Origin of the sequence: Aestuariibacter salexigens DSM 15300 (assembly GCF_000429145.1) — a bacterium.
Classification (GTDB): Bacteria; Pseudomonadota; Gammaproteobacteria; order Enterobacterales; family Alteromonadaceae; genus Aestuariibacter; species Aestuariibacter salexigens.
On record NZ_AUBH01000001.1, the window covers coordinates 807,402 to 922,576 of the forward strand.

Below are 115,175 nucleotides of genomic sequence, written 5' to 3' on the forward strand. Positions count from 1 at the left end.
CATACATTCCTGCAAATCCTTTTTGATTTGCACCGGATCTTCGCCTTTGCCTTTCTCTGAGTTCTCCCAGCGATTAAATCTAACCAAGGCTTCCTCGATGTCAGTCGCAGACGCATCGCGTGCATCAATTTCTGACAGCTTATCACCGAGGTGCAGGCCAGTCGCGCGACCAAATACGACAAGGTCAAGCAGCGAGTTACCGCCCAGACGGTTGGCACCGTGCACCGATACGCAGGCAATCTCACCGCAGGCAAACAGACCGTTAATCAGGTAGTCATTACCGTTGTCGTCAACGCCAATACACTGACCGTCGACGTTGGTGGGAATACCGCCCATCATATAGTGGCAGGTAGGAATAACCGGAATCGGTTCTTTCACAGGGTCAACGTGCGCGAAGGTACGTGATAATTCGAGAATACCTGGCAGACGAGACTCCAGTACCTCTTTGCCCAGGTGGTCGAGTTTAAGTTTGATGTGGGTACCCCAAGGGCCTTCACAACCTCGCCCTTCACGGATTTCCGTCATCATTGAACGGGCAACCACGTCACGACCAGCCAGGTCTTTGGCGTTGGGTGCATAGCGCTCCATAAAGCGTTCACCGTCCTTATTTAACAGGTATCCGCCCTCACCCCGACAGCCTTCGGTCACCAGTGTACCAGCACCGGCAATCCCCGTGGGGTGGAACTGCCACATCTCCATATCCTGAACAGGAACACCAGCACGCAGTGCCATACCGACGCCGTCACCGGTATTGATGTGCGCGTTAGTGGTTGACGCATAAATGCGTCCGGCACCACCGGTCGCCAACACCACGGCTTTTGACTTGAAGTACACGACTTCGCCGGTCTCAATATCAATGGCCGTACAGCCAACCACGTCGCCGTCCTGATTTTTAACCAGATCTAACGCGTACCATTCGCTGAATACTTTGGTCTTGTTCTTAACATTTTGCTGGTACAACAAATGCAGCAAAGCATGGCCAGTACGGTCTGCGGCAGCAGCGGTACGCGCACCCTGCTCACCGCCAAAGTTCTTAGACTGGCCGCCGAATGGGCGCTGATAAATCTTACCATTCTCAAAACGCGAGAATGGCAGGCCCATGTTTTCCATTTCAATGATGGCTTCAGGCCCGGTTTTACACATGTACTCGATAGCGTCCTGGTCACCGATATAGTCGGAACCTTTGACCGTGTCGTACATGTGCCATTCCCAGTTATCATCATGCGCGTTGCCTAACGCGACGGTGATACCACCCTGTGCAGACACAGTGTGAGAACGAGTTGGAAAGACTTTTGATAATAACGCGCAGGATTTACCTGATTGTGAAACCTGCAGTGCCGCGCGCATGCCCGCGCCACCGGCACCGATCACTACCGCGTCAAATTCATGAACTGCTATACCCACTTATACACCCCACAAAACAAAGAGACCGACCGCCACATAGGCGAATGCGATCAAATTCAATACGTACTGCAGCGAAGCTCGAAGTCCTGCTGGCTTAACGTAATCTGTTAACACCTGCCACAGTCCGATACGGACGTGCAGCATGACGGAGATCAGTGCCGCCAGTGTAAACACTTTCATACCCAGGCCGGCAAACAGCTCACGCCACACTTCATAGGTGATTTGAGGTGTGGAGATAAAAAACCACGTCATATAAAAAGAAAACAACGCAATAATCACGGCCGTCGCTCTGAGTGATACCCAGTCCTGAACGCCGTCGCGTTTAATGCTTGCTTGATTGGTTACCATAATACCACTCCGATTGCGATGGTCAGCACGATCCATAATCCAATAACGATTTGTGCACTCAGGTTACCTGATTCCAGTTCTTCCCAGTGCCCCATGTCCATAATGCCGTGGCGAATGCCGCCCAACACGTGATAGGTCAATGCTGATACAGTACCTATTGCGACTACTTTTCCAATCACACCGCCCATCAGTTGCTGAACGTCAGCAAAACCTTGAGGAGATGAAACTGACACTGCCCAAGCCCAAATCACGAAGATAAGCGCAAAAAACATGGCAACGCCGGTAACACGGTGAAGGATGGAAGAAATAGCAGAAGGTGGAAAGCTTATTGTATTAAGTTGTAGATTTACTGGTCTTTGCTTTTTCACAATCTCATGCCTGTTGTAACCCGTAGGGAATTCATTAATCACTGCGAGTTGCTTAGTTTAGGTTGCAAAATAGTTTCGTTTATTCAGCGGAAAAAGATCACTCTGAATCTGTTAAAAAACTGTGAATAAACTGTTATTAAAATGCGTCGCTAAGCCACTGCAATTCAACAGCGGTGAGTATATCCAGCGATCGGTGGAATTACAATTTTTTGTTGATTGATAAGACCTTAGTCGTACCAGTTGTAAACAGATATTGTTATAAAAATGAGCAATTCAGAATATTTATATGCCAAATATGCATTTAAATTGACTTAATGGGACTTTATCAGTACAAATAGCGCCACTTTTTCCTACGAAAAACCCACGAACTGATCTGCTACACTGAATCAGTGCTAATCCGTTTTTGAACAGATTAAGTATTGAATTGGCATTGAGCAGACAGGCAGAACACTTCCGAGGAGAGCAACTTATGGCAGATCAGAAAGCCATCCTTAAAGCAGGCGATAAAGAAATTGAACTTCCTATTTATAAGGGAACAGCAGGCCAGGACGTCATCGACGTACGTTCACTTGGCGCCAACGGCTACTTCACTTTCGATCCTGGTTTCATGGCAACTGGTTCTTGCGAGTCTTCGATCACATATATAGATGGCAATGAAGGTGTTTTGTTACACCGCGGATTTTCAATTGAAGACCTGGCTCGTGATTCAGACTATCTGGAAGTCTGTTATATGCTGTTACACGGCGATGCGCCAACAGCTGAGCAATATCAAGAGTTTAAACACACTATTACACGCCACACCATGGTGCACGAACAAATCAACATGTTCTTCCATGGCTTCCGCAACGACGCTCACCCAATGGCAATGCTGTGCGGAACCGTTGGTGCGATGTCATCTTTCTACCACAGCGATCTGGACATCTCTGATCCAGAGCAGCGCATTCGCAGCGCGCACAGACTGATTGCGAAAATGCCGACTCTTGTAGCGATGTGTTACAAGTACAACATTGGCCAGCCGTTCGTTTATCCGCGCAACGACTTAAGCTACGCAGCAAACTTCCTGAACATGATGTTCTCGGTACCTGCTGAAGAATATGTCATCAGCCCGGCAGTTGAACGTGCAATGGACAGAATCTTTATTCTGCACGCCGACCATGAGCAAAATGCATCAACCTCTACGGTTCGTCTGGCAGGCTCTTCAGGTGCCAATCCATACGCCTGTATTGCGGCTGGCGTTGCATCACTTTGGGGACCTGCGCACGGCGGCGCAAATGAAGCCTGTCTAAACATGCTAGAAGAGATCGGCACTGTCGACCGCATCCCAGAGTTTATCGAGCGCGCCAAAGATAAGAACGACCCATTCCGCCTGATGGGCTTTGGACACCGCGTGTATAAAAATTACGACCCACGCGCCACACAAATGCGTGAGAGCTGTCACGAGGTTCTGCAGGAGCTCAATCTTGATGATCCATTGCTTGACGTGGCTATGGAGCTTGAGCGCATTGCGTTGAGCGACCCGTACTTCAAAGAGAAGAAGCTGTTCCCTAACGTGGACTTCTACTCTGGTATCGTGCTTAAGGCTATTGGTATTCCGACTAACATGTTTACCTGTATCTTTGCGTTGGCACGTACCGTTGGCTGGATTTCACACTGGCACGAGATGCTCAGCCAGCCCGGCCAGAAAATCGGCCGTCCTCGCCAGCTTTACACCGGTGAAACGCTGCGCGAATACAAGCCTATCAACAAATAATCGACTTTTTACGTTCGATATCCAAGCGCCGCTTCTTCGCGGCGCTTTTTGATCTAAGCGGCCAACAATTACGTTTCACAGAGGGTGATTCTGGAGCGCTTATGACACCCACTCATTCCATGCTCGGCTACGCCGGTCTTATTCCCTTTATCGGTCTGCCCCTATTGGCAGTGACAAACGTGCTTGACCCTATGCAGGCTAATCAATGGTTTATCGCCTACAGCGCAGTAATATTGTCGTTTTTTGGTGGCATTCACTGGCTGCAAAGCCTGCGCGATGACGACCGTCTGCGCGCCGCGCTAGCCATGCTGCCAAGCATTGTTGCCTGGTGTAGTCAGGTGTTTTTCAGCGCTATCACCGCCCTGCTGATAATGGCCGCCGGATATTTGCTGATGTGGTTGTACGACAAAAACACACTGCCGATAAGTGCATCCTACATGCGCCTTCGCGGTGTGTTGACAGCCACAGTGTGTGGCTGTCATATCGTGATGATAGGGGGATTATTGGCGAATCAGGGCTAAAAGCTCGTCAGTTTTTTGCTGCATTAGCACGACGTCGCCGCGCGATTCGACGTTCAGACGTATCACTGGCTCAGTATTAGACATACGCAAGTTAAAGCGCCAATTGCCAAACTCCATGCCAATACCGTCGGTGCGGTCAATCACTTCAGCCTGCCCCTGATAGGTATCCAGCACTCGCGCAAGCGCAGCTTCTGCGTCGTCCAGCTTACTGTTGATTTCACCCGATGAAGGGAATGCAGCGATACGCTCGTCAACCATTTCCGACAGCGGCATGCCTTTTACCGATAACAGTTCCGCCACCAGCAGCCACGGGATCATGCCCGAGTCACAATAGGCAAAATCTCTGAAATAATGGTGAGCGCTCATTTCTCCACCGTAAACTGCATCTTCTGCGCGCATACGTTCTTTGATGAAGGCGTGCCCGGTTTTACTTTTTACCGGTACGCCACCGTTGGCGTTGACAATATCTTCGGTATTCCAGTACACCCGGGGATCATAGATGATTTTGGCATGTTGATGCTTTTGTAGAAAGGCTTCTGCCAACAACCCAACAATGTAGTATCCCTCGATAAAACGGCCTTTTTCATCGAACAGGAAGCAGCGGTCGAAGTCGCCATCCCAGGCAATGCCCATATCGGCACCATGTTCAATCACAGCACTGGCGGTATCATCACGGCACTCAGGCAATAGCGGGTTGGGAATGCCATTGGGAAAGGTACCATCTGGTTGATGATGCACTTTGACGAAAGTGATAGGAACATTGTGTGCAAGCAGCGCCAGCTCGATTTTATCTAACGCCGGACCTGCCGCGCCGTTACCGGCATTCACCACAATTTTGAGTGGTGTAAGAGAAGCGACATCAATGTAGGTCAGCAGGTGCGAGACATATGCCTCGTGATTGTCCATCGCTTTGTAACGTCCAGACTCCTTCAGCGCTGCCGGACTGATAACGTCCCCACCGTCTAAAAACGCCTGCTCAGAAAGCTGCGCAGCAAATTTCACTAAGGCCTGTTTGACCTCGTCGTCAGTGTAGCCTTCCGCGAGGGCTTTTATTTTGTCCAGCCCGGTATCTCCGCTGATCGGTCTGGCACCTTCTCTGACCAGTTTCATGCCATTGTAGTCAATCGGGTTGTGACTGGCAGTGACTTCAATACCACCGCTGACCGGCAGATGCTTGGCGGCAAAATAAATCTCTTCGGTACCGCTCATGCCAATATCAATGACCTCGGCACCGGCATCAATAATGCCTGCTGCAAGACAATGTTTTAGCGCTGCTGAGGTCAGTCTGACATCGCCACCGACGACCACAGATTCGGCCTGCAGAAACTCAGCAAACGCACGGCCAATGCGATACGCCACTTCTGGATTGAGCTGCTCTCCGAGCTGTCCGCGAATGTCGTAAGCCTTGAAGCAGGTTAAGGGGGTTGTCATGTCAAACGTTCCTTATTTTTTCTCAACACGGCCGTAGCGGTCTGAGAATCGCACGATATCGTCTTCGCCCAGATACGCACCCGATTGCACTTCAATCAGCTCCAGAGGAATTTTACCCGGGTTTTCCAGCGCATGGACGGCGCCAATCGGAATGTAAATGGACTGGTTTTCCGTCAGTAGCTGGGTATTCTCACCAATAGTCACATTGGCCGTACCTGAGACCACAATCCAGTGCTCGGCGCGATGATGATGCATCTGTACCGACAGTTTTTCGCCCGGTTTCACGGTAATACGTTTTACCTGGAAGCGCGCGCCGGCATCAATCGAGTCGTAGCTTCCCCAGGGTCTGAATACTTCACGGTGGAATTCAAATTCTGGGCGATGTTCCGCTTTAAGCTTATTGACCACATGTTTGATGTCCTGCACTTTGTCACGATGTGCCACCATGACCGCATCCTTGGTCTCGACCACCACCACATCATCCAGTCCAATCAGCGAGATCAGTCGCTGCTCGGCATTCACATAGTTGTTATGCGCATCGTGCAAAATGGCGTCGCCAACCACGACGTTGCCGTTTTCATCTTTATTTTCAGCGGTATCCCACAGCGAACTCCAACTCCCCACGTCATTCCAGCCTGCATCCAACGGCACAACAACGGCTTTGTCGGTTTTTTCCATCACTGCATAATCGATGGAATCGTCAGGACAGGTCGCGAATACGTCTTCGTCTACGCGCACAAAGTCCAAATCAAAGGATTCACTGGCAATCGCATTGCGGCAAATATCCAGCATCTCAGGGGCGAATTTTTGTAACTCTTCAAGATAGCGACTGGCTTTGAACATAAACATGCCGCTGTTCCATAAATAATGACCACTGGAGACATAAGACTCAGCGGTCGCTAAATCTGGCTTTTCAACGAATTGTTTGACTACAAAGCCATCATCTTTGGCTTCTGCTTTTTGAATATAGCCATACCCGGTGTGTGGCTCAGTGGGCACGATGCCAAACGTCACAAGATAATCCTGCTCAGCCAGTTTTTGCGCCTTGCCGATAGCGTGATGGAAGGCCTGTGTATCTTTAATTAGATGGTCAGCGGCAAGCACCAATAACACAGGATCGTCGCCCTGCAAGGTAGCATGTAATGCTGCTAACGCGATCGCCGGAGCGGTATTACGGCCGACTGGCTCAAGCAAAATGCCGCCATGATCGATGTCTTTCTTGCGTAGCTGCTCAGCCACCAGAAAACGGTGCGATTCATTACAGATAACAATGGGTGCAACGGCGTTTATGCCATCGAGTCGCAACAGGGTATTCTGCAACATGGTATTATCATCAGTAAGTGCCAAAAATTGTTTGGGGAGTGCGGCGCGAGACTTGGGCCACAGACGAGAGCCAGTTCCACCTGCTAAAACAACTGGTTTCATGCGTATTCCTTGCAACGATAGTGGGATAATTATTATTACTGCCGAATGGTATAGCACCCGCACGGCAGGTGCAATCGCATCCACTCAGCTTATCCCTTCAGGCCAGCCTTCCCTGCTGGAAATCCTGAATCGCCTGGTGGATTTCCTGTTCCGTGTTCATCACAAAGGGACCGTATTGCACAATGGGTTCATTGATCGGCTGCCCTGCCACGATAATCGCACGACCTGATGGCTTACCGCTCAGTGTCACCTGCCCGCCGTCACTTAGCACTGCTAGCGTGCCGGTGGCAAATGTGCTCTGGCCAATAGCCAGCTGTCCGTCAAAACAATACACAAACGCGCTATGGCCTGCAGCAATCGGCACGGACAGCTCGCCACCTTCTATTGTTACATCCAGAAACAATGGCTCGGTAGCATGGCTTTTTACCGGTCCTTCTACGTCCGCATAGCTACCAGCAAGCACCCTGACCTGACCTACTTCATTATTCACCACTGGCACCTGACTGCCCGGTATATCTTCATAGCCGGGCGCTGACATTTTTTCACTGGCAGGTAAGTTTACCCACAGCTGAAACCCGCGCATCAGCCCCTCTGATTGTTGCGGCATTTCTTCATGAATAATGCCCCTGCCCGCATTCATCCACTGCAGACCACCATCATCAATAATGCCCTCATTACCCACTGAATCACGATGACGCATCTTACCATTCAACATGTAAGTGACCGTTTGAAAACCACGGTGTGGGTGAGGCGGAAAACCTTTGATGTAATCGTCGGCCTGATCAGAGTGAAACTCATCCAGCATTAAAAACGGATCGAGATTCTGCAGTGCAGGTTGGCCAAGTATGCGCTTTAATTTTACACCGGCGCCATCCTGGGTCGGCAAGCCCTGCACCATTCTGTTTACACGTCGCTCTGTCATCACAGTGCTCCTCTATTGTGTGCGGAATGTAAATCCTGGTACGGCCCGACGGGCACGATCTGGGTAGGATTAATCATGGTATGGCTGTAATAGTAATGCCGCTTGATATGATCAAAGTTCACTGTGTCAGCGACACCGGGCATCTGATACAACTCTTTCATGTAATTAAACAGTGCCGGATAATCAGCGATGCGTTTCAGATTGCATTTAAAATGTCCCACGTAGACCGGGTCAAAGCGGATTAAGGTAGTAAACAGTCGCCAGTCCGCCTCAGTCAGTGTGTCGCCTACCACATAACGCTGTTCAGACAAGCGCTTTTCAAGCTTATCGAGAGCCTGGAACAGTGCCGTAACGGCTTCCTCGTATGCGTCTTGCGTCGTTGCAAATCCGGCTTTGTACACACCGTTATTGACGTTGTCATAGACAAAATCATTGATGTCATCAATGTCAGCTCGCAGTGCTTCAGGGTAAAAATCCAGGGTGTTGCCCGTCAGCTCATTAAACGCGCTGTTAAACATACGGATAATGTCGGCAGATTCATTACTGACTATGGTGTTTTCCTGCTTATCCCACAAAACCGGCACGGTGACGCGGGTAGTCGCATCGGGTACAGCTTTGGTATACACCTGATGCATATAATCAAAGTCAAACAGATGGTCTTGAGTCGCACCGGGGTAATCATTGAACACCCAGCCATGTTCGAGCATGTCAGGATTTACCACCGACACATCAATATGCGCTCCAAGCGCTTTGAGTTTGCGAAAAATTAACGTGCGATGGGCCCACGGGCAGGCCAGAGACACGTAAAGGTGATACCTGCCGCTGTCTGGTGTGAAACGCGCCCCCGGCGTGTTTTCAATTTTATCTCTGAACTGTGACGCCTGGCGCTGAAACTTACCGCCGCTGGATTTGGTGTCATACCATTTATCCTGCCACTGACCGTCAACTAAAAGTCCCATAAAGCCTCCTGAAAAACGAATGCGATTATGTACGGTACTGCACCATAAAAAGTTGACTGCTGATATTGCAAAGTCTCGGCAGCATTATTCGATAAAGTCGAATTAAAGTTTTCCAAGCACCCGGTCAACAATGGCATCGGCGATTGGAAATGCCGAAGTAGCAGCCGGAGATGGCGCATTGCCAAGGTGCACGGCGCGGTCAGTTTCAATAAACTTAAAATCATGGATGAGCTGACCATCAATACTCACCGCCTGAGCCCGAATACCTGAAGGGTATGGCAGTAAATCGTCGATGCTTACGGCTGTACAGTATTTTTGTACTTCACTGAGATAACTTATCTTGCTCAGGGCATTGCGTGCTTCGATAAGCCCTGCCCGTTTATGCTTCCACAGGGTTTTCCAGAATCCTGCAAAGCATGCCATACGCACAGTGTCAGACAGTGAAAACGCAAATTTGTGGTAACCTTCTCTGGCTAGTGATAACACCGCACTTGGCCCTACGGTGACACCGCCATGGACCATTTTTGTCAGATGTACACCCAAAAACGGCATGGATGGATCGGGAATGGGGTAAATTAAACGCTGTACCACCCCATCAAACTTTTTCGACAACCGAAAATATTCACCTTTGAAAGGGATAATCTGATAATCCAGTTCAACACCGAAACGCCTTGCCACAAGGTCGGACTGTAATCCTGCACAGTTCACTACTACCTTTGCCTGCACCTGGTCAGTGCCATGTTGACCAGTCTTCACAGTAAGCGTCGCGCCATTGTCATGTTCGTCTGCAGCGATGACCTGACGGGAGTAACAGACCTCTCCTCCAGAAGTACGGAACTGCTCGGTGAGACATGTAGTGATGGCGCGGTAATCGGTAATACCTGTCTGACGAACAAAAAATGCGCCTTTTCCGCAAATATTAGGCTCCATGTTTTGTAACTGCTGCTTTGACAACATTTCAGGATCCAGCTCGTTTTCCTGACATCGGATATACAGGTCCTGCATACGCGTCATTTCATCATCGTTGGTGGCGACCAGCAGTTTTCCGCACTGGTCGAAGGGGATCCCATGCTCGTTACAAAACGCTATAGTGCGGGTTAATCCCTCACGACAATAGCGCGCTTTAAGACTGCCCGGCGGATAATAGACGCCTGCATGGATCACACCTGAATTCCTGCCAGTCTGATGCTGGGCAGGTTCTAGTTCTTTTTCCAGCAGCATAATGTTGGCGCGGGGCACAGCACCTTGTAATGCCTGCGCAGTCGCCGCGCCAACAATTCCTGCACCAATAATGACAATATCTGCGTGTTGCAAACGGTTTCCTCGAAAGGTTGAAAAACGGTGGTAACGCACCGATTATACGCAACCACGAGTGAGTTTCGAGAACGCAGTTATGAGTGAACACGCCCTACGATTCGGCGGCACCGCACGTATTTATGGTCAACAGCAGCTACAGACTCTGGCAAATGCTTCCGTGTGCGTGATCGGCATCGGAGGCGTGGGCTCCTGGGTTGCAGAAGCATTAGCACGAAGCGCCATCGGAAAACTTACCTTAATTGATCTGGATGATGTTTGTTTAACCAATACCAATCGTCAGATCCACGCGTTAACCGATACCGTCGGCACAGCCAAAGTAGATGCCATGGCATCCCGCATCAAGGCGATTAATCCTGAATGTCTGGTTACCGCCGTGCAGGATTTCGTCACGGCGAAGAATGTCGCCGAGCATCTGACCACAGGTTTTGATTACGTTGTCGACGCAACGGACAGTGTGAAGGCCAAAGCGGCCATTATTGCGCACTGCAAACGTCATAAAATACCGGCGCTTACCGTTGGCGGTGCCGGTGGTCAAACCGACCCGACCCAGATTGCGGTGACCGACCTGACGCGCACCATACAGGACCCGCTGGCAGCTAAAGTGCGCTCAGAGTTGCGGCGTTTTTACGGTTTTTCAGACAATAAGAAGCGCCGCTTTGGCATTGACTGTGTCTATTCCAACGAGCAGCTAAAATATCCACAGGCAGACGGTTCCGTGTCGACCAAAAAGCACCTCAAGGATGGCAGTACAAAACTCGACTGTAATTTTGGCTTCGGTGCTGCGGTAGCCGTCACTGCCACGTTTGGCTTCGTTGCGGCTGCCCGGGTGATCGACAAAATCCTGTCAAAAGCGGCTCGTAAACAGGCCTAAATCAGTCAATTGCCGTGCGCTGCTGTTTAATATCCAAAACGATAGCGACCGCCAGCCAGACACTGATGGCAGCGGCAATAAACCAGGTGTTTTCAGCCATCCCCATTACCTCTTCGCTGAGCACTGCCGTGCCGGCAATCAACGCCAGATAATATGGCAGATTTAATAGCCCTGCCGTCGCAATAATCCCCGGATGACGCCGCTGACTACCTTGGTTAAACATAAAGAAGGCCAGAGAGTTTATGTGGATCATGGCAAGCAGCAACTGCTTTAATGACGCTTTGCCCTGTTGGGGCTTTTTAGCAGACGTAAAACGACCCAGTAAAAAATTTATCGCCGAGCCCAGGGTGGCTGCGCCCACCATGCACAGAGTCAGCGCAATAATATCGCCCTGATCAGGGTTAGCCAGCACCACCAGCATCACCGCAAAAAACTGCCCGGGGAAGTAAAACCCAACGTAAATAATGGATTCCAACAGAATGATAAGAAATACAAGCAGATAAAATCCCTCACCAAAACTCTGCTTGATGTTTTCTAAAATCGCCAGACCCGGCGGCAGCACGCCGACCTCAATCAGCACATTCAGCGCGACCACAACAATTAACGCAGAGAGGGGTAAGATAAAGTTGTACTTCACGGCCGATCCAGCTTGTTTTTTGTGTGTTTATTACGCTTTGCAATATCGCTCAGATCACCCTAGCGACCGAGCTAAGCCCATGTTAATGCTTGCGAATTATATGGGCCTTGCCTACCATGCATTTATACAATGTGCATTTTTGCAGATAACGAGAATATACGCGCTAACGCTATTTAAAGGACCCGACATGACGATCCCACAAGATGAGCTGCAACAATTAATGACAGAGAGCGCCAGTGATGCGGCAAAAGTAAGTCAGGAAGAATTCGGTATCACGCTGGATTTCAGTGCTGACAGCATTGCGCTGGTCGACGATATGTTGCTGGCATTTGTGGATAAATACAAAGCTGACGCGCTGGAAGATAAGCATGTCTTCACGCTATGCAACGTATTCGGCGCCTACATTGGTGAGATTTTCCGCAACCTGGTCGGCGGAACATGGCGCTATGATACGTCAGATCCGAAAGCCCCCTACGTGTTGCTCGAATATGGTGAGCGTAGCTATGCATTTGCCGGCATCTGTTATGAACGCCTGGTGAATGACAGCGCAGTCAGCGTCAAAGACTATTTTGACCAGGCATTGAGCAACAGTACCCAATAGATATAGCGCGACGTGATCAATCCGAGCGTCGCCAATCCGCTATCATCAACCGCAGATGGCGGCTTTTCACGACATATAGCAGCAAAGCAATTTGTACCAGCAGGGTTAACGCTGTTGACCAGGCAAACTGCCAGTGCTGCACCGACAGCTTGCTGATTAGCAACCACATATCAACACACAAACAGGCAAAGGCGCCGGGCAGAAGTACGCGAAACAGTGCACGCAGACGCGACCCGTACAACTTTTCCCTGATGCTGGTTAAGCCAAATAGCACCAGTGCAGGTAGCCCCATCGCCAGTGCCGCATAAAAAAGTTCATGGGTGGGGTAAAAGAAATCCATCGTTTGCTCAACTGGCTGTGACGAAGAAAATACCGCGATAGCAATGACATACGCTCTGGCTAAAAATATTAGCACTGCATACCACATTGCAGGAGGCTTTACTCTGCCCGCTTCATCATAACTGGATAGCGGCAATTCAAGTTTCATTGCGATGTTACACTCTCTCCTCACTCTCGAGCGGGCGATAGTCTACCTGCTCATAGCATTAAGGCAATCATAGAAGTCTGCTTGGATGATATTTCGCACTTGGGTATAATCCGCGCACTTTTGACCCTGGCGCCGCACCATGACAGTAGAAAAATTTACGCCCAATCAAACCACCAGTATGAAAATACCGGCCAAAGTGCTCGAATCTGACCGGGCAACCGGTGGGTTGACTGGCAACCGTATTGGCTTTGTGTCTCTAGGCTGTCCCAAAAACCTGGTTGATTCAGAACGTATTCTCACGCAGCTGCGCACCGAGGGTTACGATGTAGTGCCAACCTATGACGACGCTGATTTGGTTATCGTCAACACCTGCGGGTTCATCGATGCTGCCGTCGAAGAATCTCTTGATACCATCGGTGAAGCACTAAAAGAAAATGGCAAAGTCATCGTCACCGGCTGCCTGGGCGTCAAAGAGGATGAGATTCGGGAAGTGCATCCCAATGTATTGGCTATCACCGGTCCGCACGCCTACGAGACGGTAGTTGAACAGGTACATCAACATCTGCCCAAACCCTCTCATAATCCGTTTGTGCATCTAGTGCCAGATCATGGGGTAAAATTGACCCCACGACATTATGCCTACTTAAAAATATCCGAAGGGTGTAATCATCGCTGTACCTTCTGCATTATCCCCTCCATGCGGGGCGATCTGGTGAGTCGCCCTATTGGTGAGGTGTTGGATGAAGCGCAGCGTCTTAAAGCAGCAGGCGTCAATGAACTGCTGGTGATTTCTCAAGACACCAGTGCCTATGGTGTAGACAGTAAACATCGCACCGGTTTCTGGAACGGCATGCCTGTCAAAACCCATATGCAGCAACTGTGCGAAAAACTGGGCGAGATGGGCATGTGGGTACGTCTGCACTATGTCTACCCCTACCCTCATGTTGATGAGCTGATCCCACTCATGGCCCAGGGCAAGGTGTTACCCTATCTGGATATTCCTTTTCAGCACGCCAACAAACGTATCCTGCGACTGATGAAGCGGCCCGGCAGTGCCGAGCGAACGATAGAACGTATCCGTAAATGGCGAGAGATATGCCCTGAACTGGTGATCCGCAGTACGTTTATTGTCGGCTTTCCAGGTGAGACAGAAGAAGAATTCGAAGAACTATTGCAGTTCCTGCGCGATGCCCAGTTAGACCGCGTCGGATGCTTTAAATATTCACCGGTGGAAGGGGCTAAAGCCAATGATCTGCCCGACCCCGTAAGTGAAGAAATAAAGGAACAGCGTTTGCAACGTTTTATGCAGGTTCAGGAACAAATCAGCGCAGAGCGTTTACAACAACGGATCGGTCAGGAATACAACGTTGTGATTGATAGCGTCGACAGTGAAGGCGCGGTAGCACGCAGCTATGCCGATGCACCGGAAGTGGATGGTGTGGTGCACTTAAATGGTGTTTATGATGTGCAGCCGGGCCAGCGACTATGGGTAGAGATTGTGCACGCGGACCAACACGATATGTGGGGCGTACCCGTTGAAGAAGAGGAATTCGGGGAGGAGCGCTAAGCGCAACCTCCCTTTTTACAGTTACCAGGGAAGTATCTGGCCGTTTGCGTGCCAGAAGGTGCCTGAGTTGCCTAACTCAAGCTCATCAATACGCTGTGACAAACGCAAAGCGGCATCTTCATCACTGATATCACCACCGTAATTCACCATTTCAGTTTGCACATAGCCGGGATGAAGGATCGCCACAGCAATACCACGGGGCGCTAAATCTCTTGCCATACTAACGCCGGCAGCATTGAGCGCGGCCTTCGACATGCGGTAGCCGTAATAGCCACCAGAGCCATTGTCCGCCATTGAGCCCATGCGGCTGGTAATAAGCGCCACCTTTGAGCCTTCAGACAGGTTATCCAATAATGTCTGGGTGACCATCACAGGACCTAATGCATTGACCCGATATTGATGTTCCATGGTGACCGGGTCACCGGACGCTAAATCTTCCACAGCAAGGACACCGGCATTGTTAATCAGGACGTCAATTTTAGTGCCCGCCAGCTTAGCAAGGCTGGCCTTCAAGGTTTCAGGATTACCAACATCAACTTTGTCGATCACTTTGGCGCCGCTGGCATTCAGCTGGTCAGAACTATTTCTGCATAATCCATACACGCTGCAGCCACGGGCAATGTAATGTTTTACCAGTTCCAGACCGATACCACGGTTTGCGCCGGTTACTACCACTGTCGTCATCGTTATTAGTATCCTTCTCTAGCAAGTAATTTTTCGAGATCCTGAGGTGAGTCGATACCATGTGGCGGCGCCTTGTTGGCGACATCCACATGAATTTTTTCACCGTGCCACAGCACTCTTAACTGCTCAAGTGATTCGATTTGCTCTAATCCTGACGGTGCCATATTCACATACTGTTTGATAAACCCGGCACGATACGCATAAATACCGACATGACGGTAATAATAATCCCCGATCTCATCAATGTTATCCGCATCCAGAAAGCGACTGCGATCATAAGGGATCACTGAACGTGAGAAATACAGCGCAAAGCCTTGTTTATCGGTGATTACCTTTACAATATTGGGGTTAAAGGCATCTTCAACGTCGCTTATCGGCACACACAGGGTGGCCATCTCAGCGGTCTGGTGCTGATGCAAATTCTCCGCCACCTGGTGAATGTTTTCCGGCGGTATGAAGGGTTCATCGCCCTGCACGTTAACGACCACTTCATGGGCCAGTAATCCTTTCACATCGACCACCTCAGCGAGGCGCTCAGTGCCCGACTCATGTTCTGCCGATGTCATGCAATACTGCCCGCCAAATGCACTGACCGCACTGGCAATTCTCGCATCATCGGTCGCCACGATGATGCGCGAGGCACCGGACTCGGCAGCACGTTCATAGACGTGCTGGATCATTGGTTTACCGCCGATATCTACCAACGGTTTGCCCGGAAAGCGACTGGACGCAAAACGGGCCGGAATGATCACAGTAAAATTCATGGCTATTTCTTCATCGCTTCAAGTTCTTCCAGACTGAGTTGCCTGGCTTCGTTCTCCAGCATCACCGGAATCGCCTCACGAATAGGGTACGCTAACCGGTCAAAACGGCAGATAAGTTCATCCTGCTCGGCGTTATAGTCCAGCTTCCCCTTGCATACAGGGCAAGCAAGCATATCAAGTAGTTGTGTATCAAATGCCATAGTGTATTTAGCTCAATCGTGTAACTTTATCAGTGAGTGACGTTAGAAAACGTCCGTTTAGGGATGCCTCTACAGGTAAAAAATACCAGTCTTTTTTTGCAAAGCTTCTGCATTTCACCGCATCTTTTTCAGTCATGATCACAGGCATATCGTAGGGAAAGTCTGCTTCGCTAAACTGATGGTGATCAGGAAATGCCATGGATTTACTCGGTACCGCGTCCAATGCGCGCAAGGTATCAAAAAAGCGCTGTGGGTTACCAATACCCGCAACCGCGATGAAAGGTGTAGACATCACGTAGCTCTGATTTGCGGGTTGCCAGTCACTGACGCGACGCAGGGTCTCAGGCTTAAGACGCATAACAATTTCATCGGTAGCAGGTAAGGCACCATTGATCACGGTGTAGTCACAGGTGTGCAGACGCCAGGTGCCCTCTCGCAACGGGCCTGCAGGTAATAAGTGAGCATTACCTGTCATGAGATGCGCATCCAGTACAGCGATTTCAATGTCTCTGTCCAGTGCATAGTGCTGAAGACCATCATCACAAATGATGACATTGCAGCCACAATGTTCTTGCAGAAAACGCGCACCACGGGCACGTTTAGGATCAACTACAACAGGACACTGGGCGCGCATTGCCATCAATAACGGCTCATCACCGACAACCGCCGGATCACTGTCATCGCGCACCCGCAACGGATACGTATCAGAGGTGCCCCCATATCCACGGCTTACAATGCCAGGCTTCAGACCAATGGTCGTAAAACGCTCAGCCAGCTTTAACACCAGTGGTGTTTTGCCACTGCCTCCAACCGTGATGTTGCCTACCACGACAACCGGTACAGGTAGCGTAGTGCGTGACAATAGGCCGATGCGATAAGCCAGTCTGCGACACGCAGAAATCAGCGCAAACAGCCACGAAAACGGCACCAGAAATAAGGTCAATGGGGTCAACCTGGGTTGATACCAGGCCCGCTGTATGGTCAGCTTCAATGTGTGTTCCCTTCACTAAATTGCATCCGATGTAACTGCGTGTAAGCGCCATCAGGGTTGGCCAGCAGCTGCGTGTGAGTACCGCGCTCGATAATCTCACCCTTTTCTATGACCAGAATAATGTCTGCATTTTCAATCGTAGACAGACGATGCGCCACGACGATACTGGTGCAGTCCTTCTGTAACTGCTCCAACGCATCCTGAATTAAACGTTCGGATTCCGTATCCAGCGCCGACGTTGCCTCATCAAGAATTAAAATGGGCGCATTGAGCAATAGCGCGCGGGCAATGGCGATGCGCTGACGCTGTCCACCGGAAAGCATCAGACCGTTTTCACCGATGACCGTATCCAGGCCGTCAGGCAGTTGCTCAATAAATTCATTAACGTGCGCCGTTGCCGCCGCTCGCTCTATATCGGCGCGGCTGACACGCTGCTCAGAACCATAAGCGATATTGTTGGCAATCGTGTCGTTAAACAGCGTAACGTGCTGCGACACCAATGCAAACTGACGACGTAAATCTTTCAAAGATACATTCTGTATAAGGGTGTCATCTAAGGTAATGCTACCCTGCTGAGGATCGTAAAAGCGCGTGAGTAGACTTGATATTGTCGATTTACCGGAGCCAGAACGTCCCACCAGCGCAATCGTCTGACCAGGTTCACCAACAAAGCTGATATCGTTAAGCGCTGGCTGCTGCTTGCCAGGATAGGTAAAGGTCACGTTGTTAAAAGCAATACGACCCTCTGCCCTCTCCAGTGATGTGCTGCCGGTATCTGTCTCTTCTTGTCTGTCCAGCACGTCAAATACACTGGCACAGGCCGCCATACCGCGCTGGAATTCGTTATTTACGGTGGTGAGCTGCTTCAGGGGCTTGAGCAGCATTGTCATGCAAAACACCACGTTGGTGAACACGCCCGGGGTCAGATTGTCCACCGCACCTGGGACACTGGCGACAAACAGCACCACCGCCAGCGCAATCGACGCGATTACCTGAATAGTCGAGACGCTGAGGATTTGCGTTACCACCAGCTTCATTGTCTGCTGGCGGTTGAAGTTGTTCTTGCGTCTGAAACGCTCATCCTCAAGCTTCTGACCACCAAACATTAATACGACTTTGTGGCCCTTAATAACCTGCTCTACCGCACTGGTCAGATTCCCCATGGCCTGCTGGATATTGCGGCTTACCACACGAAAACGGCGGCTCACCTGCGACACAATCACCGCCACAAGAGGGCCGATCAGTAAAAAGATGGCGGACAGTTGCCAACTGTAATAGAACATCACAATCAGCAGACCAATGACCAGCGCACCTTCTCTGACCAATGTTAGCAAGGCTTTTCCGGCGGCATTGGCGACCTGCTCGGTATCATAGGTCACTTTGCTGATGAGGTTACCGCTGGCATGGGTATCATGAAAACTAACGGGAAGATGAATGAATTTGTGAAACAGCTCCTGGCGCATACGCATGACGACCTGACTGCCAATCCACGACAAGGTGTAAGTGCCCAGAAAATTAAAAATACCGCGCAAAACAAATAGCGGCACAATCAACATGGCTGCCAGACGCAGAAAATCAAATTGCTGATTACCCAGCGCTTCATCGATAAGGGGTTGCACCTGAGCAAGCACGAAGGCATCAACGGCGGAGTAACCGATCATGCCGATAATCGCGACAACGAAAGCCGCTTTGTACGCTTTAAGGTATGTAGTGAAGCGTGAAAACAACGTCGGTGAAGACTGGCCTGAAGTGCTCAACGTTTTCGGTCTCAGTATCTCGTTATGAAAGCTGTTAGACATTGTACAGTCTGACAAGAAAATCCCCAACGTTCAGAGACATATTTCATCATTGCGCTACGTTAACATACCAAAATGGAACTAAATCCTGTCGATAAGACTGCACAGCTAAGGGCGTTGTGGTTTTATAAGGCACGGTAATCCGGATCTGTCCGAGCAAAGACGTGCGATAATGCTGGACATCAAGCGCCTCATAACGAGCAACTACCCGTTGGCGGGGAAAGCCCCACCGATTGGCATAGCCCTGACTGAAGATAACGTGATGTGGCTGCACCCACTCTAAAAAAGCCTTTGTGGACGACGTGTTACTGCCGTGATGAGGGGCGAGCAAGATGTCAGATTTAAGGCCCTTGCCGTAGTGACTGATAAGTTGCTTCTCACTGCTGCTTTCAATGTCGCCAGGCAGCAGAATACTGCGATAACCATCGGATATGCGTATCACACAGGAGCCGTCGTTTTCAGAGCCCTCAAAACCTTCTGGCGGCCATAACGCCTCTATCTGCAATTGTTGCCATTGCCATACTTTGCCCTGCTGACATCCTTTTGCGCTTGTCAGCAGTTGCTTTGCCGTCATCTGAGACAATAATGTATCAACGCTGCCAGCATGATCGTTATCAGCGTGGCTGATAAAAACAAAGTCCAGGTGCTCGATACCCTGCCCGCGTAAATACGGGAGTAACGCAGCATCGGCCATATTAAATCCACTCGGATATCGAGCCCCCACATCATAAACGAGTGCTCGTTTATCCTGCTGTACCACCACTGCCAGCCCCTGCCCCACATCCATCACATTGATCTGCCAGTGCGGTGCACGCGGGCTCAGCAAAACAGTAAGTAATGGTGTAAACAGCAGCCATGTCCAGCGCGTAATTTTTATGGGTAATGTCAGTAATACCAGTGCGAGCAAAGCGAACAACCATGCGCTTAGAAGTATAGATGGTATGGATAGGGCGCTAAAGGGCAGCACATCAATTAGGCGCAAGCCGTGCATAAACTGCGCAAACGTCCAGTTAAGGGCGGTCAATAGCGGTTCAGCGTGATCGGGACTAACGGACAATACGCTGAGCGATAGCAGCGTGAATGGCAACATCACAAAAGTAAACAATGGGACGGCGATGAGATTGACGATGATCCCAGCGACCGAAACAAGCTGGAATTGCCAGGCCACGATCGGCAGCAGCATCACACTCAAAATAATCTGCAGTCTTATTAGCGGACGCCAGCGTTGCAGCACGCCATCGCCTTGTGACTGCGGCCAGCGCCACAGGCTCCACAGAATGATAAATACAGCGCTCAGACTCAGCCACAAACTGATACTTAACAGGGCAAGCGGCGCGACAATCAACATGCTGCACATCAGTATCAACAGCAGGCGCGGAGCACGCCAGTGTTTGCGATAGCGCACTATTCCGAACGCGATGGCAATACCCAGCCACGCGCGGGTGACCGGTATCGCAAATCCAGAGAGATAGGCATAGCCTGCGCAGCAAAGCAGCACGAATAAAGCAGAATTGTCAATCAGATTATGTTGCGTTCTGCCCACTCTGGCTTGCCACATGCCACATAGCGCCACAAACAACCAGTAGCTCAACAACGCGACCATAGTCAGGTGCAGACCGGATATTGCAATAAGATGGGATACGCCCATGTGCTGAATAAGCGCCATATCCTCTCCGTCTAACCAGCCCCGGTAACCTATCCCAAGTGCGGCAATCAGATCTTTATGGCTAAGACTTTGTTGCGCAAGCATGTCCAGTAACGCCTGTCGGATGGTCGGACTATGCGATTCTACGCGGTTATAAACAGAGTCTTTAACGTAGCCGGTTGCAGTAATTCCCTTGCTTAGCAGCCAGCTCTGATAATTAAACGCATGCAGGTTGCTCAGGCCATGGGGTGGCTTAAGTTTCACTTCAAGTCTGACGGTCTGGCCCTGTTTAACACGCCATTGCGGGTGGTACCATCGCAAACGTATGCGCATATTGTTGAACAAAGGTTCAGATACTGACGAGGTTGCTATGTCAAATGTGACAGGTGCTCTATTATCCACCACCGATGTGACCTGTCCCGTCACGACGACTGGTTGTCGCAAATTTACAACTGAGCGTTGCAAGTGATACTGCCAATGCCCTACACTCGCAATCCAGATTACACCCAGTAATAATCCCGAAACGCTTGCCTGACAGGGAAATCGCAGTACACTTAACGCACTCGCAAGAGCAACGATAAGTGCTATCGCAAGTACTGGAATAGCAGGTAAGTGTGGCCAGGTTAAGGCGCTTACACTGCCAATAACAAAGCCGACCATCCATTGGTCAATCGTCGTCAGCATTCCGTTGCCTGATTAAAAATTAGTATTAAGCTGTATGGCTAAAAAGATTATTAAACGATTTTTGCCGGATCATCAAACAATAAAAAAACATCGATACCTGTCGGTGTTTGGCAAATTGCTTCATGATCCCAACCTTTGGCACCTAAATCGCAAATCTGCTGCGGGTGCGTTCGGTATTGGATTGTTTTTTGCTTTTTGGCCCGTACCGTTTCAAATGTGGCTGTCGGCGGCGTTGGCCATTCCGCTACGTGTCAACTTGCCGCTTTCTGTGGCCACCGTGTGGATCACCAACCCATTTACCATGCCGCCTATCTTCTATGGTGCCTACAAAGTCGGCGTGTTGCTGCTCGGAACGCCACATCGGGAGTTTAGTTTTGAGTTGAGTTGGACCTGGCTAATGGAAAGTGTCGGTACCATTGGGCCGGCTTTTTTACTCGGCTGTCTGGTGTGCGGCATGGCTTTTGGACTCGCCGGCTACCTGTCACTGAACTGGTTATGGCGCTTCTCAGTCAGAAAAGCCTGGCAAGCCAGGCTGTTAAAACGTCAGCGAAAACTGTCCGCGCCTTGATATTAAAGGGTCATTGATGCTTGTCGAGTAGCACTAGCAGTGCTTCTTCACTCATTATGTCGACACCCAATGACTGGGCTTTAGTTAGTTTGGAGCCTGCCTTTTCTCCTGCCACCAGATGGTCGGTGTTGGCAGATACACTGCCCGACACCTTTGCACCAAGGGCTTGCAGTCGTTGTTTTGCATCACTTCTCGACATGCTCGACAGAGTACCGGTCAACACAAAGTTTAGTCCCTTAAGCGGTAGCTCATCTTCGTCTTTTATCTCTATATTGGGCCAGTTGACTCCTTCGTCGAGCAAATCGCTCAGTACCTGCTGGTTAAGCGGCTCGCTAAAGAAATGGACAATATGCTGTGCGACGACCTCACCAATGTCAGTCACCTCCTGCAGCTGCTCAACGGTCGCGTCAGAAATGGCCTGCAACGTGCCAAAGTGCAAGGCAAGGTTACCCGCCGTCGCCTCCCCCACTTCTCGTATTCCCAGTGCATATAAAAACTTCGCCAACGTTGTACGCTTGGCTGCGTCCAGAGACTTCAGGAGGTTGCTCGCTGACTTCTCACCCATGCGTTCCATCGAGGACAACTGTGCGAGCTGCAAACGGAATAAATCGGCGGGCCCTTCCACATAACCCGCATCCACCAACTGCTCGATAAGTTTATCGCCCAGTCCGTCAATATCCATGGCCTTGCGCGAAGCAAAATGCTTAAGCGCCTGTTTGCGCTGAGCCGCACACACCAAACCACCAGTGCAGCGGGCCACCGCTTCCCCTTCGGCCCGTTCCACATGAGAGTCACACACCGGGCATTGTTTAGGAAATGCAATGTCAGCCACGTCATCAGGCCGATTGGCCAGCACGACTGAGACAACCTGCGGGATAACATCCCCGGCGCGACGAATGATCACCGTATCGCCAATCTTCACGCCAAGACGTTGGATCTCATCTTCGTTATGCAAGGTCGCATTAGATACAGTGACGCCGCCCACGAAAACAGGTTCAAGCCTGGCCACAGGTGTTATGGCACCTGTACGTCCAACCTGAAATTCAACATCAAGCAGGCGTGTCATCTCTTCCTGCGCCGGAAACTTCTGCGCAATCGCCCAGCGCGGAGCACGGGCCACAAACCCCAGCTGCTGCTGCAGCTCAAGATCGTTTACTTTAAACACCACGCCATCGATATCGTAGGGCAACGCGGCACGGGCCTGACCAATTTTATTATAGTAACGCTGACAGCCTTCTGGTCCCTGTGTTACGTCTGCTTCTTTACACAAGGGTAATCCCCAGCTTGCCAGTGATGCCAATCTTTCACTGTGGCATGCACCCAACGGGACCGCTTCTCCCTCAACCAGACCAACCGAATACGCAAAAAAGCGCAGAGGACGGGAAGCGGTGATGCGAGAGTCCAACTGCCGCAAGCTACCTGCCGCTGCATTACGTGGGTTGGCAAAGACTTTTTTACCGTCTCTGGCCTGGTCAGCATTGAGCTTCTCAAAACCCTGCTTGGTCATGAATACTTCGCCACGCACTTCGAGACGCGTAGGATAGTTCTCCCCTCTCAACCTCAGCGGTACGTTGGCGATAGTTTTAACATTAGCGGTAATATTTTCCCCTACCCGACCATCTCCTCGGGTTGCGGCTCTCACCAGTACACCATCTTCATAAAGAATACTGACGGCAAGACCATCCAGTTTTGGTTCGCAGGCATACTCGAGCACGCTGTCCTGTTTCAATCTGTCTTTAACGCGCTTATCAAATGCGAAAAATTCTTCTTCGCTGAAGGCATTATCCAGCGACAGCATGGGTACTTCGTGCTCTACCTGGGTAAAAGCAGAGAGTGGTTCACCGCCAACCTTCTGACTGGGAGAGTCCGCGCTGATCCATTCTGGATGCTGTTGCTCAATCGCTTGCAGTTCCCGCATCAAACGGTCGTACTCGGCATCAGGTATAGTTGGCGCGTCCTGCACGTAATACTGATAATTAAATTCTTCTATTGTCGCGCGCAGCTCGTCGAGTCGCTGCCTTACTGGATCATTGGCTGTCATGGCGTGTGATGATATCTGAAATTGAAGTCACGAATCGCGGTTCGGTACGCTACCCTCGATTGCGCTGTATCATGCGCTGGCGTTCAAACTCACGAATTTTTTCTACATATTGCTGCAGGCTTTGCTTGGTGAGCATGCTGCGGGTGCCATCCAGCACCTGTGCACCAAATTCATCGGCAATTTTTCTGGCCGCGTTGTGCATCATATTGAAGACCTGATGAGGGTCACCCTCAATCGGCAGGATCATAAACAGTGATATACCCTGCGTGGTAAAGTTTTCCAGATTATCAATATCAAACACGCCGGGCTTGAACATATTGGCCAGGCTGAAGAGTACCGGCCCCTTGCCATTGCTGTTGACATGACGATGGAAGATATCCTGATCGCCAAACTTAAAACCTAAAGTCAGCAGCATAGGCAACAGTGCCGCACCTGATATTGGCTTGTCGTCTGGTGCTTTGACGCTCAGTACCAGCACTTCCTGCTGTACGTCTGCGCTGGAAATGGCTGCGCCGGCATCTGTCGACGTGTCTGTTTCTGGTTCGTCTAGTTCCATTACAGGCTGCTCATCAAAATCAATGCGCATTTGATCTTCGCCGAAATTAGGCTCTTTTCGGGACGCTTTCGTCTTCTTTCGCGGTTTATTGCGTGCCACCAGGCGTCTTGCCTGCTCAGCCAATCCCGGCTTTTGCGCCTCCTCAGCGTGTGATTCAGACTCTGTCACAGTCTGTTTTGGTGCCGTTTTAGGCGTCTGTGCAGGCTCTTGGTCAGCCGCAGCGGGCAGTGACACGTCACCTGCGTCAGTAGATGCAGCCGCCTGGTCTGACCGAGACTGTTTTAATAATGAAGGGGGTGGCTCTGGAACTGATACAGACTCGTCCGCTTGCACTTTGGACGGCGCCGGACGAGATTCGGACACCATATGGGGTTTGGGATTAGTGACCACGGAACCATACAGGTTCTGAGGTGGTTCTGTTATCTTACTGGTTTGTTTATCAGCATTGTCATCTGGTGCAGCTGATGCATTTTCTTGCTGTCCGCTGTTTTCATCTGACACATCACGCTCAGTCGGCTTGGACACCACCCGCACCGGCCCCAGTCCTAATTCATCGAAACCGGGTTCGCGTCGTTCAGTGGTCTTTGACAGTGCTTCTTCCTCGACCGCAAACAAGGTGTCATCGTCAGCGGCCTCCCACTCTTCAACGTCTTCGTCGTCCTGTTGCCAGTCACGAGGCTCCAAACGGGCCTTACTGCTGTCATTCGCTTTATTTTTGCGAATACTCCACAGCCCGTGCGCGAGGATAGCCAGAATAAGGCACCCTCCCATAATCAGTAGCGAAAGACGTAATTCTTCCATCGGATTTCTCTTTACCCTTTATTATGCTGACGCAATGGCCACTGCTTCTTCTACGTCCACTGCAACCATGCGTGACACGCCAGGCTCAGCCATGGTCACGCCGGTCAGGTGAGAAGCCATTTCCATCGCGATTTTATTGTGGGTGATGTAAATAAACTGCACCGATTTCGACATTTCAGACACCAGCTTACAGAACCTGCCAACGTTAGCATCATCCAGAGGCGCGTCGACCTCATCAAGCAGGCAAAACGGCGCTGGGTTGAGTCTGAAAATCGCAAACACTAATGATAATGCGGTCAGTGCTTTTTCTCCACCGCTTAACAGATGGATTGTGCTGTTTTTCTTACCAGGTGGCCGGGCCATGATGGTAACACCGGTCTCCAGTAAGTCATCATCCGTCAGCTCCAGATAGGCAGCACCGCCACCAAACACTTTCGGGAACAACATCTTAAGATCATCGTTAACCTGATCATACGTGGCTTTGAAGCGACTGCGAGTTTCTTTGTCTATTTTTCTGATGGCACTTTCCAGCGTGTCCATCGCCGCCACCAAATCCTGATTTTGCTCATCGAGATGCTGTTTACGCTGTGACTGAATTTCGTACTCCTCAACTGCGGCCAGGTTGACTGCCCCAAGCCTTGATATAGACGCCGTGGTCTTCTCCAGGCGCTGCTGGGTGTCCTTTTCATCACTGTCCTGTGGAAGCGTTTCCAAAATCGGTTTGAGCGACTGTCCGCTTTCCTGCAGCTGCTCAAGCACTGCATTGGCCCTGACTTTAGCGCCCTCACTTTCCAGTCTGGTTGCTTCCAGTTCTGCACGCATCTGCTCTATTTGCACCTGCACGCTTTGCTGGCCTTTTTGTGCATCGTTAAGCAATTTTTCCACATCAGCCAATTCATCGCTTAGACGGCTTTGTTGTCCCTCAAGTTCCACCCGCTGTTGCAGGTATATTTCAAGCTGCTGAGCTTGTTCTTCTAAAGGCATGGTAAGCTCTTCAAGCTCCTCACGCAGCTGCTTTTGACGCTGTGTTATCTCGTCAAGCTGCTGACGCTGACGACGGGCACCCTCAGTGGCGGCTTCAAACTGTGCCTGGGTTGATTGCAGCGCCAGTGCAAGCTGATGGTTTTTCTCCGTCAGCGCATCTACTTGTGAGCGTTTTTCCATCAGCTGCTGCTGGGCAGCGTCACGCTCTGAATGTTGCTGGCGTTGTTCACTTTCCTGCTCAAGCAGCTGCATCTCCAGCTCCTCAACCTGAGCAGTGACATCTTCAAGCTGCTCCTGTTCGATATGCAAACGTTCACGCTGCTTATCAAGCTCCTGCATGATTCGTTGTTGGCGGCTTGAGGATTGCTCGACCTGCATCTGTAGTAAACTGACTTTATTCTGGATCTGCGTGACCGCCTGTTCAGCATGCTTACTTGCCTGGTGGCTGTCCTGCCACTGCTGATGGGCCTCTTCAGTCACCATCTGCTGCTGCGCGATAAGCTGATTGTGCTGTTCAATCTCACTCTCCAGCTGCTGCAGTGACTTACGCAGCTGCTTTATTTGCGTCGCTCGCTGCAACTGTCCCTTTTGCTGTTGGCGTACACCTTTAATCAGCCAGCCCTGGCCACGCCATACGCCATTTTTTTCTAACACACTATGATTATCAGGTAACGTATCTAGCAGGCTAACGGCGTGCTGCTCATCTTCAGCCAGTAAAACCGTATTAAAAAATGCCGGTACGCTGTCATTGGTGCAAAGAGTGGCCAGACTGTTGTCCCGTTTATGAGTGACAAATTGCCAATCCAATAATAGCTGACTGCCCTCTGGCAGCCTATTTACATCATCTATCACAGACGCATCAGAAACCATCAGTGACTGTTGCCAATGCTGTAAAACCACTTCAAACAAGGCTTCGCTTCCGGAAACAAACTGGAGTAATTTCCACAATGGTTGAGCGCTAATATTGTGCGCTTTCAGCACATCGTCCAGGGAACTGCCAGCCGATTGCGTTTGTACGCTCTCCAGTGCAGCAAGCTGTGCATGCTGCTTTTGCTGTTCGGCAACATCGCTGGCGCAGTCACGTTTCATCTCATCCAGTTTGCTGTTGGCTGCATTATATTGCGCCATTAACGCCTGTTCATGCTGCTGCGCCTGCTGCTGTTGCTCTAGCACCTGTTGTTGATGTTCCAGCAGAGTATCAAGCTGGGCGCTGAGCTGATCGTGCTCCAACTCGTTCTTTTCCTGCTCAAGTTCACTGATACGCTGCTGGGTGCGCATCTGCATATTCATGGTCGACTGTATTTGGCTATGACAGGTTTGCACCCGCTGTTTGAGGTCGTTATAGCGCTGCTCTTTCTCACGCCACAGCTGCTGGTTGCGCTGCGCCATGTCTTCGTGCTCCTGAAGCGCCATCTGAGCCGCTTCAAGTGACGCCTGCAGTAATTCCTGCTCCGGTCTGATGGTTTCTAACCTGTCCCTGAGTTCCTGCTCCAGCAGGTCATCATGTTCTATCTGCTCCTGCGCGCGCTGTTTACGCTGCTGTAATTCATCTAACTCAGCATCGATACGTTGACGACGCTGGCGTGCATGTAACTGGTTTTGCTCGAGGCGGGTAATATCATTGCCTACCGTGAAGTACTGGCGCTGCAGATCATCAAGTTGCTGTTTGAGATCCTGCTGTTTTTCTCGATAAGTGGTAATGCCACGCTCATCGCCACGCTGTTTAGCAATAAAGGCATCAATATCAGCCTGTTGTTGCGCAAGTTTGTTTTCCAGCGCTTCTATCTGGGTTGAATGCTTGAGCCATCTGATGGCAGCCAGTTCGCCTTTCAACTGGCGTTCGGCTGCTTTGAGCTCTTTGAATCGTCTGGCTGCTGCAGCCTGACGTTGTAATTTATCCAGTTGCTGTCCAAGCTCACTGCGCACATCTTCGAGACGCTCAAGGTTTTCTTTGGTATGTCTTATACGGTTTTCTGTTTCGCGACGGCGCTCCTTGTATTTGGATATACCTGCTGCTTCTTCGATAAAAACCCTTAACTCCTGAGGTTTGGATTCAATCAGGCGGGAAATCATGCCCTGCTCAATAATCGCGTAACTGCGCGGTCCTAACCCCGTACCAAGAAACAGGTCGGTGACATCACGGCGTCGGCAGCGGCTGTTATTGAGAAGGTAATTTGACTGTCCATCACGGGTGACTACCCGCTTTACTGACAGTTCGTTGTAGTTGGCATATTCGCCCTGAATCCGTCCCGAGCTATTATCAAATACCAGCTCCACACTGCACTGCGACACCGGCTTTCTGGCTGATGAGCCGTTAAAGATGACGTCCGTCATGGCATCGCCGCGCAAATTTTTAGCGGAACTTTCGCCCAACACCCAGCGTACTGCATCGATGACATTGGATTTGCCACAGCCGTTAGGCCCCACGATGGCCGTCATATCGTCAGGAAAGGGGATCGAGGTCGGATCGACGAACGACTTGAATCCAGCCAGTTTAATTCGTTTAAGGCGCATGCAGCTTTGAGGTTAGCGCGGGCTTGAAGCCAACATTATGATTATTATGTTATTCAGAATGTATCAAAACTCATCAAGTGTAACAATTGGCGTTTTTCAACCATGGTATTGGTTCGTATAATGCGGGTAATACGTTTTTCGCGCACAACAAAAACAGGTGACTATGTCTGATAAAAGCGGCATCGATTATTTTTTTCAGGGTTTTGAGCTGATCCGCACCAAAGGATTGAAGCGTTTTGTGCTGATCCCACTGTTCGTCAATCTGATTTTATTCTCTACCGCGTTCTATTTTTTACTGGGCCAGATTGAAATGGGTATTCAGTACGTCATTGATCTGGTGCCTGACTGGCTGGGCTTCATTAAAGATGGCATTAGCTTTTTCTTATGGCCTTTAGCGGTCATATCCATTTTGCTTATTTTTGCACTGGTATTTGGCACCCTGGCAAACTGGATTGCTGCTCCCTTTAACGGGCTGCTGGCGGAGAAAGTCGAGCGACATTTGAGCGGGCAGAGCCTGGGTGATGAAGGCATTTGGGCAATTATCAAAGATACGCCACGGTTACTTGCCAGAGAACTGGCCAAGTTACTGTATTATATTCCTCGCGCGCTGGGTTTTTTGCTGCTTTTCCTGTTCGTGCCCATCATCGGTCAAGTGCTGTGGTTTCTGTTTAGCGCGTGGATGATGGCGATCCAATATTGCGACTATCCATTCGACAATCACAAGGTTCCGTTTAAGGCGATGCGCCAAACGCTTGGACAGGAACGCTCATATAGCTTTGCCTTCGGCACCATGGTCAGCGTCTGTGCGATGATACCTATCGTTAATTTTTTGGTTATGCCGGTGGCAGTATGTGGCGCCACAGCAATGTGGGTGGATAAGTTAAAGCATCACCATCAGGTTTAGCCGAATAACGCGGCGACTTTATCGGCTGCCACGGGTTCAGATAGCAGGAACCCCTGCATCAGGTGGCAGCCATTATCCATCAAAAAGGCTTTTTGCACTTCCGTTTCCACGCCTTCTGCTACCACTTCGATATCGAGACTGTGGGACAGCTGAATCATGGCGCGGGTTATGAGCCGGTCCGTCGGGTTGTTCTCCAGATTTCGCACAAATGAGCGATCAATTTTAATCGCACTAATGGGCAAGTTCTGCAGCGATTTAAGGGAGGAATAGCCGGTGCCGAAATCGTCGAGATGGATACTCAGGCCGTTTCGTTTGGTTTCACCGAGCTTTTCAAGCAGCACTTCACCATTTTGCTGTAGCGTGCTCTCCGTTACTTCGATGCGTAATCCGTCGGCATCCAGATTATGTTTGTCCAGCAGGCGATTCAGCACATCAAAGGTGTCCTGCTGATAAAACTGTCGGCTGGTAACATTGATGGAAAGGGGTAACTTAACACTTAGCGTGTTTAGCCACTTTGCATAATGAGCAAAGGCTTTGTCCAGCACCTGCTCAAGCACGCCATTAATAAGGTGCGCTTTGGTTGCAACGGGCAAGAACGCCAGGGGCGATAGTACACCGCGCTCCGGGTGCTCCCATCTGGCCAGGCATTCAAGGCCAATAACCGTCTCCAACGCGGTGTCATAAATAGGCAAAAAATAAGGAGAAAATTGTTTTTCTGCGATCCCCTGAGCAATTTCCTGCTCCAGCACGCGCGTTTCCTGCAACTCTTTATTCAGCGCATCAGTAAAATAGAAGTAATGGCTGCCACCCTGTGCTTTAGCCCGGAACATGGCGGCATCAGCGCTGTTCAGAAGCTGTTCGGCCGACTCACCATTCCCCGGGTAGATACTGATGCCAATACTGCATCCGACCTCCAGTGACAGGCTCCCTAGCGTGACCGGTTTTTGGATTTCGCGGATCAGTTTTTCCGCTACCGTGGCAACAGTATCGGAATCCTGTACGTTGTTCATGATCACCACAAACTCATCGCCGCCCATGCGCGCAACCACATCACTTTTACGCAGGCTGGATGTCATACGTTCGGCCAGACGACAAAGCAACATATCGCCGGCATCATGCCCGTAGCTATCATTGACTTGTTTGAATCCGTCCAGGTCGATAAAAAGCAGGGCAAACTGGTTTTTCTGGCGCTGCGCCTGGGCCAGTTCATAACTCAGAATTTGTCTGAATAAGGCGCGGTTAGCCAGGCCGGTAAGTTCGTCCTGATAGGCCATTTCTCGCAATGCTGCCTGATAATCATCCTGCATATGGCGCTGGTTGATACGGATTAGGTAGCGCACGGTACTGGCATCTGTATGCACCGAATCAATGTCCACCTGACGCATCACGGCATCTGCATCGGGCTCTGAGCCATTAAACCACAGACTGCCGTTCCAACGGCCAAACTCTGCAAGGTGCGCCAGCACCGCATTTACCGCATAGTTATCGTTTTTATCAGCCAGAATATGATTAAGGTGACGGCCGCGCAGTGCGTCGGCCTCTCCACCAAATGCGGTGATAAAGGCTGGATTGACGAAGACAATACGTGCATCTGGGGCAATAGCCACAATGGGCTCTCCCAAAAAGGAAAACGCGGTCTCGAAATCGGCGAATCGTGCTGTGCTTGTTGGCATCAACCTTCTCTCAGAGGTTATGCAGACGCTCAGCTTCCATGCCAGCCCGTCTTATTATTAGTATGTAGTCAGTTGTAATCAATGTGCCCTTGAATTGCAACTGCTGTATTTTCTTGCGGCTCGAGCTTCGGTGTTCGAAACGCCTGATAACGCTGCCACCATAACGTTGCCGATTGATTATCGCCTACCGATTCAAAGTACTGCGCCAGGTTGACATAAACCGGAACGGTAGCCCTCGGGTCCTGCAGTCTTTGTTCCCATAAATACCGATAAAATGGGGGAATAACACCACTGTCGTGATGTTCCAGAAAAGTAATTTCAGAGACCGGCTTAAACGCCTGAGCGTCATCATTATTGCAGGTTCTGGCTTTCGACACCGACACCGAGAATGGCAAACCTGACCATTTTTTCGCAGCTGGAGGAATAAGCGGGGCGTCTTCCAGGATATCAACCTGCCCATCCTCAATCGCCTGACGAACAAACTGATGCGCATAAGCGGGCACATCCTGCAATACTTCTTGAATTGCAGCTTCCCTACGCTTTTGCACTGAAGGCATAAATACCAAATTAGGAATGTCCTGACGTCTACATAGCGAAGCGGCAAGTTCACCAGATATCGGGTACTCATCTGCAAATCCGACAAAATGTGCCAGTTCATGGATAAACACATCGTAGGTATCGGACTGATCGAGATACATGATGCCATTGTGTACATTGGCTTTACCGTGTTCGGCAAACATGACGATATGCGTCGCCGCACTTTGCTCTACGATTTCCGCCAGCTTGGCGGGAGAGCATCCAAGACGCCGCCCTCCGGCAAAGTTTGCATCACAGCCGTAGTCCGCCTCTTGCCAGACAGGCTGTCCCAAACAAATTGGCAGTGCGTTAACCCGCTCATCACTTGCAAATTGAGTAATAAAGCGAACCGCCTGAGCAATGCCACTGAGGTTGGTCACCACCGGTTGAATTTTCATCGTGCAGTTGGCATTGGCGGGCGCAATGCGGCTTACTGGTCGCTGCCAGAATCTTTCAATAAGTTGACGGGTTTCATTGCCCTCATCAGAGCCAAGCGCAATGGCAGACTCTAATGCACGCATTGCCTCATCATAGCGCCGTTCCCGCCAGCGCTGGCTAACCAGCGTCATGGCACTTGCTGCGTCAAAGTTCGCTGCCTGCTCCAGCCATTGCTTTGCTTCACCGCTGCGATTATTCAGTAATAACCAATTTGCCAATGACACAACCGCTGGTTGATAATTCTGCTGTGCTGATTTGGTCAGCCAGTACTCGCGTACTTCGCTGTTAGTAGATAGCAGCGCAAGCTCATGCTGACTGGGTGCATGCCCTGCATTAGCGGGCGCCATAAACAACTGGCGCTGCTGCGCCAGATTGGTAGAAACAAGCGCCAGGTGATGCTGTGCCTCCGAACTTCCGGAATCGGCGGCGAGCTGCAACCAATGCTCAGTATCACTGTCGATTGCCCACTCAGTAAGTTGCTGTAAGGCAGTGTGGCTACCCTGCTCTACTGCGCGATAAAGCAGTGGGGCCGGAAAAGAATGCGATTGTGCGTGCGCCAGCAATCTATCGACCGAGCGGCAGTCTGAACTGCTCACGCCAATAGCAACCAGGCAACAAAGGATCAGAGTGAGCAGTTTCATTTACGCATAAAGTAGGTTGAACGCACCCATTGTTATTGGACCCGCTTCTGCTCTCTTGCTTCTTCACGGAGCAGATCGAGTTCCAGACGCGCGTAGCGATGCTCGACAAATTCAAACACGTTAGTGCTGATTGCCAACTTAAAATAGTTAGCCGCAATTCCCTGATGTCCCAATGCACTGTTATATTTACCCAGATAGAAATACGCTTCACACAACCTATCGGTGAGCTGGCGTTGATTACTGACGCCTTCCAACAGCGAATTCAGCAGCTGATTTTCAGTAATTTTGCCAAGGTAGAGGTCAACCAAGCTGATTGCCCAGTTATTAGGATCAAGATCTCGACGACTATCAGCCAGGGCGATTAATGCATCAGCTTCATTGACTTCGCGCTGTGCGATGTATTGCCAGATGACGCGATACGGATCACGTTCATCAAGCTGTTTGAATTCCGAAAAGTCGTTGATTGCCAGATCCGGCCGACCTCCGTAGTAAAGTGCAATACCACGGTTAAGAAACGCGAATTCATAGTCAGGGTTTATATCAAGGCTCGAATCAAATGCTTCGTAAGCAAGAATGAACTCCATTTGCTGCGTGTAATGAATACCCAGCGAATTATAAGCCTCAGCCATATCGGGTTTGAGTTTAATCGCCTGGTCGAAATCAAACTGCGCCAGTGCAGAGAGCCCTACACTGTCGTAGAGCATGCCACGTTGATAAATCAGTTCGGCACGCTCCTCGTTGCTCAACGGTGCCTGCGCAAGGATGTGGTTGTATCGGGCAATCGCAAGTTGTGAGCGCGGGCTCATGGGGACGGGTTCAGCGAGCAGTAAGTTGCCCATCTGGCTAGCTGACTCGGTGGCCCGCTGAGAGCTCGTACACGCGCCCAACAAACACGATAGAAAGAGCAACAGACAAATGCGAGATACTGTATTCAATGAATCCATGTCACTTCGTTGAGTCGATAATAGGTAAATTTCTTCATCTAAATCTGCGCCGCTATGGCACTGACCAGCGACAGGCAAGGGTGGCGTATTTACATGTAAATGTAAAGGAAATCGACCTGACAGACTTGCCAGTTGCAGCATGGTTACGTATAACTATGCGCCCATTAGCTACGCTATTTTAGTATGACAACATCTTCACAATCCGTTCGCGACGCCTTGCTCGACCGAGCAGTGCAAGCACAACTGCACGCTTACGCACCCTATTCCGGTTTTCACGTTGGCGCAGCTATCCTCGCCGATAATGGCGAAATAAGTGCCGGTTGTAATGTCGAAAATGTCGCTTACCCTCTCGGACAGTGCGCTGAGGCAACGGCGATTGGCAACATGGTCACCGGCGGAGGTAATTCTATAAAACATATCGTCATCGCCAGTCCCAATGACGACTTCTGCTATCCCTGCGGTGGCTGTCGACAAAAGATCAAGGAATTCGCAGGCCCTGATACGGTTGTAGAGTTACTTAACCAAAAAGGTAAGACGCGTACCGTGAGTGTAGAAGAACTTTTACCCTTTGCGTTCACACTGTAACTGGCAATAAAAAAGGGAGCAGTTGCTCCCTTTTAACGTTTATCGCCAGCGATTATTCGCCCTGAGGCTCTTCAGCTTTAGGCTTTTCAAGAAGTTCTTTGATGCTCAGACGCACGCGGTTCTGGCGATCAATCTCCATCACTTTCACGTCAACCATCTGGCCTTCAGACAGATAGTCTGTCACCTTATTTACGCGCTCGTGGGCGATTTGTGAAATATGTACCAGGCCTTCTTTGCCAGGCAATACTTCAACAAACGCACCGAAATCGACGATACGGGTCACTTTACCGTGATATACCTTACCGACTTCAATCTCTGCCGTAACCTGCTCAATCTTGCCTATCGCAATTTCAGCTTTCGCACGCTCAGTGGCAAAGATCTTGATTGTACCGTCATCTTCAATTTCGATGTTGGTGTCAGATGCTTCAGTAATCGAGCGGATCATCGCACCACCTTTACCGATGACGTCGCGGATCTTGTCCTGATCAATCTTCAGCGTGTAAATACGTGGTGCAAACTCAGACATCTCTTCGCGGTGACCGCTGATTGCCTGGTCCATCACGCCCAAAATGTGCAAGCGGGCTTCTTTGGCCTGCTTAAGCGCGATCTGCATGATCTCTTTGGTGATACCTTCAATTTTGATATCCATTTGCAGTGCGGTCACACCTTCAGAGGTACCTGCGACTTTAAAGTCCATGTCGCCCAGGTGGTCTTCGTCACCCAGAATGTCTGACAATACCACGAAGTTATCATCACTTTTCACCAGCCCCATGGCGATACCCGCAACAGATGCTTTAATCGGCACGCCAGCGTCCATCAGTGCCAGTGACGTACCACATACGGACGCCATTGAAGATGAGCCATTAGATTCGGTAATTTCAGATACTACACGTACCACGTACGGGAAATCTTCTTCAGAAGGCATAACCGCCTGAATACCGCGTTTGGCTAGACGTCCGTGACCAATTTCACGACGCTTCGGTGAGCCAATCATGCCGGTTTCACCCACACAGTATGGAGGGAAGTTGTAGTGCAGCATGAAACGGCTGTTAGTCAGACCGCCAAGCTCATCAATCATCTGTGCGTCGCGCTCAGTGCCCAGCGTCGCGGCAACCAATGCCTGTGTCTCACCACGTGTAAACAAGGCTGAACCATGGGTGCGAGGTAATACGCCAGTGGCCACATCCAGTGCACGGATCATTTCAGGATCACGACCGTCAATGCGCGGCTGCCCGGCCAGAATGCGTGAGCGTACAACGTCGCTTTCCAAGTCATGCAGCAGATCTGACGCTTCTTTGGTATCCAGTTCTGGATTTTCTTCCAACAGCGCTGCAATGGCTTTTTCAGTCACGGCGGTAACCGCGTCTTTACGGGCCATTTTGTCAGAGATTTGATAAGCCTCTGTCATGCCAGCTTCAGCCAATGCTTTGATTTTGTCTTTCAGTTCAGTGTTTTCCGCTTCTGGTTGCCAGTCCCACTTTTCAGTACCAACTTCAGCAGCGAATTCATTCACCGCATTAACCACAGCCTGAGACTGCTCGTGTCCGTAAACAACGGCGCCCAACATCACTTCTTCAGACAGGATATCGGCTTCTGATTCCACCATCAGTACCGCAGATTCAGTACCTGCAACAACCAGGTCTAGCTGGCTTTCAGGCATTTCGCTGGTGCGAGTATTGAGAATGTATTGACCATCCTTGTAGCCTACGCGCGCTGCACCGATAGGTCCGTTAAACGGAATACCAGAGATAGCTAGTGCGGCTGAGGTGCCGATCAATGAAACAATGTCAGTGGGGATATCAGGATTAGCTGATACCACAGTGATCACGACCTGAACTTCATTCTTGAAGCCTTCCGGGAATAATGGACGGATAGGACGGTCAATAAGACGGGCAATCAGGGTTTCGTTCTCAGAAGGTCGCCCTTCTCGCTTGAAAAAACCGCCTGGGATTTTACCCGCAGCATAGGTTTTTTCCTGATAGTTAACCGTCAAAGGAAAGAAATCCTGATCAGGTTTTGCTTCTTTTTTACCTACCACTGTTACCAGTACGCAGGTATCGTCCATGCTAGCCATTACGGCGGCGGTCGCTTGACGGGCGATTACACCCGTTTCGAGAGTTACAGTATGCTGTCCATACTGAAATGTCTTTGTAATAGGAGTCACTCTATATCCTTTAATTTACTGTATTTTTCTTTCGCTTTTAAACGCGGCGCATAGTATAGCGGCGATAGTGTTGAAGCGACAGTGAATTTTATGTTTCGCTCCGCGACCATTTCAACTCATCCCGGCTATTGCCCTGGTCAGGCCATTATCAGGCGAATCCCAAGCACAATCAGAAACACATAAACACACTTAAAGAATGTGTCACGGTTAATTCGAGCCTGCAGCCAGACGCCGAGTCTGATCCCCACATAGGCTACTGGCAGCAGCATCGCTGAGACCAGCAGAAACTGCAGGTTGAGCAGGTCAAGTGCGATATAGGAAATAAGCTTAAACAGGTTAACTGCGGCAAAAAACATCGCTGCAGTAGCCACAAAGGCCTGCTTACTTAGCCCCACAGATAACAAATAGATACTTAGTGGTGGTCCGCCGGCGTGGGCAACAAAACTGGTTAAGCCTGCGGTAGCGGAGCAGCAAAGGCCGATAGCTTTGAGCCCTTTGCGCAGGGTCAGCTCTTTTAGCAGCAAGCCGTTAAGCGCAAATAGCAAGCACATGATGCCAAGCCCGTTTCTAATCAGGTCGGCATTCCAGTAATCGAACATCAGATAACCGGCAATTACACCTAATGCTGAACCAGGAATAAGAATTTTCAGGTGCTGCCAGTGCCATTTCCCCCACCACGCTTTGACACTAAGCACATCCATCACGATCAGAAGCGGCAACATAATCGCCGCCGCGATGACAGGAGAAATACTTAATGACATTAAGGGTACGGCAACAGCACCAATCGCTCCGCCGAAGCCCGATTTGGAGACGCCGGTGACAAGTATAGCGGTAATGGCTAATAGCCAGAAAAGGACATCAAAATGCACAAGGAATAATTAATTAACCAGATGGTGCCCCGCAGGTTAGCACAATTATCTGCTTTCAGCCGTGCATAACATCTGGGATAATTCCCATTTAGCGATAGTAATTCATGTAATTCGGACATCGCAAAATGCCGTACAACTAACACGATAAAAGTCTGTCTCCTTAGCGGCTAAAATCACCTACACTGAGTAAAAGCTTCTTTTGTTTATATAAAGGACTCACTGCCCGATATGACCTCACCTTCTCTAAAAACGGTGTCAATCGATGAGCTTCAAATCGGCATGTACGTGTATGAGATCGCTGAATACAAGAGTGAGATATCCATCAAGGCGCGAGGCCGTGTGCTGAAACGTGACGCGATTTCGACTCTCAAGAAAAAAGGCGTTCAGACGCTAGTCATTGATTTAAGCAAATCCCGGCATGTTACCGATAACGAGAGGCCTAAGGAAAAAGACAACGCAGCCAGAAAAGTACATACTCGCACCTCTTTTAGCGCAGAAATAAATAGGGCCTGCCAACTTCATGATGAGGGAAAATTAATCCAGCAAACGCTGCTTGAATCTGTAAAGCAAAATTCGTTTTTCGATAAGCATGTTCCGAAAGATTTCTGTAGCCAAATCGTAAATTCAATCAATCGGAATCCGAATGCACTGTTGTGTATGACGAAAATTCGCGAGAAAGATGAATATCTGCTCGAACACTCCCTGAACGTGTCAATCTTGCTAGCTCATTTTGGGCGAGAGTTTGGCATGGACAATGACGACATTGATGAACTGGCCTATGCCGGCTTTGTGCACGACCTGGGTAAGATAAAAGTGCCCGATGAGATCTTGCACAAACCTGGCCGTCTAACGGATGAAGAAATGGCCATCATGAAACTGCATGTCGATTACGGGGTGGACGTATTGCACGAAATTGGCATTGATCCGGGCCTGATACAAACTGTCTCTGAGCACCATGAACGCCTTGATGGAAAAGGGTATCCAGCTGGCAAATCTGCAGATGAGATAAGTCTTCAGGGGCGCATGATTGCCATTGTGGATGTCTATGACGCATTGACTGCAGATAGAGTGTACAAGCCGGGGATGTCGTCCCAAAAAGCGTTACAAATCCTATTGCAGGATTGCCCACACAAATACGACGAATACCTGGTGAAGAAATTCATTAAGTGCGTCGGCATTTACCCTGTAGGCAGTTTAGTTATGCTTTCCAATGAGCGCATTGCGATCGTCTTGCAACAACATGAAGAGCAACCTACCAAGCCAAAAGTTAGGGTCTTTTATTCTGCCAAGCACCGTCATTACCTGGAGAGTAAAGACATCGATTTAAAGACTGAAAGCACATTGAAAATTGAACGGCCTGTCATGGCCAGCGAGTACAATATTGATACCCGGGCGTTTTTTGAAAGGTCGGTGATGCAGTAAGGCTTACTGAACGAAATATATTTGTAAACTTCACAATACACTCTGAATGCATTGCCACAATTTAGCGAAATATAAAGTATAACACTATGCTTACGTTGCTCTTTCATAAGAGAAAACGTCTAAGGACATATAAATAATAACTGCGACCATCGACCATTATGGATACTCGTTGTTTGGTGTTTTTTTGCCCGTCAAGGTGAAGAACGAAATACTTAAGAGTGATTTACCAAGGTTTCACCGGCCGAACATCGCCCAGGAAGGAAATCACCATGATTTTTCACCGTATATGCGAACGAACGACATGTGCGTCCCAATTTGTCACACTTGTCACCTCAATTTTCATGACTGCGAGCATCGCTAGCGCAACTGAGTTACATAATTTTAAACCTGTAATGACAGAGACCCCTTTAGCAGAATCCACAGGCAATCCGTCACCGTTTAAGTCTTCATTAGAACGACGCACTTATATTATCGAATTTGAAGCAACACCAGTCGCATTATTCAAAGGCAATGAGCATTTCAGCGCCACTGCGCCTGATGCCTCAGTAGATAAAAAGCTGGCATTACAGGCTAACCATACAAAGCGTTACGTTGCATCTTTGGAAGCGCAGCATCGCCAGGTAATGGAATCTATCCAGCTCACGCTAGCGAGGCAAATTAAGCCGCAGATTGAGTATTATCACGCATTCAACGGTGTGGCGGTGAGGATTGATTCCAATGAAGCAGCCATCATCAAAACGTTATCCGGTGTAAAACGTATTGAAGAATCCATCGAATTCGATTTACTTACCGACCAAGGCCCTGCATGGATTGGTGCACCGAGTATATGGCAAGGCGACAATAGTTTTGGCGAAAGTATGGGAGAAGGCGCGGTTATTGCCATTCTCGACACAGGTATCAATAGCGACCATCCGTCCTTCGCCGATGTTGCTGATGATGGCTATAATCACGAAAACCCTCTGGGCAGTGGTAATTATGTGCCTGGCAGCCACTGTGATGTTGTCGATCCTTCGTTTTGTAACGATAAGCTGATTGGTGCATGGAACTTAGTTAACTCAGTCGGCGATCCAACAAGCCCTGAAGATAGCGACGGACATGGTTCTCATACTGCATCAACTGCAGCAGGAAATGTTATTTATGCGGCAAGAGCGTCGGCAGCGACTGCTGAGTTTACAGCAGACATTTCAGGTGTTGCCCCGCGAGCCAATATTATTGCCTATGATGTGTGTATAAGTAGATGTCCATCCTATGCTTTACTTGCAGCCATTGAACAGGCTGTAATCGATGATGCAAATATTCCCGGTGGTATCCATGCGCTAAATTACTCTATTTCAGGAGGTTATTTTGCTTACGGTGATTTTATTGAAACAGCCTTTTTATCTGCAACCGCTGTAGGAATTTACGTCGCAGCATCCGCGGGAAACTCTGGACCGGGTCAGTACTCGACCAATCATAATTCCCCTTGGGTCAGTACAACAGCAGCGATGACTCATAACCGTAGAATTGACAATCACCTAACCGACCTTAGCAGCGACAATGGTACATTACCAGATATTACAGGAACGGGTTTTACTGATGGCGTCGGCCCCTTACCCATTGTTTATGCTGGCGATTATCCTACAGCAAATGGCAGTCAAAATGATGTACAACCTGAGCAGTGTCTTGCCCCCTTCCCCCCTGGTCACTTCAGCGGCAAGATAGTGGTTTGCGACCGCGGCACCATTGCACGAGTAGATAAAGGTGCGAACGTACTAGCTGGTGATGCTGAAGGTCTCGTTCTGGCCAATGAGGCAAGTAATGGAGACTCAACGTCCTTCGACGGACACTTCCTACCTGCTGTACATATTGGTTATAGCGATGGAGTCTCTCTTAAAGACTGGCTAAGTAATGTGACAACCCCAATGGCAAGCATCAGTGGTTATGAGGTCAGTCGCAAGCGCAGTAATGGTGATATCATGGCATCGTTTAGTTCCCGTGGACCAAACTGGTCGGCTGATATTGTTAAACCTGACATTGGTGGGCCTGGTGTCGGGATTCTTGCTGCTATTAACAACCAGGATGGAGGAGCGGGCGAATTTGATTTTTACTCTGGGACATCGATGAGTAGCCCACATAATGCTGGTAGTGGTGCACTGTTATCTGTTTTGACCGGCTGGACACCTTATCAAATAAAGTCTGCGCTGATGATGACTGCGCAGCACAATAAGATGTACAAAGAAGACGGCATCACACCAACCGACCCGTTTGATGTCGGTGCCGGTCGAATACGCCTGGACCGCGCCTTGAAATCGGGACTCCTTTTGAATGAAACACCCGAAAACTTCGCTGCCGCAGATCCTGCACTTGGCGGAGCCCCTTCTTCTCTCAATATCGCTAGCATGCAGAACAGTTTTTGCTTTAGCTCTTGTAGTTGGGAGAGAACATTTACTAACTATCACTCAAAGTCAGCCACCTGGCGTATAAATGGTAAAGCATCGGGTTTGACACTAAATATATCTCCTAAGGAAATTACTCTGGCTCCGGGAGAGTCAGCCACAGTTACGGTAACAGCTGAGGTGGCTAACGCGTCGCCAGGCTGGCATTTTGCAGAACTGAAACTGGAGCCAATGGCTGCTAATTTGGTTGATTTACGCCTCCCTGTGGCTGTTAAAAAAGTAGACACTACCAGTTTAGTGTTAACAAAACACGTAGACAAACCAGTAGCGAAAGAGGGTGAATCGCTAACCTATACCATAGAATTCTCTTACCCGTGGCAAATTGGTGGGCCATTACATTTAGTGGATTATATGCCTGACGGGGTTGCAATAGACACGCAATCAATAAGCACGACCATTAAAAATGGTGTAGAGAATTCACCCATTTCTGTGACTGATTCGACCGTAGAATGGGAAGTAGAGCTTCTACCTCAGGACATGAACATAGCTCTCATTAATTCTGGAATCGGATACTTGCCAATGAAGAATTTTGGCATACCACCAAGACCTAGTGAAATACCCACTTGTGACAATGGAGGTTGGCTGGTATGGCTTCCTAGGCCATTTAATTATATGGGGGATTACTACAGCAATATTATCTGGTCAGCTAATGGCACCGTCGAGATGGGCACTCAGAGTGGCTATGCTACTCCACCGACGCCTGAAGAATTACCTAACCAATCAGCTATTAACAACCTTCTTGCGCCATTCTGGACTGATTTGAATTTATGTGAAAGTGGTAATCGCTATATTGCTGCTTCTAACGATGGCCGTCTATTAGTTCTAGAATTTGAAAATGTCGCAATCAAGAATTCTGGTGGTCAAACTGTCAGTTTCCAAGTGTGGTTCGATTATGCTTCGCACGACATTTGGTTTGCCTATGGAGATGTGTCGCACATACCTGGCGAGCTGGTTGTTGGGGTCGAAGATAAAACTGGTACGAAGGGCCATTCATATTATGCCTATGGAAATGGAGCAGCTCCTCAATCATGGCAAGATCTTGGTGTAATAAAAATTGCACCTGGGTCAGCAGAATTGACCTTTGATGCGACGATAACACGTTGCCGAAATAAACATGACAACGTGAAGGTAAATGAAGCTGAGTTAAATTATAGCGGCTTTACTGAGAAAGCTTCTGCACGAACTGAGTGCACTAAACAATAAGTGCCGCTGACACCCTATTGGCAAAATAAGGTGACGGCATCTTTCTAGGTAACGTTGTTAGTCGCTAATTACTACTAAAAAAGGCCCTGCTCTACAAGCAAGGCCTTTTTTATTTGGTGCGGAAAGCGGGACTTGAACCCGCACGAGCATAGCTCACTACCCCCTCAAGATAGCGTGTCTACCAATTCCACCACTTCCGCGTATTTTTATCTGTTCCTTTAGTTCGGAACATCAGTGTCTGGTTTGTCTTCAGTCGCAGGCACATCAGGATCCGCTGGTACGACTGCTGGAGACTGCTGTGACTGTGCTGGTGCGCCGAGGTTTTCCCACTGGTCAGGCGCTTTTTCTTTATCAGCGGCCAAATTACCTAGAATCAGGCTGATTAAGAAGAACAGCGTCGCCAATATAGCCGTTGTTCTGGTCATAAAATTACCAGAGCCAGTTGAACCAAACACGGTGTTCGCACCGCCGCCACCAAAAGATGCACCCATATCTGCGCCTTTGCCCTGCTGGATCAACACAAAGCCAATCAGCAACAGTGCAACAATCAGATAAGCAACAATCAGCACTTCGTATAACATGTTTTGCCTCGATTAATTTGCCGCTTGGCAAATTTTTATAAATTCCTGCGGATCTAAACTTGCTCCGCCAATAAGCCCGCCATCTACGTCTGGCTGACTAAACAATTCTTTCGCATTGGCGGCTTTAACGCTGCCGCCGTAAATAATTCTGATGCTTTCAGCAATCTCCGCATTTTGCCGAGCCAGATGGCCGCGAATAAACGCGTGTACGTCCTGAGCTTGCTGCGGACTGGCAGTCTTGCCTGTTCCAATTGCCCAGATAGGCTCGTACGCCACAACGATTTTAGCAAACTGCTCGATACCAGTAAGCCTAATAACCGCATCAAGCTGTTCAGCGATAAACTCGTACAACTTGCCGCTCTCGCGGGTTTGCAAAGACTCTCCAACACATAGGATGGGCGTTAAACCCAACTGTAATGCTTTGTGCACTTTGTGTGCGACAATGTCATTACTTTCGTGATTATCTGCCCGGCGTTCCGAATGACCGATAATCGCATAACGGACACCTAGCTCTGCAACCATCTGCGCTGACACTTCTCCGGTGTGAGCACCATTATCGAGCGCGCTGACGTTTTGCACACCAACGTTCGCAAGATCAGTAAAACCGGCGATGAAAGGATACGGTGGGCATACCACGCAATCGCATTCTGCTATGCCTGCTGCATCCAATGCCTTTTGCACGTCAGATACCAGCTGCTTAGAGCCATTCATCTTCCAGTTGCCTGCCACAAACGGGCGCCTTGTCGTTTGCACGGTTGTACGTCCTTAGCCCGGCCAAAAAGCGGGCGAGATATTAACTAACCCACTACTAATATACAAGTGGGGCCCGAAGATTTTTACCACTGTCATGCACTAACCGGTGATTTTACGCACAGCATCAGCAATATGTTCGGCCCAGCTCTTCGAATGGTCATGCTCAAACGCCTCAACCATTACCCGAATGACAGGCTCTGTACCACTCTTTCTAAGTAAAACTCTGCCCTCTTGGCCCAACGCGTGTTCTGCTTCTTTTACCGCATCAATTACCATCTGATGAGTGACAGGATCTTCGCCTTCACTGAATCGCACATTGATCAGTGTTTGCGGATATTTATCCATGCCTTTACACAGGTCGTGCAGGCTTCTTCCTGTGCGCAGCATTGATGTAATGACTTGCAGGCCGGCGATAATACCATCCCCGGTTGAGGCGGTAGTCAAATTCAACACGTGCCCCGAGTTTTCTCCGCCGATATGCCAGCCTTTTTGCTGCAATAGTTCCATTACATACCGATCACCCACTTTACTTCTCGCAAATGGAATACCCAGCTCTGTCAACGCGACTTCAAGCCCCAAATTACTCATTAAGGTACCGACCACGCCCGCACCATGCAAACGACCCGAGCGCAGCGCATCCCGTGCGATTATGTAAATAATCTGGTCACCATCGATGACGTTGCCTTTGTGATCGACCATCATAATGCGATCGCCATCGCCATCGAGTGCAAAGCCCAAGTCAGCATTGTTCTCAAATACCGCGTCCACGGTCGCTTTCATTGATGTCGCACCAACTTGATGATTGATGTTCAAACCATTAGGGGTGGTGCCAATCTGAATCACCTCAGCACCCAATTCACTGAGTACGTTTGGTGCAATGTGGTAAGTTGCACCGTGAGCACAGTCGACCACTATCTTAATACCGGTCAGAGAAAGCTCTGAGGGGAACGTACCTTTACAAAACTCAATGTAGCGTCCGGCGGCATCCTCAATACGGGTCGCCTTACCAAGTTTATCTGACGCCACACAGGTCATGGGCTTGTCCATCATCGCTTCGATGGCAAGTTCAATATCATCATCCAATTTAAAGCCGTCAGATGAGAAGAATTTGATACCGTTGTCATAATACGGATTATGCGAGGCACTGATAACAATCCCTGCTTCAGACCGGAATGTCTTGGTGAGATAGGCTATTGCGGGTGTTGGCATAGGGCCAAGCAGACCAATATTCAGACCCGCAGCAGAGAGACCCGCCTCCAGCGCTGACTCAAGCATATAACCTGATATACGGGTGTCTTTACCAATCAGCACTTTATTTGTACCCTGCCCGGCCAATACCTTGCCAGCCGCCCATCCCAGTTTAGTTACAAACTCAGGGTTAATTGCGCTTTCCCCGACTTTGCCGCGGATCCCATCTGTTCCAAAATACTTGCGTTCTGCCATGAATCTTACCTGGTTATGATGTCATTATAGTGAAGACAACATGTTAATTATTTTGACCGCATCAACCGTTTCTTTTACGTCGTGTACGCGGATGATTTGTGCGCCTTTTTGCGCGGCAACCGTCGCCACCGCAATGCTTCCCGCTAACCTTTCATCAGTCTCTCTTTCAAGCAACTGCCCCAACATGGATTTACGTGACATGCCCGCGAGTACCGGCACATTTAACGCGTGAAAGCGCTCAAGAGCATTTAATAATGTGTAATTATGCACGAGGGTCTTACCAAATCCAAAACCAGGGTCAATGATTATCTGTTGCTGTGATATACCGGCAGCGATGCACTGCTCGATGCGCTGCTGCAGAAATGCGAATACGTCTTCGACCACGTTATTATAGTGAGGATTCGATTGCATAGTGCGCGGCTGACCTTGCATGTGCATAAGACATACAGGAACGTTTAACTGCGCGGCAACCTCAAGCGCCTGAGGCTCCTGTAGTGCCCTGACGTCGTTGATGAGCCCAGCGCCGGCATTGACGGCTTCGCGCATTACACCGGCTTTACTGGTATCTACTGACACCACCACATCGAATCGTCGACTGATGGCTTCAATCACAGGCACTACACGGTCCAACTCGTGCTCGAGCGAGACTGCCTGCGCACCTGGCCGGGTCGACTCGCCCCCGACATCGATAATATCTGCCCCCTCCGCAATCATTTTTTCTGCCTGCTCAAGCGCGAGGTCGAGCGCAGCAAAGCGGCCACCATCAGAGAACGAGTCTGGCGTCACATTCAGGATCCCCATGATGCGGGGTGACGAAAGGTCAAGGGTGTGTTGTGCAAACTGCATATCGCGGCCTGAATAAAAACGCCTCCCAGTAGGAGGCGTACTTTTAATTGCTTATGAATTAGCTTGGCAGGTCACCTGGCTTGCCTACATTGCCAGACTCACCAGATTTCTCCTGGTCATCTTCAGCAACGGGTGCTCCGCCGGTGGGTTTATCACTGTCATTACTATTATTATTCTGTTCCCAATCCGCTGGAGGACGCACTTCACGGCGCTCCATTAGATCGTCAATCTGTTTGGCATCAATGGTTTCGTACTTCATCAGTGCGTCTTTCATTGAATGCAGAATGTCGATGTTGTCACGCAGAATTTTCTCCGCGCGCTCGTAGTTACGATCGATTAATGACTTGATTTCCGCATCTATCGCACGAGCAGTGTCGTCCGACATGTGCTTGGCTTGCGACATGCTGCGTCCAAGAAATACTTCACCTTCTTCTTCAGCGTAAAGCATGGGGCCCATTTTGCTAGACAGTCCCCATTGCGTCACCATCTTGCGGGCAATATCCGTCGCACGTTCAATATCATTAGACGCACCTGTCGTGACTTTGTCAGAACCATATATGATATCTTCCGCAATACGCCCACCAAACAGACTGGAGATCATGCTCTCCAGGTGCTGCTTGCTGTGGCTCACACGGTCCTGCTCAGGCAGGTACATGGTGACACCCAGGGCACGCCCGCGAGGAATAATTGATACTTTGTAGACTGGATCATGCTCTGGCACCAGTCGTCCGACAATGGCGTGACCGGCCTCGTGATACGCCGTCATGGTCTTCTCTTCTTCGGACATGACCATCGATTTACGCTCAGAGCCCATCATGATCTTGTCTTTGGCCTTGTCGAATTCCTCCATCGCCACCAGACGCTTGTTGGCGCGAGCAGCAAACAAGGCAGCCTCGTTGACCAGGTTAGCAAGGTCGGCACCTGAGAAGCCTGGCGTACCGCGTGCGATGACTGCTGGCTCAACATTGTCAGCAATCGGCACTTTACGCATGTGAACTTTGAGAATTTGTTCACGGCCACGAATATCTGGCAAGCCAACCACGACCTGACGGTCGAAGCGACCTGGCCGCAATAATGCCGGGTCCAATACGTCCGGACGGTTAGTCGCCGCAATGACGATGATGCCTTCATGGCCTTCAAAGCCATCCATTTCCACCAACATCTGGTTGAGCGTTTGTTCACGTTCATCGTGACCGCCGCCCAGGCCTGCGCCACGCTGGCGACCTACTGCATCGATTTCGTCGATAAAAATAATACAAGGTGCAGACTTTTTGGCTTGTTCGAACATATCGCGTACGCGTGACGCACCGACACCGACAAACATTTCCACAAAGTCAGAGCCTGAGATGGTGAAAAACGGCACCTTGGCTTCACCAGCAATGGCTTTGGCCAACAATGTTTTACCTGTGCCTGGAGGCCCCACCATCAATACGCCTTTAGGTATCTTGCCGCCAAGCTTCTGGAACTTGGATGGGTCACGCAGGAAGTCAACCAACTCACTGACTTCTTCTTTGGCTTCATCACAACCGGCAACATCGGCAAATGTGGTTTTGATTTGGTCTTCGCTAAGCAGTCTGGCTTTACTCTTGCCGAATGACATCGCGCCGCGTCCGCCGCCGCCCTGCATCTGACGCATGAAAAAGATCCATACGCCGATTAACAGCAACATGGGGAACCAGGAAATAAAGATGTTGGCGAGCAAGGACGGTTGCTCTGGTGGTTCACCGATAATGCGTACATCATTTTTCAGCAGGTCAGAGACAAGCTTGTCGTCGAAATAAGGAATGTACGTGGTGAATGATTCTCCAGTACGCTTCGTACCTTTGATTTCCCGAGTTTCGTTATCAATACGAACCTCGCGGATCATGCCCTGATTTGCTTCATTCAGAAACGTTGTGTAATCAGTTTGGGCCCGACTGGATTCTCCAGGCGTAAAACTCTGAAACACTGACATTAGCACAACGGCAATGACCAACCAGAGAATCAAATTTTTTGCCATATCGCTCAAGTGAGTAACCTCTGTTAACTATCAAACTTACGTCTGCACCGCGCCTCGATGCATCCTGACAGACTACTACAGTTCGCAGCCCGTCGCTACCAGATATCATGTGTCTACGGTCTTACCAGCAATTACGTTCAACCGCACCGAACAACAATTCCGCTGGATGAAATAATGGTCAGTGCAGTAGTTATTTCATTGCTCATTGCACTACCAATCATTACTGTTTGGATATGAATTTTCGTCTAACTCGCGAGACATACATATCAATAACAGCAAGATGGCGCTAGAATATCCTATTTCAACCACATCCAATTGATAAATTTGTAAGCAAACCTGTTAATGAAACTCACAAATAAGCAAAAGCAGTACCTCAAGGGCCTGGCCCATTCTTTAAAACCTGTCGTTCAACTTGGCGCTAACGGCCTGACCGAAGGTGTGCTGGCAGAAATTGACAACGCCCTTGGATATCACGAACTGATCAAAGTAAAAGTGCCCACTGATGATCGTGAAGAAAAGTCCCTGATCATGGACGCCATTGTCAGAGAGACCGAGGCGGAAAAGTTACAGGTTATCGGACATATGCTGGTGATTTATCGGCAAAGTGAGGAAAAAAAGATTGCCATTCCCAAGGCATAATGTGGATTAAAGCGTCAGCTGAGGTGATTTTTTATTGCCTCATGGTGAGAAACTCGTGCTCTTCTATTGCCGCATCTGCATCGCTGGATTACAGTTAGAGTAATCACCTGTCAAATGCGCAGCGGTATAGCGCAATAATAAAGTACGAAGGAAAAACGTATGTCTATAAACGTCAGCTTTGAGCTCAGCGAAAACGACTTAGAACACTTTCGCGCGTTAATGAAAGTAGCTATCGAGAAAGCCAGCGCGCTTTCCGAACAGGAAATTCTCGAAAAAGCGTCTGCCTTATGTAAAGAGATGGAGAGCGCCAACGTTCCAGATTTTGTTACTAGTCGCTTACGTTCACTAGAGTTGCTTGTTGAATCAGTAAAAGATGAAGAATGGCAAATGCCAGAAGATGAGCGCAAAGAAATCCTGACATCCCTCGCCTACTTTGCCGAACCTCATGACCTTGTGCCTGACAATATTCCTGGCTTAGGCTATGTTGATGACGCAATTATGATTGAGTTGGTTATCCAGGACATGTCTCTTGATTTGGAAGCCTATCAGTCATTCTGTAGTTTCCGCCGCACCGAAGAAAATCGTCGCGGTGACGGCGCCAATGTTAACCGTGAAAGCTGGCTGGCGGCTGAGCGTTCGGAGCTTCGGTCAAGATTGCGTCGCAACCGCTCTACAGCGGGTCGCAGACGGGTATTTTCTCGCATCATGTGATGATGTTGTTCGCTACATAGTCGCGAACCAGACAAAAAATAAAACCAGGGCGGGTAGGCGCAAGCTGACTCGCCTTTTTACTATCTTGAGAAAAGAGGAAAGTAATGCAGATCAATCAACTTAACGCTGTCGTCACCGGTGGAGCCTCCGGTCTGGGATTGGCCACTGTTAATGCACTGCTCAATGCAGGCATGAAAGTCGCCGTATTCGATATCAATCAGGAACAGGGCTCTGAACTGGTTGCCGAAAAAGGCGCCGATAGTCTGATGTTTGAAAAAGTTGATGTTCGTAGTGCTGATTCTGTCGAGCAAGCGATGCAGTCGGTATTGAATACATGGGGCGCTGTACACCTCTGTGTGAACTGTGCGGGTGTAGCACCAGCAAAAAGAACGCTGGATCGTGAAGGCAATGCCATGCCGCTGGATAATTTCCAGTCAGTTATCGATATTAATCTGGTGGGTTCATTCAACGTTGCCCGCGTCGCGGCCGCCGCAATGGCGAAAAATGCCCCCATGGGTGAAGCGCAGGAGCGAGGCCTTATTGTCAATACCGCATCCATCGCCGGCTATGAAGGCCAAATTGGTCAGACTGCCTACGCGGCAAGTAAAGGCGGTATTATCGGTGTCACCTTACCTATGGCACGAGATCTCGCTGCTCTGGGCATTCGCGTTAATACCATTGCGCCCGGCATCATGGGCACGCCAATGCTGCTTGCCATGCCTGATAATGTTCAGCAGGCGTTGGTTAGCAACGTGCAATTCCCTAAGCGACTGGGCCTGCCGGAAGAATTTGGCAAATTGGTTATCCACCTGGCAGATAACGCCTACATTAATGGTGAAACCATCCGCATGGATGGCGCGTTGCGTATGCAGCCTAAATAACCAGATATACAAACAGCGCACTCAATCACGAGTGCGCTCACCTCACATTTCACACAATGTGTCCATTTCACCGCCTGTAAAGGCGCATTCAACGTTTATCATCATACCTTTCGGCCACTATACAAAAGTTGGACAATTTTCGTCTTTGCTGTTGTATATACTCATTTTTTTATGTCATGGGCGTCGTTTGCTCAGTCTGCTTTTTATTGAGAGTGAGATAAAAAAGTGACTTCACAAGATGGCCGCGAGCCGACGACACTTGCCACACATGGCAAGGCAATACATGCGCTCGCGCTATATGCGCACATTATTGACTGGCAAGACAAAAAACAAAAAGAGAAAACATTGGACGTGATCAACAGGTTGAAAACTGAACAAGCACCCTTACTAGAAACAGAAGTAGTCTGGCTCGAGCAGGCATTGGAACATTTGATTGACATGGCTCGCGATTTGACGTCAATGTCAACGCAGAGCTTTGGTCTGGGATTGTTAGAAAATATTCAGGCGATCAGAGAGTTAATTAACGATTTACGAAAAAGATAAACACGGCCTTATATTCGTTTAAGGAAAAGACGACCCTATGATGCTAGATAGCAGTTTTTCTTTCGACAAATCAAAAGATCATCGTAGCAGTGATGAAAAGCTAGCGATGAAGAGACAGATTGCGTCACTTACCGGTATTGGCGGCGAGCGCGGCGTGACCATTCACGAGCTGCTCGAACAACTGCAGCCATTTATCAAAGGCAACCAGACCCAGGCGGCCTTTACTAAAGAACTTCACAGGCTTGCCCAGCAGTTACACAGCGAAACCTATGATCCGGCTGAACATGTCGGTTTTTGTATTGAGCGTCAAAAGGGGCGTTCGACCCTCTTTTACTGGACTGACGAAGAGGAAAAAGACGCCTACCTTAATGATCATGAGTTAACTGAAGCCCGCGCGCTTGCGCTGTATGTCTTCGAACAGCAACTACGCGAAATCTTCCCGCAGCGACTGGCCCGACAGTTAGAGCACGACTTTAGCCGGGCACACGAGAAACTCGGGCACGATGATTTCAAATTAGCCAGATTATTTGAAATTAGTCATTTTGGTTTACAGAACGGATCTGAAAGCCGAGCGCCTGCAGAACAGAATGAAAGTTCGTTAGAAACCCTGTTCGTGGCACTAACAGAGCGTAAGGCAATCAGCATTGAATACGCGCCAGTATTTACGTCGCAGAAAATCGTTAACCTTACGCTGTCACCTCAGCGAATTCGGTATATCACCAATCATTTGTATCTGCAGGCCTACGATCACGATGCGCAGGCGTTAAGTAACTACGATATGAGCAGGATAAAGGCTGTCGATTTGAATAATAGCGCGAATTTTCATGCTGTAGATTTTAGCGAGTACAAGGTAACCGTGCCGTTCAAAGCCCGCTGTAATTCCTGGGTAAAACACTATCTGCAATCCAGCAACTTTGCGGAAGACCAGCATTTCAGTAAAGTCGAAAACGACATCTGGGAGCTGAATATCGACATCACGCTACCCAAAGATGCGCCTGATAAAGACCCTAACCCAACCCTGCTGGCTGATTTTCTCGGTATGTTTGTCGACGCCATTGAACTGCTAGAGCCCAAAATTTTGCGCTCTCATATGATCAGCCGGGCCGGCAAACTGGCTTTACTTTACAGCCTTGAAGATCAGCGTGAAAAATTCGCTGCATTACGCAACAGCAGCGTCGGACGTTCCAAAGTCTGACGCTCGCGACACGATTATTCGTCGTGCGCGCCATTTACGATATTGGCAATTTGATACAAACGATTGACCGCTAAATAATTAATGCTGTGTTTCGGATAGTTACCGCGACTGTTAAGCTCTCCGGCCTCTTTATTCATCAACAGCTCCAGCGCATCGTCCACTGTCTCAACGGTGTAAATGTGAAATTTACCGTTGCGCACTGCTTGCACAACTTGTTTATCCAACATCAGGTTCTTTTCATTGGATTTGGGGATAATCACCCCTTGCTTGCCTGTAAAACCACGGTATTGACAGAGTTTGAAAAAACCTTCGATTTTTTCATTAACGCCGCCAACTGCCTGTACTTCACCATATTGATTGATAGAACCTGTAATGGCGAGTTCCTGGCTGGCGGGCACGCCGGTCAAGGCTGAAATCAGTGCCACCAGTTCGCCTAGTGAGGCACTGTCACCATCAATATGACCATAAGACTGCTCCAGTGCGATATTGGCAGACAGCGTAAGCGGAAAATGCTGAGCATACTTGTGGCCCAAAAAGCCGCTTAACAGCATCACCCCTTTAGAGTGGATAGGCTGGCCTAGCTCAACCTCGCGTTCAATATCCACCACGCCGTTAGAGCCAGCATAGACGGTTGACGTGATCCTGGCTGGCGTGCCAAATACACTATCACCAATCTCCAGTACGGTCAGACCGTTCACCTTGCCTACCGCAACGCCTTCTGTCGCGATCAGAATTTGCCCTTGCTTAATATCATCCAGCAGTGCCTGACTGACTCGTCCCGTGCGGCGTTTCTTGGCCTTCAGGGCGCTTTCAATATGACCGACGTCTAACAGCGTCTGTCCACTTTGCTGGCTGAAAAACTTCGCCTCATGCAATAACTCAATCACATCAGCAAAGCGCGCTGACAGGTATTCCTGATGCTCGGCCATGCGCAAACTGTATTCAACCAACCGATACATAGCTTTGGCGGATATGCCGTCTAACCCAAGACTTTCTACCTGTCTGCGTACACGACCAACAAAGTCAAACAGGTTCTTTTTATCCAGCGGGATCTCATGGTCAAAATCTACCAACACCCTGAACAGTTCATCAAACTCGTCGTCATAGTCCTGTAAGGTGTAATACAGCTCTCTTGAACCCAGCAACACCACTTTTACTGATAACGGAATGGTTTGCGGCGTCAGCGTCATCGAATTCACCATACCAATTTCATGCTGTGGCATGTCCATTTTCAGATGGCCGAATTTAAGCGCCAGTTTAAGTGCATCCCACACATAGGGATGTTGCAGCAGCTTGTCGGCATCTAACAGCAGGTAACCGCCGTTTGCACGATGCAGGGCGCCGGGCCGGATCATCCGATAATTGGTAAACACACTACCCTGTGCACTGCTGTATTCGACTCTTCCAAACAGGTTCTGATAAGTTGGGTTCGGTTCATAGATGACCGGCGCGCCGTCATCTAACTGATGCGCAACCAGTATATTGGGCAGATACTGCTCTTCCAGGATAGCGCGACGATCATAGTCGTCGTGTTTATCGTCTTTTTCTTCACTGAGTAGCTCCACCACCGTATCTACCAGATGGGGTTTCAACTGACGCAGGAACTTGAGGATGCCAAGATGCGCAGCATAGGTGTGCTCAAGCTCTTTTAAGAGTGGTCTGATGCCCTGCTCCGCTGCCTCTCGCTTTAATTTACGCAACTGCTCTGAAGACACCCTCTTCCACTGTGGGAGCTCAATTAATGCTTCACTGAGTCGATTTTCCAGCTCATCAATCAGCGCATAAAAATGCTGTCGCTGATTGTCGTCCAGTTTGGCAAATTCTGCGTCGGTGACCGGCTTGCCCTCTACAATCGGCGAGAAACTTATGGTGCCGTTATCTTCATAGAGTGCCACGTCATTCGCCTGTGCATACTCTTCCACCCGCTCCAGCGCTCGTTCATAGCGCTGTTCAAACGCGCGGTTGATTGCGCTCTTCTTACGCTGATAGCCAGGATTATCAAATGCAGCAGGAAAGGTATCCAACAGCTCGTCAATCAATGACTCAAGCTCAGTTACCAGCTTTTTTGCCTCACCAGGCGGTAAGCGCAACACGAACGGCTCCCGTTCATCATCAAAATTATTGACGTAGCACCAGTCATCCGGTGTTGGCAGATCGCTTACCTGACGAGCAACATAGTCATGCACCAGCGTGTAGCGCCCCGTGGCCTGCTCCCCCATTACATAAAGATTGTATCCGGTGGCATCTATGCCAAGCCCAAAGGTCAGCGCTTCGCGGGCTCGTTCCTGACCGATAAATGTGGATGATAATGCGTGTTCACTGTTAAGAGCCTGATTGATCAAACGCTTGGAGGGCATTGCCGATAACTGCTGCGGACTTAAAGCCTGAATTCCTGGCATGATAACTGGGGTCGCTGTATTTTTAATGTGAAGAGGAATGCCTACAGTGAACCGTGTTTTGGTAACACTGTCAATCGAGATGGTGACTTGCTTGCCTCTCGTCATCCATACGGCTAGTCTGAGTAAAAATCATCTGCAGCAAACAGCTATGAAGACCTCTATTGCTTTGGCCACAACATTATTGGTGGCACCTTATGCTCTTGGCGACGTTACATTCATATCGGATAACGGATTTATTGTCGAAAATCGAATCGAAACAACGATAGATAGCAAAACCGTATGGCACGCACTTGTCAACGACGTGGATAAATGGTGGCCAAAGGATCATTCATGGTGGGGTGAACAGGGCACGTTTCGTATAGATGACAAAGCCGGAGGATGCTTTTGCGAAATCGCCGGGGACCGCTCAGCTGTGCACATGACAATAAGCTTTGTTGATCCCGAGTCTACGCTGCGCATGACTGGCGGGCTTGGCCCATTGCAAGGCATGGGCATGTATGGCGCGCTGGACTGGGCGTTCTCCCAGCAACAGGACAACACGGTAGTTACCCTGACCTATCGGATGCAGGGCATAAATCCCGATGGTTTTGAGGCACTGGCACCGATTGTCGACCGCGTACAGGCAATACAGTTAAACGGACTCAAACAGTTTGTAGAAAATTAGCGATAGAACGTGAAACGATTTCTAGACATTTCATTGATCTGACTCAGCATTATCACCGCTGGTCTTGCAGTACCATGCTGACTACCGTAGTAAATCAGCATGGTCGTGAGTGATATGCATGAAATGGCGCTATGCGAGAGTATCCTGCAAATTATTGAAGAAGAAGCCAGCAAAAAGGCCTTTTCAAAGGTGACTGGCATTTATCTGGATATTGGCCAATTTTCCTGTGTAGAGCCTGCCGCGCTAAAGTTCTGTTTCGAGGTAGTAAGCAAGACCACCCTTGCTGAGCTTGCCTCAATCAATATCAATACGATCCCCGGCAAGGGATGGTGTCGCAACTGCCTTCGCGATATCCCCCTGTCTCATCGATTTTCCCCCTGTCCAGTGTGCAACAACAGAAATGTCATTATCCGGCAGGGCGAAGAAATGTTAATTAAACAACTGGAGGTTGCCTGATGTGTACTGTCTGTGGATGCGAAGAAACGCACACTCATGAACACCAGCATGAGCATCAGCTTGAACACGCCCACCATCATTACGGCAATGGTTTAGCCGGCGCCCATGCTGCGGGGCTTACTCAGCAACGAATGGTGCAAATTGAACGCGATATATTAGGCAAAAACAATCAGTATGCCGATGCCAATCGTCGCTATTGTCAGCAACATGGGGTACTGGCATTGAATCTGGTATCCAGCCCCGGTGCGGGTAAAACAACCCTGCTGGTTAACACCTTGCAAGCGCTGGCAAACAAGGCACCCTGTGCCGTCATAGAAGGTGACCAGCAAACCAGTAACGATGCCGACAAAATCAGACAAACCGGTGTCAAGGCGGTACAGATCAACACGGGCAAAGGCTGTCACCTTGACGCCCATATGGTGGGGCACGCTATACAGGATCTGGATGTTAAAAAGGAAAGCCTTCTATTTATCGAGAATGTCGGTAATTTAGTCTGCCCTGCCGCATTTGATTTGGGCGAACGTTATAAGGTCGCCATTCTTTCTGTCACTGAGGGCGAGGACAAACCGCTAAAATACCCGGATATGTTCGCAGCGGCGGATATCCTGTTGCTGAACAAAGTTGACCTGCTTCCTTACGTTGAATTTGATATTGATAAAGCCCGAGCCTATGCCAGACAGGTCAATCCCGGCATTCGCATCTTCGAACTTTCCGCAACGACTGGTCAGGGTATGGATAAATGGTTGCGATGGCTGGAAGCAGAGCGTCAGGTAAGCGTTTCTGGTGCTGAAAAAGCACTCGAGAATGCAACTCACGCAGCAGTCTGAATAGCGCCCCCTTGCCAAGATGACGCATAATCCTCCTACCCACTTTACACAGTGTCGCATTACTGTAAGCGGTGTGGTTCAGGGCGTCGGCTTCCGACCATTTATCTGGCATCTGGCGACACATTTTAAACTGCTAGGTGAAGTGTACAACAATAGCGAAGGTGTAACGGTCATTGTGCAGGGGTCTGTGCTGGCTATTCGTTCGTTTGTTGAACAGATTAAAACGCTGGCGCCTGCGGCCGCCTCAATCGCTAACATGGAGATGACATTTTGCGCTGCTGACAAGCAATACCATGATTTTAGCATCGTAAGCAGTGAGCCAAATATGCGAGCAGATGTGGGTATCTGTGCCGATCTTGTCACCTGCAAGCAGTGCCAGCAGGAACTGTTTGATACTCGTGACCGTCGCTTTCATTATCCATTTATCAATTGCACGCAGTGTGGTCCGCGCTTTTCTATTCTTAAAGAACTTCCCTACGACCGCGATAACACCAGCATGCGCGACTTTACCCAGTGCCCGGCGTGCCAACAGGAATATGACTCGCCAGAGGGTCGTCGCTTTCATGCACAGCCCAATGCCTGTCCGACATGCGGCCCGAAACTGTGGTTGACAGATAATAAGGGTGACCTATTGCATGCCGGACACGAAATTGACGCAGCGGTGCACTACCTGAAACAGGGAAACATACTGGCAGTTAAAGGCTTAGGTGGTTTTCAGTTGTGTGCTGATGCAACCAACACCGCCACCACTGCAGCCTTGAGACAGCGCAAACGGCGTCCACACAAACCCTTTGCCGTCATGGTCAGGGATATCGCCAGTATCGAGCCATATTGTGTTGTATCTAAGGCTGCACGGCAGCAACTGCAGAGTCGAGCCGGCCCCATCGTGCTTCTCCCCATTCGCACTGACGGACCGCAACTCACGGGTATCGCCCCCGGCCAGCAGCGGTTGGGCGTCATGTTACCTACGACGCCGCTGCATGCTCTTATCCTGCAACATTTTTCAGCACCCTTGCTCATGACCTCGGCCAATGCGTCAGGCGAACCGCAATGCATTGACAATGACGCGGCATATCGCGAGCTACAACATGTGGCTAATTATTTTCTTGTGCACAACCGCACCATTACCCAGCGACTGGATGATTCTGTATTACAGCTGTCATCAGTTGGTGTGACTATGCTGCGCCGTGCCAGAGGTTACGCACCAGCGCCGCTATTGTTGCCAGCGGGACTTGAATTCGGCGAGACCGTGCTGGCAATGGGCAGCGATCTCAAAAACACATTCTGCATGCTGGAACAGGGGCAGGCGCTGTTGTCTCAGTACATTGGCGATCTGGGCAGTGTGCGTGTCGAGCGTGATGTACTCAATGGTATAACAACACTTGCCAACATGCGTGGATTCACGCCTAAAACCGTAGTGACGGATCAGCATCCCAGTGGTCGTTGCAGACAGCTTGCGAATAAAGTTGCGACCCAATACCACGCTGAACTTGAAGATGTACAACATCATCATGCCCATCTCGCTGCCTGCATTGGAGAGCATGGCTATCCAGATGATGACTTACCCGTATTGGGGATCTGTATGGATGGGCTGGGCTATGCCAGAAATGCCAGCGATGTGCAGCTGTGGGGAGCAGAATTGCTACTGTTTGATTATGCACAGTACCGTCGCCTGGCAACACTGCGCGCCACGCCGCTACCAGGCGGCGACAAAGCCAATAGTCAGCCATGGCGAAATAGTGTTGCCCACCTGCACAGTGCGCTTGGCTGGCAACATATCAAACGCGCCTACCCTGACCTGACCATTCTCACCCAATTCTCACAACAGGGCGCAGAGCAGCTCATATCCATGATGCAGCACAAACAATATTGTCCGCTCAGTAGCTCTGCTGGACGCCTATTTGATGCCGTCGCAGCGATACTGGGTATGTGCAGCCAGGGAGATATCGAGTATGAGGGCAAAGCGGCGATGTTGCTGGAAGCGTCTATTACGCCTCAGTCATGGCAGACAGCCGTTCCCTACCCCTTTGAACTGAATCAATACAGCGACGTGTGGCAAATCGAACCGGCCCCCATGTGGTCGGTGCTGTTAGAGGACTGTCATAAAAACGAGGAGCCCAGCGTGATAGCGGCGCGTTTTCATAAAGGCCTTGCGGACATCTATGCAAAAGCTACGCTGGCATTGGCCAGTTGTCACTCGGCAACGCATGTAGCGCTAAGCGGTGGAGTGATGCAAAACCAGTATTTACTGGAAAGACTCGTTGCAACGTTAGGCAGCGCTGGCTTGCATGTCATGACTCATCAACAGCTGCCTGCTAACGATGCGGGCCTGGCGTTTGGACAGGCGTTGATTGCGCGAAGCAGGCAGCGCCGATGTAAGGAGCAGAAACAATGTGTTTAGGGATCCCGGCGCAAATTGTCAGCGTTGACGAGCATAATGCACACCAGGCAATGGTCGACATTGCTGGTGTCACCCGACAGGTTAACATCGCCTGCGTGCTGAGTGACGTCGAGCATCCGCGGCAACTGATTGGCACATGGGTGTTGTTACATGTCGGATTTGCGATGAGCCGCATTAATGAAAGCGAGGCGCTCCACACCCTGCAACTGCTTGAACAATTCAGTGACACTGACTTTGAAAAGGACGATGGTCATGCAATACGTTGATGAATTTCGTAACCCGGACGTTGCCCGCAAACTGGCATCTGAAATCACCGAACTTTCATCAATGCTGATGCAAGACCGCAACAGACCGCTGCAAATCATGGAATTCTGCGGTGGTCATACCCACACCATTTTTCGTTTTGGATTACAGCAGTTGTTGCCCCAACACATTCAACTCGTACATGGTCCAGGATGCCCGGTGTGCGTGCTACCGCGGGGTTGTATTGACGTTGCAATCCAGTTAGCCAATCAGGCAAATGTGATATTCACGACGTTTGGCGACGCCATGCGCGTACCGGGCTCTCAACAAAGCTTGCTACAGGCGAAAGCCGCAGGTGCAGATATACGCATGGTCTATTCCCCTCTTGATGCACTGGCATTGGCCAGGGCCAACCCTGACAGGGAAGTGATATTTTTCGCATTAGGTTTTGAAACCACTATGCCAAGCACCGCGTTAACGGTGTTGGAGGCAAGCCGCGAGGGCATCGACAATTTTTCACTTTTTTGCCATCACATTACAACCGTGCCAACTATGACCGCGATTTTACAGGACCCGGACATGCGACTTGATGGCTTTATCGCGCCTGGACACGTCAGTATGGTAGTGGGTGATAAACCCTTTGAATTTGTTGGTGCAGAATTTAAGAAACCACTGGTTATCACTGGCTTTGAGCCGCTGGATATTCTGCAATCAATATGGATGCTACTGAAGCAGCTGAGTGAAGGACGCAGTGAAGTAGAGAACCAATATACTCGCGTTGTCTCTGCAAAAGGCAATCCCGCGGGCCTGGCCGCCATGTCTGACGTTTTTGAGCCACGAGAGCGCTCAGCATGGCGTGGCATTGGTGATATTGAACAAAGCGGTGTGCAGTTAACGGACGCATACAAGCATTTTGACGCTGAATACAAGTTTTCACCCGATCATGCTATGGTCGAGGATCCAACCGCATGTCACTGCGGTGATGTGCTTAAAGGTGCGATGCAGCCCTGGCAGTGTCCACTGTTCGGTAACGAGTGTCAGCCCAAACATCCGCTTGGTGCATTGATGGTATCGTCCGAAGGGGCATGTGCCGCCTACTATCGCTATGCCGATATCAACGCATTAAAAGATAAGCAACCGGCGCAAAGGATCACACTATGAGTTTCAAACCCGATGACTGTGTGACCTTAGGTCATGGCAGTGGTGGCCGCGCAATGCATGAGCTTATCCATGAGTTTATCGTCGAAAAATTTGCTAATTCACAGCTATCAGAGCTGGAAGATCAGGCTCGTATACCCCTGGCACAGCTCGCTGAATACGGCAGCCAACTGGCTTTCAGTACAGATTCCTATGTTGTTGACCCGCTTTTTTTCCCGGGTGCTGACATTGGCAAACTGGCTATCTGCGGCACCGTTAATGATTTAGCGGTCGGCGGCGCCACTCCCCTCTTTCTGACCTGTTCACTGATCATTGAAGAAGGTCTGAGCTTTACCGTGTTAAACGATGTGCTTGATTCTATGCGGCGCGCCGCCTTGCATGCGGGCGTGAAAATCATTACCGGTGACACTAAAGTCGTGGGGCGCGGTCAGTGTGACAAATTATTCATCAATACCGCCGGTATTGGCGTGATTGACCCGTCATATAATCTATCGGCAGGACACTGTAAGAGCGGCGATTGCATTATCGTCAATGGATTCATAGGCGATCACGGTGCGGCTGTGCTTGCGGCCAGAGGCGACGTGGCGATACAAACGAATGTGCAAAGTGATTGTCAGGCACTGCACGATCTGATTGCTGAGATGCTAAAGGTGTGTCCTGATATTCGCTGTATACGCGATGCAACGCGTGGAGGTGTGGCGACGGTGCTCAACGAATTTTCCCGTGCCAGCTCGGTGGTCATTGAAATTGATGAACGCAGTGTACCGATTCGTCCCGAGGTTCAGGCAATCTGTGAATTACTGGGACTTGATCCATTGTATCTGGCTAACGAAGGCACACTGGTATGTGTTGCGCCGCAGCACGCAGCGCAGCAATTGCTTAGCACGATGCGCAAGCACCCTAAAGGTCAGCATAGTCAGATAATAGCCACGGTAAGTGACGCCAACGAACCTATAGTGAGCATGCGTACCGTATTTGGCAGCAGTCGCATTGTCGATATGCTGGAAGGCGAACAATTACCACGGATTTGTTGATGATTCATTTTATGCTGTTTGGCTTTTTGTTGGGCATAAGACACGCACTGGAGGCCGACCATATCGCCACGGTGGCGTCGTTAGCGGCCAGCAGACGCAGTAAATCGCAGGTGTTGTATCAGGGATTAGCCTGGAGTACAGGGCACAGCCTGACACTGCTTATCATTATTGGCGCATTGACGATAATTGGCGGCTCTATCGCAACTGAGATGCAACTGGCTCTGGATATTTTCGTCGGCGTGATAATGATATGGCTTGGTCTTGACGTCATTTTGCGTGCTAAAAATCTTGCCCAACTTAGGAAAGAGGACGTCATGGGCACTGACAAGTTACCCTTTAAAGCCTTTTCGCTGGGTCTACTTCATGGCGTTGCGGGTTCAGCAGCTCTGTTAATCATCTTTACCGAGCAGCTCGACAGCATGCTTGATTCAATTCTATGCCTGGCAGCATTTAGTCTGGGCACGATGAGCGGCATGCTGGTGTTTTCTGTGTTGCTCGCTGTGCCGCTGTCGTTTACTGCCTCACGAATGGTTTACCTGCAATATGGTGTGCAATGTCTAATTGGCACAGTAACAGGATTATTAGGGGCTGGCATCCTGTTACAGCAAGCCTTCCCACACTTTTTGTGAAGAAAATTTGACCGATACAAAAACACTGCTAATATACTGTATATATAAACAGTATTAAGGTGCACCATGTTTCAATCCGGTCTTAATGTCATTGACAAACTTGTCGCAAAGTACGGGTTATCCTTAAATGGTAATAATCCATTCAAAGCAGTGACTAAGCTATCAAAAGAACAGGCTGATAGTGCTTCTTTGAACCTACCCTACTGCATGTATAACAAAGTGAAATCGCTGACTCCCCATGATGATGCCACGCTTATTCGCTTTTTCCTGCCCGACAGACACGCCAGACTTGCGGCATTTCTGATAGTGAACGGCCATATTGTTGAGCAGGTTTATTATCAACGAGATAAAAAGTACGTCACCGCATGCAAGAAGATTCAGCGGGAATTGGATCTACAGCTGGCCTCACCTGCGTTGTTTGCGGCGTGATGTAATTTCAGCATGAAGTTCGACGTCTCATTCACAGCATGGCGCCTACATCTGCAATCCATATTGCTGTGTACTTTACTAATTACCGGACTCGCACTGGCTGATTTACTAGTCAGCGCGTTTTAGCAAGCCTTTCGAATTTCGCTCAAAAACTGTCAACATTTTTTACAATTGAAAAAAGTGTCAATAACCAATAAAAATTAATTCCATATTTATTATAAAGTTAGCGCTAAAATCTTTTACGGTTCACATATTGCATGCATAGTTTTGAGATTTTCTCAAACAACTCTGCCGAAATAATAAGGATTTTGAAATGAACAAGGTTTTAAAAAGTCTCCTTACTACAGCCGTGCTGGTACTCACGACCTCTTCACACGCAACTTTAGTCAATGTGGCTGGCGTTGCATGGGACACAGATCAAGGTGCCCCTCTTCCTGATATGACAATGGATACGTTTTTTTATCAATGGCTTGTGGACGGAGCGAACGCCGCCTCATCAACACCAAATGAAATACTTTCGATGGCTACGATTAACCCTGCAGGACTTGGGCTAGGTGATACACTGCAAGGTATGGGTGAGGTAAACAGCCTAAATGGAAAAACTGCTGCTATCAACACTGTTGCAGGTGGAGATTTATGTTTGACCTGCGAATTGACCTATACGTTCGGCGGATTTGCTGTTGATTCACTAAATGGGGGACCGCTTGGCGGGCCAACATTTACCAATGGCTGGTTTAATTTTTACGTCGATAGTACACCAGACTTCACGCCGACCGATGCTGGGTTTGTGAACCCTGCGAATGCGTCGGATGGCCAGCTTTGGTTATCATTGCAGGTCACTGCAAACGCATTTTTATCAAGCACGATAGTACAAGGCACTCTTGCTATGGAGTTGGATGCTGTTGCAGGGTTAGCTAAGGATTACTTTGACACCAATTCTATGAACGGTGTTCTAAGCGGTAGGTTAGTTGATGTCATATCTAATCCAAGCTTTATTTTCAATAACTTTCTTGATTTAAATGGTGACAGTACACCTGATTATTACGCAAACGCTAATAGTCAATTCGATGGCGACACGGTCGCGCCGGTTCCTGCACCGCCGACTTTGCTCTTGTTCGTTTTTGTACTGCTTGCCGTATCAAGATTGAGAAAGTAAAAAACAAAATAAATGAAACGCCTTTGGGACTTACCGAGGCGTCTTCGACTGCCTGTTAAAGCGTGCACAGCCGCATTGACTGCAGGATACAATGCGTTGAAGATGGTCGACCGGGTGGGTATGCCCACATTGCTGACACACAAGCACGCCAGCGGCGACAAGTTCACCTTCTCGATACGTTCCCTGATGAGCAATATCCTGCTGCATTTCATACCATTCGAGTTGATTACGATCGGAGATTTTGCCCAGCAGTTGCCATAGTTCCAGCTTGGTTGTTTGCCACCATAAAGACTGTTGGCTTTGCTCATGCCACGCATCGGCAAAGGCACTGAAGTCACGCATTAAATAACGCTCCAACGTATTGAGTTCTTCTTTGCTCAAGTCCTCGGCTGCGTGTAAATAGGCTTTCGCCTGTTCAACGATTTGCATGGCGGTGATAGCGTCTTGCTCCGCCGCTTCATCTAACCAGTCATTAAGCTTTTCCAGTGCGGTTTGATACTGACTTTTTTGTTTACCCATGGTTTTACTGCCCTGGTGAGTTTGATTTAGTTCTACCACACTCACGATGTTTGATGTAATACCGTACAGGCATTTTATTGTGATATATCAATCACAGATAAATTGTGACTATCCGCGCCTTTGTGCGCGGCCGCTATTGTTCCGCGACGGTGCCCTGGGGTATCCTACGCGCTCATTTTTTATCATCAAATTTCATACGCGGAATTGCACAGTTACATGGCCGACAATCAGTATCATCCCCAACAGATAGAGAAAGACGTTCAGCAACACTGGGAACAGAACAAATCTTTTAAGGTGACGGAAGACGCGAGTAAAGAGAAATTTTACTGCCTGTCTATGTTCCCTTACCCGAGCGGCCGACTGCACATGGGCCATGTGCGCAACTATACCATTGGCGACGTCATTAGCCGCTTTCAGCGCATGCAGGGTAAAAACGTATTACAACCGATGGGATGGGATGCGTTCGGCTTGCCGGCCGAAAACGCTGCGATTAACAATAAAACCGCGCCAGCAAAATGGACCTACGCCAACATCGAGTATATGAAGGGTCAGTTAAAATCCCTGGGCTTTGGCTACGACTGGGATCGTGAACTGACCACGTGCAAGCAAGATTATTACCGTTGGGAGCAATGGTTTTTCACCCGTCTGTATGAAAAGGGTCTGGTGTATAAAAAAAATGCCACAGTAAATTGGGATCCGGTCGACCAGACCGTGTTGGCTAACGAGCAGGTGATTGACGGACGGGGTTGGCGTTCAGGTGCAGTCGTCGAGCAAAAAGAAATCCCACAGTGGTTTATAAAGATCACCGACTACGCGCAGGAGCTGCTTGACGATTTGGAACAAATGGATGAATGGCCAGAGCAGGTTCGTGCCATGCAAAAGAATTGGATTGGTCGCTCCGAAGGCGTCGAAATTCAGTTTGATATGGCTGAATCCATTGTTGTGGACGAACAACCTATCAATGATTTCGAAGTCTATACTACCCGTCCTGATACGCTGTTTGGTGTGACCTATGTTGCGGTCGCCGCACAGCATCCTATTGCGCAGTTTGCCGCCCAATCAAACCCTGAACTTGCTGCATTTATTGAGGACATCAAAAATAGCAAAGTAGCAGAAGCTGATCTTGCCACCATGGAGAAAAAGGGGTGTGCAACTGGATTGTATGCGGTGCATCCGCTAACCGGCAATCAGGTGCCTATCTGGGTCGCTAATTTTGTGTTAATGGATTACGGCTCAGGTGCGGTCATGGCGGTACCTGGCCATGATCAGCGAGATTGGGAATTTGCCACAAAGTATAACCTGCCTATCGTACAGGTGATTGAACCGGGAGAGGACGCGCAAGAGTCATGCGATCTGACGCGAGCGGCGTACACCGAGAAAGGCGTCACCGTTAACTCCGGCAGCTTTAACGGGCTCAACTTCGAGCAGGCGTTTAATGGCATTGCCGCAGAGCTTGAAAATAAAGGCAAAGGCAAGCGTAAAGTGAATTTCCGCCTGCGCGATTGGGGTGTGAGCCGTCAGCGTTACTGGGGTACCCCTATCCCGATGCTGAATTTGGAAAATGGCGATTCAATTCCCGTGCCCGCCGATAAACTGCCAGTGATATTGCCTGAAGATGTGGAAATGGACGGTGTGACCTCCCCCATCAAAGCTGATCCAGAGTGGGCAAAAGAACACATCAACGGCATGCCAGCCCAGCGCGAGACAGATACGTTTGATACCTTTATGGAATCTTCCTGGTATTACGCCCGTTACGCCTCTGCGCCGCAGGACGCGATGCTGGATCCGGCACAGGCTAATTACTGGCTACCAGTAGATCAGTACATCGGTGGTATCGAACATGCGATCCTGCACCTGCTGTACTCTCGTTTCTTCCATAAACTGCTACGCGATGAAGGCTTGGTCGAGTCGGATGAACCGTACAAAAGACTGTTATGTCAGGGCATGGTACTGGCTGATTCTTACTATCGCGTGGATGCGTCAGGCAAACAAACCTGGTATTCGCCATCCGATGTAGACGTCGAAAAAGACGACAAAGGCAGGATCACCAAAGCGACTCTGCGTGCAGATGGTCAGCCCGTTGAACATGGCGGCATGACGAAAATGTCGAAGTCGAAAAATAACGGCATTGACCCTCAGTCCGTCATTGACGTTTATGGCGCCGATACTATTCGCCTGTTTACCATGTTTGCTGCACCACCAGAGCAGACGCTGGAATGGATAGACAGTGGCGTAGAAGGCGCACACCGTTTCCTTAAACGGGTGTGGAAACTGGTGCAAGAGCATATCGAACAGGGTGACGTTGCCACGCTTAATCCGGCAGAGTTAAATAGCGAACAGAAAGCCTTACGTCGTGAAGTACATAAAACTATCGCTAAAGTGACCGATGATATTGGACGCAGGCAAACCTTCAATACTGCGGTAGCGGCGGTAATGGAGCTGCTTAACCATATGCAGAAGGCATCGCAACAGGATGCCCAGGATCACGCAGTGATGCGCGAGGCCGTCGAGGCCGTAGTCAGGCTGCTTAACCCTATCACTCCTCATATCTGCCATGTATTGTGGCAACAGTTGGGTCACCAAACCGATGTTGAACAGGAAGACTGGCCGACTGCGGATCCGGCGGCCATGGTCGAAGATGAGAAGCTGGTAGTGGTGCAAGTCAACGGTAAAGTACGCGCAAAGATTACTGTGGCGGCAGATGCGTCTCAAGAAAGCGTCGAGCAAGCCTCACTGGCGCAGGAAAACGTACAGCAGTTCACCGAGGGCAAAACCGTACGCAAAGTTATTTACGTGCCAGGCAAGCTCGTCAATATTGTGGCCAATTAAGGTGCATGCTTTACCTTTGCTAAGATGGATGATGGTCGTGGCACTGATTGTTTCGGTCAGTGCCTGCGGGTTCCGGCTGCGTGGTACCCAACAACTGCCTGAATCAATCAATCAGGTTTACATCGCCAGTCAATTTGCCCACATGCCAATGCAGCGTGCACTGGAACAGCGTTTAAGCGTCTATCAACTGCAAAATGTGACACAAACACAAGCACAGCAAGATCCCCGGACTGTGACGATTTACCTGCAGCCGGAAGAACTTGAGAGACGACTGCTTTCCGTCTTCGCCACCGGCCAGGTTGCGGAGTACGAGCTAATTTTCAGCATACCTTATACAGTACAGTTTGCCGATCAGGAAGCCATTGCATCACGCATTGAAGTCTTGCGAGAGTATCAGGACGATCCAGACGAAGTACTGGCAAAAAGCCGTGAGTTGGATTTGGTATTGACTGAAATGCGTAATGAGGCGGCTGACAGAATGATCCGTTTACTGTCGTCACAATACCAGTCTCAAATAACGTTTAATTAGGCAGGCTCATGCAGGTTTATCCCAATCGCCTCGAAGAATCACTGCATGCCGGACTGAAACCGGTGTACCTGATTTTTGGTGATGAGCCACAGCAGAAACTCGAAGCCATCCAGCGGGTACGTGATGCGGCAAGACAGCAAGGCTTTGATGAACGCCAGTCTTTGGTTGCGGATAAGGAATTTCAGTGGCACAGCTTAACTGAAGCGACACAGACGCTGTCATTGTTCAGTGCTCGACAGCTTATCGAGTTGGAATTGCCCAGTGCTAAACCCGGCACTGAGGGTGCGAAAACCTTAACTGAGTTTGCCAGTAACACCAATCCAGATACCTTGCTTATCGTGCATGGCACACGGGCGGGTAAAGATGTGCAAAGCACCAAATGGTTTAAGTCACTCGACAAACAGGGCGTATTTGTGCCCTGTTACCCGCTGGAAGGCAACCAATTACAACAGTGGATAGCGCAGCGCTGCAGAACCGCCGGGCTGAATGTCGATCAGGCAGTATGTAAGCTTCTTGCCGACTTTTGCGAAGGCAACATGCTGGCTGCCAGCCAGGAAATTGAAAAATTAGCGCTGCTGTTTGCTGACAAGCCAGCTGATGTTGAAGCCGTACAGCATGCCCTGGTTGATCAATCCCGATTTAATGTGTTTCAGCTTATCGATGTGCTGTTGTCTGGCGATGCACAAAAAGCCGTTAAGATGCTATGCCGACTGGAAAGTGAAGGTCTGGAGCCAACGATTATCAGCTGGGCGTTGCTGCGCGAGTGGCAAACGTTGTATGAGATTAAACTGGAGATGCAAAAGGGCAATAATGTTAACTGGATGCGTCATCGGATTTGGAAGAACCGCCAGCCTATCGTTCAAGCAGCGCTACGTCGTTTATCTATGACTCACTTGCAAAGCATGCTTAAAAAGCTACAAGTACTCGACTCACAATTAAAAAGTCAGCCCCCTGCCAGGCCGTTTATTGAATTATGCCACTGCTGTTTGCTATTTATCCCAGTGCAGTTGGATGACATTGCATTAGCCTGAACTGTAGGATGAAACAATTAGCTCTCCCTCCTATTGGCGTTTTTGGCGGCACATTTAACCCGCCACACTATGGACATTTTTGTCCGGTTCAGGACGCCGCGCGGCAGGTCGGCATCAAACGTATCATGGTAGTACCGTGTCAGATACCACCGCACAAAGCGAAACCGGAAACCAGTGCCGCCACGCGCCTGACCATGGTGAGACTGGCTGCGGAACATTTTAACGGGTTTGAGGTCAGTGATATTGAACTGAAGCGCGCGGGCAAATCATACACAGTGGATACGCTTGAACAATTACGCAATGACATGCCAGATACTCCCATATGTTTCTTTATGGGGCTGGACTCGCTGCTACACTTCGATTCCTGGCATCGCTGGCAGGATATTCCCAAGCTGTCGCATATTGTGGTCTGTGCCAGGCCTGGCTGGCAGCCTGACTACAACACTAACATCCAACGTCTACTTGAGCAGCGCCTTACCGAAGCCCCAGCGCAACTTCATCGCGACAAGTGTGGCTGCCTATTTTTCGCCTCTGTGGCGCCCTATCACGTGTCGTCAACAGAGATACGCCAGCGCCTCGAGAAGCAGCAAAATTTGCATGGCATGATGCCCGATAACGTCCATGCTTACATTAATGAACACAGGTTATATCGCCCGTGAATTCTGGTACACTTGCCGACATTCTATAAAGGCTGCAACCTTACAAAACATGGGCCATTCAGGAGCAACATTGAACCACGAACAATTGAAACAGTTTGTCATCGACAAGTTAGAAGATTTGAAGGGGCGGGATATCATTGATCTCGATGTGTCTGCCAAATCGACCATCACCGACACCATGCTGGTGTGTTCAGGAAACTCCAAACGCCATGTTATTTCACTGGCAGATAATCTGGTAACAGAGGCAAAGCATGCAGGTCATGCACCGCTTAGTGTGGAAGGCAAAGACGCCGGTGAGTGGGTGCTGGTGGATCTCGGTGATATCGTCGTGCACGTTATGCAAGATGAAACCCGGGATTTTTACCAATTGGAAAAGCTCTGGGGCTAGGCTCCTCGACATTATGCATATTCAATTGGTTGCCGTAGGCACACGCATGCCCGATTGGGTGCAGCACGGTTTTGCAGAATACCAACGCCGCTTCCCTGCTGATATGTCGCTGCAATTAACTGAGGTTGCAGCCGGCAAGCGCGGTAAAAACGCCGACATCCAGCGTATTCTGCAAAAAGAGGGCGAACTCTGTCTTAAGGCCATACCCAAAGGTAATCGCATCGTAACGCTGGAAGTCGAAGGCAAGCCCTGGAATACGCCACAACTTGCCAAACAGTTGTCATCCTGGCAACTTGATGGCCGCAATGTCAGTTTGATAATTGGTGGTCCGGAGGGTCTGGCTGATGCCTGTCAGCAAGCTGCAGAGCAGCGCTGGTCACTGTCGCCGTTGACGTTGCCCCACCCAATGGTGCGTGTTATCGTCGCCGAAAGCTTGTACCGCGCCTGGTCTATCAATAATAACCATCCTTACCATCGTGAGTAGCCATGCCCGCTAAACGAATGACGATCAAGGATCACACTGCCGAAGCAAATTTATTTGCCAGACGGACCGTGGTCGCGCTACTCATCGTTGGTGTAATGTTGAGCGTACTGGTCAGCAATTTGTACGTGCTACAGATTAAAAAATTTCAGGACTATCAAACCCGCTCCAACGGCAACCGCATTAAAGTGTTACCCGTGGCACCAAATCGCGGCTTGATTTACGACAGAAAGGGGCGCCTGTTAGCTGAAAACCGTCCCGTATATAGCCTTGAGATTGTTCCCGAGCAGGTTGAAGATATCGACGGCGTGGTCGCAGAATTGTCTGCTATGTTAGATATCAGCGACGATGAAATTAAAGACTTTGAACAGAGCTTAAAGCGTGTTCGCCGTTTTAAACCTGTTGCGCTGCGCAGTAGATTAAGTGAGCAGGACGTAGCCAGGTTTGCTGCCCAGCAGCACCGTTTTCCCGGTGTCAGCATCGAAGCCCGCTTAACCCGCTTTTATCCTTATGCTGATGCCCTGACCCACGTGTTGGGCTACGTGGCGAGAATAAACAAAAAGGATCTTCAGAAACTTCGGGAAGCCGGTCAGGAAGATAACTATGCCGCTACCCATGATATTGGCAAACAAGGCGTGGAACGCTATCACGAGGATTTGCTGCATGGTGAAGTCGGCTACCAACAGGTGGAAGTGAATAGTCAGGGCAGAATCATCCGCGTGCTTGATTTTGATCCGCCAACGCCGGGGCAGGATATCGTGCTTAATATCGATATCGATCTGCAAATGGAAGCCCGTAAAGCGCTGGAAGGTAGACGGGGCTCGGTCGTTGCACTCGACCCCCGCACCGGCGGCGTGATGGCTCTGTATTCCAATCCCAGTTATGACCCCAACCTGTTCGTACACGGTATCAGCTCGAAAGACTATTCAGCCCTGCTAAATTCGCCCGATCGCCCTCTTATTAATCGCGCGACGCAGGGGCAGTATCCGCCTGCCTCGACCATTAAACCTCATCTGGCATTGGTTGGGCTTGAAGAAGGCATCATAGACAGTGAAACCACATTGTTTGACCGTGGAAGATACCAGTTAAAAAATGTCAGTCACGTATGGCGCGATTGGAAAAAGTACGGTCACGGTCAGGTTGATGTAGTGAAGTCGGTGGAAGTATCGTGCGACATTTTCTTTTACGATTTAGCCTACCGACTTGGTATCGACCGCATCAGTGATGCGATGCAACAGTTTGGTTTTGGTGACTACACCGGTATCGACCTGTACGAAGAATCAGATGCCAATATGCCAAGCCGCGGCTGGAAGCGTGCTCGCCATAACGAACCCTGGTACATCGGTGACACCATTTCTGTCGGAATTGGTCAGAGTTACTGGACAGCAACGCCGTTGCAATTGGCAGACTCGTTAATGGCTCTTGTCAATAAAGGCAGCCGCTACGTACCGCAGATCATTCGAGGTAACCTGGTAGACGATGAAGTGCAGTTGCAGCCTGTTAAAGAGCTTCGCCCTATTCCGGTTAAGAATGAAGAAAACTGGGATATTGTGCTGGATTCACTTTATGGCACCGTAAATCGTGAACATGGTACGGCGCGAAGCGCGTTCAGCGGCGCACATTATATCTCCGGTGGTAAAACCGGTACGGCGCAATTGTTCAGTATCGGCCAGGATGAAGAGTACGAAGAGGAAAACGTCGCCAAACACCTCAGGGACAATGCCATGTATATCGGCTATGCGCCTATCGACGCACCGGAAATCGTCGTCGCCGTCGCGCTCGAAAACGCTGGTGGTGGCAGTTCAAATGCCGCGCCTGTCGCCAGACAGATAATGGATTTTCATTTCCGCGATCGCACTTTTGATTCACTCGTACTAAATCCGCAAGATGCCGCAGAGGATAACGAATCGCAATGATCCGTACCAAATTGGAAACCAATAAACAGACCTGGCTGCAACACCTTCATATAGACGGTTGGTTATTGCTGGGTCTCATCGTATTGATGGGCGTTGGCTTGGTTACCATTTATTCAGCCGGTGGTCAGGACGTTGAATTGGTGCAACGTCAGTTCATCCGGCTGGGAGTAGCGTTGGTGGTCATGTTTGCCCTTGCTCAGGTGCCTGTTGGCGCCTATCGCCGTGTCGCTATCTATTTCTATCTGGCTGGCCTGGCGATGCTGGTAGCGGTATTGATTGTGGGTGTCGTGGGAAAAGGTGCACAGCGTTGGCTTGATTTGGGCGTCATACGCTTTCAGCCATCGGAAATCATGAAACTTGCCGTGCCGATGCTGGTAGCCTGGTACATCAGTAAAGAGAACCTGCCACCGCGCATACAACACATCACCATCGGCTTTATTATGGTGCTCACACCCACATTGCTGATTGCCAAACAGCCGGACCTTGGCACATCGCTACTGATTGCCAGTTCCGGGCTATTTGCGCTGTTTCTAGCCGGCATGAGCTGGAAATTGATCACCATTGTTGGTGGTCTCGCCAGTGCCTTCGCCCCTATTATGTGGTTCTTCCTGATGCAGGACTATCAGAAGCAGAGGGTACTGACCTTCATGGACCCGGAAAGTGATCCTTTGGGCGCCGGTTACCACATCATTCAGTCGAAAATTGCGATCGGCTCTGGTGGTTGGGAGGGTAAAGGCTGGTTACAGGGCACCCAGTCACAGCTGGAATTTTTACCCGAACGCCACACCGATTTTATTTTTTCTGTCTTCAGTGAAGAATTTGGTTTGCTAGGCGTACTCGCACTGCTGGCTATCTATATTTACATTATTGTGCGTGGCATGCTTATCGCCGTGCGTGCACAGGATGCATTCAGCAAGCTATTGGCGGGCAGCCTGACCCTGACATTTTTTGTTTACGTGTTTGTGAATATGGGCATGGTGTCCGGGATCCTGCCCGTTGTTGGTGTACCACTGCCTCTGGTCAGCTATGGTGGTACATCAATGGTGACATTAATGGCAGGATTTGGCATTCTGATGGCGATAAGTACGCAGAAACGCTTACTGGTTCGAGAATAAGAGTAGCGATCAATAATAAAAATACGACGCTAACTGGGGGACAATATGAGTGCGCTGAAAGTGGTGCTTGCCTTGGCAAGTGCTGTGATGAGTTGTGCCGTGCCGGCTAATCAGCAAGACCGGCAGGCCTTTATAGAAATGATGGTGTCCAAGCACCAGTTTGACCCATCCTATATCGAACAAACGCTGGCCACGGCGTCAAAATCCGACACCATTCTCGAAGCCATTGCCAGACCCTGGGAAGCCAAGCCCTGGTATCAGTACTACCCCATATTCCTGACCGAAAAGCGCATTAAAAAAGGCGTCGAATTCTGGCAGCAACATGAAGACATTCTCAACAGAGCTGAAAAAGAACTTGGCGTTGACCCCGCTATCGTCACCGCTATCATCGGCGTTGAAACATTCTACGGCACCTATAAAGGCAAGTATTCCGTGCTCGACGCATTGTATACGCTAGGCTTTTACTACCCGCCCCGCGCCAAATTTTTCCGCAGTGAGCTGGAACAGTTTTTCTTGTTGCTGCGAGAAGAACAGCTGCCTACACAGGAACTTAAAGGCTCTTACGCAGGCGCGATGGGATGGGGACAATTCATTTCATCCAGCTACCGTCATTATGCGATTGATTTCGATGGTGACGGCGTGCGGGATTTACTCAACAATCCCGTCGATGCAATTGGCTCTGTGGCTAATTATTTCAAAGCCCATGGTTGGCAAGCCGGTCAGCCTGTCGCCTACCCTGCCAGGGTTACTGACAAGTCTGAGAAATTGATTAATAAAGACCTTAAATTTACCCGCCGCTGGCAGGATTTGCAGCAAAGTGGTGTGACGCTGCATGACGAATCGGTAACGGTTGCTTCAGATAGCAAGGCAAAATTACTCGAATTTGAGCTTGCCGAGGGAGCCGAATACTGGGTTGGCCTGCCGAATTTTTACGTTATTACCCGCTATAATCACAGCCCATTGTATGCCATGGCGGTTTATCAGTTGAGTCAGCGCATTCGGGATATGCGGGAGGGTTAAGCATGCGACACCTGGTGTTATGTTTACTCCTTGCTGCCCTGGCCGGCTGCCAGAACAGCGGTCGCTATAGCCAGCATACTGACTCTGCGCCGGATTGGCACTATGGCGAAATCAATGCCAAAGATGCTGAGCCTGCCTACGAACCCTATGCACCACAGAATCTCAAGCCTTACGAGGTTTTCGGTAAGCGTTATACCCCGTTAAAAACCGGTAAAGGCTATACGGCAGAAGGCATTGCTTCCTGGTACGGCCAAAAATTCCATGGTCACCTGACCTCAAACGGCGAGATATACGATATGTTTTCAATGACAGCGGCGCATAAGACCCTGCCGCTGCCGTCTTTTGCCCGTGTTACAAACCTTGATAACGGTAAGCAGGTGGTGGTACGCATCAATGACCGCGGCCCGTTCCATGCAAACCGTGAAATTGATTTATCCTATGCGGCTGCCAAGAAACTTGGCTTTTTACCAACCGGTACCGCACGCATTAAGTTGGACGTGATCCACATTGATGAACAGGGCACCATGACCGTAGGTAACCAACCTGTTATTGAGCCAATTGAACAACCTGAACCAGCACCTTTGATAGCCCAGCAAAGCGACGCATTGTTCATTCAGGTCGCGGCTCTATCAGATCGCACGCGCCTTGAACAACTTGCTCAAGGGCTCGCCAGCCTCTATGACGTCGACTATCAGCTTCCTCACGAGGATAATATTCACAAACTGCGCCTTGGTCCCATTAAAAACAACGTACATGCAGAAGCATTGTTACAGGATCTGAGGGGCAGCGGATTTCCATCTGCTTACACGGTCTACTCGGCGCCGTAAACTTTTACCAGAAAAGATGGTCGTATCGTCAGGACCTCACATGAGTGTTTCTCGGATATTTTGCGTAATAGCGGTATCTAATACGCCAATTCGGTGTGGAATTTTGCTATAGTACGCGCCCGGAATTTGTCACAAAAACTCAATTAACAACGGTAAGTTCATGCTCAGAACCAGAACACATTATATTGCGCTAATCGGCATCCTGCTTTTATCACTTTCATCGCTTGCCAGAGCAGCTGTAGTGATCCCCCCTGCTCCGCAGGTGGATGCCAAGGGTTTCGTCCTGATGGACTTCCATACCGGCCATATCATTGCCAGTGAAAATATGGATATACGTCTGGCACCCGCAAGCCTTACCAAAATCATGACAAGCTATATCATCGGTTCCGAAATCAAGGCCGGTAATATCGCACTGACTGACATGGTGAATATTTCTGAGAACGCCTGGGCTGCCAAGTTCCCGGAATCATCAAAGATGTTTATTGAAGTCGGTACGCAGGTCTCGGTGGAAGATTTGAATAAAGGGATCATGATCCAATCTGGCAATGACGCCTGTGTCGCAATGGCAGAACACATTGCTGGCAGCGAAGATGCCTTTGTTTCTATGATGAATGCTTATGCGGCAAAACTGGGCATGACAAGTACGCATTTTGCCAATGCGCATGGGCTGGACGACGCCGACCAATACACCACGCCGCGGGATATGGCCATTCTTTCACAGGCAATCATCCGCGACGTGCCAGAGCAATATGCGGTGTATTCTGGAAAAGAGTTTGAGTACAACGGCATCAAACAATACAACCGCAACAGCCTGTTGTGGGATCAGAGCCTCAACGTTGACGGCATCAAAACCGGTCATACGTCAGAGGCCGGTTATAGCTTAATTACATCGGCGACGCAGGGTGACATGCGTCTGATTTCAGTAGTGATGGGCACAGAGAGCGAGCAGGCTCGCAAAATTGAGAACCGTAAACTGCTGCGCTATGGATTCCGCTTCTATGAAACAGTCACACCGTATACGGCTGGCACCAGTTTTGTTGCTCATCGCATTTACATGGGTGACAGAGACACCGTAGACCTTGGAATTACGCAAGATACCCCCATAACCTTGCCTCGTGGACAGGTAGATAACCTGGAAGCCAATTTCGAGCTTGATAAAAAACTCGAAGCGCCATTAGCCAAAGGTGAGGTGGTTGGCAAACTATATCTGCAACTAGACGGCGAAGACGTCGCTGAATATCCCCTTGTTGCACTGCAGGAAGTCAACGAAGGCAGTTTCATGGACAGAATGATTGATAAAATTAAGCTGAGTATCGGTTGGGAAGGCTAATCCCCACCGCTACATAACCGTTAACCATGCACACGCTTGTAATGTGTGCATCGAAAGTAGAGAGCGTCATGGGACTGGATACAAAATTTGATGAGTTGCTCGATTTCCCCTGTATGCAGACCTTTAAGGTCATGGGTGTCGCGCATGAAAAACTGCCTGCGGATGTGATTGGCTGCCTACAGCAATTGGCACCGGGAGACTACGCGCCCACGGTAAAACCCAGCAGCAAAGGCAACTATCACTCTGTGTCAGTCAGCGTTCGCGTCACCAGCAAAGAGCACATGGAAACAGTGTACACCGAACTGTCCAAGCTTGAATTGGTGCGTGTTGTTCTTTGATGACAGTCTCTAACGCAGTGCCACAAGTTGAATGTGATACAGACACGCTGATCATACGACAGTTAGGCAGACAGCCCTATCTGCCGGTGTTCAATGCAATGCGTGACTTTACTGATCAGCGCGATGAATCTACCCAGGATGAAATATGGCTGGTTGAGCATGAACCGGTATTTACTCAGGGGCAAGCAGGCAAGGCAGAGCATATCCTCGCGCCAGGCGACATTCCTGTTGTTCAGGTCGATCGAGGCGGACAAGTTACCTATCATGGGCCTGGCCAGCAGACCCTGTATATCTTGCTCAATATGAAGCGTCGCAAACTGGGCGTACGGGCCCTGGTCACAGCATTAGAGCAATCTGTAGTCGACCTTTTAGCCGACTACAACATTGCCGCCTACCCGAAAGCTGATGCGCCAGGCGTCTATGTTAATGAACAAAAAATTTGTTCTGTAGGACTGCGGATCCGCCGCGGTTGCAGCTTTCATGGACTGGCATTAAACGTCAATATGGATTTGGCCCCGTTTCAGCGCATCAACCCGTGTGGCTATGCGGGACTGGAAATGATAGATTGCGCGCGTCTGAACGGGCCAGACAACCTGGACAACGTTGGCAAACCGCTAAGTGATCACTTATGCCGACACCTTGGTATACAACTCAAACAATTCAGAGCAGGTTTTGATGACTAAAACACGTGCCGAAGCAGGCCAGAAACTGCGCGATGATCAAAAAGTTAAACATATTCCGGTCACCATCATTCCGACTGATAAGTCGGAAATGCTGCGCAAGCCTGAATGGATAAAAATCAAGTTACCGCGTACCACCGATCGCATCGACCATATTAAACAGACGCTGCGTAAGAATAAACTGCATTCCGTCTGTGAAGAAGCCAGTTGCCCGAATCTGGCCGAATGTTTTAATCATGGCACTGCGACTTTTATGATCCTCGGGGATATCTGTACCCGTCGTTGCCCGTTCTGTGATGTCGCGCATGGTAAGCCGCTGCCACCCAGTGCCGAAGAGCCCGAGAAGCTGGCCAGAACCATTGCAGAAATGCAGCTCAAATATGTGGTCATCACCTCGGTAGACAGAGACGACCTCAGAGACGGTGGTGCACAGCATTTTGTCGATTGTATTAACGCGATTCGAGAACATAGCCCGAGCACCAAAATTGAAGTACTGGTGCCTGATTTTCGTGGCCGAATGGACAGAGCACTGGAAATTTTTAAGCAAGGTGTGCCGGACGTGTTTAACCACAACCTGGAAACTATACCACGCCTCTATCGTGAATGCCGACCAGGCGCTAATTACAAATGGTCACTGGATCTTCTGCGCAAATTTAAGCAGCAGCACCCTGACATCCCCACCAAATCAGGTTTGATGATGGGCATGGGCGAAGAAAACGAGGAAATCGTTGAGGTGCTTAAAGACCTGCGTGAACACGATGTGGATATGCTGACACTGGGACAATATTTACAGCCAAGCCGTCATCACTATCCGGTGAAACGCTATGTACACCCGGATGAGTTCGATGCGCTGGGTGAGACAGCCCGTGAACTCGGTTTCACGCATGCAGCATGCGGTCCCATGGTACGTTCCAGCTACCATGCGGATAAACAGGCCGCTGGCGAACAAGTAAAGTAATCAACGAGGCCCACCCAGTGTGGGCCTTTTGCTAGTTAAAGGATACACCATGCACAACTTTCTTATTTTGGCCATGTTTGCCAGCCTAATGCTGCTCTCCACTGACACTCGAGCCGCAGACTGGCGTGTTCCCTCACTTGAGGACACGGTATATATGCATACTGAGGAAGGGCTGGTAATCATTGAGCTGGCAACATTTATGGCCCCTGCCCATGCACAGCGATTTCGCCAGTTAATCAAAGAAGGCTTTTATGATGGCCTGCCTTTTTATCGGGTCATTGATGGATTTGTTGTACAGGCAGGGGACGCGGCGAACACAAAAAAAACCGAGCACCGCTCTCCCCTTGAGCCTGAATTCACCCGCGCCACCTCAGAACAATCAACCTTTGTCAGTGTGCAGCGCCCCGCCCTGTTAGCACCTGAAACCGGGTATTTGCATGGTTTCAGTGCTGGTCGCGATCCTGAGAGTAAGCAAGAGTGGCTGTTACACTGCCCCGGCGTTGTCGCCATGGCGCGAGCAACCGAAGCGAACACGGCAACAACGGATTTCTACGTGGTCATTGGCCAGGCGCCGCGACATTTGGACCGCAACATGAGTGTATTTGGGCGGGTGCTGTACGGCATGGATACGTTACAGCGTATCAAGCGAGGCAAACGCGATCAGGGCGGTGTTATCAGCGAGCCTTCATTACAAAGTAAAATTGAGTGGGCAAAACTGGCAAATGACATTCCGCTCACTGAACGGTTCGCAATCCAGGTAGCAACCGGCACCGCGGAGCAAACACAAAACCGATTGCAGGCAGCGCGAAGTCTCGATAATCCGTTTTATGTTTTTAAAGGCGACGGCAATCGGCCTATTGATCTGTGCTACTACCAGACGCAAGTGAAGGTCGTCGCACCTACATCAGTGCAGCCTGACGCATAATGACGATACCGGCACTGACCAGCGGAATAGACACCAGCGTCGATAATGCCACTGCATTGGCGGCCAGCGATGCATTGCCTCCCATACTGCGCACCATCACATAGCTGGCCACAGCAGTAGGCGCGGCGGCCATCAGGAATACTACACCAAGTTGTGCATCCCGCAGGCCGAGACCGTAGGCAATCAACGTAGTAACCACTGGCGCCACAATACACTTACCTATTACGGCAATACCTGCCACCGACAGGTCCAGTTTCAAACGCACAAAACTCAGCGTTGCGCCTGTGCATAGCAATGCTAATGGCAGGGTCATGTTAGCGAAGTACTGGCCAGTCTGAACGACTAACTGCGGTAGTGGTATTTGAAAATAGCTGACAGGCAGAGCAAGCATGATGCCGATGATCAAAGGATTTTTAACAATACCGACGATGCTTGGCCACAATGCGCGCTGAGCATGGAAAAAATGATTCAGCAATACTACTGCGATGACGTTATACAGCATGGTGAGGATGGCTAAATACAGCGAGACAATTGCTAAGCCTTTATCGCCATAGGCATTGACACAAAACGCCAGACCAATGACCCCCATATTGGCGCGATACCCTGCGTGGATCACTACGCCACGCTCAACATCGGTGTTAATAAAGACAAGCGCGGCCACTAGCATAATCAGTAGCATTACTGCAGTGGCAATCAACCCGGCTATCAGCATGGTCGAATTCGCCGCCTGCGAGAACTCTACCCGGCTTATAGTGATAAACAGCAATGCTGGCAACGTGACATTAAAGACCAGTTTGGTGCCGACCTCGACAAACGTGTCGTTGATAAAACGGATTTTTTTCAGAAAGTAGCCAATCAACAACAGCGCGAGTACCGGACCGGTCACGCCAAAAGAAAAGCTCAGTTGCTCAAGAAATGATGCCATGTGGGTGTATTGCGGCAAAACCCGAAAGATAGCATAAATTGTGTCAGCGATCCCGAATAGTCACCATCGGAGAAATATCCGCCCCGCCGCACCGCGCAGGCGGTAGCCTCTTTGGGAAAAGGAACCAAGCTTCAGATTTTCTATCTTGCTCCTACCTGAAAGAGATGATCTACAGGTGAACAGCGATCCTTACAAAATCCATGTCATTCTTTGGGTTTGACATACCATATTAGATATATATACTTTTGAGTATGTGGGAGATATTCGAACATAAACGGTTAGATAAGCAGCTTGCAAAAGCGCCTTTGGAAATTCAAAAGCGCTATGAAAAATGGAAGGACGTTGTTGCGATATCAGGTCCTTCTGGATTGCAACTGATTAAAGGCTTCAGAGATGAAGCGCTTTCTGGAAATTGGAAAGGTTTTCGCTCTTCTCGTTTAAATCAGCAATATCGAGTTATTTACTCCGTCGAAAACGGACAAATGTACGTCCAAGTGGTAGAGGTAACTCCTCATGATTATCGCAGGAGATCATAATGATGGATTTTCAGAAAGCTAAAACACGAGTCTCAATTTCTAGCGGCGAATCAGTCCGCATCATGCGCGAGCTTCAAGAACTAAGTCAAAATGATTTAGCAAAAATGGCAGATATCCCACAGTCAACGATATCAGCCATAGAAAACGGCCGCGTTAATTTGGGCGTAGAGCGCGCAAAGGCTCTTGCTCGCGCTTTAAAATGCCACCCAGCCGTACTTGTTTTTCCGGGCTGGGAAGTAAATAGTGATCATGCAGCTTAACGAGAGATATAAAACACTCCCCTTCGGTTTTTGTGACACTAACACGGGGCGTCATGCAGTGCACTTAGCTGCGGGCGTTTCGGTTGGCAAGATTAGGCAGCGCTAATCGCCGCCTATCATATCTCCGATACCGCCAAGGACCGATCCTTCACCCTGCCGCTTGCCACCAATATTCGGGGCATGCTGAATAACGCGATCTGCCAGACGAGAGAATGGCAGGCTCTGGATCCACACTTTACCATGACCTCTGAGCGTGGCGAGAAACAGGCCCTCCCCACCGAAGAACATACTGCGCAGCCCCTTGGTCATTTCAATATCGTATTCAATGCCCGCCGTGAAACCCACCACACAACCGGTATCAAGGCGCAGTGTCTCGCCATTAAGCTCACGCTCTATTACGGTGCCACCGGCATGTAAAAATGCCATACCATCACCTTGCAAGCGCTCCAGAATAAATCCTTCACCACCAAAAAAGCCGCTGCCAAAGCGCCGATTAAAGGCAATATCTACTTTTGTACCGAGCGCAGCACACAGAAATGAATCTTTCTGACAGGTGATTTGTTCGCCTACCTGAGCCATGTTAACGGGCACAATACTGCCTGGAAATGGGGCAGCAAAGGCAACCCGACGTTTCTGCATGCCTTGATTGGTAAAGTGCGTCATAAACAATGACTCACCGCTGATCATGCGCTTTCCGGCAGAAAACACCTTACTCATAAAGCTGGCATTTACGTCAGAGCCATCGCCCATCTTCGCTTCGAAGCTGATATCGTCCTGCATGTAGTTCATCGCACCCGCTTCTGCGATAACGGTCTCACCGGGGTCTAGTTCAACTTCCACCATCTGCATGGAATGGCCGATGATTTCATAGTCTATTTCGTGGCAGCGCATCTGTTCTCTCCTTCTATTGCTGTTTGCCAAGCATAGCTCATGCTTGCTGCTGTTGAGCAATCCACTTGTCTATTTTCGCCTCTAGCACTGGCATAGGTAAGGCACCGTCAATCAGGATCTGCGTGTGAAATTTGCGGATATCAAACTTTTCACCCAGCGCCTTTTTAGCCTTGCTACGCAGCATTTTTATATGCCTTTCACCTGTTTTATAGGCCAGTGCCTGACCGGGGATAGAAATATAGCGCTCGACCTCAGCAACAACATCTGACTCAGCCATCGACGAATTTGCCAACATAAAGTCTATTGCTTTTTGACGGCTCCAGCCCATTGCATGTAAGCCGGTATCAACCACAAGACGCATGGCACGAAGCTGTTCATCGGCCAGTCTGCCGTACCACATGTAAGGGTCGGTAAACAGACCCATTTCCTTACCCAACGATTCTGCATACAGAGCCCAGCCTTCAGCAAATACAGTATAACCACCAAACTTTCTGAATGCCGGCAGGCCTTCCACTTCCTGCTGGATAGCGATCTGGAAATGGTGTCCGGGCGCCGCCTCATGCACGCTCAGGGTTTCCATCAAAAACTTTGGCTGGGCTTTTAAATTGTGTGTGTTGATGTAAAAAATACCGGGACGGGAGCCATCTGGTGCCGGTGGCTGGTAACTGGCACCCGCTGCGGATGCTGCGCGGTAAGCCTCTACTGCCCTTACCTCATAGTCGGCTTTTGGAAATACCTCAAACAGTGTTGGCACCCGTGCATCTATTTTGTGTTTGATATCGGTATAGGCATCAATAACTGCCTGCTCACTGTCAAAATAAAACTGGTCGTCATTACGCAAAAATTCGAAAAATGCCGGCAAATCCCCCTCAAAGCCTACCGTTTCTTTCACACTTCGCATTTCGCTCAGGATCCGCGCCACTTCACGTTGACCAAATGCATGAATCTCCTCAGCACTGAGCGGCAACGTGGTATTAATATCAATCTGGTGCGCATAGCGGGCCTGACCATTGGGTAGCGCAGACAAGCCGACCGTTTCCCGCGCCTTTGCCAGATACTCGTCTTGCACGAAACTGTGGACACGTTGATAGGCCGGAATAATCACTTCTTTGATCATTGCCTGATATTGAGTGCTCAACTCAGCCTTGGCATCTGCTGATATTCCATCCTTCTCGTCAAGCGCAGCAACCGGACCGTAAAACACGCTTTGCGTAATATCATCAACTATATGCGCACTCAGCTGCGGCAACAGTTTTTCAACAATTGGCCTGGGCAACACAATGCCTTTTTCAATCCCGCGTTTCATTGCCCATATCGTGCTATCCATGTAGTCGGCAAAGCCCTTTGCGCGCTGCATGAAGTTGCGATAATCCTGCTCATTATTAAAAGGTTGCGCCGATGAACCTGAACCCAGCATGGCGAACCAGCTGTGCGCACCGCCCATCTGGCTGATTGGCATCACATAGCTCTCGAACTCAAATCCCTTAATGGCTTGCTCTCTGGCATGTTTAAAAATTTCATAACTGAGCCAGTCCTGTCCGGTGAGCTGGGTGCCATCTATTGCTTTAATGGCATCCAGATAACCTTGTTGAAACGCCAGTTCATCCGCCAGCCACTGGTCGCTGAGCGGCTCGCCAAACTGATCGTTATATTGATGCACGCCCACAAAGGTGGCGTAAACCGGACTGCGCGCCAGACTATCAGCAAAAAATCGCTCTAGCAGTTGATTCAGCTTTTGTGATTCAGATTGAACAGCGGTCATCGACTGCGCAGAAGAAGAAAGCGCGGCCGATGGCGCATTCGCATAAACATGCTGAGTTGCACCGAGTGACAGTGACGCAATGGCAACAGCAACGGCTGAAAGATGGCGTGGTTTCATAATGTGATAAGCACTGAAATAAGTAAAAATTTAGTGTGCGATTGACGCGTCTGATGGTCAACTGTGCGGCGTATAAATTACCCTATCAAAGCGTAACCAAGTGTGTCATGTGCTTTCACAAAGTGCGCAAAAAGCCCGATAACTGTTACACTTACGCGGATAACCATAACGATAACAAGTCACCCTATGCGCAAAAAAATCTACGTTGCCAATACCGGCGGCACCATCGGCATGCAGCCTTCTGCAAATGGGTATGTACCGGTAAAAGGCTTTCTCTCCGGTGCGCTGGCGTCGATGCCTGAATTCCATCACGCTGATATGCCAGAGTTCGTCGTCAAAGAATATGACAATCTGATTGATTCATCAGATATCACACCGGAAGACTGGCAAAAAATCGCCGACGATATTCGCCAGCACTACGACGATTACGACGGTTTCATTATCCTGCATGGCACCGATACCATGGCGTATACTGCCTCGGCGCTCTCTTTCATGCTGGAAAACCTCTGCAAGCCGGTGATAGTGACCGGCTCCCAGATACCGCTCGCTGAGCTTCGTTCAGACGGCAAAATCAATATGCTTAATGCGTTATATCTGGCCGCTAACTATCCGATTGCTGAAGTGGCGCTGTTTTTTAACAACAAACTGTTCAGAGGAAACCGCAGTCGTAAAGTCGATGCTGATGGGTTTGACGCCTTTGATTCGCCTAACTTCCCGCCTCTTCTTGAAGCAGGCATCGATATAGAACTGATTGCCGGTAAGGTTACCGAAGAAACCACTGTCGAGCCGCTGCGCATCAGCAATATAACCGCACAGCCTGTTGGTCTGGTCAGCCTGTATCCGGGAATTAGCGCCGACATGATAAGGAACACCCTTCGCCAACCTGTTAAGGCACTGGTTTTACTTAGCTACGGCGTCGGCAATGCGCCACAGAACCAGGACATTCTTGACCAATTCAAACATGCGCTGGACAACGATATTGTGGTGGTTAACTGCACGCAGTGCGTCCGCGGCAGAGTAAATATGTCTGGTTACGCCAACGGCCACGTGCTGCGTGAAGTCGGCATATTATCCGGCGGTGATATGACACCTGAAGCGACGCTGGCGAAGCTGCACTATCTGCTCAGTAAAAACCTGCCGCTTAAAGAGCTCAAGCGGCAGATGGTGACTAACTTGCGTGGTGAGATGAGCTAGCTTAGTTCGTTGCTTTCACCCCATCCACTGCTTGTCTGGCAAGTTGGGTTATACGTGCCCAGTCATGTTGCTCAATCGCATCATCTGGTGCCAGCCATGACCCGCCCACACAGCGTACGCTGGGGATGGCATGATAATCCAGATAGTTATCCGGGCCGATGCCGCCTGTTGGACAGAAGGTTACATTAGGGAATGGTCCGGCAATAGATTTAAGTGCTTTTACACCACCTGACGCCTCTGCCGGGAAAAACTTAAAATGCGTGTAGCCGGCATCCAGCCCCTTCATCAGCTCTGAGGTTGACGAGATGCCCGGGATCAATGGGATGCTGCCGGCGCTACCAGCGGCCAAGAGTTCCGTGGTCATGCCTGGGCTGATAGCGAACTTTGCGCCTGCGTCGGTAACCTGTTTAAGCTGCTCTGCATTGGTTACGGTTCCGGCACCAATCATGGCATCGGGGACCTCTTTTGCGATACGCGCAATGACATCCAATGCGGCAGGAGTGCGCAATGTGACTTCCAGAACATTGATACCACCAGCCATGAGCGCTTTAGCCAGAGGTACGGCAACCTCCACGTCCTTAATCACCAGCACTGGCATGACAGGACCCTGGTTGAAAACCGTCTCACTCGAAATTGTCCAGTTTTTACTCATTTTCTTAACTCGCGTAGTGTTGTTCTAGATAGGCAGCAGCGCCCAATAAGCCATGATCTGGCTCGGTAATAATGTAGGTTGGGATCGGCTTCACATAGTGCTCAAAACGTCCTTTACTCTCAAAACGCTGTCTGAAATCACTGCTCTGTAAAAAATCAACAAAGCGCGGCGCAATACCGCCACCGATGTACACGCCGCCAGTGGTCGCCAGATTGAGTGCCAGATTGCCGGCAAAGCTGCCCATAATGCGACAGAATTGATGCAGAGAATCGACACACACCTCACATTCACCGCTGAGTGCTTTCAGCGTCACCTCAGCAGGTTCATCAATGGTGGGGGAAATACCGCGATGCTCCGCCAGCGCCTGATAGATGTGCAAAAGTCCGCGGCCAGACATCACTTCTTCCGCAGATGCACGACCGTGCAAATTGCGGATGTACTTAAAAATGATCAGGTCGGTATCATCCACGGGAGCAAAATCGACGTGGCCGCCCTCCCCATCCAGCGTCTTCCAACCGTTTTCAACCTGGGTGAGGTGTTCTACACCCAGTCCCGTGCCCGGCCCGAACACAGCAATGTTGCCATCGGGACTGCTTTCCCCTGTGCCTATTTGCACTTTCTGCTCGTCGTTTAGCACAGTTAATGAGTAGGCTACTGAGGTGAAATCATTGATCACTGCCAGATACTCAAGGCCCAGTACCTGAGTCAGTTCCTGGGTAGAAAACTGCCAGGTATGGTTCGTCATTTTGACCCAATCCGAGGTAACCGGGCAGGCAATGGCAATACAACCGGCACTAAATGTGCGGTCGGTGAACTCATCAAAGTAGTGCTGTATCGCATCGGCGATGGTGTCAAAATCGGCACAAAGATACTTTTTGATATCCGTGAGCTTGCCGTCCTGAGTCTGCGCCAGACGAATATTGGTGCCGCCTACGTCAGCGACAAACTTGACGCTCATGCCTCTTGCTCCTGCGATGCGAACAGAGAACATGCTCCTTCTTCAGCGCCGGTCAGCGTGCTGCGCATGCCTGTGAACATTTCTCTGCCCATACCGGTATGATGATTATCAAGACTGGCCTGTTTCGCCTCTCTTGCTTCCAGCTCGTGCTCTGGAACATGCAATGTCAACGCGCCAGTTTCGGTATTCAACTCAATGATATCGCCGTTTTGCACTTTATTGAGCAAGCCACCTGTATAGGCTTCTGGCGTTACGTGGATAGCCGCCGGCACCTTACCGGATGCACCCGACATGCGCCCGTCAGTAACAAGCGCGACTTTGTATCCACGATCTTGTAATACACCAAGCGGTGGCGTCAGGCGGTGCAGTTCTGGCATACCAATAGCGGTTGGGCCCTGAAAACGCACGACTACAATACAGTCTTTATTTAATTCACCGGATTTAAATGCGGCATCCAGCTCGAACTGGTCCTCAAACACAACAGCCGGCGCTTTCATGTGACAATGCGGAGTGCGCAGCGCTGAGGTTTTGATCACTGCTCGACCAAGATTACCAGACAGTACCGACAGTCCTCCGTCAGGTTTAAACGGCTTTTCAACATCTGCCAGCACCTCTTTGTCCAGACTTTCCTGAGGGCCGTCCACCCACTGCAATTCACCGTCAATAAGCTTGGGCTCTAGCATATAACGCTCTAACCCTTTACCGCAGATGGTGTTGACATCGTTATGCAATAATCCGGCATCCAGAAGCTGTTTGAACAACAACGACATGCCGCCTGCTGCGGTAAAGTGATTGATATCTGCAGAGCCATTCGGATAGATGCGGGTCATCAGAGGCACTGCACGGGAAATATCCGCGAAGTCATCCCAGTTGATGATGTAACCCGCTGCACGCGCAACGGCAACAAGGTGCATGGTGTGATTGGTGCTGCCACCTGTTGCCAGCAGTCCAACCAGGCCATTGACGATGGCTTTCGCATCGACAATATGACCAATTGGCATATAGTTATCGCCTAAATCGGTCAAACGTGTAGCCTGCACAGCTGCAGCTCTCGTTAGCGCGTCACGCAGCGGCGTACCCGGATTGACGAAAGACGAGCCTGGAAGATGCAAGCCCATCATTTCAACCACGAGCTGATTACTGTTTGCCGTGCCGTAGAAGGTACAGGTTCCCGCCGAATGATAAGACTGGGACTCTGCCTCGAGAAGTTCCTCGCGACCCACTTTGCCCTCGGCAAAGGCTTGTCTGACACGTGCTTTTTCTTTATTCGGCAAACCAGATGGCATGGGGCCCGCTGGTACAAATACGGTAGGTAGATGACCGAAACTGAGTGAACCAATCAGCTGTCCGGGCACGATTTTATCGCAAATACCCAGCATCAATGCTGCATCAAACATGTTATGAGACAGCGCCACTGCCGCTGACATAGCGATAACGTCACGGCTCATCAGGCTGAGATCCATCCCGGCGTTACCTTGTGTCACGCCATCGCACATAGCCGGTGTACCACCGGCAAACTGCGCAACGCTGCCTACTTCAGACACCGCTTGCTTAATAATGGCAGGATAGGTTTCATAGGGCTGATGTGCCGACAGCATGTCATTGTACGCCGACACAATGGCAACATTGGCTTTGACCATGCTGCGCAAATCTGACTTTTCTGCCTTATTACAAGCAGCAAAACCATGGGCCAGATTACCACATGAAAGCGCGCCACGATGCGGTCCCTGGCGGCGGGCTTTGTCAATTTTTTGTAAGTATTCGGCGCGCGTCGCCTGGCTACGCTCTATGATCCGGTCGGTTACGTCCTGAAGAAGGGAATTCATATTAGTCTCCTTGGCGGGCCCTGTTAGGGAGCCCACATCAGTTCTACATCACTGCGCTGAACCACCGCAACGATCGGTTTTGCCACCTCATTACCTTCGGCCAATGCCTGCTCGAGCACTTCACGTTTGCGCTCACCGGTAAGATGCAAAAAGATATGGCGGCTGTTGAGCAGTGCCGGTAACGTCAATGACATGCGCTGATGCGGCGCGGTTGTCGGCTGCACCGCGATATAGCGCTGGCCAGAGTTCATATCTAACCCGGCCTGTACCTGTTCGCTACAAGGGAATAAAGATGCGGTGTGTCCATCTTCACCCATACCAAGAATTAACACGTCAAATGGCGCTCCGAGCAGTTGCTGATTCTGACTTAACGTTTGCACCGCATCTTTGGCATCATCATGGTCCGTTTTCAAAGGTACGAACTGTGCTGCGGCAGCGTTATCTTTAAGCAGATGAGTGCGCACGAGTTTTTCATTGCTCGCCTCATCATCTGCGTTCACCCAGCGCTCGTCAGCCAGGCTAACGATGATGCTGTCCCACGGCAATGCCATAGTTGATAGCGTCTCGAACAGCGCTACAGGGGTGCGGCCACCTGACACTATTAAACTGGCTTGACCGTATTGTTTGACATTCTGTTCCAGAATATCTGCAATCTGACGAGCAAATTGTGCAGTGAGTTCGTCACTGTCCTTAAATGTCTGTATGTGTAAGCTCATGGTTAACGTTTCCCCAGTCGGCTTTCATACCATGCTCGGCCTTCACTGGCTAACAGACCAATTGAAGCAACAGGTCCCCAGGTGCCGGCCTGATATGGCTCTGGCTCTTCGTTTGTGTCTTTCCAGGCTTCAAGTATGGAATCTACCCATTTCCATGAGTGCTCGACTTCATCGCGACGCACAAATAGCGCCTGATTACCGATCATCACTTCCAGTAGAAGTTTTTCATAGGCATCGGCGATACGCTCGTCCGTGAAGGTTTCAGAAAATGACAGGTTAAGTTTGGATTTTTGCAGATCCATTGAGCCACTGGTGGTCAGGCCCGGCACTTTGTTCATTACCGTAACCTCGACGCCCTCATCAGGCTGCAGGCGGATCACCAGTTTATTGGGTGGTAGTTTAGCAAAGCTGTCTTTAAACAAATTGTGCGGCTGACGCTTGAAATAAATCACCACTTCACTGGCTTTGGTCGGCATACGCTTACCAGTACGCAGGTAAAACGGCACACCAGCCCAGCGCCAGTTATCCAGCTCCACTTTTAGCGCCACGAAGGTTTCTGTGCGGCTGGATTTGTTGGCGTCAGGCTCTTCCAGGTACCCCGGGACTTCCTCCCCCTTCACAAAGCCATTGGTGTACTGACCTCTGACCGTTGTTTCGGCCACATTGCTGGCATTGATCGGGCGCAGTGCTTTAAGCACCTTTAACTTTTCATCACGAATTGCGTCAGCATCCAGCGTCGTAGGTGGCTCCATGGCAACCAGCGTGAGTATCTGTAACAGGTGATTTTGCACCATGTCTCGCATCTGGCCGGCATCGTCGAAATAACCCCAACGGCCTTCAATGCCTACTGACTCAGCAACTGATATTTGCACGTGGTCGATACAATTGTGATCCCAGTTGGTCGCAAATATTGAATTAGCGAAGCGCAGCGCCACCAGGTTTAACACCGTTTCTTTGCCCAGATAATGGTCAATGCGGTAAATCTGTGACTCATCAAAGTACTCAGCAACCTGGTCATTGATAACTTTAGATGTCGCCAGGTCGTGCCCAATCGGCTTCTCCAACACCACTCGCATGGTTTTGTCGATAATGTCAGCCGCTTTCAGCCCCTTACAAATATCGCCGTATATTGAAGGCGGTGTCGCCAGATAGCAGACCATGATGCGTGAGGGATCAACATGAGTGGTGAACGCTGAGTAACTGTCAGTATTCTTCATATCCACACAAACGTAATCGAGTTTGTTTTGCAAGCGCTCCCAGGTGTCCTGACACATTTCTTCCTTGGTGAACTTTTCAACGTTTTCTTTTACTTTGCTGATGTAGTCATCAATGCTCAGGTCCTGTCGAGCGACACCTATGATTTTACTGTCAGCGTGAAGCAAATTGGCTTTCTCAAGCTGATAGAGGGACGGCAGTAGCTTTCTGCGCGCCAGATCACCAAGTGTTCCAAATAAAATGAAATCACAAGGTTCGAAAGAAGTTTCCAACACCATATCGAAAAACCTTTTATAGTTGTTACCTTAAGCTTAGTGTTTATTTTGTAATTTTACTTAATTATCTACACTAAACCTTCGATATTTTGTTTATATTACTCATTTATGTTGTAATTTTACAACTTTAAGTCATCTTTTTTCAGCGTCCATTGCGGTGATACAACGCAAATGTGGATTTTTTACTGGCAATAATGTCAAAAAGTTACAACAATAAAGACCAATTGCGACGTAAATTTCAACGTCAACCGACAAAACTGAAAGTAAACATCAGTATAAGAAAAATAGCATCACGCGTATGAATATTCTTGAAAAAATCACTCAACAAAAAGCTGCATTCAGTAAATCAGAGCGTAAGGTTGCCGAGGTTATCCTGAGTAATCCACAAACAGCGATTCACTCAAGCATTGCTACCTTAGCCAAGATGTCAGACGTGAGTGAGCCGACGGTAAACCGATTTTGCCGACGTCTGGATACCAAAGGGTTTCCAGACTTCAAATTGCACCTTGCACAAAGTTTAGCTAACGGAACACCTTTCGTTAACCGGCATGTTGAAGAAACTGACGGACCAGAGGAATACACCAACAAAATTTTCGAATCGACCATGGCCTCTCTGGAAGTGGCCAGGCAGTCAGTCGATATATCGGTCATTAACCGGGCGGTCGATTTATTAACCCAGGCGCAGCGCATTTCCTTTTTTGGATTAGGCGCTTCAGCCTCAGTCGCCCATGATGCATTGAATAAGTTTTTTCGCTTCAATGTACCGGTGGTGTATTTTGAAGACATTCTGATGCAGCGCATGAGCTGTATGAACTGCAATGAAGAAGATGTGGTCGTCATGATTTCGCACACCGGGCGCACCAAAAGTCTGGTGGAAATTGCCCAAATCGCACGCGGTAATGATGCCACTGTGATTGGCCTGACGTCTCAGCACAGCCCATTAGCGAAGGAATGCAGCCTGGTCGTATCACTCGATGTGCCAGAAGATACAGACATGTACATGCCGATGGCCTCTCGTATCGCACAGCTGACATTAATTGATATTCTAGCCACAGGTTTCACCTTGAGGCGCGGCAGTAAATTCAGAGAAAATCTGAAGCGAGTAAAAGAGACGCTGCGTGGTTCACGCTATGAAAAAAGGCCAGAATAGACGAAGAGAAAAGTGTGAAAAGGCGCTATCACTGAACGTGGTATGCGCCTTTTTAATATTTACTGGGCAGACCAGTCGCCTCATACAGGCTTTTTTCGTCAAATAATTTCACATTATTCTGCCCTTGCATTATATTTTCTGTAATAAAATTACAAATTGTCATTCAATTGTCACCTGCACGTAGGACAGTCAATGACGCATCACGCACCTAACCGACAAGAATAACGACGACATCATGATCAGAAGAACCAAGATACTCGCTACACTCGGCCCCGCGACAGATACCGATGAAAAAATTGAAGCGGTCATTGCTGCCGGTGCCAACGTCGTACGGATGAACTTTTCACACGGCACCGCGGACGATCATATTGAGCGCGCCAAGCGCGTCAGAGCTGCAGCTCAGCGACTGGGTAAATTTGTGGCCATCCTGGGCGATCTGCAGGGTCCTAAAATACGGGTGGCCAAGTTTGTCGAAGGATCTGTCAAGTTAGCAGAAGGAGCTCATTTTGTGCTCGACGCTGAAATGGGTCGGGACGAAGGCCATCAGCATGCAGTAGGTATCGATTATAAAGCCCTTCCTCAGGATGTCGGCGCGGGTGATATTTTGCTTCTTGACGATGGACGTATCCAGCTTGAAGTTACTGGTGTCGAAGGCGCTAAAGTACACACAAAAGTTACCGTAGGTGGCAAGCTATCTAACAACAAAGGCATCAACCGTCTGGGTGGTGGGTTATCTGCTGAAGCACTGACCGAAAAAGACAAGCAGGACATCGTGACTGCAGCAAAGATTGGTGTGGATTATCTGGCAGTATCGTTCCCACGCTGTGGCGCGGATATGGAATACGCCCGCAAGCTCGCCAAGCAGGCCGGCTGCAACGCCTATCTTGTCGCCAAAGTGGAACGTGCTGAAGCCGTGGCGACGGAAGAGGCCATTACCGACATTATCGAAGCATCAGATGCGGTTATGGTAGCCAGGGGCGATTTAGGAGTAGAAATTGGTGACGCTGAGCTGGTCGGTGTGCAAAAGAAATTGATCGCTCGCTCGCGACAGCTGAATAAAGTGGTGATCACGGCGACACAAATGATGGAGTCTATGATCGATAACCCGATGCCTACACGAGCTGAAGTCATGGACGTCGCTAATGCGGTACTGGATGGCACCGACGCGGTAATGTTGTCGGCTGAAACTGCAGCGGGTCAATATCCGGTTGAGACGGTTAAAGCCATGGCGCGAGTGTGTGAAGGCGCTGAAACCCATCCCAGCGTGAAATTCTCCAAGCATCGTATTGATGAGAAATTTACCTCAATCAGTGAGACGATTTCCCTCTCAGCGGTTTACGCAGCTAATCATCTGCCTTCTGTCAAAGCCATCGTGGGCTTGACTGAATCAGGCAGCACGCCAAGGCTTATGTCCCGTATCACCACGTCTTTACCCATTTACGCCCTTTCAAGACATACCGACACGCTGAATGCGATGTCGCTGTACCGTGGTGTAAAACCGGTATTTTTTGACAGCAGCCGCAGTTTACCTGGGCAATTGAAGCAGGATGTCATTGATACGTTAAAGGACATTGACGCGGTGAAAAGTGGCGATCAGTTTATCATGACCTATGGCGATATGATGGAAACCATAGGATCTACCAATGCCTGCAAAATCGTCTCTGTTGAATAACGTATCTGCGCGCTAGCGCCAGAAAGAAAAATACTCACTGCAGTCTCGCGCCGGCTTGGGTGCCGGCGAGACAACCGGTGTGCCAAGATAAAGAAATCCGACGATTTCATCCTCGTCATTCAAATTGAACGCCTCTTTGACCGTGTCATCGTGAGCATAACTGCCGGTTCGCCACATCCCGCTATACCCTAGCGCAACTGCGGCCATCTGCATTGCATGCACGGCACAGGACGTAGACGCAACCTGCTCAACCCAGGGAACCTTGTCATGTTCTTTGTATTTGCTGATCGCGACAATGACCATGGGAGCACGAAGAGGTAACTGGCCAGCCCTATCAATTTCCTTATCTGATTTGCCGGCAACAATCGCTGCCTGGGTAAACACTTCGCCGAGTTTACCCAATCCCGCGCCTTCACATACCACAAACTGCCAAGGCGTCAGACACGCATGGTCCGGCGCTCTGAGCGCGGCCTGCATAATGATATTCAGATCTTCTCCGCTTGGCGCAGGGGCTTGAAGTCGGGGCTGTGATGAGCGATTAAGTAACAGTTCAATAGCTTGCATAGCGACGTTGGCGATCCGTTTTGTCCAGCGATGGGCCAATTATTGACATAAAAGCCAATACTGACAAATAAAATCGCGTGAATTTTTAGGCCGATCGGATGTGTCGTTCAAACACCAGGTGCAACCAATAATCGACGCTGGTATAGCGGCCCGCCCCGCTAAAAAATAACGCCACTAACATGATGAAATAGGTAATAGCAAACTCCATACCGTTATTCAGGATAACAAAGTTGCCACTTGCGGTTAGCCAGTCATAATGCCCATGCTGCTGCAACAGAGAGGTTGCTGCTGCTATCTTTTGCGGCGCATCCATCACCTGCTGGTTATAAAAAATCGTTCCATCAGCAAACCAGCTCGAGGCATCAGCTATCGCCAGCCAGCCATTTTGACCGTGCACAGTAAACGCAGCAACCAGCATCGTAACCATTAATGGAAGGCTGACTACTCGCACAGCCAGTCCCACTAGCAGCAACCAACCACCGACAAATTCACTGCCCGAGGCAAGCGCGGCCAGCACTTCAGGAAACGGTAAACCCAAGCCCCATTCAGGATCGGCAAACCAGTTTACCGTATCGTCGAAGTTTGACAGTTTATTCCAGCCCGCCTGGATCATCACTGGCGCCAGATATAGCCGCAATAACAGGGGTGCAATCCCGTCTGCATGGCGACTCGCTGTGAAAAAAGATTGCCAGATGTGATAGAGCTTGAAGGTCAGTGACATAACGAAGTTGACTGTAAAAAATGACTAATAGCTCCTAAGATAGGCGATAGCGTCAAAATCTTTCATCTTGTACAGACATTAAACGTGCCACGCTCTGAAAAAACACGCTCGCCGTTATCCAGGCTTTATCAGCGCCAGCAAGGAAAAGTGAACCCCTCTGCGCGCCAGGGTGCACTGCTAAAGACATTTGCCGAAGATGATTACAAACGCATTGCCAAGCTCATCCAGCGTTGGCTGCAAGAGGATGAGCGCAACACGTAAGCCATTATTTATATTGCTACCGCCAGTTCAGCGCCCTGGCGAATTGCTCTTTTGGCATCCAGTTCCGCAGCGACATCAGCGCCACCAATAAGATGAACAGACATGCCCTTATTAATCAATGCCTGCTGTAACTCACGCAGCGGCTCCTGACCTGCACACACAATCACGTTATCAACCTCTAGCAGCCTAGGCTCATCATTGATGGTGATATGCAGTCCCTGATCGTCGACTTTCTCATAACTGACGCCAGCGAGCATTTGTACCTGCATTTTTTTCAAATTAGTGCGGTGTACCCAGCCCGAGGTTTTCCCCAGATTTTTTCCTGGCTTCGATTTTTTGCGTTGTAACAAATAAATCTCTCGCTGTGGTGGCTCAACATGCGCATCTGTGAGTGCCCCTTCAGTTTGATATGACCTGTCAATCCCCCAGTGACGCATCCACTGTTCGGCATTTAACGTCAGGCTATTTTCTTCGAGCAGGAACTCAGATACGTCAAAGCCAATACCGCCAGCGCCAATCACTGCTACTTTCTGACCGACGGGTTTGTTGTCTCTCAGCACATCCAGGTAGCTCATCACTTTAGGATGATCGTGACCTTCAAAATTTACACTGCGCGGCACAATGCCTGTTGCCAGCACGACCTCATCGAACCCCTGTCCGCTTAATATAGCAGCGTCGGCGGGCGTATTCAGATTCACCGTCACATTCAGCTGCGTTAGCCGGTTTGAGAAATATCGCAGAGTTTCATGGAATTCCTCTTTACCGGGTATCCGTTTGGCATAATTAAACTGCCCGCCAATTTTATCGTCCTTTTCAAACAGGGTAACGTCATGCCCCCGCTCGGCGGCATAGCAACTAAACGCTAGACCGGCGGGCCCCGCGCCGACCACTGCGATACGTTTTTTGTGGGTAGTCAGGGTAAAGTTCAGTTCTGTTTCATAACCAGCGCGGGGATTAACCAGACAGCTGGCCCGTTTTTTCTGGAAACTGTGATCCAGACAGGCCTGATTGCAGGCAATACAGGTGTTAATGTCCTGCGCCCGCCCCGCTTTTGCTTTGGCGACAATGTTTTCATCTGCCAGGAATGGACGTGCCATGGACACCATGTCTGCCTGACCGCTGGCCAGGATGGTTTCAGCAATTTCAGGGGTATTAATGCGGTTAGTGGCAATAAGCGGCTTGCTGACTTCTGCACGTAACTTCTCTGTCACCCAGGTAAATGCCGCACGTGGTACTGACGTGACAATGGTAGGCACCCTCGCCTCATGCCAGCCTATACCTGTGTTGATAAGATCGACACCGGCCTGCTCTACTATCTTTGCTGCCTGTACGACTTCTTCCCAGGTATTGCCACCTTCTACCAGATCCAACATCGATAAGCGGAAGATGATAATAAAATCGCTACCAACCGCTTGTCTCACTTCGCTGATTATTTCTTTGGCGATGCGCGCACGATTTTCGATAGGACCACCGTATTCATCATCACGCATGTTGGTGCGCTTGCACATGAACTGATTAATCAGGTAGCCCTCGGAGCCCATGATTTCGACACCGTCATAACCTGCCTGCTTAGCCAGCTTTGCACAATTTGCATAGTCTTTAACCGTAGCCTGAATACCCCGTTTTGAAAGCGAACGAGGCTTAAAGGGAACGATGGGCGACTGTACTGAAGAGGGAGCAACGATCAGTGGATGATAGCCATAGCGTCCTGTATGCAAAATTTGCATACAAATCTTGCCCCCCGCCTGATGCACTTTATCCGTGATAACCTGATGCGCTTGTGCATGTTTAGGCTTCGCCATCCGTGCAGCAAACGGATACACCCATCCTTCGCGATTCGGGCTAATTCCGCCGGTGACAATGAGTCCAGCCTCGCCTGCCGCACGTTCCGCATAAAACGCGGCAAGCTTATTAAAACCTTGCTTCTCCTCTTCCAGCCCCAAGTGCATTGATCCCATCAGGGTGCGATTCTTTATAATAGTGTGGCCCAGGTCCAGGGGCTCAAAAAGATGTGGGTAGTGAGGATTTTTCGTCATGTTAGGCGACCACTTGTTGGCTAAGTTTGTTTACTGACAATATTTGCTACACAAAAAATTACATTAATTTTGTGCGATCTTTTTAGTTTTCGTTAGGATATCAGTGTTTAGAGTAAAAAATAGTAGTAGTTAATGATATGACACAGCGCAGTAGTTGGACGAAATCATTGTTCGTAGGTCTTTGGAACGGCTTGAATTTCGTTCGTAAGCTTTTCTTCAATATCGTATTTATTGTCATAATCGTCGGCCTCATTGTCGTTGTGATGTCTGACAATAATAAAATTATTGTGCCTAAACACAGCGCTCTGGTGCTGAACCTGAACGGCGATCTGGTGATCCAGAAAACCTCCGTCGACCCGTTTGAAACCTTCATGCAGGAAGCGTTTGACCAAAAAGAGGATAACCCGGAAGTACTACTACAGGACGTTCTTCTCGCCATTGAGAATGCCAAACAGGACCGCCGTATTAAGACCTTAATACTCGACCTGCATGGACTGCGTCGTGCGGGACTGGACAAGCTACAACAGATCACTGCTGCCATGGAGGATTTCAAAACTTCAGGCAAGCCTATCTACGCGATTGGCGATTACTTCACGCAAAACCAATATTACCTTGCCGCTCATGCCGACCACGTGTATCTGAATCCAATGGGCGGTATATCCCTGGACGGCTATGGTACTTACCCATTGTATTTCAAAGAAGCACTGGAGAAACTTAAAGCCACCACCCACGTTTTCCGTGTAGGTACTTATAAGTCGGCTGTCGAACCCTTTATGCGGAACGATATGTCAGAGGCCGCAAAAGAAGCCAATGCAGAATGGCTGGGAGCCTTATGGCAACAATATAAAACAGACGTGGCCCGAGCGCGGAACCTTGATATTGATGCCTTTGACGAAACCTTTGAAGACTTTTTAGCCAAGATTGAAGCGGTCGATGGCGACCTGTCTGCCTACGCACTGGAAAACGGCTGGGTAGATGCACTCAAAACTCGCGCACAAATTCGTGCGGAAATGCGTGAAATTGTGGGCAATGATGATTCACGACTCGGTTTTACCGCTATCGGCCTGAATAGTTATCTGCGTGTCATTAAGCCCGCAACCATACTGATGCAAAGCGATTTGGATAAAGTCGGCATTGTGGTGGCCAAAGGCACCATATTAAACGGCAATCAAAAAGACGGCACTATTGGCGGAGACTCAACCGCTCGCAAATTGCGTAAAGCCCTGGAAGATGACAGCGTAAAATCAGTGGTGCTGTACATTGATTCTCCTGGTGGCAGTGCCTTTGCGTCAGAAGTTATTCGTCAGGAAATTGAAGAGTTAAAAGGTGCCGGCAAACCTGTGGTCGCGGCGATGAGCACCTATGCGGCATCAGGTGGCTACTGGATTGCCGCCAGTGCAGATGAAATTTGGGCAGCTCCGAATACCATTACTGGCTCTATCGGCATATTCGGCCTGCTGATGACCTATGAAAATACGCTGAATTATCTTGGCCTGCACACTGACGGTGTCGGTACCACAGATTTTGCTGGCTTCAGCCCTGCTCGTGCACTGGATCCCACGTTGTCCAATATCATTCAGCGAGGCATTGAGCACGGCTACCAGCAATTTATTTCGCTGGTGGCCAAAGAGCGCGACATGACCATGCAGCAGGTAGATGAAATTGCCCAGGGCCGTGTATGGATTGGTAATAAAGCCCACGAGCTAGGCCTCGTCGATAACATTGGCTACCTGCAGGACGCAGTTAAAGCGGCAGCAGCGCTGGCAAACCTGGAAAGCTATGACACCAAATATATCGACCGCGACTTGAGCAGCTCTGAGCTATTCTGGCAAGAATTCTTCGGCCAGACGGCAGCATGGATTGGTAAACTACATTTCGCTAACAGTGACAGTCAGCTAATTGCTATGGTCAGTCAGTTGGTCAGTGAGTTTGACAATATTACCAAGCTGAATGACCCCCGTGGAGTGTACGCATTCTGCTTACAGTGTGAGTATTGAATAAAGTCTCGCTGCCTGACGAGGTAAAACACCGCGTGCTCTGCCGAGTAGAGGACTGTTATGCAGAGCTGAACGCGGCTCTGCGAGTTAACCTGCCTCCCCCTAATATACGCTTTGACCTTCGCGGCTGTGCCGCGGGTCAGGCGCGGCTTCACAATAATACACTGCGCTTCAACCCTGTTCTATTGCTGGAAAACCCAGATCCATTCATTCGTGAGGTAGTGCCTCACGAAGTGTGTCATTTAGCGGTACACCATGTGTACGGCAGAGTCCGTCCCCATGGACAACAGTGGCGTGCCTTGATGACAGAGGTATTTAATTTGCCAGCAAGCACCACACACCGTTTTAACACCCATTCTGTACAGGGCACTACTGTGCCCTACGTGTGTCGCTGCGGTATTATCCAGTTAGGTATCAGGCGTCACAATAAGGTAGTAAAGCGTCAGGCAACGTACCATTGCCGCACCTGCAAGCAAGTGCTGGTGCAAAGTTAAAACCATTGTTTGGTGAACACGCGGTCCAGCTCGTTAAATGCCGTCTTAAGTAAAGTGGCAAGCTCTTTATAGCGCGGACGAGATTTAACGGCTTGCAATGCCAGACCCTGGCTGCGCATCTTGGCATGAATTTCTCTGTACCAGGCACTTACGGACGGTGGCAGAGGCTGATTGGCGCGATTACCCAACCACAACAAGCCCTGCATCGGTAGACTAATGAAAAATGCCGCGACAGCAATCGCCTGAGGCAGATATGACGTGCCCATCTGGTTAACCATCGTGATCGCCGCCAAGACCGCGACCGGTGGCATCACCTTGAGACCAAATTTTGTTGCTGCAATAACTCGACATTCAGGAAATAACGCATACAGTTGCTTTTGCATCGGCCATTCGTGCATATAGTCCTGACCGTCCCTGAACATTGAAGCAATGGATTGAGCCATCTTAGTTCACCTGTACACTGTTACCTATTGAGTATATCCATCGGCACAATTATTGCCACCAGATAAAAGTATAATAATGTTCATTTACGAGGGCTTCAGGGCAGTAGTTCAGGACGCTTCCGGAAATAAATAGTCAGTTAACAACGACATATCGTGCCACTGCGCAATGAAGGAGGTTTTTTCTGCTTCACTCAATAATTTTTTCGCCTTATGCGGCGCATACTTACCCACATACTTGAGCTCATCTCGATAGTACTTATCAAACAGCGGATAAGCACGATGCACGCTAAGCCAGCCCGCAACAATGGTTGACGTGCTGTTAATCTTTTTGAACAGAAGAAATTTCTCGCTATCCAGCTCATCCATTTGCCAAATTTTAAAGCGCTGGAATCTTGCTGTCCGGGGCTCTAACGCAATGGCAAGAAACAACTCACCAACATGGTCACCCTCTTTTTCGTTCTGTTTAATCAGCAATGACAGCGCATCCAAAAACTGCGATGCATACCAAAGCTGCTTTTTCATCGCTTCGGGCGCTTTCTCCAGTGCTGTACAAAACGCATTATCATTAAGTCGGTGTGTATCACTGATCGCGACTTTTACTGTGCATGGCATGTTTTTTCGGGTTGATAAAAACGCAGGTACACTGTCGTGATACTTCGCCACTACATTGCGCATTGCCAGACATACACCATGAGGAAGGTCATCATTGTAGGTCTGGACAACGGGAATGTTGCGCCAGGTCAGTAAGTCCAACCAATACTGTTGAGCGAGTTTTGCATGCTCTGCAGTGACCACCAGATTGACGGTATAGCCTTTAATCGACAGCACGCGATAGTTTGCCTGAAGTCGTTCGGGTTGACCGGGAGTTGCCATATACTCTGTTGACAACATCACCTTATCACCTTTCCTGAACGGCATTCTCTGTGAGCACCTGACGCTGATTTGCTCAATCCCCAAAGACGTTGAATAACCGTTAATGGAAAAGTTATCTTTCTTCAGATTGAGCGACTGGCGCACAGGTAACTGCATCGTCGGCGATGATGTGATCTCAAGCAGAGAAAGTTGACTGTTTGTGTTCTGACGCACGCTGACCAGGTGCTGATTAAACGTTTGGATCTCTTCTTTACTGAACTTATCACGTTGTGCTGACCATTTGCTGATAACATTGTCTGGCACCTTATCAACAGTGACAAGAATATCGAGATTCGACAGCAATGGCGGTAATTTCGGCGCGATCTTAAAGGCTGACTGTTCGCTGCTATCACTGGCTCGACTCTTCTCGGCCGTAGCGTTATCAACCGTACCAGCCAGCGTACTGGTTTTCAGCAACGCGCTCACATCAATATGACGCCGCCTGACAATAAACAAACCAGAGTTATCTTTGGATAAGGCAAAGTCAGCAAATCGCTGTGTTTCCTGCGTCAGTTGTGCCGCGTAAAAATGCCATTGATATGGATTATCTTTATGCTGTCGCCGGAACACGATTATCGTATGCTCATCGTATTCGCCTTTGAGCGGAGGCAGGATAGCCTTCAGTAATGAGCTCAACACAGACTGGTTTTGAGAAGTGAAAAACTGGTCCACATCCACCGCCAGCGGCGAGCAGGTGCGCAAGCGTCCCTGGTAGGCACTATCCTGTAGTTCAGCTAAGCCTTTGTAATAGGGTAACAATAACTGTTCATAGACACGGTTCTGGGCTGACTCAAGGGTGTTATCCAGCGACACCTTATAGCGAAACTTATTATTTCGTATTAACTGAATGGCAAACTGGCCAAACTCACTGTTATGCGGCAGGTCAAGCAGCTTAAGGAACAAAAACGTGTCCTTTTCGGTGCGTTTTTTACCCACTATCTTGTACACCACCAGCTTTTGCGCGAACAGGTACTCATCTTCGAAACTGGTAAACTGCAACGCGACGTGGTTCACTTTCAAATCATCTGACGTTCTGATTTGCAGGCCTGTCGCAGAGATATCTACGGTAACCGCTTCCTGAGTAACAACATTATCCAGCTCATCAGCATGGCACAGGTCTTCCGGCGTATCATGCAGTGAACTGCTGAACACGCTGACCCTCACACCAAGGTTCATACGCTCTTCACTTCGTGCCACACGCGCACCGAGTTGAAGCGGCTGCAGATCAAACCTGGATGCCAGGGCATTAACGTGAATTCTATCCTGTTCGCGGTCAATAAATGCGATGATGGATTCGTACACACCGAAGGTATACGTGCCGTTATATCCTGCCAATGCGTCGAGAAAGGCCTGTCGGGTCAATGGGTCCAGATAATGGATAATGCCTTCGTATGCAACCTTTTCCACCACGGCTTCGAGCTCGCGACTACGCATATCAATCGGACGCTGGCAGGGTTTAGCCCACTGCTTGATAAGCGCAACAACGTTGAAAATATCGTTAGCTGATGCCCCCTGCCCCACATGTTCAGTAACGCGTGCTTTAAGATTTTTATTGTTAAACTCTGACCGCAGGGCAAGTGCTGCACTGTGAATGTCCTGTTCTGACAGCGGTTGGGGCATAGGACCTGTTTTGAAAATTATCGTTTTTATCGTTGGTGTTAGTGTATTGGTCTACCAGAACACTTACAATAACTATTCAGAGTTGGACTTGAATAAGATATTTCTATCCCTACTTTAAGAAAATTCGCCAATTAATTTGATCGTTTTGGCCGGTAACACCGAAAACAGAACAGTATCACTATAATCATACGTTTTAGCATCATTGGAGCTCCACATGGCTGAACCAAGACACGTTCGTCTTCTCATTCTCGGGTCAGGACCCGCTGGTTATTCTGCGGCAGTATACGCTGCACGCGCCAATCTTAATCCCGTTCTCCTCACAGGGATTCAACAAGGTGGCCAGCTCACCACGACAACCGAAGTCGAAAACTGGCCAGGTGATCCTGAGGGATTAACCGGACCAGACCTGATGGTTCGTATGCAACAACATGCCGAAAAGTTTGATACCGAAATTATTTTCGATCACATCAACGAGACCGACTTGTCAAAACGCCCATTTACACTGAAAGGCGATAACGGTGTATACACCTGTGATGCGCTGATTATTGCCACTGGCGCATCGGCGAAATACCTTGGGCTTGAATCAGAAACGGCATTTCAGGGCAAAGGCGTATCCGCCTGTGCCACCTGTGATGGGTTCTTCTATAGAAACCAAAAAGTGGCCGTAGTGGGTGGTGGCAACACTGCCGTAGAAGAAGCATTATACTTGAGCAATATCGCTTCAGAAGTCCACGTTGTGCATCGTCGCGACACGTTCCGCAGTGAAAAAATTCTCGCAGATAGACTGATGGACAAAGCCAAAAACGGCAACGTTGTCCTGCATCTGGACAGAACACTGGATGAGGTGCTCGGTGATGAAGAAGGCGTAACGGGTATTCGTGTAAAAGACACCAAGTCTGACGCCACTGAAGTCATCGACGTAATGGGCGTCTTTATCGCTATCGGTCACAAGCCTAATACTGATATTTTTGACGGTGAACTGGAGATGAAAGACGGCTATATCGTCGTCAACAGTGGTCTGAATGGTAATGCCACCCAAACCAGTGTACCTGGCGTGTTCGCCGCTGGTGATGTCAGCGACCATATTTATCGTCAGGCCATCACATCTGCGGGAACTGGCTGTATGGCTGCCCTCGATGCCGAAAAATTCCTGGATGCCCTGGAAGATTAATCGTCCACATTACGCCCGGCCTGTCTGTCAGGCCGGATGATATCCCATGCTTGAACTGTATCAGCTATCACAACGACTAGCGTTTCCACATCCCAAACATGCTTTGGAAGAGCCCAATGGTTTGTTGGCCTTTGGGGGAGACCTGTCGATAGACAGGCTGGAACTTGCCTATCGAAACGGTATTTTTCCATGGTTTAACGAAGGCGAGCCGATACTGTGGTGGTCGCCTAATCCCAGAGGCGTGCTTTTTCCAGAGCACTTTCATTGCTCCCGAAGTCTGACAAAATTTATCCGCCGACATCACTACACGATTACACTCAATCACGCATTCCCAGAGGTTATCACTGCCTGCGCTACAGTGCGTCGAGGACCGGCACTGGGAGCCGACAGCATTGCGCCTGCGCCAGATGACGGTAGCTCGCATACCTGGATAACAGACAATATGATTGAGGCATACATCAAATTGCACCAAGCGAATATTGCTCACTCCATTGAGGTATGGGATAACCAACAGCTGGTCGGAGGGCTTTACGGCATCGCACTGGGCGGCGTATTCTGTGGGGAGTCGATGTTTCATTACGAAACAAACACATCAAAGCTGGCATTTGCCACGCTGGTTGCTTTGATGAAACGTCATGGTATGACACTCATTGATTGTCAGTTACCCAATCCACATCTGCACAGCCTGGGTTGTGAGAGCCTGGCTCGCGATGCATTTCTGCAACGATTGAAACATGCACAGACAATCATTACAGATGATGACATGTGGCAAGCCAGAGAGATTACAGAACTGAGTAGAGTCTATTAATGAAGTTTGGCCTGACGCAGGGGTTTTCTTGCAGTTACTTGCCTGCACAAACAGAGCAGTTGCTGGTGTATGCAGATGAAGGAACGCTCGACCCTGTCCAATATGAAGCGCTTATTTCCTGTGGTTTCAGGCGTAGCGGCGATCAGGTATATCGCCCCCATTGCCCAGCCTGTAGAGCGTGTCAGTCAATCCGCGTGCCGGTCACGGAATTTACACCGTCAAGGAGCCAGAAGCGTATTTTGCGCCGCAACCATGACCTGTCATGCAAGATCAGTCGTCATGAACGTGAAGCGCATTATCAGCTGTATGAGCGCTACATTAACACTCGGCATAAAACTGGCAGCATGTATCCAGCCAGTGTGCAGCAGTTTCACAGTTTCATCCGTTGCGCCTGGATTGCGCCCCTATTCATTGAGGCTTATCTCAACGACGAACTCGTAGCGGTCGCAGTAACAGACGAATTACCCAACGCGTTATCAGCACTTTATACGTTTTTTGCCCCCGACATGGAGGAACGTTCGCTCGGCACCTTCATGATCTTGCAACAAATTGAAAAATCTCTGCAGTTAGACAAAGCATTTTTGTATCTCGGTTATCAGGTAGATGACTGCAGCAAAATGAATTACAAGCGCAATTTTTACCCACATCAGCGTTTCTATGCTGATAAATGGCATCACTGCTCAAAAAATACCAGCTAGCGCTTTACACCGACGGTCAGATTGGGTAAGGTCTGCGCGGCAAAAATTACAGTACTTTGAGGTAGCTGCTTTACATGGCAAAAGAAGATTGCATTGAAATGGAAGGAACGGTGCTGGACACCCTTCCAAACACGATGTTCCGTGTCGAATTGGAAAACGGACACGTCGTTACTGCGCATATTTCAGGAAAGATGCGTAAAAATTACATCCGCATTCTGACCGGCGACAAGGTCACCGTAGAATTGACGCCCTATGATTTAACCAAGGGCCGTATTATCTACCGCGCTCGCTGATTAATGTCATAAGGTAGCGCCATAATCCTTTGGCGGTGTCAAAACATCAAAAAGCCCGGTCTAGACCGGGCTTTTTCGTATGTGGTTTACGTTTCTTATCAGGCTTCAGACTTTTTCAGCTCATCCATTGACTGATAGGCAAAGGAAAGCTTACCGCCTTTCAGACCTACTTTGGCAACACCGCCATTGGCGAGTTTTCCAAACAACAGTTCGTTGGCCAGCACTTTTTTGATTTCTTCCTTGATTAGCCGTGCCATCGGACGGGCGCCCATGGCTTTGTCATAACCCTTTTCAGCCAACCAGCTTCTTGCCTTGTCTGACACTTCAAGTGACACGCTCTTAGCGTCCAACTGAGCCTGTAATTCAATAATAAATTTATCAACCACCTGCAAGATGACGTCTTTACCCAGATGATTAAACCAGATGATGGCATCCAGTCGGTTGCGGAACTCAGGGGTAAACACCTTATTGATCTCACTGAGCGCATCATGGCTGTGATCCTGCTGCTGGAAGCCAATCGATTTACGCACGGTTTCCTGCACGCCCGCGTTTGTAGTCATCACTAACACCACGTTACGGAAGTCGACTTTACGGCCGTTGTTATCCGTCAGCGTGCCATGATCCATTACCTGCAACAGAATGTTGTAGATATCACTGTGCGCTTTCTCAATCTCGTCTAGCAATACCACAGAATAGGGATTTTTGATGACCGCGTCGGTTAACAAACCGCCCTGGTCAAAACCCACATAACCTGGAGGCGCGCCGATTAGACGACTGACGGCGTGACGTTCCATGTACTCTGACATATCAAAACGCACCAGCTCGACGCCCATAATTTTGGCTAGCTGCTGGGTCACCTCGGTTTTACCAACACCAGTGGGCCCTGCAAACATAAAGCAGCCGATAGGCCGTGATTCATTACCCAAGCCCGAGCGCTGTAGGTGAATAGCGTCCGCCAGCGTATCAATAGCCTGGTCCTGACCAAACACCACCATTTTCAGATTTCGATCCAGGTTCTTGAGCACTTCTTTATCAGATGCAGATACAGACTTTTCAGGAATTCGAGCCATTTTAGCAATAATGTGCTCAATATCACCGACATTGATGGTCTTTTTGCGCTTTGAAGCAGGCAACAATCGCTGGCTCGCGCCAGCTTCATCCATCACGTCAATCGCCTTGTCGGGTAAATGCCGTTCATTGATATATTTGGCTGATAGCTCGGCCGCCGCCTGAATCGCTTTCTGCGTGAAACGCACACTGTGGTGCTCCTCGTAGCGAGACTTCAGTCCCATCAGGATCTTGGTGGTATCACTGACACTCGGCTCGACAATATCCACTTTCTGGAAACGTCTTGCCAGTGCCCTATCCTTCTCAAAAATGCCCTGGTATTCCTGGTAGGTGGTGGAACCAATACAACGCAATTCGCCGCTGCTTAGCTTAGGTTTAAGCAGATTTGACGCGTCCATTACACCGCCGGAGGCCGCTCCCGCACCAATGATGGTATGGATTTCATCGATAAACAAAATAGCGTGAGGGTCTGCAGTTAACTCTTTCAAAATGCCTTTCAGACGTTTTTCAAAATCACCACGGTATTTGGTCCCCGCCAGCAAGCCGCCGAGATCCAGTGAATAAACCGTACTTTGCGCGATGACTTCCGGCACCTCTTCATTAACGATACGGTACGCCAAGCCTTCGGCAATTGCGGTTTTACCTACACCTGCCTCTCCGACAAGCAATGGATTGTTCTTACGGCGTCTGCAGAGGATCTGAATGGTTCGTTCTAACTCATTGTCGCGGCCAATCAGCGGGTCAATTTTACCCTCGCGGGCCATGGTATTAAGGTTGGTGGAATACTTGTCCAGAATTGACGAGGACTCTTCACCTTCAGCCACTTCTTCTTCACTGTCCTGGCTGGGCGCAGCTTCATCATCATTTTTACTCACGCCATGGGAAATATAATTGACCACATCCAATCGGGTGACGTCGGCCTTTTTGAGGATATAAACGGCCTGAGACTCTTGCTCGCTGAAAATCGCCACCAGTACATTCGCACCGGTAACTTCATCTTTGCCCGATGATTGCACATGAAATACCGCACGCTGTAACACACGCTGAAAACCTAACGTTGGTTGGGTTTCCCGGTCGCTATCAGCATCATCAAGAATAAGTGGTGTGGTGTCTTTTACGAAATCGGTCAATTCAATTTTAATTGCTTCAATATTGGCACCACAGGCCTTCAGGGCATCTTTTGCTTCTTTATTGTCCAGCAACGCAAGTAACAAATGCTCCACCGTCATGAATTCATGGCGGTGCTCTCGGGCGAATATAAACGCCTCATTCAACGTTTTCTCTAACTCTTTATTCAGCATTTGACCTGCTCCCCACTACTAAGCCTGCTCCATCGAGCACATCAGCGGATGCTGATGTTTTCTGGCATACTGATTTACCTGCATTACCTTGGTTTCCGCAATTTCGGCTGTGTAGATACCACAGACTGCTTTGCCCCGATAATGTACGGTCAACATTAACTGATTCGCTTTCTCCGCGTCCATATTAAAAAACCGCATCAACACTTCGACAACAAAATCCATCGGTGTGTAATCATCATTATTGAGCAACACTTTGTACATCGGCGGAGGTTGGACCTTTTTCTTCACCGCCTCCAGCTGCTTTTCGCCGTCTATGCTCATGATGTTGTCTTTACTCATACAAAAATAATAGTGTGATTACCGGCAAATTTATCAGTTTTTTTGCTTTTTTATTAAATATGCAAATTCGCCTTGACAGATACCGGTTAAAATATCTACAGTTTTGTTAGTGACTACGCGCAAGCCCTGCGAGTGATCACCCTCCACTGCTGTAAGGTGTACCCGTTTACACTTCTATTGTGGGGTCATCCAAGTGTCAGTTCAAGGGATTAAGAGGAAGCAGAAGTATGGCGGTTGGCAGAGTTAAATGGTTTAACAATGCAAAAGGGTTTGGATTTATCGTTCCTGAGGATGGTGGTGAAGATATCTTCGCTCATTACTCAACCATCCAAATGGAAGGCTATCGCTCTTTAAAGGCAGGCCAAAGCGTTACCTTTGATATACAGCAGGGTCCGAAAGGATTGCATGCAGAAAATATTGGTATCGATGACGAGCCTGAACGATAGACAATTCCACCCATCGGACGAATACTAAAAAGCAGACCCTAAGGTCTGCTTTTTTTATGTGTAAATGCGGGGCAACACTTGCCCCACGCTTACCATTATGCGCCTTGCAATGCCTGCTTGAAGGTACTGCTTGGGAACATGGCCGTACTGGCTTTGTCTTCATCCGGCATGTAGTAGCCACCGATATCTTCCGGTGAGCCTTGCGTAGCGTCAATTTCCGCTAGAATAGCTGATTCATTCTCAGCCAGTCTGTCGGCCAGCGCTTTGAACTGCGCGGCAAGTTCAGCGTCTTCGGTTTGCGCCGCCAACTCCTGAGCCCAGTACATAGCAAGATAGAAATGGCTACCGCGGTTGTCCAGCTGACCGGCTTTGCGCAATGGCGACTTGCCATTATTGAGCAAGGTTTCAGTCGCTTTATCCAACGCTGTGGCGATCAGTTTAGCGCGGCCGTTACCCTGTTTGATGGCGACGTCTTCCAATGAAACCGCCAGTGCCAGGAACTCACCCAGCGAATCCCAGCGCAGATGTCCTTCCTCTACAAACTGTTGCACGTGCTTAGGCGCACTGCCGCCCGCACCGGTTTCATACAGGCCACCACCGGCCATCAGAGGTACGATTGACAACATCTTGGCGCTGGTACCCAATTCCAGGATAGGGAACAGGTCAGTCAGGTAGTCGCGCAGCACGTTACCGGTCACAGAAATAGTATCCAGACCACGAATGGCACGCTCCATCGTCCAGCGGATAGCGCGTACAGGCGACATGATGTGGATTTCAACACCATCAGTATCATGCTCAGGCAAGTATTGGTTTACTTTTTCAATAAGCTGACAATCGTGCGCACGCTCATCATCTAACCAGAACACTGCAGGCATGCCAGACTGACGTGCACGGGTGACAGCAAGTTTTACCCAGTCGCGGATAGGCGCATCTTTGGTCTGACACATACGCCAGATATCACCTTCTTCTACCTCGTGCTCAATCAGTACCGTGTCATCCTGATCAATGATGCGCATGGTGCCGTCGGCAGTCATTTCAAACGTTTTATCGTGAGAGCCGTATTCTTCCGCTTTTTGTGCCATCAAACCTACATTGGGTACCGTGCCCATAGTGGTTGGGTCAAACGCACCGTGCGTTTTGCAGAAGTTGATCATTTCCTGATAGATAGTCGCGTATGTGCTCTCAGGGATCACCGCTTTCGTGTCGGCAGGACGACCATCTGGTCCCCACATCTGGCCTGAGTTACGGATCATCGCAGGCATTGATGCATCAACAATAACGTCACTTGGTACGTGCAGATTTGATATACCTTTATCCGAGTTCACCATCGCAATGGGCGGACGGTCCAGATAGCAAGCGTTGATATCGCGCTCAATCTCGGCCCGCTGAGACTGGGGCAAATCAGCGATTTTGTCATATACGCTGCCCAGTCCATCATTCGGATTAACACCCAACTCATCGAACAGGTCGGCGTATTTCTCAAACAACTCTTTATAAAACACCTTGACGCAGTGCCCAAATACAATCGGGTGAGACACTTTCATCATGGTGGCCTTGACGTGCAAAGAGAACAACACGCCTGTTTGCTTGGCATCTTCAATCTGCTTCTCAAAGAACTCACACAGCGCTTTTTTGCTCATGAACATGCCGTCGATGACTTCGCCAGCCAGCAGGTCAACGCGCGGCTTCAGCACGGTCACATTACCGTTTTTGTCGGTGTGCTCAATCCGCACATAGCCGTCTTTGGCTACAGTGACTGACTTTTCCTGTGAGTAGAAGTCGCCTTTGCCGCCCATGTGTGCGACGTGAGAGCGAGAGGCCTGGCTCCACTCGCCCATGGAGTGCGGATGCTTTTTCGCATAGTTTTTCACCGCTGTAGGCGCACGGCGGTCTGAGTTACCCTCACGTAATACCGGGTTCACAGCACTACCTAAAATCTTGCCGTAGCGCTCTTTGATCTCTTTTTCTTGGTCATTTTTTGGCTCAGCAGGATAGGCGGGTACCTTAAAGCCCTTACTATTGAGCTCTTTGATGGCGGCATTAAGCTGAGGAATTGAGGCACTGATATTAGGCAGTTTAATAATGTTTGCGTTAGGGTCTTGAGTCAATTCACCCAGTTCAGCCAATGCGTCTGGCACACGCTGATCTTCGTCGAGGTAATCGGCAAAGTTGGCCAGAATGCGGGCTGCCAGTGAGATATCACTTAGTTCAACATCAATATCTGCTGCAGAAGCGAAGGTGCGTATAATCGGCAACAATGAGTAAGTCGCCAGCATCGGCGCTTCGTCAGTTTTGGTATAGATTATTTTTGACTTAGTCGTGGTCATTACAAACCTCAATGTTGTTGACAGCCTCCAGCCACGATATCCGCAGTAGGATGACTTGTTTTATTGTGTTGCGTGCTGCGTTTCGTCCGCTAGGTCAAACGGGCACGTTCATCATCGACAGACTTGTTATGTGTTGCAGGTCAAACGGATCACATTGGGTGATGGATGACACGTTTGCTTGCCCTGCGCGCTGACGATGCAGAGATAAACAGGCGCAGATGATATACGTCGCGAAGGTCAGTGTACAAGCCCGTGCTGGCTTTTAGTTATAGACCAAATATACGACTTTGGTAGCGCTGAGGTTAACACCCTGGTCGCTACCCAAGGTAGAATGAGGTCACGTACAGGTTTTTCAATTGAGAGTAGCAGACTACTAAACTGGTCTGATCAGCACAGGTTACACATGACATCGTCCAGCAAATCGAAAATCGTGTTATTCAACAAACCTTATAGTGTATTAAGCCAGTTCACCGATGCGGATGGTCGTAAAACCTTAAAGGACTTTATCGATATACCAAATATCTACGCGGCAGGCAGACTGGACCGTGACAGCGAGGGATTACTGGTACTGACTAACTCGGGCCGTCTGCAACACAAACTGGCCAACCCGAAACATAAAACTGGCAAGACCTACTGGGTGCAAGTAGAGGGTGAGCCGGACGATGCGGCTCTGCAGGCATTGCGAAAGGGCGTAGAGTTAAAAGACGGCATGACAGCGCCCGCTAAAGTTGAGCAAATTTTGCCTCCATCGCTGTGGGAGCGCGATCCACCAGTGCGCTTTCGCAAGAGTATTCCAACCAGCTGGCTGGCAATCACCTTATCTGAAGGACGTAATCGTCAGGTACGTCGCATGACCGCGCATGTCGGCTACCCTACCCTGCGTCTGGTGCGTTACCGGGTTGCCAACTGGACCATCGATGGCATTGAAAATGGTGAGTATGTTGAATTGTGAATCATTGCTGCTGCAATTTTATCCGAAAAAGCGTCCCAGGCCAGATGCAGTAATGGCGGTATTCTGCTAGAATCCGCGTCCGTTTTTTCAGCTTCAATTTTTTAGTCATGGTGCAACTTCCAAACGACAGTCGCTCTGCAGACCAAATAAAAGTGATCATCGGCATGTCCGGTGGTGTGGACTCTTCTGTTTCTGCTTATTTGCTGAAGCAGCAGGGTTTTCAGGTCGAAGGATTGTTTATGAAAAACTGGGAAGAAGACGACGATGATGAATATTGCGCAGCCGCCGAGGATCTGGCTGATGCACAGGCCGTTGCGGATAAACTGGGTATAGAGCTGCACACCATTAATTTTGCAGCTGAATACTGGGACAACGTATTTGAATACTTCCTGGCAGAATACAAAGCAGGACGTACGCCCAACCCGGACATCATGTGCAATAAGGAAATTAAGTTCAAAGCGTTCCTTGAGTTTGCTGCAGAAGAGCTTGGCGCAGATTACATTGCTACCGGACACTATGTGAGACGGCGATTTGAAGACGGCCACTGGAAGCTTATTCGTGGCCATGATGACAATAAAGATCAGAGTTATTTTTTGTACACGCTGGCAGAAAAGCATGTCGCTCAGACACTGTTCCCGATAGGTGACATCGAAAAGCCACGGGTCCGTGAAATAGCTGCTGAGCAGGGTTTAATCACGCACGATAAGAAAGACAGCACAGGCATTTGCTTTATTGGTGAGCGCAAATTTAAGGACTTCCTCGGGCGTTATCTGCCGGCCCAGCCGGGAGACATAGAAACGTCAGAAGGAGAAGTGATCGGACGTCACGACGGCCTGATGTATCACACACTGGGGCAGCGCAAAGGTCTGCATATTGGCGGCTTAAAAGATTTTGGCGATGCACCCTGGTATGTGGTTGATAAAGACGTAAAGCGCAACGTCCTGGTCGTAGGGCAAGGCGCCGATCATCCAAGGCTCTACTCACAGGGCCTGATTGCCAATCAGCTTGACTGGGTTGATCGTAAAGGCCCGGCATCAGCGGTTAAAGCCTGGGTGAAAACCCGGTATCGTCAGCATGATATCGCCTGCACAATCACACCACTTGACGATGACTGTGTACGCGTCGATTTTGAACAACCACAAAAGGCCGTGACTCCAGGACAATCTGCCGTCTTTTATGACGGAGATGTTTGTCTCGGCGGCGGCATTATTGAGAGTTACATTCGTTAATATGGCAGATTACATGCAGCATATTGCCCTGGCTGGGGTATGCCAGGCGGCAGCGTTGGTACAGCAGGTCGCGCGCACCGGAAGGTGTGATTTAAACGCCTATCAGGCCACAATTGATAGTGTAACCGTTACCGATCCACAGCAACCTATCGACGTGTTTGGTTCGCTGGACAGTCTGCAACTTGGATTTCAGACCCTGGCAGCGCAGTTGAGTAACCAGCCACAAGCTAAAGATGCAGAAGTTACCCGCTATGTGGCGAGTATTCTCGGTCTTGAGCGAAAATTAGCGCGTAATAAAAAGGCCCTCGCTATGCTGGGTGAACGAATTGGCCATACCCAACGTCAGCGTCAACACAGCAGTGCAGAAGATAACGCACAGCTGGTTGCCAGCCTGGCAAGTATTTATTCAGACATTATCAGTCCTCTGGCTCCCCGTATTCAGGTCGCAGGCAATCCTGCCAATCTGACCCAGACGGGCAATCAGAATAAGGTGAGAGCGTTGCTGCTGGCGGGCGTCAGAGCAGCCGTGTTATGGCGTCAGATGGGCGGCAAACGTCGCTATATTCTGTTTCGCCGCAGTCATATTCTTCGTGCAGCAAGTAACGCGCTGCAACAGATTAACTAGTTACTACTATTCAGGAGCACTCCATGCAACTTTCGTCTCTCACCGCTATCTCTCCGGTAGATGGCCGTTATGGTAACAAGGCTGAGAAACTGCGTACTATTTTCAGTGAGTTTGGCTTGCTTAAATATCGCGTACGCGTTGAAGTGCGTTGGTTACAGGCGCTGGCTAACGAGCCGCTGATAGGTGAAGTGCCGGCATTCAGCGATGAAGCGAATGCCCGCCTTAATCAGATTGTCGATAGCTTTAGTCTTGAGGATGCGCAGCGTATTAAAGATATTGAGCGCACCACAAATCACGACGTTAAAGCAGTTGAGTACTTCCTTAAAGAACAAGTCGCGGACGTCGCTGAACTGAATGCGGTAAGTGAATTTATTCACTTTGCCTGTACCTCAGAAGACATTAATAATCTGTCTCATGGACTGATGCTTAAAGAAGCCAGAGATCTGGTCGTGCTGCCTTATTGTGATCAGATCATCAATGCCTTAAAAGCGCTGGCTATCGATTATAAGGCCATTCCAATGATGGCCAGAACTCATGGACAGCCTGCGTCACCCACCACCATGGGTAAAGAGATGGCGAATGTGATGATGCGCCTTCAGCATCAGCGTGAACAAATTGCCAAGGTCGCATTGCTAGGCAAAATCAACGGTGCTGTTGGCAACTACAACGCCCATTTATCAGCCTACCCAGACGTAGACTGGCATCATTTTTCGGAACAGTTTGTCACGTCTTTAGGACTGACATGGAACGCATTCACAACTCAGATTGAACCCCATGACTACATCGCTGAATTGTTCGATGCCATGGCCCGTTTCAATACGATTCTGATTGATTTTGACCGCGACGTATGGGGATACATCGCACTGGGTCATTTCAAGCAGAAAACCGTGGCTGGTGAAATTGGTTCATCGACCATGCCCCACAAGGTTAACCCAATCGATTTTGAAAATTCTGAGGGTAACCTGGGTCTGGCCAATGCCGTATTCGGTCATTTGTCAGCTAAGCTGCCAATTTCTCGTTGGCAGCGAGACTTGACCGATTCTACTGTGCTGCGCAACCTCGGTGTTGGCGTTGGTTACTCACTGATTGCCTATCAGGCAACGCTCAAAGGTATATCCAAACTGGAAGTGAATGAAGCAAGTTTGCTTGCTGAACTGGATAACAACTGGGAGCTGTTGGCAGAGCCTATTCAGACTGTTATGCGCCGCTATGGTATCGAACAGCCTTATGAGAAGCTCAAAGAGTTGACGCGCGGCAAGAAAGTAAATCAGCAGGTAATGGCAGAGTTTATAAACAAACTAGACTTGCCGGACGAGGTCAAAACAGAGCTGAAAGCCCTGACACCGGCAAGTTATATCGGTCGCGCGATCGCATTTGTGGATCAGTTATAATCCACGTATAGACCATGACTAGTCCTAAAATAAATTGACACTTTTTAGGTTACGTAAACGCCCGGTGTACTTCATCGGGCGTTTTGTATTTTAAGGCCATATGTGGCC

Annotated in this window: 104 protein-coding genes and 1 tRNA gene (1 of these 105 only partly in view); 57 read left to right on the top strand and 48 right to left on the bottom strand. The window is 49.5% G+C overall.

Annotated features, from left to right (window positions below):
- The 3 genes in view from sdhA to sdhC are tightly spaced (each overlapping or abutting the next) and all read right to left on the bottom strand, a layout consistent with a single transcriptional unit that may run on beyond the window.
- On the bottom strand, nucleotides 1–1,404 hold the 5' portion of the coding sequence (gene sdhA, locus G441_RS0103595; RefSeq protein WP_026375085.1) for a succinate dehydrogenase flavoprotein subunit. Its footprint begins 366 nt before the window's first position; only the first 1,404 of its 1,770 coding nucleotides appear in the window; it begins with the start codon at nucleotides 1,402–1,404; its stop codon lies beyond the left edge, outside the window.
- On the bottom strand, nucleotides 1,405–1,752 hold the full coding sequence (gene sdhD, locus G441_RS0103600) for a succinate dehydrogenase, hydrophobic membrane anchor protein (RefSeq protein ID WP_026375086.1): 348 nt from the start codon (nucleotides 1,750–1,752) through the stop codon (nucleotides 1,405–1,407).
- Complete coding sequence (gene sdhC / locus G441_RS0103605; RefSeq protein ID WP_026375087.1) at nucleotides 1,746–2,120, bottom strand: succinate dehydrogenase, cytochrome b556 subunit; 375 nt, start codon at nucleotides 2,118–2,120, stop codon at nucleotides 1,746–1,748. The genes sdhD and sdhC overlap by 7 nt, the downstream gene beginning before the upstream one ends.
- Nucleotides 2,121–2,589: 469 nt before the next feature.
- Here sdhC and G441_RS0103610 point away from each other — a divergent pair, with 469 nt between their 5' ends.
- Together G441_RS0103610 and G441_RS0103615 are read left to right on the top strand one after the other, a co-directional pair.
- Nucleotides 2,590–3,870 carry a citrate synthase gene (locus G441_RS0103610; RefSeq protein ID WP_026375088.1) on the top strand — a complete coding sequence of 427 codons (1,281 nt, stop codon included), beginning with the start codon at nucleotides 2,590–2,592 and terminating at the stop codon, nucleotides 3,868–3,870.
- Nucleotides 3,871–3,971: 101 nt separating this feature from the next.
- The gene (locus G441_RS0103615) at nucleotides 3,972–4,391 is read left to right on the top strand and encodes a DUF3429 domain-containing protein (protein WP_026375089.1); all 420 of its coding nucleotides are present in this window, start codon (nucleotides 3,972–3,974) and stop codon (nucleotides 4,389–4,391) included.
- Here the strand turns inward: G441_RS0103615 and G441_RS0103620 are convergent.
- The 5 genes from G441_RS0103620 to lhgO form a co-directional block, all read right to left on the bottom strand.
- Nucleotides 4,371–5,822, bottom strand: a complete 1,452-nt coding sequence (locus G441_RS0103620; protein ID WP_026375090.1) for a phosphohexomutase domain-containing protein — start codon at nucleotides 5,820–5,822, stop codon at nucleotides 4,371–4,373. The two genes, G441_RS0103615 and G441_RS0103620, sit on opposite strands and share 21 nt — an antisense overlap.
- A 12-nt stretch (nucleotides 5,823–5,834) precedes the next feature.
- Nucleotides 5,835–7,247 carry a mannose-1-phosphate guanylyltransferase/mannose-6-phosphate isomerase gene (locus G441_RS0103625; RefSeq protein ID WP_026375091.1) on the bottom strand — a complete coding sequence of 471 codons (1,413 nt, stop codon included), beginning with the start codon at nucleotides 7,245–7,247 and terminating at the stop codon, nucleotides 5,835–5,837.
- A 97-nt stretch (nucleotides 7,248–7,344) separates the two neighbouring features.
- On the bottom strand, nucleotides 7,345–8,169 hold the full coding sequence (locus tag G441_RS0103630; RefSeq protein WP_026375092.1) for a pirin family protein: 825 nt from the start codon (nucleotides 8,167–8,169) through the stop codon (nucleotides 7,345–7,347).
- Entirely contained in the window at nucleotides 8,169–9,128 is a 960-nt protein-coding gene (locus G441_RS0103635; protein WP_026375093.1) for a glutathione S-transferase family protein, read from the bottom strand. Before G441_RS0103635 ends, G441_RS0103630 begins: the two co-directional genes overlap by 1 nt.
- 102 nt (nucleotides 9,129–9,230) lie before the next feature.
- Nucleotides 9,231–10,442, bottom strand: a complete 1,212-nt coding sequence (gene lhgO / locus G441_RS0103640) for an L-2-hydroxyglutarate oxidase (RefSeq protein ID WP_026375094.1) — start codon at nucleotides 10,440–10,442, stop codon at nucleotides 9,231–9,233.
- 79 nt (nucleotides 10,443–10,521) lie between these two features.
- Between lhgO and tcdA the strand changes: the two genes are divergently transcribed.
- Nucleotides 10,522–11,316 carry a tRNA cyclic N6-threonylcarbamoyladenosine(37) synthase TcdA gene (tcdA, locus tag G441_RS0103645; protein WP_026375095.1) on the top strand — a complete coding sequence of 265 codons (795 nt, stop codon included), beginning with the start codon at nucleotides 10,522–10,524 and terminating at the stop codon, nucleotides 11,314–11,316.
- Nucleotide 11,317: 1 nt separating this feature from the next.
- On the opposite strand, the gene G441_RS0103650 is transcribed toward tcdA, so the two are convergent.
- Nucleotides 11,318–11,953: a hypothetical protein gene (locus G441_RS0103650; protein ID WP_026375096.1), complete on the bottom strand. Its 636-nt coding sequence runs from the start codon at nucleotides 11,951–11,953 to the stop codon at nucleotides 11,318–11,320.
- A gap of 187 nt (nucleotides 11,954–12,140) precedes the next feature.
- Here G441_RS0103650 and G441_RS0103655 point away from each other — a divergent pair, with 187 nt between their 5' ends.
- Complete coding sequence (locus G441_RS0103655; protein ID WP_026375097.1) at nucleotides 12,141–12,554, top strand: hypothetical protein; 414 nt, start codon at nucleotides 12,141–12,143, stop codon at nucleotides 12,552–12,554.
- 16 nt (nucleotides 12,555–12,570) lie between these two features.
- Here G441_RS0103655 and G441_RS0103660 read toward each other — a convergent pair whose 3' ends face one another.
- Nucleotides 12,571–13,041: a DUF2919 domain-containing protein gene (locus tag G441_RS0103660; protein ID WP_026375098.1), complete on the bottom strand. Its 471-nt coding sequence runs from the start codon at nucleotides 13,039–13,041 to the stop codon at nucleotides 12,571–12,573.
- A gap of 139 nt (nucleotides 13,042–13,180) precedes the next feature.
- On the opposite strand from G441_RS0103660, the gene rimO reads away from it, so the two are divergent.
- Nucleotides 13,181–14,608: a 30S ribosomal protein S12 methylthiotransferase RimO gene (gene rimO, locus G441_RS0103665; RefSeq protein WP_026375099.1), complete on the top strand. Its 1,428-nt coding sequence runs from the start codon at nucleotides 13,181–13,183 to the stop codon at nucleotides 14,606–14,608.
- A 21-nt stretch (nucleotides 14,609–14,629) separates the two neighbouring features.
- Here the strand turns inward: rimO and G441_RS0103670 are convergent, their stop codons facing one another.
- From G441_RS0103670 to G441_RS0103695, 6 genes are read right to left on the bottom strand one after another with little or no spacing between them, the layout of a single operon-like run.
- The gene (locus G441_RS0103670; protein WP_026375100.1) at nucleotides 14,630–15,292 is read right to left on the bottom strand and encodes an SDR family oxidoreductase; all 663 of its coding nucleotides are present in this window, start codon (nucleotides 15,290–15,292) and stop codon (nucleotides 14,630–14,632) included.
- A gap of 5 nt (nucleotides 15,293–15,297) precedes the next feature.
- On the bottom strand, nucleotides 15,298–16,056 hold the full coding sequence (gene kdsB / locus G441_RS0103675; protein WP_026375101.1) for a 3-deoxy-manno-octulosonate cytidylyltransferase: 759 nt from the start codon (nucleotides 16,054–16,056) through the stop codon (nucleotides 15,298–15,300).
- A 2-nt stretch (nucleotides 16,057–16,058) separates the two neighbouring features.
- Complete coding sequence (locus G441_RS0103680) at nucleotides 16,059–16,256, bottom strand: Trm112 family protein (RefSeq protein ID WP_026375102.1); 198 nt, start codon at nucleotides 16,254–16,256, stop codon at nucleotides 16,059–16,061.
- Nucleotides 16,257–16,263: 7 nt separating this feature from the next.
- The gene (gene lpxK / locus G441_RS0103685; protein ID WP_240485070.1) at nucleotides 16,264–17,247 is read right to left on the bottom strand and encodes a tetraacyldisaccharide 4'-kinase; all 984 of its coding nucleotides are present in this window, start codon (nucleotides 17,245–17,247) and stop codon (nucleotides 16,264–16,266) included.
- A complete protein-coding gene (gene msbA / locus G441_RS0103690) occupies nucleotides 17,244–19,046 on the bottom strand; it encodes a lipid A export permease/ATP-binding protein MsbA (protein ID WP_084407257.1) in 1,803 nt (600 codons plus the stop codon). The genes lpxK and msbA overlap by 4 nt, the downstream gene beginning before the upstream one ends.
- A 46-nt stretch (nucleotides 19,047–19,092) precedes the next feature.
- Complete coding sequence (locus G441_RS0103695) at nucleotides 19,093–21,372, bottom strand: DNA internalization-related competence protein ComEC/Rec2 (RefSeq protein ID WP_051275302.1); 2,280 nt, start codon at nucleotides 21,370–21,372, stop codon at nucleotides 19,093–19,095.
- A gap of 34 nt (nucleotides 21,373–21,406) precedes the next feature.
- On the opposite strand from G441_RS0103695, the gene G441_RS0103700 reads away from it, so the two are divergent.
- On the top strand, nucleotides 21,407–21,940 hold the full coding sequence (locus G441_RS0103700) for a DUF2062 domain-containing protein (protein WP_026375106.1): 534 nt from the start codon (nucleotides 21,407–21,409) through the stop codon (nucleotides 21,938–21,940).
- Between the two features lie 10 nt (nucleotides 21,941–21,950).
- Here the strand turns inward: G441_RS0103700 and ligA are convergent, their stop codons facing one another.
- The 3 genes from ligA to smc are packed head-to-tail and all read right to left on the bottom strand — an operon-like array spanning nucleotide 21,951 to nucleotide 28,836.
- Nucleotides 21,951–23,981 (bottom strand): NAD-dependent DNA ligase LigA, encoded by a 2,031-nt coding sequence (ligA, locus tag G441_RS0103705; protein WP_026375107.1) that lies wholly within the window; start codon nucleotides 23,979–23,981, stop codon nucleotides 21,951–21,953.
- A gap of 49 nt (nucleotides 23,982–24,030) precedes the next feature.
- The gene (zipA, locus tag G441_RS0103710; RefSeq protein ID WP_026375108.1) at nucleotides 24,031–25,338 is read right to left on the bottom strand and encodes a cell division protein ZipA; all 1,308 of its coding nucleotides are present in this window, start codon (nucleotides 25,336–25,338) and stop codon (nucleotides 24,031–24,033) included.
- Between the two features lie 21 nt (nucleotides 25,339–25,359).
- Nucleotides 25,360–28,836, bottom strand: a complete 3,477-nt coding sequence (gene smc, locus G441_RS0103715) for a chromosome segregation protein SMC (protein WP_026375109.1) — start codon at nucleotides 28,834–28,836, stop codon at nucleotides 25,360–25,362.
- Between the two features lie 163 nt (nucleotides 28,837–28,999).
- On the opposite strand from smc, the gene cysZ reads away from it, so the two are divergent.
- Nucleotides 29,000–29,740 (top strand): sulfate transporter CysZ, encoded by a 741-nt coding sequence (gene cysZ, locus G441_RS0103720; protein ID WP_084407258.1) that lies wholly within the window; start codon nucleotides 29,000–29,002, stop codon nucleotides 29,738–29,740.
- Here cysZ and G441_RS17815 read toward each other — a convergent pair.
- The 3 genes from G441_RS17815 to nlpI form a co-directional block, all read right to left on the bottom strand.
- A complete protein-coding gene (locus G441_RS17815) occupies nucleotides 29,737–31,413 on the bottom strand; it encodes a putative bifunctional diguanylate cyclase/phosphodiesterase (RefSeq protein WP_051275303.1) in 1,677 nt (558 codons plus the stop codon). The two genes, cysZ and G441_RS17815, sit on opposite strands and share 4 nt — an antisense overlap.
- A 68-nt stretch (nucleotides 31,414–31,481) precedes the next feature.
- Complete coding sequence (locus tag G441_RS0103730; RefSeq protein WP_026375111.1) at nucleotides 31,482–33,068, bottom strand: tetratricopeptide repeat protein; 1,587 nt, start codon at nucleotides 33,066–33,068, stop codon at nucleotides 31,482–31,484.
- Nucleotides 33,069–33,100: 32 nt separating this feature from the next.
- Nucleotides 33,101–34,012, bottom strand: a complete 912-nt coding sequence (nlpI, locus tag G441_RS0103735) for a lipoprotein NlpI (RefSeq protein ID WP_026375112.1) — start codon at nucleotides 34,010–34,012, stop codon at nucleotides 33,101–33,103.
- A gap of 183 nt (nucleotides 34,013–34,195) precedes the next feature.
- On the opposite strand from nlpI, the gene G441_RS0103740 reads away from it, so the two are divergent.
- Entirely contained in the window at nucleotides 34,196–34,597 is a 402-nt protein-coding gene (locus G441_RS0103740; protein WP_034474210.1) for a cytidine deaminase, read from the top strand.
- Between the two features lie 52 nt (nucleotides 34,598–34,649).
- Here the strand turns inward: G441_RS0103740 and pnp are convergent, their stop codons facing one another.
- Both pnp and G441_RS0103750 read right to left on the bottom strand, forming a co-directional pair.
- A complete protein-coding gene (gene pnp, locus G441_RS0103745) occupies nucleotides 34,650–36,761 on the bottom strand; it encodes a polyribonucleotide nucleotidyltransferase (protein ID WP_026375114.1) in 2,112 nt (703 codons plus the stop codon).
- 137 nt (nucleotides 36,762–36,898) lie between these two features.
- The gene (locus G441_RS0103750; RefSeq protein ID WP_026375115.1) at nucleotides 36,899–37,630 is read right to left on the bottom strand and encodes a sulfite exporter TauE/SafE family protein; all 732 of its coding nucleotides are present in this window, start codon (nucleotides 37,628–37,630) and stop codon (nucleotides 36,899–36,901) included.
- A gap of 228 nt (nucleotides 37,631–37,858) precedes the next feature.
- On the opposite strand from G441_RS0103750, the gene G441_RS0103755 reads away from it, so the two are divergent.
- Nucleotides 37,859–39,052 (top strand): HD-GYP domain-containing protein, encoded by a 1,194-nt coding sequence (locus tag G441_RS0103755; RefSeq protein ID WP_026375116.1) that lies wholly within the window; start codon nucleotides 37,859–37,861, stop codon nucleotides 39,050–39,052.
- A 269-nt stretch (nucleotides 39,053–39,321) separates the two neighbouring features.
- Nucleotides 39,322–42,690: a S8 family serine peptidase gene (locus G441_RS17820; RefSeq protein ID WP_084407259.1), complete on the top strand. Its 3,369-nt coding sequence runs from the start codon at nucleotides 39,322–39,324 to the stop codon at nucleotides 42,688–42,690.
- A 114-nt stretch (nucleotides 42,691–42,804) separates the two neighbouring features.
- On the opposite strand, the gene G441_RS0103765 is transcribed toward G441_RS17820, so the two are convergent.
- The 6 genes from G441_RS0103765 to ftsH all read right to left on the bottom strand — a co-directional run bounded on the left by G441_RS0103765 (nucleotide 42,805) and on the right by ftsH (nucleotide 48,321).
- Nucleotides 42,805–42,890: transfer RNA gene (locus tag G441_RS0103765), tRNA-Leu, on the bottom strand.
- Nucleotides 42,891–42,908: 18 nt separating this feature from the next.
- Entirely contained in the window at nucleotides 42,909–43,271 is a 363-nt protein-coding gene (gene secG / locus G441_RS0103770) for a preprotein translocase subunit SecG (protein ID WP_026375117.1), read from the bottom strand.
- 12 nt (nucleotides 43,272–43,283) lie between these two features.
- Nucleotides 43,284–44,024 (bottom strand): triose-phosphate isomerase, encoded by a 741-nt coding sequence (tpiA, locus tag G441_RS0103775; protein WP_026375118.1) that lies wholly within the window; start codon nucleotides 44,022–44,024, stop codon nucleotides 43,284–43,286.
- Nucleotides 44,025–44,123: 99 nt separating this feature from the next.
- Nucleotides 44,124–45,467: a phosphoglucosamine mutase gene (gene glmM, locus G441_RS0103780; RefSeq protein ID WP_026375119.1), complete on the bottom strand. Its 1,344-nt coding sequence runs from the start codon at nucleotides 45,465–45,467 to the stop codon at nucleotides 44,124–44,126.
- A 24-nt stretch (nucleotides 45,468–45,491) separates the two neighbouring features.
- Nucleotides 45,492–46,313: a dihydropteroate synthase gene (gene folP, locus G441_RS0103785; RefSeq protein ID WP_026375120.1), complete on the bottom strand. Its 822-nt coding sequence runs from the start codon at nucleotides 46,311–46,313 to the stop codon at nucleotides 45,492–45,494.
- Nucleotides 46,314–46,371: 58 nt separating this feature from the next.
- Entirely contained in the window at nucleotides 46,372–48,321 is a 1,950-nt protein-coding gene (gene ftsH, locus G441_RS0103790) for an ATP-dependent zinc metalloprotease FtsH (RefSeq protein WP_026375121.1), read from the bottom strand.
- 333 nt (nucleotides 48,322–48,654) lie between these two features.
- Here ftsH and yhbY point away from each other — a divergent pair, with 333 nt between their 5' ends.
- From yhbY to G441_RS0103815, 5 genes are all read left to right on the top strand, one after another.
- Nucleotides 48,655–48,951 (top strand): ribosome assembly RNA-binding protein YhbY, encoded by a 297-nt coding sequence (yhbY, locus tag G441_RS0103795; protein ID WP_026375122.1) that lies wholly within the window; start codon nucleotides 48,655–48,657, stop codon nucleotides 48,949–48,951.
- 159 nt (nucleotides 48,952–49,110) lie between these two features.
- Entirely contained in the window at nucleotides 49,111–49,662 is a 552-nt protein-coding gene (locus G441_RS0103800; protein ID WP_026375123.1) for a YkvA family protein, read from the top strand.
- Between the two features lie 104 nt (nucleotides 49,663–49,766).
- Entirely contained in the window at nucleotides 49,767–50,543 is a 777-nt protein-coding gene (locus G441_RS0103805) for an SDR family NAD(P)-dependent oxidoreductase (RefSeq protein ID WP_026375124.1), read from the top strand.
- Nucleotides 50,544–50,768: 225 nt separating this feature from the next.
- On the top strand, nucleotides 50,769–51,086 hold the full coding sequence (locus G441_RS0103810; RefSeq protein ID WP_026375125.1) for a hypothetical protein: 318 nt from the start codon (nucleotides 50,769–50,771) through the stop codon (nucleotides 51,084–51,086).
- 37 nt (nucleotides 51,087–51,123) lie between these two features.
- On the top strand, nucleotides 51,124–52,281 hold the full coding sequence (locus G441_RS0103815) for a helix-turn-helix transcriptional regulator (RefSeq protein WP_026375126.1): 1,158 nt from the start codon (nucleotides 51,124–51,126) through the stop codon (nucleotides 52,279–52,281).
- Nucleotides 52,282–52,295: 14 nt separating this feature from the next.
- Here the strand turns inward: G441_RS0103815 and G441_RS0103820 are convergent, their stop codons facing one another.
- Complete coding sequence (locus G441_RS0103820; protein WP_026375127.1) at nucleotides 52,296–54,680, bottom strand: Lon protease family protein; 2,385 nt, start codon at nucleotides 54,678–54,680, stop codon at nucleotides 52,296–52,298.
- A 148-nt stretch (nucleotides 54,681–54,828) separates the two neighbouring features.
- Between G441_RS0103820 and G441_RS0103825 the strand changes: the two genes are divergently transcribed.
- The 10 genes from G441_RS0103825 (at nucleotide 54,829) to G441_RS0103875 (ending at nucleotide 63,677) form a co-directional block, all read left to right on the top strand.
- On the top strand, nucleotides 54,829–55,344 hold the full coding sequence (locus G441_RS0103825; protein ID WP_026375128.1) for an SRPBCC family protein: 516 nt from the start codon (nucleotides 54,829–54,831) through the stop codon (nucleotides 55,342–55,344).
- Nucleotides 55,345–55,458: 114 nt separating this feature from the next.
- Nucleotides 55,459–55,800 (top strand): hydrogenase maturation nickel metallochaperone HypA, encoded by a 342-nt coding sequence (gene hypA, locus G441_RS0103835; RefSeq protein ID WP_026375129.1) that lies wholly within the window; start codon nucleotides 55,459–55,461, stop codon nucleotides 55,798–55,800.
- Nucleotides 55,800–56,627: a hydrogenase nickel incorporation protein HypB gene (gene hypB, locus G441_RS17825; protein ID WP_034474214.1), complete on the top strand. Its 828-nt coding sequence runs from the start codon at nucleotides 55,800–55,802 to the stop codon at nucleotides 56,625–56,627. The genes hypA and hypB overlap by 1 nt, the downstream gene beginning before the upstream one ends.
- Before the next feature lie 19 nt (nucleotides 56,628–56,646).
- A complete protein-coding gene (hypF, locus tag G441_RS0103845; protein ID WP_051275306.1) occupies nucleotides 56,647–59,028 on the top strand; it encodes a carbamoyltransferase HypF in 2,382 nt (793 codons plus the stop codon).
- A complete protein-coding gene (locus G441_RS0103850) occupies nucleotides 59,019–59,294 on the top strand; it encodes a HypC/HybG/HupF family hydrogenase formation chaperone (protein WP_026375131.1) in 276 nt (91 codons plus the stop codon). The genes hypF and G441_RS0103850 overlap by 10 nt, the downstream gene beginning before the upstream one ends.
- On the top strand, nucleotides 59,281–60,432 hold the full coding sequence (gene hypD, locus G441_RS0103855) for a hydrogenase formation protein HypD (RefSeq protein WP_026375132.1): 1,152 nt from the start codon (nucleotides 59,281–59,283) through the stop codon (nucleotides 60,430–60,432). Before G441_RS0103850 ends, hypD begins: the two co-directional genes overlap by 14 nt.
- The gene (gene hypE / locus G441_RS0103860; protein ID WP_026375133.1) at nucleotides 60,429–61,463 is read left to right on the top strand and encodes a hydrogenase expression/formation protein HypE; all 1,035 of its coding nucleotides are present in this window, start codon (nucleotides 60,429–60,431) and stop codon (nucleotides 61,461–61,463) included. The genes hypD and hypE overlap by 4 nt, the downstream gene beginning before the upstream one ends.
- Nucleotides 61,463–62,092 carry a HupE/UreJ family protein gene (locus tag G441_RS0103865; RefSeq protein ID WP_026375134.1) on the top strand — a complete coding sequence of 210 codons (630 nt, stop codon included), beginning with the start codon at nucleotides 61,463–61,465 and terminating at the stop codon, nucleotides 62,090–62,092. Before hypE ends, G441_RS0103865 begins: the two co-directional genes overlap by 1 nt.
- A gap of 66 nt (nucleotides 62,093–62,158) precedes the next feature.
- Nucleotides 62,159–62,521, top strand: a complete 363-nt coding sequence (locus G441_RS0103870) for a hypothetical protein (protein WP_026375135.1) — start codon at nucleotides 62,159–62,161, stop codon at nucleotides 62,519–62,521.
- Nucleotides 62,522–62,834: 313 nt separating this feature from the next.
- Complete coding sequence (locus G441_RS0103875) at nucleotides 62,835–63,677, top strand: hypothetical protein (RefSeq protein ID WP_026375136.1); 843 nt, start codon at nucleotides 62,835–62,837, stop codon at nucleotides 63,675–63,677.
- Between the two features lie 30 nt (nucleotides 63,678–63,707).
- Here G441_RS0103875 and G441_RS0103880 read toward each other — a convergent pair whose 3' ends face one another.
- The gene (locus G441_RS0103880) at nucleotides 63,708–64,196 is read right to left on the bottom strand and encodes a zinc ribbon-containing protein (RefSeq protein ID WP_156896254.1); all 489 of its coding nucleotides are present in this window, start codon (nucleotides 64,194–64,196) and stop codon (nucleotides 63,708–63,710) included.
- Nucleotides 64,197–64,412: 216 nt separating this feature from the next.
- Between G441_RS0103880 and leuS the strand changes: the two genes are divergently transcribed.
- From leuS to G441_RS17830, 15 genes are all read left to right on the top strand, one after another.
- Nucleotides 64,413–67,025 (top strand): leucine--tRNA ligase, encoded by a 2,613-nt coding sequence (gene leuS, locus G441_RS0103885; protein ID WP_026375138.1) that lies wholly within the window; start codon nucleotides 64,413–64,415, stop codon nucleotides 67,023–67,025.
- Nucleotides 67,026–67,056: 31 nt separating this feature from the next.
- Nucleotides 67,057–67,554 (top strand): LPS-assembly lipoprotein LptE, encoded by a 498-nt coding sequence (locus G441_RS0103890; RefSeq protein ID WP_240485079.1) that lies wholly within the window; start codon nucleotides 67,057–67,059, stop codon nucleotides 67,552–67,554.
- An 8-nt stretch (nucleotides 67,555–67,562) separates the two neighbouring features.
- Nucleotides 67,563–68,585: a DNA polymerase III subunit delta gene (gene holA / locus G441_RS0103895; protein ID WP_026375140.1), complete on the top strand. Its 1,023-nt coding sequence runs from the start codon at nucleotides 67,563–67,565 to the stop codon at nucleotides 68,583–68,585.
- A gap of 8 nt (nucleotides 68,586–68,593) precedes the next feature.
- On the top strand, nucleotides 68,594–69,244 hold the full coding sequence (gene nadD / locus G441_RS0103900; protein WP_034474220.1) for a nicotinate-nucleotide adenylyltransferase: 651 nt from the start codon (nucleotides 68,594–68,596) through the stop codon (nucleotides 69,242–69,244).
- A 70-nt stretch (nucleotides 69,245–69,314) separates the two neighbouring features.
- Nucleotides 69,315–69,632: a ribosome silencing factor gene (gene rsfS / locus G441_RS0103905; protein ID WP_026375142.1), complete on the top strand. Its 318-nt coding sequence runs from the start codon at nucleotides 69,315–69,317 to the stop codon at nucleotides 69,630–69,632.
- A 13-nt stretch (nucleotides 69,633–69,645) separates the two neighbouring features.
- Nucleotides 69,646–70,116, top strand: a complete 471-nt coding sequence (gene rlmH, locus G441_RS0103910; protein ID WP_026375143.1) for a 23S rRNA (pseudouridine(1915)-N(3))-methyltransferase RlmH — start codon at nucleotides 69,646–69,648, stop codon at nucleotides 70,114–70,116.
- A 2-nt stretch (nucleotides 70,117–70,118) separates the two neighbouring features.
- Nucleotides 70,119–72,029, top strand: coding sequence for a penicillin-binding protein 2 (gene mrdA, locus G441_RS0103915; RefSeq protein ID WP_026375144.1), 1,911 nt, complete (start codon nucleotides 70,119–70,121; stop codon nucleotides 72,027–72,029).
- Nucleotides 72,026–73,144, top strand: a complete 1,119-nt coding sequence (rodA, locus tag G441_RS0103920; protein ID WP_026375145.1) for a rod shape-determining protein RodA — start codon at nucleotides 72,026–72,028, stop codon at nucleotides 73,142–73,144. Before mrdA ends, rodA begins: the two co-directional genes overlap by 4 nt.
- Before the next feature lie 45 nt (nucleotides 73,145–73,189).
- Complete coding sequence (gene mltB / locus G441_RS0103925; protein WP_034474223.1) at nucleotides 73,190–74,164, top strand: lytic murein transglycosylase B; 975 nt, start codon at nucleotides 73,190–73,192, stop codon at nucleotides 74,162–74,164.
- A 2-nt stretch (nucleotides 74,165–74,166) separates the two neighbouring features.
- Nucleotides 74,167–74,991, top strand: coding sequence for a septal ring lytic transglycosylase RlpA family protein (locus G441_RS0103930; protein WP_026375147.1), 825 nt, complete (start codon nucleotides 74,167–74,169; stop codon nucleotides 74,989–74,991).
- Nucleotides 74,992–75,151: 160 nt separating this feature from the next.
- Nucleotides 75,152–76,321, top strand: a complete 1,170-nt coding sequence (locus G441_RS0103935; RefSeq protein ID WP_026375148.1) for a serine hydrolase — start codon at nucleotides 75,152–75,154, stop codon at nucleotides 76,319–76,321.
- A gap of 74 nt (nucleotides 76,322–76,395) precedes the next feature.
- Nucleotides 76,396–76,659: a DUF493 family protein YbeD gene (gene ybeD / locus G441_RS0103940; protein ID WP_026375149.1), complete on the top strand. Its 264-nt coding sequence runs from the start codon at nucleotides 76,396–76,398 to the stop codon at nucleotides 76,657–76,659.
- Nucleotides 76,659–77,342, top strand: coding sequence for a lipoyl(octanoyl) transferase LipB (lipB, locus tag G441_RS0103945; RefSeq protein ID WP_051275307.1), 684 nt, complete (start codon nucleotides 76,659–76,661; stop codon nucleotides 77,340–77,342). The genes ybeD and lipB overlap by 1 nt, the downstream gene beginning before the upstream one ends.
- Complete coding sequence (gene lipA / locus G441_RS0103950) at nucleotides 77,335–78,297, top strand: lipoyl synthase (protein WP_026375151.1); 963 nt, start codon at nucleotides 77,335–77,337, stop codon at nucleotides 78,295–78,297. Before lipB ends, lipA begins: the two co-directional genes overlap by 8 nt.
- Nucleotides 78,298–78,346: 49 nt before the next feature.
- Entirely contained in the window at nucleotides 78,347–79,222 is an 876-nt protein-coding gene (locus G441_RS17830) for a peptidylprolyl isomerase (RefSeq protein ID WP_240485072.1), read from the top strand.
- On the opposite strand, the gene G441_RS0103960 is transcribed toward G441_RS17830, so the two are convergent.
- Nucleotides 79,197–80,147: an AEC family transporter gene (locus G441_RS0103960; RefSeq protein ID WP_026375152.1), complete on the bottom strand. Its 951-nt coding sequence runs from the start codon at nucleotides 80,145–80,147 to the stop codon at nucleotides 79,197–79,199. The two genes, G441_RS17830 and G441_RS0103960, sit on opposite strands and share 26 nt — an antisense overlap.
- 251 nt (nucleotides 80,148–80,398) lie before the next feature.
- On the opposite strand from G441_RS0103960, the gene G441_RS0103965 reads away from it, so the two are divergent.
- Entirely contained in the window at nucleotides 80,399–80,683 is a 285-nt protein-coding gene (locus tag G441_RS0103965) for a type II toxin-antitoxin system RelE/ParE family toxin (RefSeq protein ID WP_026375153.1), read from the top strand.
- On the top strand, nucleotides 80,683–80,943 hold the full coding sequence (locus G441_RS0103970) for a helix-turn-helix transcriptional regulator (protein ID WP_026375154.1): 261 nt from the start codon (nucleotides 80,683–80,685) through the stop codon (nucleotides 80,941–80,943). Before G441_RS0103965 ends, G441_RS0103970 begins: the two co-directional genes overlap by 1 nt.
- A gap of 102 nt (nucleotides 80,944–81,045) precedes the next feature.
- Here the strand turns inward: G441_RS0103970 and G441_RS0103975 are convergent, their stop codons facing one another.
- A complete protein-coding gene (locus tag G441_RS0103975; RefSeq protein ID WP_026375155.1) occupies nucleotides 81,046–81,834 on the bottom strand; it encodes a TIGR00266 family protein in 789 nt (262 codons plus the stop codon).
- A 37-nt stretch (nucleotides 81,835–81,871) separates the two neighbouring features.
- Nucleotides 81,872–83,713, bottom strand: coding sequence for a DUF885 domain-containing protein (locus G441_RS0103980; RefSeq protein WP_026375156.1), 1,842 nt, complete (start codon nucleotides 83,711–83,713; stop codon nucleotides 81,872–81,874).
- A 186-nt stretch (nucleotides 83,714–83,899) separates the two neighbouring features.
- Here G441_RS0103980 and ansA point away from each other — a divergent pair, with 186 nt between their 5' ends.
- The gene (gene ansA, locus G441_RS0103985) at nucleotides 83,900–84,907 is read left to right on the top strand and encodes an asparaginase (protein ID WP_026375157.1); all 1,008 of its coding nucleotides are present in this window, start codon (nucleotides 83,900–83,902) and stop codon (nucleotides 84,905–84,907) included.
- 1 nt (nucleotide 84,908) lies between these two features.
- Here ansA and G441_RS0103990 read toward each other — a convergent pair whose 3' ends face one another.
- The 5 genes from G441_RS0103990 to zwf are packed head-to-tail and all read right to left on the bottom strand — an operon-like array spanning nucleotide 84,909 to nucleotide 90,552.
- The gene (locus G441_RS0103990) at nucleotides 84,909–85,559 is read right to left on the bottom strand and encodes a bifunctional 4-hydroxy-2-oxoglutarate aldolase/2-dehydro-3-deoxy-phosphogluconate aldolase (RefSeq protein ID WP_026375158.1); all 651 of its coding nucleotides are present in this window, start codon (nucleotides 85,557–85,559) and stop codon (nucleotides 84,909–84,911) included.
- A 4-nt stretch (nucleotides 85,560–85,563) separates the two neighbouring features.
- Nucleotides 85,564–86,517 carry a glucokinase gene (locus G441_RS0103995; RefSeq protein WP_026375159.1) on the bottom strand — a complete coding sequence of 318 codons (954 nt, stop codon included), beginning with the start codon at nucleotides 86,515–86,517 and terminating at the stop codon, nucleotides 85,564–85,566.
- A complete protein-coding gene (gene edd, locus G441_RS0104000) occupies nucleotides 86,514–88,343 on the bottom strand; it encodes a phosphogluconate dehydratase (RefSeq protein ID WP_026375160.1) in 1,830 nt (609 codons plus the stop codon). The genes G441_RS0103995 and edd overlap by 4 nt, the downstream gene beginning before the upstream one ends.
- 23 nt (nucleotides 88,344–88,366) lie before the next feature.
- Complete coding sequence (pgl, locus tag G441_RS0104005; protein WP_026375161.1) at nucleotides 88,367–89,059, bottom strand: 6-phosphogluconolactonase; 693 nt, start codon at nucleotides 89,057–89,059, stop codon at nucleotides 88,367–88,369.
- A 2-nt stretch (nucleotides 89,060–89,061) separates the two neighbouring features.
- Complete coding sequence (gene zwf, locus G441_RS0104010; protein WP_026375162.1) at nucleotides 89,062–90,552, bottom strand: glucose-6-phosphate dehydrogenase; 1,491 nt, start codon at nucleotides 90,550–90,552, stop codon at nucleotides 89,062–89,064.
- Nucleotides 90,553–90,847: 295 nt separating this feature from the next.
- Here zwf and G441_RS0104015 point away from each other — a divergent pair, with 295 nt between their 5' ends.
- Nucleotides 90,848–91,699 (top strand): MurR/RpiR family transcriptional regulator, encoded by an 852-nt coding sequence (locus G441_RS0104015; protein ID WP_026375163.1) that lies wholly within the window; start codon nucleotides 90,848–90,850, stop codon nucleotides 91,697–91,699.
- A gap of 235 nt (nucleotides 91,700–91,934) precedes the next feature.
- Nucleotides 91,935–93,371: a pyruvate kinase gene (gene pyk / locus G441_RS0104025; protein WP_026375164.1), complete on the top strand. Its 1,437-nt coding sequence runs from the start codon at nucleotides 91,935–91,937 to the stop codon at nucleotides 93,369–93,371.
- A 12-nt stretch (nucleotides 93,372–93,383) separates the two neighbouring features.
- Here the strand turns inward: pyk and G441_RS0104030 are convergent, their stop codons facing one another.
- Entirely contained in the window at nucleotides 93,384–93,935 is a 552-nt protein-coding gene (locus G441_RS0104030; protein ID WP_026375165.1) for an NAD(P)H nitroreductase, read from the bottom strand.
- Between the two features lie 85 nt (nucleotides 93,936–94,020).
- A complete protein-coding gene (locus G441_RS0104035) occupies nucleotides 94,021–94,656 on the bottom strand; it encodes an HvfX family Cu-binding RiPP maturation protein (protein ID WP_034474229.1) in 636 nt (211 codons plus the stop codon).
- An 84-nt stretch (nucleotides 94,657–94,740) separates the two neighbouring features.
- On the opposite strand from G441_RS0104035, the gene G441_RS19645 reads away from it, so the two are divergent.
- Nucleotides 94,741–94,917, top strand: a complete 177-nt coding sequence (locus G441_RS19645; protein ID WP_156896255.1) for a hypothetical protein — start codon at nucleotides 94,741–94,743, stop codon at nucleotides 94,915–94,917.
- Between the two features lie 8 nt (nucleotides 94,918–94,925).
- Here G441_RS19645 and G441_RS0104045 read toward each other — a convergent pair whose 3' ends face one another.
- Nucleotides 94,926–96,953 (bottom strand): NADPH-dependent 2,4-dienoyl-CoA reductase, encoded by a 2,028-nt coding sequence (locus G441_RS0104045; protein ID WP_026375167.1) that lies wholly within the window; start codon nucleotides 96,951–96,953, stop codon nucleotides 94,926–94,928.
- A gap of 137 nt (nucleotides 96,954–97,090) precedes the next feature.
- Here G441_RS0104045 and sppA point away from each other — a divergent pair, with 137 nt between their 5' ends.
- Together sppA and G441_RS0104055 are read left to right on the top strand one after the other, a co-directional pair.
- Nucleotides 97,091–98,950: a signal peptide peptidase SppA gene (sppA, locus tag G441_RS0104050; RefSeq protein ID WP_026375168.1), complete on the top strand. Its 1,860-nt coding sequence runs from the start codon at nucleotides 97,091–97,093 to the stop codon at nucleotides 98,948–98,950.
- Nucleotides 98,947–99,444 (top strand): SprT family zinc-dependent metalloprotease, encoded by a 498-nt coding sequence (locus G441_RS0104055; RefSeq protein WP_026375169.1) that lies wholly within the window; start codon nucleotides 98,947–98,949, stop codon nucleotides 99,442–99,444. The genes sppA and G441_RS0104055 overlap by 4 nt, the downstream gene beginning before the upstream one ends.
- On the opposite strand, the gene yfbV is transcribed toward G441_RS0104055, so the two are convergent.
- Both yfbV and G441_RS0104065 read right to left on the bottom strand, forming a co-directional pair.
- Complete coding sequence (gene yfbV, locus G441_RS0104060; protein ID WP_026375170.1) at nucleotides 99,441–99,887, bottom strand: terminus macrodomain insulation protein YfbV; 447 nt, start codon at nucleotides 99,885–99,887, stop codon at nucleotides 99,441–99,443. The genes G441_RS0104055 and yfbV overlap by 4 nt on opposite strands.
- A 108-nt stretch (nucleotides 99,888–99,995) precedes the next feature.
- Nucleotides 99,996–102,419, bottom strand: a complete 2,424-nt coding sequence (locus G441_RS0104065) for a PilZ domain-containing protein (protein ID WP_026375171.1) — start codon at nucleotides 102,417–102,419, stop codon at nucleotides 99,996–99,998.
- 214 nt (nucleotides 102,420–102,633) lie between these two features.
- Here G441_RS0104065 and trxB point away from each other — a divergent pair, with 214 nt between their 5' ends.
- The 4 genes from trxB (at nucleotide 102,634) to infA (ending at nucleotide 105,389) form a co-directional block, all read left to right on the top strand.
- Nucleotides 102,634–103,590 (top strand): thioredoxin-disulfide reductase, encoded by a 957-nt coding sequence (trxB, locus tag G441_RS0104075; protein WP_026375172.1) that lies wholly within the window; start codon nucleotides 102,634–102,636, stop codon nucleotides 103,588–103,590.
- Between the two features lie 46 nt (nucleotides 103,591–103,636).
- Nucleotides 103,637–104,398, top strand: a complete 762-nt coding sequence (gene aat / locus G441_RS0104080) for a leucyl/phenylalanyl-tRNA--protein transferase (RefSeq protein WP_026375173.1) — start codon at nucleotides 103,637–103,639, stop codon at nucleotides 104,396–104,398.
- Nucleotides 104,398–105,096, top strand: a complete 699-nt coding sequence (locus G441_RS0104085) for an arginyltransferase (protein WP_026375174.1) — start codon at nucleotides 104,398–104,400, stop codon at nucleotides 105,094–105,096. Before aat ends, G441_RS0104085 begins: the two co-directional genes overlap by 1 nt.
- A gap of 74 nt (nucleotides 105,097–105,170) precedes the next feature.
- Nucleotides 105,171–105,389, top strand: a complete 219-nt coding sequence (gene infA / locus G441_RS0104090) for a translation initiation factor IF-1 (protein WP_026375175.1) — start codon at nucleotides 105,171–105,173, stop codon at nucleotides 105,387–105,389.
- A gap of 98 nt (nucleotides 105,390–105,487) precedes the next feature.
- On the opposite strand, the gene clpA is transcribed toward infA, so the two are convergent.
- Both clpA and clpS read right to left on the bottom strand, forming a co-directional pair.
- Nucleotides 105,488–107,758: an ATP-dependent Clp protease ATP-binding subunit ClpA gene (gene clpA, locus G441_RS0104095; RefSeq protein WP_026375176.1), complete on the bottom strand. Its 2,271-nt coding sequence runs from the start codon at nucleotides 107,756–107,758 to the stop codon at nucleotides 105,488–105,490.
- Nucleotides 107,759–107,776: 18 nt separating this feature from the next.
- Nucleotides 107,777–108,097: an ATP-dependent Clp protease adapter ClpS gene (gene clpS / locus G441_RS0104100; RefSeq protein WP_026375177.1), complete on the bottom strand. Its 321-nt coding sequence runs from the start codon at nucleotides 108,095–108,097 to the stop codon at nucleotides 107,777–107,779.
- 227 nt (nucleotides 108,098–108,324) lie between these two features.
- Between clpS and cspD the strand changes: the two genes are divergently transcribed.
- Nucleotides 108,325–108,543 (top strand): cold shock domain-containing protein CspD, encoded by a 219-nt coding sequence (cspD, locus tag G441_RS0104105; RefSeq protein ID WP_026375178.1) that lies wholly within the window; start codon nucleotides 108,325–108,327, stop codon nucleotides 108,541–108,543.
- Nucleotides 108,544–108,638: 95 nt separating this feature from the next.
- On the opposite strand, the gene G441_RS0104110 is transcribed toward cspD, so the two are convergent.
- Complete coding sequence (locus tag G441_RS0104110) at nucleotides 108,639–110,870, bottom strand: NADP-dependent isocitrate dehydrogenase (RefSeq protein WP_026375179.1); 2,232 nt, start codon at nucleotides 110,868–110,870, stop codon at nucleotides 108,639–108,641.
- A 403-nt stretch (nucleotides 110,871–111,273) separates the two neighbouring features.
- Between G441_RS0104110 and G441_RS0104115 the strand changes: the two genes are divergently transcribed.
- The 4 genes from G441_RS0104115 to purB all read left to right on the top strand — a co-directional run bounded on the left by G441_RS0104115 (nucleotide 111,274) and on the right by purB (nucleotide 115,067).
- Nucleotides 111,274–111,822 carry an rRNA large subunit pseudouridine synthase E gene (locus tag G441_RS0104115; protein WP_026375180.1) on the top strand — a complete coding sequence of 183 codons (549 nt, stop codon included), beginning with the start codon at nucleotides 111,274–111,276 and terminating at the stop codon, nucleotides 111,820–111,822.
- Nucleotides 111,823–111,929: 107 nt separating this feature from the next.
- Nucleotides 111,930–113,051, top strand: coding sequence for a tRNA 2-thiouridine(34) synthase MnmA (gene mnmA, locus G441_RS0104120; protein WP_034474234.1), 1,122 nt, complete (start codon nucleotides 111,930–111,932; stop codon nucleotides 113,049–113,051).
- 13 nt (nucleotides 113,052–113,064) lie between these two features.
- Complete coding sequence (gene hflD / locus G441_RS0104125) at nucleotides 113,065–113,676, top strand: high frequency lysogenization protein HflD (RefSeq protein WP_240485073.1); 612 nt, start codon at nucleotides 113,065–113,067, stop codon at nucleotides 113,674–113,676.
- 23 nt (nucleotides 113,677–113,699) lie between these two features.
- Nucleotides 113,700–115,067 carry an adenylosuccinate lyase gene (gene purB, locus G441_RS0104130; RefSeq protein ID WP_026375183.1) on the top strand — a complete coding sequence of 456 codons (1,368 nt, stop codon included), beginning with the start codon at nucleotides 113,700–113,702 and terminating at the stop codon, nucleotides 115,065–115,067.
- Nucleotides 115,068–115,175: the final 108 nt, after the last annotated feature.

Bases quoted from the DNA above. Each gene is read 5' to 3' on its own strand.
- G441_RS0103700 (WP_026375106.1), top strand. From the start codon at position 21,407: ATGGCTAAAAAGATTATTAAACGATTTTTGCCGGATCATCAAACAATA.
- clpA (WP_026375176.1), bottom strand. From the start codon at position 107,758: ATGCTGAATAAAGAGTTAGAGAAAACGTTGAATGAGGCGTTTATATTC.
- G441_RS0103890 (WP_240485079.1), top strand. From the start codon at position 67,057: ATGGTCGTGGCACTGATTGTTTCGGTCAGTGCCTGCGGGTTCCGGCTG.
- lipB (WP_051275307.1), top strand. From the start codon at position 76,659: ATGACAGTCTCTAACGCAGTGCCACAAGTTGAATGTGATACAGACACG.
- G441_RS0103875 (WP_026375136.1), top strand. From the start codon at position 62,835: ATGAACAAGGTTTTAAAAAGTCTCCTTACTACAGCCGTGCTGGTACTC.
- G441_RS0103870 (WP_026375135.1), top strand. From the start codon at position 62,159: ATGTTTCAATCCGGTCTTAATGTCATTGACAAACTTGTCGCAAAGTAC.
- pyk (WP_026375164.1), top strand. From the start codon at position 91,935: ATGATCAGAAGAACCAAGATACTCGCTACACTCGGCCCCGCGACAGAT.
- G441_RS0103610 (WP_026375088.1), top strand. From the start codon at position 2,590: ATGGCAGATCAGAAAGCCATCCTTAAAGCAGGCGATAAAGAAATTGAA.
- G441_RS0103865 (WP_026375134.1), top strand. From the start codon at position 61,463: ATGATTCATTTTATGCTGTTTGGCTTTTTGTTGGGCATAAGACACGCA.
- G441_RS0104015 (WP_026375163.1), top strand. From the start codon at position 90,848: ATGAATATTCTTGAAAAAATCACTCAACAAAAAGCTGCATTCAGTAAA.
- nlpI (WP_026375112.1), bottom strand. From the start codon at position 34,012: ATGGATTCATTGAATACAGTATCTCGCATTTGTCTGTTGCTCTTTCTA.
- G441_RS0103930 (WP_026375147.1), top strand. From the start codon at position 74,167: ATGCGACACCTGGTGTTATGTTTACTCCTTGCTGCCCTGGCCGGCTGC.
- G441_RS0104035 (WP_034474229.1), bottom strand. From the start codon at position 94,656: ATGTCACTGACCTTCAAGCTCTATCACATCTGGCAATCTTTTTTCACA.
- G441_RS0103800 (WP_026375123.1), top strand. From the start codon at position 49,111: ATGTCTATAAACGTCAGCTTTGAGCTCAGCGAAAACGACTTAGAACAC.
- ligA (WP_026375107.1), bottom strand. From the start codon at position 23,981: ATGACAGCCAATGATCCAGTAAGGCAGCGACTCGACGAGCTGCGCGCG.
- G441_RS0103740 (WP_034474210.1), top strand. From the start codon at position 34,196: ATGACAACATCTTCACAATCCGTTCGCGACGCCTTGCTCGACCGAGCA.
- hypA (WP_026375129.1), top strand. From the start codon at position 55,459: ATGCATGAAATGGCGCTATGCGAGAGTATCCTGCAAATTATTGAAGAA.
- G441_RS0103995 (WP_026375159.1), bottom strand. From the start codon at position 86,517: ATGAGCGTCAAGTTTGTCGCTGACGTAGGCGGCACCAATATTCGTCTG.
- G441_RS0103660 (WP_026375098.1), bottom strand. From the start codon at position 13,041: ATGAAACTTGAATTGCCGCTATCCAGTTATGATGAAGCGGGCAGAGTA.
- G441_RS0103655 (WP_026375097.1), top strand. From the start codon at position 12,141: ATGACGATCCCACAAGATGAGCTGCAACAATTAATGACAGAGAGCGCC.
- G441_RS0103670 (WP_026375100.1), bottom strand. From the start codon at position 15,292: ATGACGACAGTGGTAGTAACCGGCGCAAACCGTGGTATCGGTCTGGAA.
- G441_RS0103970 (WP_026375154.1), top strand. From the start codon at position 80,683: ATGATGGATTTTCAGAAAGCTAAAACACGAGTCTCAATTTCTAGCGGC.
- hypD (WP_026375132.1), top strand. From the start codon at position 59,281: ATGCAATACGTTGATGAATTTCGTAACCCGGACGTTGCCCGCAAACTG.
- hypE (WP_026375133.1), top strand. From the start codon at position 60,429: ATGAGTTTCAAACCCGATGACTGTGTGACCTTAGGTCATGGCAGTGGT.
- G441_RS0104030 (WP_026375165.1), bottom strand. From the start codon at position 93,935: ATGCAAGCTATTGAACTGTTACTTAATCGCTCATCACAGCCCCGACTT.
- secG (WP_026375117.1), bottom strand. From the start codon at position 43,271: ATGTTATACGAAGTGCTGATTGTTGCTTATCTGATTGTTGCACTGTTG.
- G441_RS0103815 (WP_026375126.1), top strand. From the start codon at position 51,124: ATGATGCTAGATAGCAGTTTTTCTTTCGACAAATCAAAAGATCATCGT.
- G441_RS0103630 (WP_026375092.1), bottom strand. From the start codon at position 8,169: ATGACAGAGCGACGTGTAAACAGAATGGTGCAGGGCTTGCCGACCCAG.
- G441_RS0103980 (WP_026375156.1), bottom strand. From the start codon at position 83,713: ATGAAACCACGCCATCTTTCAGCCGTTGCTGTTGCCATTGCGTCACTG.
- G441_RS0103625 (WP_026375091.1), bottom strand. From the start codon at position 7,247: ATGAAACCAGTTGTTTTAGCAGGTGGAACTGGCTCTCGTCTGTGGCCC.
- G441_RS0103990 (WP_026375158.1), bottom strand. From the start codon at position 85,559: ATGAGTAAAAACTGGACAATTTCGAGTGAGACGGTTTTCAACCAGGGT.
- G441_RS0103615 (WP_026375089.1), top strand. From the start codon at position 3,972: ATGACACCCACTCATTCCATGCTCGGCTACGCCGGTCTTATTCCCTTT.
- G441_RS0104065 (WP_026375171.1), bottom strand. From the start codon at position 102,419: ATGCCCCAACCGCTGTCAGAACAGGACATTCACAGTGCAGCACTTGCC.
- glmM (WP_026375119.1), bottom strand. From the start codon at position 45,467: ATGGCAGAACGCAAGTATTTTGGAACAGATGGGATCCGCGGCAAAGTC.
- G441_RS0103805 (WP_026375124.1), top strand. From the start codon at position 49,767: ATGCAGATCAATCAACTTAACGCTGTCGTCACCGGTGGAGCCTCCGGT.
- lipA (WP_026375151.1), top strand. From the start codon at position 77,335: ATGACTAAAACACGTGCCGAAGCAGGCCAGAAACTGCGCGATGATCAA.
- infA (WP_026375175.1), top strand. From the start codon at position 105,171: ATGGCAAAAGAAGATTGCATTGAAATGGAAGGAACGGTGCTGGACACC.
- G441_RS0103880 (WP_156896254.1), bottom strand. From the start codon at position 64,196: ATGGGTAAACAAAAAAGTCAGTATCAAACCGCACTGGAAAAGCTTAAT.
- G441_RS0104085 (WP_026375174.1), top strand. From the start codon at position 104,398: ATGAAGTTTGGCCTGACGCAGGGGTTTTCTTGCAGTTACTTGCCTGCA.
- G441_RS0104045 (WP_026375167.1), bottom strand. From the start codon at position 96,953: ATGACGAAAAATCCTCACTACCCACATCTTTTTGAGCCCCTGGACCTG.
- zipA (WP_026375108.1), bottom strand. From the start codon at position 25,338: ATGGAAGAATTACGTCTTTCGCTACTGATTATGGGAGGGTGCCTTATT.
- sdhD (WP_026375086.1), bottom strand. From the start codon at position 1,752: ATGGTAACCAATCAAGCAAGCATTAAACGCGACGGCGTTCAGGACTGG.
- nadD (WP_034474220.1), top strand. From the start codon at position 68,594: ATGAAACAATTAGCTCTCCCTCCTATTGGCGTTTTTGGCGGCACATTT.
- tcdA (WP_026375095.1), top strand. From the start codon at position 10,522: ATGAGTGAACACGCCCTACGATTCGGCGGCACCGCACGTATTTATGGT.
- yfbV (WP_026375170.1), bottom strand. From the start codon at position 99,887: ATGGCTCAATCCATTGCTTCAATGTTCAGGGACGGTCAGGACTATATG.
- G441_RS0103620 (WP_026375090.1), bottom strand. From the start codon at position 5,822: ATGACAACCCCCTTAACCTGCTTCAAGGCTTACGACATTCGCGGACAG.
- clpS (WP_026375177.1), bottom strand. From the start codon at position 108,097: ATGAGTAAAGACAACATCATGAGCATAGACGGCGAAAAGCAGCTGGAG.
- mrdA (WP_026375144.1), top strand. From the start codon at position 70,119: ATGCCCGCTAAACGAATGACGATCAAGGATCACACTGCCGAAGCAAAT.
- hypF (WP_051275306.1), top strand. From the start codon at position 56,647: ATGACGCATAATCCTCCTACCCACTTTACACAGTGTCGCATTACTGTA.
- G441_RS0104115 (WP_026375180.1), top strand. From the start codon at position 111,274: ATGACATCGTCCAGCAAATCGAAAATCGTGTTATTCAACAAACCTTAT.
- G441_RS0103825 (WP_026375128.1), top strand. From the start codon at position 54,829: ATGAAGACCTCTATTGCTTTGGCCACAACATTATTGGTGGCACCTTAT.
- mnmA (WP_034474234.1), top strand. From the start codon at position 111,930: ATGGTGCAACTTCCAAACGACAGTCGCTCTGCAGACCAAATAAAAGTG.
- trxB (WP_026375172.1), top strand. From the start codon at position 102,634: ATGGCTGAACCAAGACACGTTCGTCTTCTCATTCTCGGGTCAGGACCC.
- G441_RS0103695 (WP_051275302.1), bottom strand. From the start codon at position 21,372: ATGCTGACGACGATTGACCAATGGATGGTCGGCTTTGTTATTGGCAGT.
- rlmH (WP_026375143.1), top strand. From the start codon at position 69,646: ATGCATATTCAATTGGTTGCCGTAGGCACACGCATGCCCGATTGGGTG.
- hypB (WP_034474214.1), top strand. From the start codon at position 55,800: ATGTGTACTGTCTGTGGATGCGAAGAAACGCACACTCATGAACACCAG.
- G441_RS17820 (WP_084407259.1), top strand. From the start codon at position 39,322: ATGATTTTTCACCGTATATGCGAACGAACGACATGTGCGTCCCAATTT.
- G441_RS0103975 (WP_026375155.1), bottom strand. From the start codon at position 81,834: ATGCGCTGCCACGAAATAGACTATGAAATCATCGGCCATTCCATGCAG.
- G441_RS0103680 (WP_026375102.1), bottom strand. From the start codon at position 16,256: ATGGCATTTGATACACAACTACTTGATATGCTTGCTTGCCCTGTATGC.
- msbA (WP_084407257.1), bottom strand. From the start codon at position 19,046: ATGTCTAACAGCTTTCATAACGAGATACTGAGACCGAAAACGTTGAGC.
- rodA (WP_026375145.1), top strand. From the start codon at position 72,026: ATGATCCGTACCAAATTGGAAACCAATAAACAGACCTGGCTGCAACAC.
- kdsB (WP_026375101.1), bottom strand. From the start codon at position 16,056: ATGAATTTTACTGTGATCATTCCGGCCCGTTTTGCGTCCAGTCGCTTT.
- hflD (WP_240485073.1), top strand. From the start codon at position 113,065: ATGCAGCATATTGCCCTGGCTGGGGTATGCCAGGCGGCAGCGTTGGTA.
- mltB (WP_034474223.1), top strand. From the start codon at position 73,190: ATGAGTGCGCTGAAAGTGGTGCTTGCCTTGGCAAGTGCTGTGATGAGT.
- smc (WP_026375109.1), bottom strand. From the start codon at position 28,836: ATGCGCCTTAAACGAATTAAACTGGCTGGATTCAAGTCGTTCGTCGAT.
- edd (WP_026375160.1), bottom strand. From the start codon at position 88,343: ATGAATTCCCTTCTTCAGGACGTAACCGACCGGATCATAGAGCGTAGC.
- zwf (WP_026375162.1), bottom strand. From the start codon at position 90,552: ATGGTGTTGGAAACTTCTTTCGAACCTTGTGATTTCATTTTATTTGGA.
- pgl (WP_026375161.1), bottom strand. From the start codon at position 89,059: ATGAGCTTACACATACAGACATTTAAGGACAGTGACGAACTCACTGCA.
- G441_RS0103730 (WP_026375111.1), bottom strand. From the start codon at position 33,068: ATGAAACTGCTCACTCTGATCCTTTGTTGCCTGGTTGCTATTGGCGTG.
- G441_RS0103820 (WP_026375127.1), bottom strand. From the start codon at position 54,680: ATGCCAGGAATTCAGGCTTTAAGTCCGCAGCAGTTATCGGCAATGCCC.
- G441_RS0103755 (WP_026375116.1), top strand. From the start codon at position 37,859: ATGACCTCACCTTCTCTAAAAACGGTGTCAATCGATGAGCTTCAAATC.
- rimO (WP_026375099.1), top strand. From the start codon at position 13,181: ATGACAGTAGAAAAATTTACGCCCAATCAAACCACCAGTATGAAAATA.
- G441_RS0103960 (WP_026375152.1), bottom strand. From the start codon at position 80,147: ATGGCATCATTTCTTGAGCAACTGAGCTTTTCTTTTGGCGTGACCGGT.
- G441_RS0103965 (WP_026375153.1), top strand. From the start codon at position 80,399: ATGTGGGAGATATTCGAACATAAACGGTTAGATAAGCAGCTTGCAAAA.
- cspD (WP_026375178.1), top strand. From the start codon at position 108,325: ATGGCGGTTGGCAGAGTTAAATGGTTTAACAATGCAAAAGGGTTTGGA.
- G441_RS0103850 (WP_026375131.1), top strand. From the start codon at position 59,019: ATGTGTTTAGGGATCCCGGCGCAAATTGTCAGCGTTGACGAGCATAAT.
- G441_RS0104110 (WP_026375179.1), bottom strand. From the start codon at position 110,870: ATGACCACGACTAAGTCAAAAATAATCTATACCAAAACTGACGAAGCG.
- purB (WP_026375183.1), top strand. From the start codon at position 113,700: ATGCAACTTTCGTCTCTCACCGCTATCTCTCCGGTAGATGGCCGTTAT.
- yhbY (WP_026375122.1), top strand. From the start codon at position 48,655: ATGAAACTCACAAATAAGCAAAAGCAGTACCTCAAGGGCCTGGCCCAT.
- folP (WP_026375120.1), bottom strand. From the start codon at position 46,313: ATGCAGTTTGCACAACACACCCTTGACCTTTCGTCACCCCGCATCATG.
- cysZ (WP_084407258.1), top strand. From the start codon at position 29,000: ATGTCTGATAAAAGCGGCATCGATTATTTTTTTCAGGGTTTTGAGCTG.
- G441_RS0103935 (WP_026375148.1), top strand. From the start codon at position 75,152: ATGCTCAGAACCAGAACACATTATATTGCGCTAATCGGCATCCTGCTT.
- aat (WP_026375173.1), top strand. From the start codon at position 103,637: ATGCTTGAACTGTATCAGCTATCACAACGACTAGCGTTTCCACATCCC.
- G441_RS17830 (WP_240485072.1), top strand. From the start codon at position 78,347: ATGCACAACTTTCTTATTTTGGCCATGTTTGCCAGCCTAATGCTGCTC.
- G441_RS17815 (WP_051275303.1), bottom strand. From the start codon at position 31,413: ATGCCAACAAGCACAGCACGATTCGCCGATTTCGAGACCGCGTTTTCC.
- sppA (WP_026375168.1), top strand. From the start codon at position 97,091: ATGACACAGCGCAGTAGTTGGACGAAATCATTGTTCGTAGGTCTTTGG.
- leuS (WP_026375138.1), top strand. From the start codon at position 64,413: ATGGCCGACAATCAGTATCATCCCCAACAGATAGAGAAAGACGTTCAG.
- holA (WP_026375140.1), top strand. From the start codon at position 67,563: ATGCAGGTTTATCCCAATCGCCTCGAAGAATCACTGCATGCCGGACTG.
- ansA (WP_026375157.1), top strand. From the start codon at position 83,900: ATGCGCAAAAAAATCTACGTTGCCAATACCGGCGGCACCATCGGCATG.
- G441_RS0103635 (WP_026375093.1), bottom strand. From the start codon at position 9,128: ATGGGACTTTTAGTTGACGGTCAGTGGCAGGATAAATGGTATGACACC.